93 protein-coding genes and 1 tRNA gene are annotated in these 114,893 nt (G+C 71.3%); 56 read left to right on the top strand and 38 right to left on the bottom strand.

Annotated features, from left to right (window positions below; translation table 11 throughout):
• Positions 1 to 41 precede the first annotated feature (41 nt).
• The gene (locus tag KIK06_RS27650; RefSeq protein WP_442789806.1) at positions 42 to 1,688 is read left to right on the top strand and encodes a cell division protein PerM; all 1,647 of its coding nucleotides are present in this window, start codon (positions 42 to 44) and stop codon (positions 1,686 to 1,688) included.
• A 174-nt stretch (positions 1,689 to 1,862) separates the two neighbouring features.
• Here KIK06_RS27650 and mfd read toward each other — a convergent pair whose 3' ends face one another.
• Positions 1,863 to 5,459 carry a transcription-repair coupling factor gene (mfd, locus tag KIK06_RS27655; protein ID WP_268645658.1) on the bottom strand — a complete coding sequence of 1,199 codons (3,597 nt, stop codon included), beginning with the start codon at positions 5,457 to 5,459 and terminating at the stop codon, positions 1,863 to 1,865.
• A 314-nt stretch (positions 5,460 to 5,773) separates the two neighbouring features.
• On the opposite strand from mfd, the gene cysC reads away from it, so the two are divergent.
• The 3 genes from cysC (at position 5,774) to KIK06_RS27670 (ending at position 9,723) form a co-directional block, all read left to right on the top strand.
• A complete protein-coding gene (gene cysC / locus KIK06_RS27660; RefSeq protein WP_268645659.1) occupies positions 5,774 to 7,354 on the top strand; it encodes an adenylyl-sulfate kinase in 1,581 nt (526 codons plus the stop codon).
• 9 nt (positions 7,355 to 7,363) lie between these two features.
• Positions 7,364 to 8,179 (top strand): MazG family protein, encoded by an 816-nt coding sequence (locus KIK06_RS27665; RefSeq protein ID WP_268645660.1) that lies wholly within the window; start codon positions 7,364 to 7,366, stop codon positions 8,177 to 8,179.
• A 164-nt stretch (positions 8,180 to 8,343) separates the two neighbouring features.
• Positions 8,344 to 9,723 carry a short-chain fatty acid transporter gene (locus tag KIK06_RS27670; RefSeq protein ID WP_268645661.1) on the top strand — a complete coding sequence of 460 codons (1,380 nt, stop codon included), beginning with the start codon at positions 8,344 to 8,346 and terminating at the stop codon, positions 9,721 to 9,723.
• 35 nt (positions 9,724 to 9,758) lie between these two features.
• On the opposite strand, the gene KIK06_RS27675 is transcribed toward KIK06_RS27670, so the two are convergent.
• The gene (locus tag KIK06_RS27675) at positions 9,759 to 11,216 is read right to left on the bottom strand and encodes an FtsW/RodA/SpoVE family cell cycle protein (protein ID WP_268646223.1); all 1,458 of its coding nucleotides are present in this window, start codon (positions 11,214 to 11,216) and stop codon (positions 9,759 to 9,761) included.
• 161 nt (positions 11,217 to 11,377) lie between these two features.
• A complete protein-coding gene (locus tag KIK06_RS27680) occupies positions 11,378 to 11,680 on the bottom strand; it encodes a hypothetical protein (RefSeq protein WP_268645662.1) in 303 nt (100 codons plus the stop codon).
• Between the two features lie 97 nt (positions 11,681 to 11,777).
• On the opposite strand from KIK06_RS27680, the gene eno reads away from it, so the two are divergent.
• The 6 genes from eno to KIK06_RS27710 all read left to right on the top strand — a co-directional run bounded on the left by eno (position 11,778) and on the right by KIK06_RS27710 (position 17,201).
• Positions 11,778 to 13,061, top strand: a complete 1,284-nt coding sequence (eno, locus tag KIK06_RS27685) for a phosphopyruvate hydratase (protein ID WP_026127506.1) — start codon at positions 11,778 to 11,780, stop codon at positions 13,059 to 13,061.
• Between the two features lie 141 nt (positions 13,062 to 13,202).
• The gene (locus KIK06_RS27690; protein WP_017598049.1) at positions 13,203 to 13,574 is read left to right on the top strand and encodes an FtsB family cell division protein; all 372 of its coding nucleotides are present in this window, start codon (positions 13,203 to 13,205) and stop codon (positions 13,572 to 13,574) included.
• A gap of 136 nt (positions 13,575 to 13,710) precedes the next feature.
• Positions 13,711 to 14,316 (top strand): DUF501 domain-containing protein, encoded by a 606-nt coding sequence (locus KIK06_RS27695; RefSeq protein WP_268645663.1) that lies wholly within the window; start codon positions 13,711 to 13,713, stop codon positions 14,314 to 14,316.
• Positions 14,313 to 15,290, top strand: coding sequence for a Ppx/GppA phosphatase family protein (locus KIK06_RS27700; protein ID WP_268645664.1), 978 nt, complete (start codon positions 14,313 to 14,315; stop codon positions 15,288 to 15,290). The genes KIK06_RS27695 and KIK06_RS27700 overlap by 4 nt, the downstream gene beginning before the upstream one ends.
• Before the next feature lie 335 nt (positions 15,291 to 15,625).
• A complete protein-coding gene (locus tag KIK06_RS27705) occupies positions 15,626 to 17,005 on the top strand; it encodes an NAD(P)/FAD-dependent oxidoreductase (RefSeq protein WP_017598051.1) in 1,380 nt (459 codons plus the stop codon).
• Positions 17,006 to 17,127: 122 nt separating this feature from the next.
• Positions 17,128 to 17,201, top strand: a tRNA-Leu gene (locus tag KIK06_RS27710).
• Between the two features lie 248 nt (positions 17,202 to 17,449).
• Here the strand turns inward: KIK06_RS27710 and KIK06_RS27715 are convergent.
• Complete coding sequence (locus KIK06_RS27715) at positions 17,450 to 19,246, bottom strand: PucR family transcriptional regulator (protein WP_268645665.1); 1,797 nt, start codon at positions 19,244 to 19,246, stop codon at positions 17,450 to 17,452.
• 222 nt (positions 19,247 to 19,468) lie between these two features.
• Between KIK06_RS27715 and pruA the strand changes: the two genes are divergently transcribed.
• From pruA to KIK06_RS27730, 3 genes are all read left to right on the top strand, one after another.
• Entirely contained in the window at positions 19,469 to 21,094 is a 1,626-nt protein-coding gene (gene pruA / locus KIK06_RS27720; RefSeq protein ID WP_017598053.1) for an L-glutamate gamma-semialdehyde dehydrogenase, read from the top strand.
• Positions 21,095 to 21,256: 162 nt separating this feature from the next.
• The gene (locus KIK06_RS27725) at positions 21,257 to 22,183 is read left to right on the top strand and encodes a proline dehydrogenase family protein (protein WP_017598054.1); all 927 of its coding nucleotides are present in this window, start codon (positions 21,257 to 21,259) and stop codon (positions 22,181 to 22,183) included.
• 148 nt (positions 22,184 to 22,331) lie between these two features.
• On the top strand, positions 22,332 to 23,279 hold the full coding sequence (locus KIK06_RS27730) for a Bax inhibitor-1/YccA family protein (protein WP_268645666.1): 948 nt from the start codon (positions 22,332 to 22,334) through the stop codon (positions 23,277 to 23,279).
• Positions 23,280 to 23,392: 113 nt separating this feature from the next.
• Here KIK06_RS27730 and KIK06_RS27735 read toward each other — a convergent pair whose 3' ends face one another.
• The 3 genes from KIK06_RS27735 to KIK06_RS27745 form a co-directional block, all read right to left on the bottom strand.
• A complete protein-coding gene (locus KIK06_RS27735; protein ID WP_268645667.1) occupies positions 23,393 to 23,644 on the bottom strand; it encodes a DUF4287 domain-containing protein in 252 nt (83 codons plus the stop codon).
• A 202-nt stretch (positions 23,645 to 23,846) separates the two neighbouring features.
• On the bottom strand, positions 23,847 to 25,067 hold the full coding sequence (locus KIK06_RS27740; protein WP_268645668.1) for an acetyl-CoA C-acetyltransferase: 1,221 nt from the start codon (positions 25,065 to 25,067) through the stop codon (positions 23,847 to 23,849).
• Between the two features lie 98 nt (positions 25,068 to 25,165).
• Positions 25,166 to 26,362 (bottom strand): SGNH/GDSL hydrolase family protein, encoded by a 1,197-nt coding sequence (locus tag KIK06_RS27745; protein WP_268645669.1) that lies wholly within the window; start codon positions 26,360 to 26,362, stop codon positions 25,166 to 25,168.
• Positions 26,363 to 26,673: 311 nt separating this feature from the next.
• Between KIK06_RS27745 and KIK06_RS27750 the strand changes: the two genes are divergently transcribed.
• From KIK06_RS27750 to KIK06_RS27760, 3 genes are all read left to right on the top strand, one after another.
• The gene (locus tag KIK06_RS27750; protein WP_268645670.1) at positions 26,674 to 28,041 is read left to right on the top strand and encodes a cystathionine beta-synthase; all 1,368 of its coding nucleotides are present in this window, start codon (positions 26,674 to 26,676) and stop codon (positions 28,039 to 28,041) included.
• Between the two features lie 141 nt (positions 28,042 to 28,182).
• Positions 28,183 to 28,923 carry an acyltransferase gene (locus KIK06_RS27755; protein WP_268645671.1) on the top strand — a complete coding sequence of 247 codons (741 nt, stop codon included), beginning with the start codon at positions 28,183 to 28,185 and terminating at the stop codon, positions 28,921 to 28,923.
• Between the two features lie 88 nt (positions 28,924 to 29,011).
• Positions 29,012 to 30,157, top strand: coding sequence for a cystathionine gamma-synthase (locus tag KIK06_RS27760; protein WP_268645672.1), 1,146 nt, complete (start codon positions 29,012 to 29,014; stop codon positions 30,155 to 30,157).
• A 215-nt stretch (positions 30,158 to 30,372) separates the two neighbouring features.
• On the opposite strand, the gene KIK06_RS27765 is transcribed toward KIK06_RS27760, so the two are convergent.
• Positions 30,373 to 30,624, bottom strand: a complete 252-nt coding sequence (locus KIK06_RS27765; protein WP_017598062.1) for a hypothetical protein — start codon at positions 30,622 to 30,624, stop codon at positions 30,373 to 30,375.
• Positions 30,625 to 30,910: 286 nt separating this feature from the next.
• Here KIK06_RS27765 and KIK06_RS27770 point away from each other — a divergent pair, with 286 nt between their 5' ends.
• Together KIK06_RS27770 and KIK06_RS27775 are read left to right on the top strand one after the other, a co-directional pair.
• Positions 30,911 to 31,639 (top strand): GntR family transcriptional regulator, encoded by a 729-nt coding sequence (locus KIK06_RS27770; protein WP_268645673.1) that lies wholly within the window; start codon positions 30,911 to 30,913, stop codon positions 31,637 to 31,639.
• A gap of 8 nt (positions 31,640 to 31,647) precedes the next feature.
• Positions 31,648 to 32,460: a GntR family transcriptional regulator gene (locus KIK06_RS27775; RefSeq protein ID WP_268645674.1), complete on the top strand. Its 813-nt coding sequence runs from the start codon at positions 31,648 to 31,650 to the stop codon at positions 32,458 to 32,460.
• A 6-nt stretch (positions 32,461 to 32,466) separates the two neighbouring features.
• Here the strand turns inward: KIK06_RS27775 and KIK06_RS27780 are convergent, their stop codons facing one another.
• On the bottom strand, positions 32,467 to 33,504 hold the full coding sequence (locus KIK06_RS27780) for a VWA domain-containing protein (protein WP_268645675.1): 1,038 nt from the start codon (positions 33,502 to 33,504) through the stop codon (positions 32,467 to 32,469).
• A gap of 36 nt (positions 33,505 to 33,540) precedes the next feature.
• Positions 33,541 to 34,959, bottom strand: coding sequence for a sigma 54-interacting transcriptional regulator (locus KIK06_RS27785; RefSeq protein ID WP_268646226.1), 1,419 nt, complete (start codon positions 34,957 to 34,959; stop codon positions 33,541 to 33,543).
• A 191-nt stretch (positions 34,960 to 35,150) separates the two neighbouring features.
• On the opposite strand from KIK06_RS27785, the gene KIK06_RS27790 reads away from it, so the two are divergent.
• Entirely contained in the window at positions 35,151 to 36,305 is a 1,155-nt protein-coding gene (locus KIK06_RS27790; protein ID WP_268646228.1) for an FIST signal transduction protein, read from the top strand.
• 128 nt (positions 36,306 to 36,433) lie between these two features.
• Positions 36,434 to 37,789 (top strand): hypothetical protein, encoded by a 1,356-nt coding sequence (locus KIK06_RS27795; protein WP_268645676.1) that lies wholly within the window; start codon positions 36,434 to 36,436, stop codon positions 37,787 to 37,789.
• Positions 37,790 to 37,861: 72 nt separating this feature from the next.
• Here the strand turns inward: KIK06_RS27795 and KIK06_RS27800 are convergent, their stop codons facing one another.
• The 3 genes from KIK06_RS27800 to KIK06_RS27810 all read right to left on the bottom strand — a co-directional run bounded on the left by KIK06_RS27800 (position 37,862) and on the right by KIK06_RS27810 (position 39,674).
• Positions 37,862 to 38,464: an RDD family protein gene (locus KIK06_RS27800; RefSeq protein WP_017598069.1), complete on the bottom strand. Its 603-nt coding sequence runs from the start codon at positions 38,462 to 38,464 to the stop codon at positions 37,862 to 37,864.
• A gap of 153 nt (positions 38,465 to 38,617) precedes the next feature.
• On the bottom strand, positions 38,618 to 39,118 hold the full coding sequence (greA, locus tag KIK06_RS27805) for a transcription elongation factor GreA (protein WP_017598070.1): 501 nt from the start codon (positions 39,116 to 39,118) through the stop codon (positions 38,618 to 38,620).
• A 139-nt stretch (positions 39,119 to 39,257) separates the two neighbouring features.
• Complete coding sequence (locus KIK06_RS27810; RefSeq protein ID WP_017598071.1) at positions 39,258 to 39,674, bottom strand: DUF4307 domain-containing protein; 417 nt, start codon at positions 39,672 to 39,674, stop codon at positions 39,258 to 39,260.
• 155 nt (positions 39,675 to 39,829) lie between these two features.
• Here KIK06_RS27810 and mca point away from each other — a divergent pair, with 155 nt between their 5' ends.
• The 3 genes from mca (at position 39,830) to KIK06_RS27825 (ending at position 43,097) form a co-directional block, all read left to right on the top strand.
• A complete protein-coding gene (gene mca, locus KIK06_RS27815) occupies positions 39,830 to 40,708 on the top strand; it encodes a mycothiol conjugate amidase Mca (protein WP_017598072.1) in 879 nt (292 codons plus the stop codon).
• A gap of 5 nt (positions 40,709 to 40,713) precedes the next feature.
• Positions 40,714 to 40,956, top strand: a complete 243-nt coding sequence (locus tag KIK06_RS27820) for a hypothetical protein (protein ID WP_268645677.1) — start codon at positions 40,714 to 40,716, stop codon at positions 40,954 to 40,956.
• 107 nt (positions 40,957 to 41,063) lie between these two features.
• Positions 41,064 to 43,097 (top strand): thioredoxin domain-containing protein, encoded by a 2,034-nt coding sequence (locus tag KIK06_RS27825; protein ID WP_017598074.1) that lies wholly within the window; start codon positions 41,064 to 41,066, stop codon positions 43,095 to 43,097.
• 186 nt (positions 43,098 to 43,283) lie between these two features.
• Here KIK06_RS27825 and KIK06_RS27830 read toward each other — a convergent pair whose 3' ends face one another.
• Positions 43,284 to 44,651 carry a serine/threonine-protein kinase gene (locus tag KIK06_RS27830; protein ID WP_268645678.1) on the bottom strand — a complete coding sequence of 456 codons (1,368 nt, stop codon included), beginning with the start codon at positions 44,649 to 44,651 and terminating at the stop codon, positions 43,284 to 43,286.
• A 189-nt stretch (positions 44,652 to 44,840) separates the two neighbouring features.
• Between KIK06_RS27830 and KIK06_RS27835 the strand changes: the two genes are divergently transcribed.
• The 3 genes from KIK06_RS27835 (at position 44,841) to KIK06_RS27845 (ending at position 47,965) form a co-directional block, all read left to right on the top strand.
• A complete protein-coding gene (locus KIK06_RS27835) occupies positions 44,841 to 45,452 on the top strand; it encodes an RNA polymerase sigma factor (protein ID WP_051059123.1) in 612 nt (203 codons plus the stop codon).
• A 92-nt stretch (positions 45,453 to 45,544) separates the two neighbouring features.
• On the top strand, positions 45,545 to 46,306 hold the full coding sequence (locus KIK06_RS27840) for an isoprenyl transferase (protein ID WP_017598077.1): 762 nt from the start codon (positions 45,545 to 45,547) through the stop codon (positions 46,304 to 46,306).
• A gap of 273 nt (positions 46,307 to 46,579) precedes the next feature.
• Entirely contained in the window at positions 46,580 to 47,965 is a 1,386-nt protein-coding gene (locus KIK06_RS27845) for a PhoH family protein (RefSeq protein ID WP_268645679.1), read from the top strand.
• 297 nt (positions 47,966 to 48,262) lie between these two features.
• Here the strand turns inward: KIK06_RS27845 and KIK06_RS27850 are convergent, their stop codons facing one another.
• Entirely contained in the window at positions 48,263 to 52,393 is a 4,131-nt protein-coding gene (locus tag KIK06_RS27850; RefSeq protein WP_268645680.1) for an SCO7613 C-terminal domain-containing membrane protein, read from the bottom strand.
• Positions 52,394 to 52,861: 468 nt separating this feature from the next.
• Here KIK06_RS27850 and KIK06_RS27855 point away from each other — a divergent pair, with 468 nt between their 5' ends.
• On the top strand, positions 52,862 to 53,509 hold the full coding sequence (locus KIK06_RS27855) for a lytic transglycosylase domain-containing protein (protein WP_268646230.1): 648 nt from the start codon (positions 52,862 to 52,864) through the stop codon (positions 53,507 to 53,509).
• Between the two features lie 56 nt (positions 53,510 to 53,565).
• Here the strand turns inward: KIK06_RS27855 and KIK06_RS27860 are convergent, their stop codons facing one another.
• From KIK06_RS27860 to KIK06_RS27880, 5 genes are all read right to left on the bottom strand, one after another.
• On the bottom strand, positions 53,566 to 55,503 hold the full coding sequence (locus KIK06_RS27860) for a serine/threonine-protein kinase (RefSeq protein ID WP_268645681.1): 1,938 nt from the start codon (positions 55,501 to 55,503) through the stop codon (positions 53,566 to 53,568).
• 172 nt (positions 55,504 to 55,675) lie between these two features.
• Positions 55,676 to 57,067, bottom strand: a complete 1,392-nt coding sequence (locus tag KIK06_RS27865; protein WP_268645682.1) for a class II fumarate hydratase — start codon at positions 57,065 to 57,067, stop codon at positions 55,676 to 55,678.
• A 119-nt stretch (positions 57,068 to 57,186) separates the two neighbouring features.
• A complete protein-coding gene (locus tag KIK06_RS27870; protein WP_017598084.1) occupies positions 57,187 to 57,777 on the bottom strand; it encodes a DUF1707 SHOCT-like domain-containing protein in 591 nt (196 codons plus the stop codon).
• Between the two features lie 122 nt (positions 57,778 to 57,899).
• Complete coding sequence (locus KIK06_RS27875) at positions 57,900 to 58,322, bottom strand: RNHCP domain-containing protein (protein WP_268645683.1); 423 nt, start codon at positions 58,320 to 58,322, stop codon at positions 57,900 to 57,902.
• Positions 58,319 to 58,684: an RNHCP domain-containing protein gene (locus KIK06_RS27880; RefSeq protein WP_268645684.1), complete on the bottom strand. Its 366-nt coding sequence runs from the start codon at positions 58,682 to 58,684 to the stop codon at positions 58,319 to 58,321. Before KIK06_RS27880 ends, KIK06_RS27875 begins: the two co-directional genes overlap by 4 nt.
• Positions 58,685 to 59,101: 417 nt before the next feature.
• Here KIK06_RS27880 and KIK06_RS27885 point away from each other — a divergent pair, with 417 nt between their 5' ends.
• Entirely contained in the window at positions 59,102 to 60,028 is a 927-nt protein-coding gene (locus KIK06_RS27885; protein ID WP_268646232.1) for an ABC transporter ATP-binding protein, read from the top strand.
• A complete protein-coding gene (locus KIK06_RS27890; RefSeq protein ID WP_017598088.1) occupies positions 60,025 to 60,846 on the top strand; it encodes an ABC transporter permease in 822 nt (273 codons plus the stop codon). Before KIK06_RS27885 ends, KIK06_RS27890 begins: the two co-directional genes overlap by 4 nt.
• A 186-nt stretch (positions 60,847 to 61,032) precedes the next feature.
• On the opposite strand, the gene KIK06_RS27895 is transcribed toward KIK06_RS27890, so the two are convergent.
• Together KIK06_RS27895 and glpX are read right to left on the bottom strand one after the other, a co-directional pair.
• Positions 61,033 to 62,712: a hypothetical protein gene (locus KIK06_RS27895; RefSeq protein WP_268645685.1), complete on the bottom strand. Its 1,680-nt coding sequence runs from the start codon at positions 62,710 to 62,712 to the stop codon at positions 61,033 to 61,035.
• Positions 62,713 to 62,876: 164 nt separating this feature from the next.
• Entirely contained in the window at positions 62,877 to 63,899 is a 1,023-nt protein-coding gene (gene glpX / locus KIK06_RS27900) for a class II fructose-bisphosphatase (RefSeq protein WP_017598090.1), read from the bottom strand.
• Between the two features lie 165 nt (positions 63,900 to 64,064).
• Here glpX and KIK06_RS27905 point away from each other — a divergent pair, with 165 nt between their 5' ends.
• Together KIK06_RS27905 and KIK06_RS27910 are read left to right on the top strand one after the other, a co-directional pair.
• A complete protein-coding gene (locus KIK06_RS27905) occupies positions 64,065 to 64,670 on the top strand; it encodes a TetR/AcrR family transcriptional regulator (protein ID WP_017598091.1) in 606 nt (201 codons plus the stop codon).
• 160 nt (positions 64,671 to 64,830) lie between these two features.
• A complete protein-coding gene (locus tag KIK06_RS27910; protein ID WP_268645686.1) occupies positions 64,831 to 65,451 on the top strand; it encodes a DUF4245 domain-containing protein in 621 nt (206 codons plus the stop codon).
• Between the two features lie 79 nt (positions 65,452 to 65,530).
• On the opposite strand, the gene KIK06_RS27915 is transcribed toward KIK06_RS27910, so the two are convergent.
• Positions 65,531 to 66,502, bottom strand: a complete 972-nt coding sequence (locus tag KIK06_RS27915) for a 4-hydroxy-3-methylbut-2-enyl diphosphate reductase (RefSeq protein WP_268645687.1) — start codon at positions 66,500 to 66,502, stop codon at positions 65,531 to 65,533.
• A 294-nt stretch (positions 66,503 to 66,796) separates the two neighbouring features.
• On the opposite strand from KIK06_RS27915, the gene KIK06_RS27920 reads away from it, so the two are divergent.
• Positions 66,797 to 67,528: a hypothetical protein gene (locus KIK06_RS27920; RefSeq protein ID WP_268645688.1), complete on the top strand. Its 732-nt coding sequence runs from the start codon at positions 66,797 to 66,799 to the stop codon at positions 67,526 to 67,528.
• A gap of 57 nt (positions 67,529 to 67,585) precedes the next feature.
• On the opposite strand, the gene KIK06_RS27925 is transcribed toward KIK06_RS27920, so the two are convergent.
• Positions 67,586 to 67,882, bottom strand: coding sequence for a transcriptional regulator (locus KIK06_RS27925; RefSeq protein ID WP_017598095.1), 297 nt, complete (start codon positions 67,880 to 67,882; stop codon positions 67,586 to 67,588).
• The gene (locus tag KIK06_RS27930) at positions 67,879 to 68,349 is read right to left on the bottom strand and encodes a hypothetical protein (RefSeq protein ID WP_268645689.1); all 471 of its coding nucleotides are present in this window, start codon (positions 68,347 to 68,349) and stop codon (positions 67,879 to 67,881) included. The genes KIK06_RS27925 and KIK06_RS27930 overlap by 4 nt, the downstream gene beginning before the upstream one ends.
• A gap of 104 nt (positions 68,350 to 68,453) precedes the next feature.
• Here KIK06_RS27930 and xseA point away from each other — a divergent pair, with 104 nt between their 5' ends.
• A complete protein-coding gene (gene xseA, locus KIK06_RS27935; RefSeq protein WP_268645690.1) occupies positions 68,454 to 69,698 on the top strand; it encodes an exodeoxyribonuclease VII large subunit in 1,245 nt (414 codons plus the stop codon).
• A gap of 2 nt (positions 69,699 to 69,700) precedes the next feature.
• Positions 69,701 to 69,964 (top strand): exodeoxyribonuclease VII small subunit, encoded by a 264-nt coding sequence (locus KIK06_RS27940; protein ID WP_017598098.1) that lies wholly within the window; start codon positions 69,701 to 69,703, stop codon positions 69,962 to 69,964.
• Positions 69,965 to 70,008: 44 nt separating this feature from the next.
• Here KIK06_RS27940 and KIK06_RS27945 read toward each other — a convergent pair whose 3' ends face one another.
• The 3 genes from KIK06_RS27945 to KIK06_RS27955 all read right to left on the bottom strand — a co-directional run bounded on the left by KIK06_RS27945 (position 70,009) and on the right by KIK06_RS27955 (position 72,751).
• Entirely contained in the window at positions 70,009 to 70,545 is a 537-nt protein-coding gene (locus KIK06_RS27945) for a DUF6542 domain-containing protein (protein WP_026127515.1), read from the bottom strand.
• Between the two features lie 185 nt (positions 70,546 to 70,730).
• The gene (locus KIK06_RS27950; protein ID WP_268645691.1) at positions 70,731 to 72,068 is read right to left on the bottom strand and encodes a DNA recombination protein RmuC; all 1,338 of its coding nucleotides are present in this window, start codon (positions 72,066 to 72,068) and stop codon (positions 70,731 to 70,733) included.
• 14 nt (positions 72,069 to 72,082) lie between these two features.
• Positions 72,083 to 72,751 carry a TetR/AcrR family transcriptional regulator gene (locus tag KIK06_RS27955; protein ID WP_268645692.1) on the bottom strand — a complete coding sequence of 223 codons (669 nt, stop codon included), beginning with the start codon at positions 72,749 to 72,751 and terminating at the stop codon, positions 72,083 to 72,085.
• Between the two features lie 125 nt (positions 72,752 to 72,876).
• Here KIK06_RS27955 and KIK06_RS27960 point away from each other — a divergent pair, with 125 nt between their 5' ends.
• The 3 genes from KIK06_RS27960 to KIK06_RS27970 all read left to right on the top strand — a co-directional run bounded on the left by KIK06_RS27960 (position 72,877) and on the right by KIK06_RS27970 (position 80,646).
• Complete coding sequence (locus tag KIK06_RS27960; protein WP_268645693.1) at positions 72,877 to 75,348, top strand: glycoside hydrolase family 3 protein; 2,472 nt, start codon at positions 72,877 to 72,879, stop codon at positions 75,346 to 75,348.
• Between the two features lie 594 nt (positions 75,349 to 75,942).
• Positions 75,943 to 76,323, top strand: a complete 381-nt coding sequence (locus KIK06_RS27965; protein ID WP_026127517.1) for a CU044_2847 family protein — start codon at positions 75,943 to 75,945, stop codon at positions 76,321 to 76,323.
• A gap of 24 nt (positions 76,324 to 76,347) precedes the next feature.
• Positions 76,348 to 80,646, top strand: coding sequence for an nSTAND1 domain-containing NTPase (locus tag KIK06_RS27970; protein WP_268645694.1), 4,299 nt, complete (start codon positions 76,348 to 76,350; stop codon positions 80,644 to 80,646).
• A gap of 114 nt (positions 80,647 to 80,760) precedes the next feature.
• Here KIK06_RS27970 and KIK06_RS27975 read toward each other — a convergent pair whose 3' ends face one another.
• A complete protein-coding gene (locus KIK06_RS27975; RefSeq protein ID WP_268645695.1) occupies positions 80,761 to 81,774 on the bottom strand; it encodes a LacI family DNA-binding transcriptional regulator in 1,014 nt (337 codons plus the stop codon).
• Positions 81,775 to 81,957: 183 nt separating this feature from the next.
• Here KIK06_RS27975 and KIK06_RS27980 point away from each other — a divergent pair, with 183 nt between their 5' ends.
• From KIK06_RS27980 to surE, 3 genes are all read left to right on the top strand, one after another.
• Positions 81,958 to 83,265 carry an MFS transporter gene (locus KIK06_RS27980; protein ID WP_268645696.1) on the top strand — a complete coding sequence of 436 codons (1,308 nt, stop codon included), beginning with the start codon at positions 81,958 to 81,960 and terminating at the stop codon, positions 83,263 to 83,265.
• Between the two features lie 62 nt (positions 83,266 to 83,327).
• Complete coding sequence (locus KIK06_RS27985; RefSeq protein ID WP_017598109.1) at positions 83,328 to 84,023, top strand: alpha/beta fold hydrolase; 696 nt, start codon at positions 83,328 to 83,330, stop codon at positions 84,021 to 84,023.
• Positions 84,020 to 85,081: a 5'/3'-nucleotidase SurE gene (gene surE, locus KIK06_RS27990; RefSeq protein ID WP_017598110.1), complete on the top strand. Its 1,062-nt coding sequence runs from the start codon at positions 84,020 to 84,022 to the stop codon at positions 85,079 to 85,081. Before KIK06_RS27985 ends, surE begins: the two co-directional genes overlap by 4 nt.
• A gap of 65 nt (positions 85,082 to 85,146) precedes the next feature.
• Here surE and KIK06_RS27995 read toward each other — a convergent pair whose 3' ends face one another.
• On the bottom strand, positions 85,147 to 86,130 hold the full coding sequence (locus tag KIK06_RS27995) for an FkbM family methyltransferase (protein ID WP_017598111.1): 984 nt from the start codon (positions 86,128 to 86,130) through the stop codon (positions 85,147 to 85,149).
• A gap of 243 nt (positions 86,131 to 86,373) precedes the next feature.
• On the opposite strand from KIK06_RS27995, the gene ychF reads away from it, so the two are divergent.
• Positions 86,374 to 87,459, top strand: a complete 1,086-nt coding sequence (gene ychF / locus KIK06_RS28000; RefSeq protein WP_017598112.1) for a redox-regulated ATPase YchF — start codon at positions 86,374 to 86,376, stop codon at positions 87,457 to 87,459.
• A gap of 67 nt (positions 87,460 to 87,526) precedes the next feature.
• Here ychF and KIK06_RS28005 read toward each other — a convergent pair whose 3' ends face one another.
• Complete coding sequence (locus KIK06_RS28005) at positions 87,527 to 88,246, bottom strand: DsbA family oxidoreductase (RefSeq protein WP_017598113.1); 720 nt, start codon at positions 88,244 to 88,246, stop codon at positions 87,527 to 87,529.
• Between the two features lie 523 nt (positions 88,247 to 88,769).
• On the opposite strand from KIK06_RS28005, the gene KIK06_RS28010 reads away from it, so the two are divergent.
• The 3 genes from KIK06_RS28010 to KIK06_RS28020 all read left to right on the top strand — a co-directional run bounded on the left by KIK06_RS28010 (position 88,770) and on the right by KIK06_RS28020 (position 94,007).
• The gene (locus KIK06_RS28010) at positions 88,770 to 89,723 is read left to right on the top strand and encodes a conjugal transfer protein (RefSeq protein WP_017598114.1); all 954 of its coding nucleotides are present in this window, start codon (positions 88,770 to 88,772) and stop codon (positions 89,721 to 89,723) included.
• A gap of 81 nt (positions 89,724 to 89,804) precedes the next feature.
• Positions 89,805 to 90,134 carry a hypothetical protein gene (locus tag KIK06_RS28015; protein WP_017598115.1) on the top strand — a complete coding sequence of 110 codons (330 nt, stop codon included), beginning with the start codon at positions 89,805 to 89,807 and terminating at the stop codon, positions 90,132 to 90,134.
• Positions 90,135 to 90,152: 18 nt separating this feature from the next.
• On the top strand, positions 90,153 to 94,007 hold the full coding sequence (locus KIK06_RS28020; RefSeq protein WP_268645697.1) for a TcpE family conjugal transfer membrane protein: 3,855 nt from the start codon (positions 90,153 to 90,155) through the stop codon (positions 94,005 to 94,007).
• 85 nt (positions 94,008 to 94,092) lie between these two features.
• Here KIK06_RS28020 and thpD read toward each other — a convergent pair whose 3' ends face one another.
• The gene (thpD, locus tag KIK06_RS28025; RefSeq protein ID WP_268645698.1) at positions 94,093 to 94,998 is read right to left on the bottom strand and encodes an ectoine hydroxylase; all 906 of its coding nucleotides are present in this window, start codon (positions 94,996 to 94,998) and stop codon (positions 94,093 to 94,095) included.
• Between the two features lie 508 nt (positions 94,999 to 95,506).
• Here thpD and KIK06_RS28030 point away from each other — a divergent pair.
• The 4 genes from KIK06_RS28030 to KIK06_RS28045 all read left to right on the top strand — a co-directional run bounded on the left by KIK06_RS28030 (position 95,507) and on the right by KIK06_RS28045 (position 101,734).
• The gene (locus tag KIK06_RS28030) at positions 95,507 to 96,166 is read left to right on the top strand and encodes an HNH endonuclease family protein (protein ID WP_268645699.1); all 660 of its coding nucleotides are present in this window, start codon (positions 95,507 to 95,509) and stop codon (positions 96,164 to 96,166) included.
• Between the two features lie 499 nt (positions 96,167 to 96,665).
• A complete protein-coding gene (locus KIK06_RS28035) occupies positions 96,666 to 99,143 on the top strand; it encodes an ATP-binding protein (RefSeq protein WP_268645700.1) in 2,478 nt (825 codons plus the stop codon).
• 174 nt (positions 99,144 to 99,317) lie between these two features.
• Positions 99,318 to 100,421, top strand: a complete 1,104-nt coding sequence (locus tag KIK06_RS28040) for a hypothetical protein (RefSeq protein ID WP_268645701.1) — start codon at positions 99,318 to 99,320, stop codon at positions 100,419 to 100,421.
• Positions 100,418 to 101,734: a DUF6891 domain-containing protein gene (locus KIK06_RS28045; RefSeq protein WP_017598122.1), complete on the top strand. Its 1,317-nt coding sequence runs from the start codon at positions 100,418 to 100,420 to the stop codon at positions 101,732 to 101,734. Before KIK06_RS28040 ends, KIK06_RS28045 begins: the two co-directional genes overlap by 4 nt.
• Before the next feature lie 25 nt (positions 101,735 to 101,759).
• Here KIK06_RS28045 and KIK06_RS28050 read toward each other — a convergent pair whose 3' ends face one another.
• Together KIK06_RS28050 and KIK06_RS28055 are read right to left on the bottom strand one after the other, a co-directional pair.
• Entirely contained in the window at positions 101,760 to 103,493 is a 1,734-nt protein-coding gene (locus tag KIK06_RS28050) for a serine/threonine-protein kinase (RefSeq protein WP_268645702.1), read from the bottom strand.
• A 249-nt stretch (positions 103,494 to 103,742) separates the two neighbouring features.
• Positions 103,743 to 104,783, bottom strand: coding sequence for a hypothetical protein (locus KIK06_RS28055; protein ID WP_268645703.1), 1,041 nt, complete (start codon positions 104,781 to 104,783; stop codon positions 103,743 to 103,745).
• 664 nt (positions 104,784 to 105,447) lie between these two features.
• Between KIK06_RS28055 and KIK06_RS28060 the strand changes: the two genes are divergently transcribed.
• The 4 genes from KIK06_RS28060 (at position 105,448) to KIK06_RS28075 (ending at position 110,423) form a co-directional block, all read left to right on the top strand.
• Positions 105,448 to 107,793 carry a type IV secretion system protein gene (locus KIK06_RS28060; RefSeq protein ID WP_268645704.1) on the top strand — a complete coding sequence of 782 codons (2,346 nt, stop codon included), beginning with the start codon at positions 105,448 to 105,450 and terminating at the stop codon, positions 107,791 to 107,793.
• Between the two features lie 19 nt (positions 107,794 to 107,812).
• On the top strand, positions 107,813 to 108,490 hold the full coding sequence (locus KIK06_RS28065) for a hypothetical protein (protein ID WP_268645705.1): 678 nt from the start codon (positions 107,813 to 107,815) through the stop codon (positions 108,488 to 108,490).
• A gap of 72 nt (positions 108,491 to 108,562) precedes the next feature.
• Positions 108,563 to 109,678 carry a C40 family peptidase gene (locus KIK06_RS28070; protein WP_442789807.1) on the top strand — a complete coding sequence of 372 codons (1,116 nt, stop codon included), beginning with the start codon at positions 108,563 to 108,565 and terminating at the stop codon, positions 109,676 to 109,678.
• Positions 109,671 to 110,423, top strand: a complete 753-nt coding sequence (locus KIK06_RS28075) for a hypothetical protein (protein ID WP_268645706.1) — start codon at positions 109,671 to 109,673, stop codon at positions 110,421 to 110,423. The genes KIK06_RS28070 and KIK06_RS28075 overlap by 8 nt, the downstream gene beginning before the upstream one ends.
• Before the next feature lie 18 nt (positions 110,424 to 110,441).
• Here KIK06_RS28075 and KIK06_RS28080 read toward each other — a convergent pair whose 3' ends face one another.
• On the bottom strand, positions 110,442 to 110,993 hold the full coding sequence (locus KIK06_RS28080) for a thymidine kinase (protein WP_017598128.1): 552 nt from the start codon (positions 110,991 to 110,993) through the stop codon (positions 110,442 to 110,444).
• 418 nt (positions 110,994 to 111,411) lie between these two features.
• On the opposite strand from KIK06_RS28080, the gene KIK06_RS28085 reads away from it, so the two are divergent.
• The gene (locus tag KIK06_RS28085; protein ID WP_017598129.1) at positions 111,412 to 112,212 is read left to right on the top strand and encodes an ion transporter; all 801 of its coding nucleotides are present in this window, start codon (positions 111,412 to 111,414) and stop codon (positions 112,210 to 112,212) included.
• Between the two features lie 66 nt (positions 112,213 to 112,278).
• Here the strand turns inward: KIK06_RS28085 and KIK06_RS28090 are convergent, their stop codons facing one another.
• Genes KIK06_RS28090 through KIK06_RS29300 form a run of 3 tightly spaced genes read right to left on the bottom strand, consistent with a single transcriptional unit; the run spans position 112,279 to position 113,429 of the window.
• Positions 112,279 to 112,524, bottom strand: a complete 246-nt coding sequence (locus KIK06_RS28090) for a DUF397 domain-containing protein (RefSeq protein WP_268645707.1) — start codon at positions 112,522 to 112,524, stop codon at positions 112,279 to 112,281.
• Complete coding sequence (locus KIK06_RS28095) at positions 112,521 to 113,198, bottom strand: DUF5753 domain-containing protein (protein WP_268645708.1); 678 nt, start codon at positions 113,196 to 113,198, stop codon at positions 112,521 to 112,523. The genes KIK06_RS28090 and KIK06_RS28095 overlap by 4 nt, the downstream gene beginning before the upstream one ends.
• A gap of 33 nt (positions 113,199 to 113,231) precedes the next feature.
• Positions 113,232 to 113,429 (bottom strand): helix-turn-helix domain-containing protein, encoded by a 198-nt coding sequence (locus tag KIK06_RS29300; RefSeq protein WP_327084671.1) that lies wholly within the window; start codon positions 113,427 to 113,429, stop codon positions 113,232 to 113,234.
• Here KIK06_RS29300 and KIK06_RS28100 point away from each other — a divergent pair.
• From KIK06_RS28100 to KIK06_RS28110, 3 genes are all read left to right on the top strand, one after another.
• On the top strand, positions 113,400 to 113,654 hold the full coding sequence (locus tag KIK06_RS28100) for a hypothetical protein (RefSeq protein WP_017598132.1): 255 nt from the start codon (positions 113,400 to 113,402) through the stop codon (positions 113,652 to 113,654). The genes KIK06_RS29300 and KIK06_RS28100 overlap by 30 nt on opposite strands.
• Before the next feature lie 159 nt (positions 113,655 to 113,813).
• Complete coding sequence (locus tag KIK06_RS28105; protein WP_268645709.1) at positions 113,814 to 114,392, top strand: hypothetical protein; 579 nt, start codon at positions 113,814 to 113,816, stop codon at positions 114,390 to 114,392.
• Between the two features lie 121 nt (positions 114,393 to 114,513).
• Complete coding sequence (locus KIK06_RS28110; RefSeq protein ID WP_442789808.1) at positions 114,514 to 114,810, top strand: hypothetical protein; 297 nt, start codon at positions 114,514 to 114,516, stop codon at positions 114,808 to 114,810.
• Positions 114,811 to 114,893: the final 83 nt, after the last annotated feature.

Genomic DNA, 114,893 nt, shown 5'->3' on the forward strand with positions numbered 1-114,893 from the left:
GGATACCACGGAGCATTCCGGTCCCTGGCAGCATAAGTCGGGTGAGTACGCCAGGATCTCCCCCTGACCGAGGCCGGAAGCGGCCGAGCGGCACACCGGTCGACGCGCCCCGTCACCCCTCACCCGGGCCGCGGCCGCTCTACCCGACCGGCGGGATCGCCGCCGCCACCGCCGCGGGCATCGGCCTCGCCGTGATCGTCACGTTGACCATCGTCGGGTGGGTGGCCGCGCCGCACTCGCCCTTCGGCGAGGAGGTCGTCGAACTCCTCCAGGGGGCCGTGCTGGCGTGGTTGGTGAGCCACCACGTGTCCTTCGCGATCGAGGGCGGGCAGTTCGGACTGCTACCGATCGGGCTCGTCCTGATTCCGGCCCTGCTCCTGTACCGGTCGGGCCGATGGTTGGCGCGCAGCTGCGAGATCGGCCGGTTGCGGCACGTCTACCGGGCGGCGTTGGCGATCGCCGGGCCCTACGCGGCGATCGCGGGCACGCTCGCCCTGCTGGCGCGTACCGACACCATGGAGCCCAGCATGCCGCGTGCGCTGGTGATGGGCTTCGTCATCGCGTTCCTGGCCGGGGGGCTGGGGTCGCTGCGCCAGATGATGCGGGACCGCGATGTGGCGGTCGGCGCGCTGCTGGGCCTCATGCCGGGCCGTGCGCGCTCCCTGCTCGTGGGGATGGGCGCCGCCACCGGCTCTCTGCTGCTGGGCGGTCTGCTGCTGTTCCTCGCCGCACTGGCGGTGAACCTGCCCGAGGCGGTGGACGCGACCCGCGCGCTCGCCCCCGGGTTGGTCGGGGGGACACTGCTCCTGCTCGTGCAGATCGCCTATCTGCCCAACGCGATCGTGTTCGCGGTCTGCTACGCCCTGGGACCGGGGTTCACGATGGGGGAGGCGACCATCGTGGCGCCCACGGGTGTGTCCGTCGGGGCGCTGCCGATGTTTCCCATGCTGGCGGCCCTGCCGACGAACGGCGCCGCGCCCGTGGCGTCGCTCGCGGCGCTGGCCGTCCCGTTCGTGGCGGGCGCGGTCGGCGGGGTGCTGACCCAGCGCAGCGCACCGGACGTGGTCAGCGAGGCGGCGCCGCTGTGGGGGTTCGTGTGCGGGGTGACCACGGGCATGGTCTGCGCGGCCCTGGGGGAGCTCGCGGGCGGTTCCCTGGGCGCGGAGCGGCTCACCGACATCGGCCCCTCGTCCTGGCAGGTGGGGCTCGTCGCCGCTCTGGAGGTCGGGGTGGCCGCGGCGATCGCGGCCTGGATCGCCAACTGGTGGTACACGCGCAGGATGCGTCTGGCCTTCGCGGCGGCCGCCGAGGCCCCGGTGAAGGAGGAGCCCGGGAAGGAGGCTGAGGCGGAGCTGCCCGAGCCCGTGCCGGTGGGCGAGGGGTTGGCGACGGTGACGCCGCTGCGCCCGCGGGAGGACGACGAGGACGGGGCCGAACAGCGGGAGCCGTCCGAGGCCGAGCGCTTCGCCGAACGCCAGCGCGTGCGGGAGCGGGCCAGGGAGGAGAAGAGGGCGGAGCGCGCCGCGCGTAAGGAGGCCCGAGCGGAGCTGCGCGTCCAGCGTAGGGAGGAGCGGCGGGCCCAGAAGGCGCAGAAGCGCCGGAGCCGCCGCGAGGACGGGGACGCGGAGTCCGAGGAGATGTACGGGATCAGCTACGAGGCCGACCCCGAGGAGGTCGACGCACCCTGATCCGCCCGGGGTCGGGAGCACCCCCGTGCGCGGCTGCCCGTGCGCCCCTGGACGAACCACGGGGCCGTTCGGGAGGACGAGCGGTGCCCCCGTCCTACGACCCCCGCCACCGCCTCGCGCCGTCCGGTCCCCAAGACGCGACCGGCCCCGCCGCACGCGGCGGGGCCGGTCAGGTCAGCCCTTGGCGACGGTCTTCTCGACCGGCTCGAAGATCGCGTTGACCAGCTCGGTGCACCACGCCAGCAGTTCCAGGTCGCGCAGCGGCTTGCCGCCGATCCCGCCGGCCTTGGGCACCGGGACGAGTAGCGTCTTGGTCGCCTCCTTGCGCACGGACTTGGGGTACATCCGGCGCAGCCGCAGCTCCTGCGACTCGCGTAGTTCCACGGGGGCGAACCGGATCTGGTTGCCCTGCATGACCACGTCGGACAGGCCCGCCGACTTGGCCAGCACCCGGAACCGCGCCACCGCCATCAGGTTGTCCACCGGTTCGGGCGGGGTGCCGTACCGGTCGGTGAGCTCCTCGTAGGCGGCGAGGATGTCCTCCTCGCTGGTGACGCTGGCGATGCGCTTGTAGGACTGCAGGCGCAGCCGTTCGCCCGGCACGTAGTCGTGCGGGATGTGCGCGTTGATGGGCAGCTCGACCCTGGTCTCGACCTCCTCGGCGGCGCCCTGGTCGCCCTTGAGCTCGGCGACCGCCTCACCGACCATGCGCACGTACAGGTCGAAGCCGACTCCGGCGATGGTCCCGGACTGTTCGGCGCCCAGGATGTTGCCCGCGCCGCGGATCTCCAGGTCCTTCATCGCCACGTACATGCCCGCGCCGGTCTCGGTGTGCTGGGCGACCGTGGCCAGGCGCTCGTAGGCGGTCTCGGTGAGCGGTCGCTCCGGCGGGTACAGGAAGTAGGCGTAGGCGCGTTCCCGGCCCCGACCGACCCGGCCGCGCAGCTGGTGCAGCTGGGACAGGCCGTAGGTGTCGGCGCGGTCGATGATGAGGGTGTTGGCGTTGGGTACGTCCAGGCCGGACTCGACGATGGTCGTGGAGACCAGGACGTCGAAGTTCTTCTCCCAGAAGTCGACCATCACCTTCTCGAGCTGCTGTTCGTTCATCTGGCCGTGCGCGTAGGCCACCCGGGCCTCGGGGACCAGGCGCTGGATGGCCGCGGCCATCTTGTCGATCGAGGCGACGCGGTTGTGCACGAAGAACACCTGTCCCTCGCGCATGAGCTCGCGGCGGATCGCGGCGGTGATCTGCTTGTCCTCGTAGGGCCCGACGAAGGTGAGCACGGGGTGGCGCTCCTCCGGCGGGGTGAGGATGGTGGTCATCTCCCGGATACCGGTCAGGCCCATCTCCAGGGTGCGCGGAATGGGTGTGGCGGACATGGCGAGCACGTCCACCTGGGTGCGCAGCCGCTTGAGCGACTCCTTGTGCTCCACGCCGAAGCGCTGTTCCTCGTCGATGATGACCAGGCCCAGGTCCTTGAACCGGGTCTCGGCGGACAGCAGCCGGTGTGTGCCGATGACGACGTCGACCTCGCCGTTGCGCAGTCCCTCCCGGGTCAGCTCCACCTCGGCGTCGGTCTGGAACCGCGACATCGGCTTGACCGTGACCGGGAAGGAGGCGTACCGCTCGGTGAAGGTGGACAGGTGCTGCTGGACCAGCAGGGTGGTGGGTACGAGCAGGGCGACCTGTTTGCCCTCCTGTACCGCCTTGAACGCGGCGCGCACGGCGACCTCGGTCTTGCCGTATCCGACGTCGCCGCAGATCAGCCGGTCCATCGGGACCGATCGCGACATGTCCTTCTTGACCTCGTCGATCGCGGCGAGCTGGTCGGGCGTCTCGACGTAGGGGAAGGCGTCCTCCAGCTCCCGTTGCCAGGGGGTGTCCGGCCCGAACGCGTGGCCGGGGGAGGCCTGGCGGGCGGAGTACAGGCGGATCAGGTCCCCGGCGATCTCGCGGACGACCTTGCGGGCCCGGCTCTTGGCCTTGCTCCACTCGGCGCCGCCCATCTTGGACAGTGTCGGCGCCTCACCGCCGACGTACCGGGTCACCTCGCCCAGCTGCTCGGTGGGTACGAACAGGCGGTCGCCCGGTTGGCCGCGTTTGGAGGGCGCGTACTCGATGAGCAGGTAGTCGCGGGTGGCTCCCTGGATCTGGCGGCTGACCATCTCCAGGTAGCGGCCCACACCGTGCTGTTCGTGCACGACGTAGTCGCCGGGCTTGAGCTGGAGCGGGTCGACCGTGCCCCGCCGCCTGCTCGGCATCTTGCGCATGTCGCGGGTGGAGGACTTCTGCCCGACCAGGTCGGTCTCGGTGAGGACGACGGTGCGCACCGACCTGAGCAGGAACCCGTGGTCGACCAGGCCGGTGGTCACGGTGGCCACGGCCGGGGCCGGGGCCTCGGCCAGGTCGGAGGCCAGGGTGGCGCCCAGTCCGGCGTCGCGCAGCATGGCCACGAGTCGCTCCGCGGGGCCGTGGCCCTGGGTGACCAGGACGACGCTCCAGTTGTCGTGCAGCCAGCCCTTGACGTCGGCCAGGGCGCGCTCGGTGTCGCCGCGGTAGGACTCGGCGGGGACCGCGCCCACGACGACGGCGTGGTCCTCCTCGGCGGCGCCCTCCCCGTCGGCCCCGAACGGGGTCAGCCCCCACCAGGGCAGCCCCAGTTCGCTGGCGCTCGCGCGTAGGTCGGCGATGGACATGTAGGCCGACTCGCCCAGGTCGATGGGGGCCTCACCGCCGGAGGCGGCGTTGATCCAGGAGGCGTCCAGGAACTCGGCGCTGGTCGCCTCCAGCTCCAGGGCGCGGGTGCGGATGCGTTCGGGGTCGCAGCCGACCACGAGGGCGCCCTCGGGCAGGTAGCGGAAGAACGGTTCCATGCGGTCGGCGAGCACGGGCGCGAACGCCTCCATGCCCTCGACGGTGACGCCGTCGGCGATCTTGGTGAGGATCTCGGCCAGGGAGGGGTGCTCGGCGGCCAGGGCCCGGGCGCGTTCGCGGACGGTGTCGGTGAGCAGCAGTTCCCGGCACGGCGGGGCGAACAGGCCGGCCGCGGCGTCGGTGCCCGGCCCGTCGGTGCCCTCGCGCGGTTGGATGGAGCGCTGGTCGGCGACCTGGAAGTAGCGGATGTCCTCGACGGTGTCGCCCCAGAACTCCAGCCGCAGCGGGTGTTCCTCGGTGGGCGGGAAGACGTCCAGGATGCCGCCGCGCACCGCCATGTCGCCGCGCTTCTCGACCAGGTCGACGCGGGCGTAGCCGGTCATGGTGAGGTTGTCGACCACCTCCTCCAGGGGCACCTCGTCACCCGGTCGGACGCGCACCGGCTCCAGGTCGCCCAGGCCGCCGACGAGCGGTTGGAGGACGCTGCGCACCGGAGCCACGACCACCCGCAGTGGGGCGGTCAGGGGGTCGGAGGGGTCGGGGTGGGCGAGGCGGCGCAGGACGGCCAGGCGCTGGCCGACGGTGTCCGACCGCGGGGACAGCCGTTCGTGGGGGAGGGTCTCCCAGGCGGGGAAGTGCGCGACCGCGTCGGCGGGCAGCAGTGAGCCCAGGGCGTCGGTGAGGTCGGTGGCCTCCCGCTCGGTGGCGGTGATCGCCAGGACCGGCCGGGCCGCGCCCACGGGCGCGTCGGCGGCCAGCGCGCCCACCATGAAGGGGCGCAGCGCCGCCGGGGCGATGAGGTCGGTGTGGGGATCGCGGCCGCCGCGGGCGGCCTCGATCGCGCTGTGCAGTGCCGGGTCCTTGCAGACGTCGGCGAGAAGTCCAATGAGGCTCATAGCACCAGGAGCGAGAGATGGGAGTGGTCCGGATCAGGCGGTGGTCGCGGCCTGCACGGTGGAGGGCGGCCGTGTCGTGGACGGCAGCCCGGTCCCCATCAGCCTAGCGACTCCGTCGGCTTCGCGCGGTCGGCTGTGGACGGCGGTCCCCCGCGCCCACCCTCGGGGCCGCTCCGGTCGGACGAGGCGGTACACAGGGAGTCAAACTCGCGATGAGCTGGTCCTATTCCGGGTTGGGCGGATCGACGCCGAGGCTGTGACCGGGCCCGGCATACGCTGGACGCGACGCGGACCGTGGACAGGAGAGGGAGCGTGTGGTGAGTGGCAACGGGTGGGGACGCACCCCGGGCGGGGGATCCGGCCGGCCGGAGGCACGGGTGTTGACCCCGGACCAGGACGAGCTCGCGCACCTGGAGCTGATCCTCAACGGCGCCTGTCCGCTGCCCGGCTTCATGACCAGGGAGCAGGCCGCGTCGGTGGACAGTGACGGGCGGTCGCCCGGCGGAGCCTGGCCGGTTCCGGTCACCCTGACGGTTCCCGAGCACCTGGCCGACGCGGAGCGGCTGGTCCTGGCCGACCCGGAGGGCTTCCCCCTGGCGGAGCTGACGGTGACCGAGCGGTGGGAGTCGTCGGCCCCCGACCACGGGGAGGGGCGGGTCGAACGCCGCCACGTGGCCGGTGACGTGGCGCTGGCCAACCCGCCCATGGGAGGTGTGCTGCGCAAGCTGCGCGTTCCCCCGGCGGAGGTGCGCGGTCAGCGCGAACTCAGCCCCGACCACCCACTCCTGGCCGTGGTCACCGACCGGCCGCTGCACCACCGCGCCCTCCACCAGATCCGTGACCGGGCCAAGGCGCTGGGCCACGCCGACGTGCTGGTGATGGTCGACGCCCCGCTGGAGGACGAGGGGCTGGCCCCGGCCGTGCTCGCGGCCGAGCCGCTGCTGTCCGCGCACACACGGTTCGTCGTGTGCACGCTGCCGCGTTCGGCGGCGCGTTCCGAGGGGCCCCTCGGCGGGCGGTGGGGAGCCCGGGACGTGGCCATGGCCGGGCACGTGGCCGCCGCTTACGGAGCCACGCACATGATGGTGGAGGCGGGCCCGGCGGGCGCCGACGTCGAGGGCGCCAAGGCACTGGAGCCGCCGGTCGCCCTGGTGGCCCCGGAACCGTGGAGCTATGACACGGCCAGCGCGATGTGGCGGCCCTCGGAGGAGGTGCCCGAGGAGGCGCGCCGCGCCGAACCCGACGACGCCGAGGTCGCGGCCGAGCTGGCGCACGGCCGTGAGCTCGCCGCCTGGTTCACCCCGGCCCGGGTGGGCGCGGAGCTGGCCCGGCTGCGTCCGGCGCGGACCCGGCGGGGGCTGACCCTGCTGTTCACCGGTCTGTCCGGGTCGGGCAAGTCGACGATCGCGCAGCGGGTCCGTGAGGGCATCAACCGCGCGGGTCGTACGGTGACGTTGCTCGACGGCGACGTGGTCCGGCTCATGTTGTCCAAGGGCCTGACCTTCTCGCGTGAGGACCGCGAGATGAACGTCCGCCGCATCGGCTACGTGGCCTCCGAGATCACCCGGCACGGCGGGGTCGCCGTGTGCGCTCCGATCGCCCCCTACGCGCGGAGCCGGGCCGAGGTGCGGGCCATGGTGGAGGAGTACGGCGACTTCTTCCTCGTCCACGTGGCCACCCCGCTGGAGGTGTGTGAGGAGCGGGACCGCAAGGGCCTGTACGCCAAGGCGCGGGCGGGGGAGATCCCCGAGTTCACCGGTGTCTCGGATCCCTACGAGGAACCGACCGACGCCGACATGGTCATCCACACGGTGGGTGAGGACCCGCACGAGTCGGCCGCGCGGGTGCTGGCCGCGCTGCGCGAGGGTGGCTGGCTGCCGGACAAGGACAGGTAGGAGACGGCGATGCACGAGACCCGTGACGGCGGCGGACACCACGGGGGCCCGGGGGAGGCGCGCTCCGGGGACGCGGGGCCGGCGCCGGGGCACCGGCTTGCGCGCCTGGTCGAGGTGATGGCCACCCTGCGCAGGGAGTGCCCCTGGGACCGCGGCCAGACGCACGAGTCGCTGGCCAAGTACCTGATCCAGGAGGCCTACGAGACCCTGGAGATCATCGAGGAGGGGGATCCGTCCCTGCTGCCGGAGGAGCTCGGGGACGTCCTGCTCCAGGTGGTCTTCCACGCGGCGATCGCCGCTGAGCGCTCCGAGGGGGATCCGGCGCGTTTCACCGTGGACGACGTCGCCGACGCCATCATCGACAAGATGACCCGCCGCCACCCGCACGTGTTCGGCGGGGTGGAGGTGTCCGGCGCCGACGAGGTCAAGAGCAACTGGGAGGCGATCAAGGCCGCCGAGCGCAGGGAGAAGGCCAGGGCGAGGGGGCACGAGGGCGAGGGCTCGGTCCTGGACGGTGTGCCCTTCGCCCAGCCCGCGGTGCTGCTGTCGGAGGAGTTGCAGCGGCGGGCGGTGCGCAACGGCGTCCCGGCCGATCTGGTCGTCGACGACGGCGGAGCGGGCGGTGAGCTGTTCGCGGCCGTGGCGGCCGAGCGTGAGCGGGGCCGTGACGCCGAGGGCGACCTGCGGGCGGCGGCGCGGCGGTTCGACGCCCGTGTGCGCGCGGCCGAGGCGCTGGCCGGGGCGGACGGCCGTGACCCCCGGGAGCTGTCCGAGGCCGAGTGGCGGCGGTACTGGCACCGGGCCGGTGATGTCCAGGAGGGGTAGGGGCGCGGGGTGTGTCCGACGGACATATCCCGGTGCCGGAAAGCGGGTGGAACGAGGCTTGACCCGCATGTGACGCATGGCACACAGTGCTCCGGTGTGGGCGCACCCCCGGGCCCGGACTCCCCCGTTCTCCCGGGCCGGGGACGCCCGACGATGGGAGCGTCATGCGTCGATTCGGAAACGTCCTCGCCGCGTTCAGCACCCGCTGGGTGCCGGACGCCTTCGTGTTCGCGGTCTTCCTGTCCGTCCTCGTCTTCGGCCTGGCCCTGGGCCTGACCGACCGCACCCCGCTCGAACTGGTCGGTGACTGGTACGGCGGGTTCTGGAATCTCCTCCAGTTCGGCATGCAGATGACTCTGGTGCTGGTCACCGGGTACGCGCTCGCCTCCTCGCCGCCGGCGGGACGGGCGATCCGCTGGGTGGCGGGCCGCACGCGCGGCCCGCTCTCCGCGGTCGCGGTCACCGCGCTGGGCGCCGCCCTGCTGGGCACGCTGCACTGGGGGCTGGGCCTGATCGCGGGTGCCCTGCTGGCCGTGGAGGTCGCGCGCTCCTGCCGGGAGCGCGGCGTTCGGGTGCACTTCCCGCTCGTGGCGGCGGGCGGCTACGTCGGCCTCATGGTCTGGCACAGCGGTCTGTCCGGGTCGGCGCCGCTGCTGGTCAACACCCCGGGGCACTTCCTGGAGGAGCAGGTCGGGCTGATTCCGCTCACCGAGACCATCCTCCAACCGTTCAACCTGGTCTTCCTCGCGGCCATGCTGATCGGGGCGCCGCTGCTCTTGATGAGCATGCACCCGAGGTCGCGGGACAGCGAGGAGATCGAGGCCGACGCCGACGCTGACGGCGGCGCCTCCGGTGCCGGTGGCGCGGCCGGGGGCGGCACGGGCGGGGCGGCCACCGCGACCGCGGTCCGGGAGCTGTCCCCCGCGCAGCGCCTGATGCACAGCCGCCTGCTGGTCTACCTGGTGGTGGCCGTGGGGCTGGTGTACCTGGTGCCCGCGCTCGTCAGGGGTGGTGTCGTGGGCATGGACATCAACCTGCTCAACTTCACCTTCCTCATCGCGGGACTGGGGCTGCACGGCACCTTGGCGGGCTACTCCGCGGCCGCGGCGGAGGGGGCGCGCAACGCCTCCGCCGTGATCATCCAGTTCCCCTTCTACGCGGGGATCATGGGCATGATGGCGAGCTCCGGGCTGCTGGCGGTCGTCACCGAGGCCTTCGTCTCCTTCGCGACGCCGTTCAGCTACCCGTTCTGGGCCATGACCAGCGCCGCCCTGGTCAACTTCGCGGTGCCCTCCGGCGGGGGCCAGTGGGCGGTGCAGGGGCCCGTGGTCATCGGGGCCACGGAGTCCCTGGGCATCGACCCGGGGGTCGGCGTCATGGCGGTGGCGATGGGCGACCAGCTCACCAACGGCATCCAACCGTTCTGGGCGCTGCCCTTGCTCGCGCTGACCAGACTGCGGGCGGGCAGCGTCCTGGGCTATTCGGCGGTGGTGATGTTCTTCGGTTTCGTCGTCGCCTCGCTGTGCATCACGTTCCTCACCTGATCCGGACGGGCCGCCGTCCCCCGCGGGGCGGCGGCTCACCCCTCGTCCCGGCGCGGGCGGCGCGGCACCCGGCGCACGTCGATGATCTCGGTCGAGGCGTCGCCCGGGGCGAGGCCCTCACTGAAGGTCGCCTGAGGGCGCCGGGCGTGTTCACTGATCACCAGCCACAGTCCGATGATCACCCAGTTGGCCATCAGCGCCGATCCGCCCGCCGACAGGAACGGCGTGGTCATCCCGGTGAGCGGGATGACCAGGGTGGCGCCGCCCAGGACGATGAACACGTTGAAGGCGAGGAGGAAGGCGTAGCCCAGCGCGGTGAGCTTGAGGAACACGTCGCGGCAGGCCAGCGCGATCCGGAAGCCGCGTTCGGCGAGCAGGAACAGCAGGACCAGAACGGCCATGAGTCCGGTCAGCCCCAGTTTCTCGCCGACCGACACCAGGACGAGGTCGCTGTCGGCGGCGAAGACCTCCTGGGCGAAGCCCTCGTGGAAGCCCGTGCCGAGCACGCCGCCGTTGGCCAGCGCGAACATGCCCTCGACCACCTGGAAGCTGCCCCCCGGACGTCCGTAGACCTCGGGGTCGAAGGCGTTGAGCCAGATCTCCACGCGGTTGCGTACGTGCCCGAACAGCAGGTAGGCGACGTAGGCCCCGGCGGAGAAGGCGATGAGTCCGATGGCCACCCATGACTTGCGGCCGGTCGCGGCGTACAGCACGGCGAGGAAGGTGCCGAAGAGCAGCAGCGACGTGCCCAGGTCCCGGGTGCCGACCAGGAGCAGGATCGCCATTCCCCAGCCCACCGCCATGGGGGCCAGGTCCCGGGCGCGCGGGACGCTGAACACCTTGACCCGGCCGACCTTGACCGTGTGGGTCACCAGGGACATCACGGTGCGCTGTCGCCCCAGGTAGGAGGCGAGGAAGATGACGAGCAGGACCTTGGCGAACTCCGAGGGCTGCATGGTGAACGGTCCGATCCCGATCCACCGGCGCGCCCCCAGCACCTCGATCCCCAGGGGTGAGAGCGGCAGCAGGAGCAGCAGCAGGGCCGCCACGGCGATGACGTAGGTGTACATGGTGAGGCGGCGCGGTCGGCGCACCAGGACGATCGTGGCTCCGCACAGCACCGTTCCCGCCACGGTCCACAACAGCTGCCGGTCGGTGTCGCCGTGCCCCGGTTCGGCCTTGGCCATCTGGAGCGCCCAGATCATGGTGAGGCCGAGTGCGTTGAGGACCGTGGCCACCGGCAGGAGCACGGGGTCGGCGTAGGGGGCGAGGAACCGCATGAGGACGTGCAGGGCGACCGCGCACGCGCTGACCACGACGATGGCGAGGGTGACGGACGGGTCGACCTCCCCGGTGAGCGCGAGTGAGGCGGCGACCAGCCCGGACGCGCCGGCCACCAGCGCGGGGACGAGCAGGCGCAGCTCCGCCGATCTCTGGCGGACGGGCGCGAACGCCAGGTCGGAGCCGTTCGTCTCTGCCTCGGGGTTGCCCATGTCGTCGTGCCGTCCCGCCGTCCACGTGAGGGGCGGGGCGCCCGTCGGAGCGCCCGCGCCCGGCCGGAAGAGGGGAGGTTCGTCGTGTTCTCGCACTATAGGCACACGCGTTGTCGGATGGGCGTAAGGCGTGCCGGAACGGTGGCGGGCCGCGGCGTACCTCAGACGGAGGCGGGCGCGTCGAGCGGCCGGCCGGTCTCCCAGCCCGCGCCGGAGAAGTGCTCGCGCGGCATGCGCCGTTGTTTCTCGGGGGTCGCGCGGTCGATGCCCGTGTCCTCGTCCGAGGGCAGGCCGAACAGCGCCTGTGCGAGCTCCCCGCGCGGTGAGTGGCACAGGGCGGTGAGGCCGCGCGCCGTCCTCCGCCCCGACATGGACGCGCGCTCCCGGGGGGACCACGCCGTCACGTGCGCGCTGGCGGCACTGGAGGCGGGGGCGGCGCCCGCCGAGGATGTGGAGTAGACCAATCCGGCCGGGTGGGCGCGCGGCGCCGGGGGCGGGGTCGCTACCCTCGTGTCGGGTCCAGAACCAGTGGTCCGACCAACCAAGATACGGAGAGTGACCGTGGCGTCCATCGAGTCAGTACAGGCGCGGGAGATCCTCGATTCCCGGGGCAACCCGACAGTCGAGGTCGAGGTCCTGCTCGACGACGGCACCTTCGCGCGCGCGGGTGTCCCCAGCGGTGCCTCCACCGGGCAGTTCGAGGCCGTCGAACTGCGTGACGGTGGCGAGCGCTACGGCGGCAAGGGCGTGACCAAGGCCGTCACCGCCGTCAACGACGAGATCGCGGGTGCGCTGGAGAACATCGACGCCGACGAGCAGCGCCTCATCGACCGCGCGCTCATCGACCTGGACGGCACGCCCGACAAGTCGCGGATCGGCGCCAACGCCATCCTCGGCGTCTCGCTGGCCGTGGCCAGGGCCGCCGCCGACGAGGCCGGGCTGCCGCTGTTCCGCTACATCGGCGGGCCGAACGCGCACGTCCTGCCCGTGCCGATGATGAACATCCTCAACGGTGGCGCGCACGCCGACAGCAACGTCGACATCCAGGAGTTCATGATCGCGCCGATCGGCGCGGCCACCTTCTCCGAGGCCGTGCGCTGGGGCGCGGAGATCTACCACTCCCTCAAGTCGGTCCTCAAGGCCCACGGCCTGGGCACCGGCGTGGGTGACGAGGGCGGCTTCGCCCCGAACCTGGAGAGCAACCGCGCCGCCCTCGACCTCATCGTCGAGGCGATCAAGAAGGCCGGTTACACCCCCGGCGAGGACATCGCGCTCGCCCTGGACGTGGCCGCCACCGAGCTGTACTCCGACGGCGTGTACACCTTCGAGGGCAAGCCGCGCTCGTCCGAGGAGATGGCCGCCTACTACGGCGAGCTGGTCGCCGACTACCCGCTCGTCTCGATCGAGGACCCGCTCGACGAGGAGGACTGGGAGGGCTGGAAGCGCCTCACCTCCGAGCTGGGCGACAAGGTGCAGCTGGTCGGCGATGACCTGTTCGTCACCAACCCCGAGCGGCTCAAGCGCGGCATCGACGCCGACACCGCCAACTCGCTGCTGGTGAAGGTCAACCAGATCGGCACCCTGACCGAGACCCTGGACGCGGTCAGCCTCGCCCAGCGCAGCGGTTACACGGCGATGATCAGCCACCGCTCCGGTGAGACCGAGGACACCACCATCGCCGACATCGCGGTGGCCACCAACGCCGGTCAGATCAAGACCGGTGCCCCGGCCCGCAGCGAGCGTGTCGCGAAGTACAACCAGCTGCTGCGGATCGAGGACGAGCTCGCCGACGCCGCCGTGTACGCGGGCGTGTCGGCCTTCCCGAGGTTCGCCAACCGCGGCTAGTCTGCCCCAGTGTCCCGCGAACCCAAACAGCAGCCCCCAAAGACGACGAAGGCCACCAGAGCCGACGGGTCCACCGAGAGGGCTGCCCGGGACGCGGGGGCACCGGCGACGAGTGGGGGCCGCACCCGCCGGGTGCGGCCCATGCTCACCAGCCGCGCGGCGATCCTGGCCCTGGTCGTGGGCGTGATCGCGCTCAGCCTGGCCTACCCGTTGCGCGAGTACGTCCTGCAACGCTCGCAGATCGCCGAGCTCCAGGAGGACCGGGCTCGCATGGAGGCGAGCGTGCGGGATCTCCAGGAGCGTGAGGACCAGCTCACCCGGGACGAGTACGTGGAGCGCGAGGCGCGTACCCGCCTGCACTACCAGTACCCCGATGAGACCACCTACATCGTCATCAGCCCCGAGGACGAGGACGAGGACGGACGCGAGTCGCCGCCCTCGGAGCCGTGGTTCGAGACCCTGTGGCGCTCGGTCGTGGAGGCCGACAGCCCCCAGCCCGACGCGGGGCTCTGAGCGCCCCGTGGGCGGTGGAGGGTGACGAAGTGGGTGGTGTGGTCGGCCGGAGGCCGTCCGTTGAGGGTGCCCACCTCTTGCGCGAAGCGCCCCGTGGGCGGTGGAGGGTGACGGGCGGGCCTATGCTGAACCCGTCATGACTTCCGCAGATCAGCCCGCCCCCGGGCACCACGAGGACGCCGCGCGCGAGGGCGCCGACCGGCCGCAGGGCCAGGTCTCCGCACGCGACGTCGCCGCCATCGAACGTCAGCTGGGCCGTACGCCGCGCGGGGTGCGCGCGGTCGCCCACCGGTGCCCGTGCGGCCTGCCCGACGTGGTCCGCACCGCGCCGCGGCTGGAGAGCGGCGAGCCGTTCCCGACGTTGTACTACCTGACCTGCCCACGAGCGGCCTCCGCCATCGGCCGGCTGGAGAACGACGGCCGGATGCGCGCCATGCAGGAGCGGTTGGGTGAGGACCCCGAGCTCCAGGCCGCCTACACCAGGGCGCACGAGTCCTACCTGGCCGAGCGGGCCGAACAGGCGCGGGCCGACGGTGTCGAGCCGCTGCCCGAGGGCATGCAGAGCACCGGTGGCATGCCGACCCGGGTCAAGTGCCTGCACGCCCTGGTCGCCCACGAGCTGGCGGCGCCGGGGACCAACCCGTTCGGCGCCGAAGCCCTGGAGGAACTCCCGGACTGGTGGGACCGGGGACCATGCGTGTGTGTCGATGAGGACGCGCCCGAGGGAGAGGACGTTTCATGAGCGGTGTCGCGGCCATCGACTGCGGAACCAATTCGATTCGACTGCTGGTCGCCGAGGTCGTGCACGTGGACGGCGACGAGGTCGAGGTGATCGACGTCGACCGGCGGATGGAGATCGTCCGCCTGGGCGAGGGTGTCGACGAGACGGGGGCGTTCGCGCCCCGGGCCCTGGAGCGCACGTTCGATGCGCTGCGCGGGTACGCCGAGGCGATCCGGGCGCACGGGATCGAACTCGGACCGGACGCCGTGCGCATGGTGGCCACCAGCGCCACGCGTGACGCCAGCAACCGCCAGGTGTTCGTGGACGGCGTTCGGGAGATCATCGGTGTCGAACCCGAGGTCGTCACCGGGCTGGACGAGGCGGAGCTGTCCTTCGTGGGTGCCACCGCCGAGTTCGAGGCCGAGGCGGAGGACGACGGGTTCACCCCGCCGTTCCTGGTGGTCGACATCGGCGGCGGGTCCACCGAGTTCGTCCTCGGCGGCCAGGGCGGTCCGGACGGTGAGCTCGTCCGGGCGTCGCTGTCGGTGGACATCGGCTGTGTGCGCATGACCGAGCGGCACCTGCGCGACGACCCGCCCACGGCCGAGCAGGTCGCGGCGGCCACCGCGGACATCGAGGCCGCGCTCGACGAGGTGGAGAAGGTCGTCCCCCTGCGTGAGGCGGGTTCGGTCGTGTGCGTGGCGGGGACGGCGACCACGGTCGCGGGGATCGCCCTCGACCTGCCCGAGTACGACTCCGAGCGGATCCACCACACCCGCGTGGACGTCGCGGAGCTGGACCGGATCACCGCCGAACTGCTTGCCTCCACCCACGATGAGCGGACGCGGATCGGGGTCATGCACCCCGGCCGGGTGGACGTGATCGGTGCGGGGGCCCTGGTGCTGTCCCGGGTGCTGGCGCGCACGGGCGCGGACCACTTCACCGCGAGTGAGCACGACATCCTCGACGGTGTCGCCTGGAGTCTGGTCGTGTAGGGCTTCAGGCATACGTGGGTCGGGGGCTGCAAGGCCCCTGACCTGCTCCTCCGGGTGAGACGCGTCACCCGGAGAAAGCTTGTGAAAGCATTCACAACCACTCTGACCTGCGCAAACTCCATGAGTGCGGGTCGTAAAGTGGTCGGAAGGTGAACGGCTGTGAACCTTCTCTGTCGGCAGGTGCTTGTGAAAGAATGCACAAGCAACAGGGTCGTAACACCCCAAGGCTCCCACCAGGGATCCGACCGGATGTTACGGCCGGGGCGACCGAAGGACGAACACTCTTCGCGACCCTGGGCAAGGGCGCCACAGGACACCGTTAGGGCGGATATGCGATGACCGAGAGCAGGAACTACCGACTGGTGCACGGCGGAGGAGACGAGGCGGAGATCCCGCACGTCCTCATCGTCGGCGGCGGTTACCTCGGGATGTACACCGCGAGGCGGCTGGAGAAGAAGCTGGGTTCCGGTGAGGCCCGTATCACCGTCATCGACCCGAACTCCTACATGACCTACCAGCCGTTCCTGCCCGAGACCGCGGCCGGGAACATCTCCCCGCGCCACGTGGTGGTTCCCCTGCGCAAGGTCTTCGACCGGGTCCGTGTCCTGGGCGGGCGCGTCGTGCGCATCGACCACGCCGAGCGCACCGTCCGCTACGAACCCAACGTCGGCGAGCCCGAGACCATCCGCTACGACCACATCGTGCTGGCCGCGGGCGCGGTCTCGCGCACCCTGCCCATCCCGGGCCTGGCCGAGTGGGGCATCGGCATCAAGACCGTGGAGGAGGCCGCCTACCTCCGCAACCACGTCCTCAACCAGCTCGCCATCGCTGACTCCACCGACGACGAGGAGATCCGCGCCAAGGCGCTGCGCTTCGTCTTCGTCGGCGGCGGCTTCGCCGGTGCCGAGGCCATCGCCGAGCTGGAGGACCTGGTCCGCGACGCGGTTCGCATGTACAGCTCGATCGGTCTCGAGGACGTCCGGTTCTACCTCATCGAGGCGGCCGACAAGATCCTGCCCGAGGTCGGCCCCGAGGTCGGCACCAAGGCGCTCAACCAGCTGCGCCAGCGCGGCATCGACGTCCGGCTCGAGACCTTCCTGGAGTCGGCCGTCGACCAGCGCATCAAGCTCAGCGACGGCACCGAGTTCGACGCGGGCACGCTCGTGTGGACCGCCGGCGTCAAGCCCAGCCCGGTCGTCGCCGCCAGCGACCTGCCGCTCGGCCCCAAGGGTCACGTCGACACCAGCGAGAACCTCACCGTCAACGGTGTGGAGAACGCCTTCGCCGGCGGCGACAACGCCCAGGTGCCCGACGGCAACGGCGGTTACTACCCGCCCAACGCCCAGAACGCCGTCCGCCAGGCCCCGGTGCTCGCCGACAACGTGATCGCCACCCTGCGCGGCGGCAAGCTCAAGCCCTACCGCCACAAGAACCTTGGCGCCGTCGCCGGGCTCGGCCTGCACAAGGGCGCCGCCCAGCTCTTCGGCAAGGTCAAGCTCAACGGTCGCCTCGCCTGGTACGCGCACCGTGCCTATCACCTGTACGCGGTCCCGACCTTCAACCGCAAGATGCGGGTGCTGGCCGACTGGACGCTCGCCTTCCTCCTGCGCCGCGACTTCGCCGCGCTTCCGGAGATGGTCGAGCCGCGCCAGGCCTTCGAGGAGGCCAGCGAGCCGCAGATCGTCCAGGACGGTCGCCTGCGCCGCGTCAGCTGACACCGGTTCGTCCCGTATGCGCACGAAACGACCGGCTTCCCCGGGGAAGCCGGTCGTTTCGTGTCCCCATCCGGCCAAGCTGAACCAAAGTGGGCAATCACCCCGGCCGGTATGATGGGCTCGCCCTCGTAGCCCAATGGAAGAGGCAGGCCCCCTAAAAGGGTCACAAGTGTCGGTTCGAGTCCGACCGGGGGTACTGTGCTTTCTACGCGCTCGCTGCCTCGCGTCGGGGCTCGGGGCGTGCAGAACCGGGATTCTTCATCCTCGGCGGCGCCTGTCGCTCGTTCCTCGTCGGCGGCTCGGCTCCTCCTGCAGAACCCGGTACGCCCCTCGCGTGCTTTCTTCGTGCTCGTCGCCTCGCAGGCTCGGCCCGGAGCGCGCGGAACCGGGATTCTTCATCCTCGGCGGCGCCTGTCGCTCGTTCCTCGCCGGCGGCTCGGTTCCTCATGATGAGGGGCGCGCCGGGCCGTGGTGCTCCATCAGCAATTGGAGTTGGGTGAACAGACGCTCGCCCGGGTCACCCAGGTCGATACCGCTCACCGCCGCGGCCCGCCGCACCCGGTACCGCAGCGTGTTCGGGTGGATGTGCAGCCGCTCGGCGGCCGATCGCGCGTCACCGAAGGCCTCCAGGTAGGCGAGGAGTGAGTTCACCAGATCGGCGCCGCCCGACCGGTCGTACTCGATCAGACGACTCACCCGCGGGTCACGCAACGACGGATCCTCCCGCAGATGGGCGAGGGTCTCGCTGATCAGCACCCGCGAACGCACGTCGGAGATGGTCGCCACCTCCCAGTCCAGGCCCCGGTCCAGGTCACGGCCCATCGCGTCCAGCACCCGGTCGGCCTCCGCCCGGGAGTCGGGGACCTCTCCCAGCCTCTCCACCAACGACCCCACGGCCGCCTGAACCTCCAGGTCCAGGGCGGCCCGGGCGGCCGCGACCGTCTTCCGGGTCAGCGTGAGCACGGACTGCTCCACGCCACGCCACCCCTCACGGCCGCGCACGAGGTCGGGCAGGAGCACGTACACCCGGCCGCCCAGTTCGGTCACCAGGGCACTGCGCCGGTAGGCGGCGGTGTGCACCGACACCAGGTCGATGAGCTGGCGGCGGCGCAGTTCGCGTTCGGGCCGGTCGGGCGGCTCGGGCCGCTCCGCGTGCTCCTCGGCCTCGGTGTCCCCGGCCGACACCGCTTGCTGAGTGAGGGAGAAAGCCACGACCAGCGCGCCCCGGTCGGTGTGGACCTCCACCGTGTCGGCCAGCGCGCTGGCGTCGATCCGCCCCTCCAGCAGGCTCGACAGCAGATCCTCGCGCAGACGCAGCCCCGCGCTGGCCTGGGTGCGCTGCCGGATCATCTGCAACGCGGTCGTACGCGCGGCGCCCAGCAGCGCCTCCTCCGCGTGCTCGGCCAGCGGCTCGGACCCCTCTTGGACCCAGATCGATCCCAGCGGCTGGCGTCCGGCGTGGATGCCGACCGCCAGGCGTCGGCGGATGCCCAGTTCGGGGTTCTCATCGATCCGCACGACCTCCTCGCCGGACCGGAGTTTGGTGAACACCCCCCACTCCCGCAGAAGCGCCAGGTACGGTTCCGGGCCCCGACGGCCCAGGACCGACAGACGGCGCAGCTCGTCCACCTCGGAGCCGGACGAGTAGGCCAGCACCCGGCTCGCCGAGTCCTCGATGGCCACCAGGCCGTTGGTCAGGCGCGCGATCGTCTGGGCCATGGAGAACAGGTCGCCGGAGGTCTCGCCCAGGTCGTCGGGGTTGCTCGGCCGGGCGTCGTCCACGATGTTCTGGCACACCGACTGCAACTGGTCCCAGCGCACCTCGGGCCGCACGGCGAGCAGAGCGATCCCGGCGTCCTGGGCCTCCGCGCGCAAGGCGGCCAGTTCGTCCTTGCCCCCGGACCGGTAGGGCCGGCCCCCGCGCGTACCCGCGGGCGGTGGCAGCACCTCCTCCGCCGAGTGGCCGCTCGTCTTGACCGCCACGGCCGTCGCGCCCCGATCGGCGAGCGTCCGTACGAGACGTCGGGCGGCCCCGCCCCGGGCTCCGATCAGGAGGACGAGATCACCTGACCGAGCCTCCGCGCGGTCCTCCGGGTCGAGGATGACGACGTTGTCCACCTGAACATCCAGGCCGGCGGGAGCCGCCGCGACGTCCATGATCGGGTCACCGACGACGAGGAGCAGCCGCCGCAGCGGGATGCCCGTCCCCTCGCTCACGGGCGCACCGAGGTGACCAGGCATGACGCCGGGATGCGCGGTGGGAAGGCGAGGTTCGTCGTCTCCGGGGCGGATCGGTCCGGTAAGTGGGGAGTCTGTGCTCATATGCGTACCATTTTGTCCTACTGGACAAATAAGCATGGCAAAGAGTGGCCTGTCCCACAAGGATCCCACACGTCGGTTCTGAGAGCGTTGAATCAGATCAACCCTGCGTAGAACAGGGACAGACTTTCCAGGGAGGTGCCCATGGACGCCGTGACCAACGTCCCGCTGCCGAAGAACGAGCCCGTTCTGTCGTACGCGCCCGGCAGCGCGGAGCGCGCCGAGCTCGTGGCCAAGCTTGACGAACTCGGCCGGGAGAGCATCGACCTGCCGATGTACATCGCCGGCGAGCGTCGCATGGGCGGAGGCGAGCGCATCGACGCCGTGCAGCCGCACCGCCACTCGTCCGTCCTGGGGACCATGGGCAACGCCACCCACGACGATGCCCGCGACGCGATCGCCGCCGCCAAGGCCGCGGCCCCGGCCTGGCGCGCGATGTCCTTCGACGACCGCGCCGCCATCATCCTGCGCGCCGCCGAGCTCCTCTCCGGCCCGTGGCGCGCCACGATCAACGCCGCCACCATGCTCGGCCAGTCCAAGACGGTGCAGCAGGCGGAGATCGACTCGGCCTGTGAGCTCATCGACTTCTGGCGCTTCAACGTCTCCTACGCCCGGCAGCTCATCGAGCAGCAGCCGCTGAGCGTCCCCGGCGTGTGGAACCGCATGGAGCAGCGGCCGCTGGAGGGCTTCGTCTACGCGATCACGCCCTTCAACTTCACCGCCATCGCGGGCAACCTGCCCACGGCCCCGGCCCTCATGGGCAACGTGGTCGTGTGGAAGCCGTCCCCGACGCAGCAGTTCGCCGCCGAGTTCACGATGCGTCTGCTGGAGGAGGCCGGCCTTCCCCCGGGCGTCATCAACATGGTGACCGGCGACGGTCTGGCCGTCTCCGACGTCGCCCTGAACGACCCGGACCTGGCCGGTGTGCACTTCACCGGCTCGACCCGCACCTTCCAGCACCTGTGGAAGAGCGTCGGCGAGAACATCTCCAACTATCGGAGCTACCCGCGCATCGTCGGTGAGACCGGCGGCAAGGACTTCATCGTCGCGCACTCCTCCGCCGACCCGGAGGTCCTGCGTACCGCGATCGTCCGCGGCTCCTTCGAGTACCAGGGCCAGAAGTGCTCGGCCGCCTCGCGCGCCTTCGTCGCCCGCTCCGTCTGGGAGCAGGTCCGTGACGACCTCGTCGCCGAGGTCGAGGCGATCAAGATGGGTGACGTCACCGACCTGTCGAACTTCGTCGGCGCCGTCATCGACCGCCGCGCCTTCGACAAACTCGCCAAGGTCCTGGAGGACGCCAAGGCCGACCCGACCCTGTCGATCATCGCGGGCGGCACGGCCGACGACTCCGTGGGCTACTTCGTGAGCCCGACCGTCATCGAGGGCACCGACCCCTCCCACGACGTGTTCCGTACCGAGTACTTCGGCCCGATCGTCGCCGTCCACGTCTACGAGGACGAGAAGTTCGACGAGGTCCTGGAGATCGTCGACCAGGGCTCCGCCTACGCGCTGACCGGCGCCGTGCTGGCCAAGGACCGCGCCGCGGTCGCCAAGGCCACCGAGGCCCTGCGCTTCACCGCGGGCAACTTCTACATCAACGACCGGCCGACCGGCTCCATCGTGGGCCAGCAGCCGTTCGGCGGTGGCCGCGCCTCCGGCACCAACGACAAGGCCGGTTCGGCGCAGAACCTGTCCCGTTGGGCCAGCCCGCGCGCCATCAAGGAGACCTTCGTCGCTCCGACGACCTCCTCCTACCCGCACATGGACTAGTCGGGTCGATCCCGCACGGTCCGGCACCGTCCCGCGCCGCCACCCGGTGGCGCGGGACGGGCCACACCCCCTGAGGAGTTCACCGGTACGGCCGGTCATCTCCGGCAGTCACCGCAGTCCGCGCCTGCCCACTGGCTCGCGCACGTCTTCTTCGAGGTCTCCATGCTTCGTAAGTCCCTGCTGCTCGCCGCCAGGTCCAAGACCTGCCGCACGATCGTCGAGCGCACGCCCGTCACCCGGGGCCTGGTTTCCCGGTTCGTCGCCGGCGCCACCCTTGATTCGGCGCTGCCCGCGGTCGCCGACCTGACCAGCGACCGTTACGTCACGCTCGACTACCTGGGCGAGGACACCACCGACCTGGCTCAGGCCACCGCCACGGTGACCGCCTACGAGGACCTGCTGGCCGCCCTGGGCGAGGCCGGTCTGGGCGGGCGCGCCGAGGTGTCGGTCAAGCTGTCGGCGGTCGGTCAGTTCCTCAACAGGGACGGCGAGAAGATCGCCCTGGACAACGCCCGGCGGATCGCCGAGGCCGCCGCCGCGATCGGCACCACGGTGACCCTGGACATGGAGGACCACACCACCACCGACTCCACCCTGGGCATCCTGCGCGAGCTGCGGCAGGACTTCCCGTCCGTGGGCGCGGTCCTCCAGGCTTACCTGTACCGCACCGAGGCCGACTGCCGCGACCTCAGCGGCGCCGGTTCGCGTGTGCGCCTGTGCAAGGGCGCCTACGACGAGCCCGCCTCCGTCGCCTACCGCGACAAGGCCGAGGTGGACAAGGCGTACGTGCGCTGCCTGCGCATCCTCATGGAGGGTGACGGCTACCCGATGGTGGCCTCGCACGATCCGCGGATGGTCGCCATCGCCGGAGAGCTGGCCAAGACCAACGGCCGCTCCTCGGACGACTACGAGTACCAGATGCTCTACGGCATCCGCGACACCGAGCAGGTGCGGCTGGCCGCCGAGGGCAAACGCGTGCGCGTCTACGTCCCCTACGGCGACGAGTGGTACGGCTACTACATGCGCCGGCTGGCGGAGCGTCCGGCCAACGTCCTGTTCATGGCGCGGTCGGTGATCACCCGGAACTGACCGTCCGGACGCGTGGTCCGGGGCCGGTGTCCCCTCGGGGCGCCGGTCCCGTCCCGTGTCGCAATGGTGACCTGCCACGGGAACCCGCCGGAGGCCCGATACGTTACTTTGTGGGCAGCAAACGACGCGTGAAAGGCCATGACGAGACATGAGGTTGCGGAGTTCCAACCCCGTCCTCAAGCGGGCGCTCAAGCAGTCCGGGGCCGGCGGCTACGGCCAGCCGGGCTACGGGCAGCCGTACCCGCAGCAGGGATACCCCCAGCAGGGTTATGGTCAGCCGGGCTACGGGCAGCCGTACCCCCAGGCCGGATACCCCCAGCAGGGCTACGCACAGCCCGGATACCCGCAGCCCGGATACCCCGCGGCTCCGGTCCAGGGCGCCGACGCCCAGCCGATGACCATCGACGACGTCGTCGTGCGCACCGGCATGACGCTCGGGGTGGTCGCCCTCCTCGGCGTCGTCAACTACTTCCTCTTCAGCTTCAGCCCGGGCCTGGCCCTGCTGCTGACGATCGTCGGGGCCCTGGGCGGTCTTGTCCTCGGCCTGGTCATCGGTTTCAAGCAGAGCACCAACCCCGGCCTCATCCTCACCTACGCGGCCCTGGAGGGCCTCCTCGTCGGCGGTTTCTCCGCCCTGCTCGGGGCGCAGCTGGCCGTGAGCACCGGTGACGCCGGTGCCAGTGCCTCCCTGGTCTCCCAGGCCGTGGTCGGCACCGTCGCCGTGTTCGCCGTGATGCTGGCGCTGTACAAGTTCCGGGTCATCAAGGTGACCGACGGCTTCGTCAAGGCCGTCGGCTTCGCGGTGCTCGGCGCCGCCGCCCTGATGCTGGTCAACTTCGTGCTGAGCTTCTTCATCGCCGGCGGTCTCGGCCTGCGTGAGCCCACCCTGCTGGGGCTGGGGGTCAGCCTGGTGTTCGTGGTCATCGCGGCGCTGACGCTCGCGATCGAGTTCCGCGGCATCGAGGAGGGCGTCCAGGAGGGGATCCCGGCGAAGTTCGCCTGGCAGTTCGCCTTCGGTCTGACCGTCTCCCTGGTCTGGCTCTACATCGAGATCCTGCGCCTGCTCTGGATCCTCAAGACGATGTTCGCCGAGTAGCGGCGTCGCATCGGACGTGGCGAGGGGCCGCCTCCCGGGTTACCGCCCGGAGGTGGCCCCTTCGCCGTCGGGACGGAGCCGTGCCCTCAGGCCGGGCCGCGTCCCCCGACGGGTCAGGTCCCGTCGCGGCGCGGGGCGGGAATCGAACGGTTACGGCGGCGGCGCTCGTGCTCGGTGACGATCGCCTGCGCGTACCAGTGGGGCAGGTCGTACTCGTCGGCGAGCCAGTTCGAACGGTCCGAACAGCGGAGCAGGCTCGGGCCCTTGTCGAGGGCGTCGAACCACTCGGGGAGCTCGCGGCCGGTGACGGCCGGCACGCGTTCGATGAGCTTGGCGTGGATCTCCGGCGAGTGGGTTAGTGACATGGGCACCTCCGGAGGCGCGTTGGCGTATGGCACTTACCTGCGACACTGCATCAGGATCACGCTTTGGACAAGCCCCGGTCACCAGCTTTTACCTTGTGAGAGGCAGAACGTTGGTCTGCGGGCGCGCCGTCCGCCGCCGGAGACGGCTCCGCCCGGACCCCCTCAGGCGGTCCGGGCGGAGTGCGTCGCGACGTGGCGCGGATCAGCTCAGGCGCTCGAAGACGGCCGCCATGCCCTGGCCGCCGCCGACGCACATGGTCTCCAGACCGAACGTCTTGTCGTGGAACCGCAGGCCGTTGAGCAGCGTGCCGGTGATCCGGGCGCCGGTGCTGCCGAACGGGTGGCCGACCGCGATGGCCCCGCCGTTGACGTTGAGCTGGGAGTCGATGTCGATGCCCAGCTGGTCGGCGGAGGGGAGGACCTGCGCGGCGAAGGCCTCGTTGATCTCGGCCAGGTCGATGTCGCCGATGGCCATGTTGGCGCGGGCGAGCGCCTGCCTGGAGGCCTCCACCGGGCCCAGGCCCATGATCTCCGGGCTCAGACCGGTCACACCGGTGGACACGATGCGCGCCAGCGGGGTGATGCCCAGCTGGGCGGCGCGGGTGTCGCTCATGATGACCAGCGCCGAGGCGCCGTCGTTCAGGGGGCAGGCGTTGCCCGCGGTGACGGTGCCGTCGGGGCGGAACACCGGCTTGAGCTGGCTGACCTTCTCGTAGGTCGTGCCGCGGCGGATGCCGTCGTCGGTGCTGACCACGGTGCCGTCCGGGAGGGTCACCGGGGTGATCTCGCGCTCCCAGAAGCCGTTGTCGAGGGACTTCTCGGCGAGGTTCTGGGAGCGGACCGCGAACTCGTCCTGGCGCTCACGGGAGACGCCGGTGATCTGGGCGACGTTCTCGGCGGTCTGGCCCATCGCGATGTAGGCGTCGGGCAGGGCGCCGTCCTGGCGCGGGTCGGTCCAGGCCTCGGCGCCGCCCTCGGCGCGCTTCTCGGTGCGGGCCTTGGCGTCGGCGAAGAGCGGGTTCTCGTTCGGCGGGTTGTCGCTGCTGCCGTGGGCGAAGCGGCTGACGGTCTCCACACCGGCGGAGACGAACACGTCGCCCTCGCCCGCCTTGATGGCGTGGTAGGCCATGCGGGTGGTCTGGAGGGACGAGGAACAGTACCGGGTGACGGTGGTGCCGGGGACGGTGTCGAGCCCGAGCTGCACGGCGACGACGCGGGCCATGTTGAAGCCCTGCTCACCGCCGGGGAGACCGCAGCCCAGCATGAGGTCGTCGATGTCCTTGGGGTCGAGCTCGGGCACCTTGGCCAGGGCGGCGCCGACGATCTGGGTGGTCAGGTCGTCGGGGCGGATGTCCTTCAGGGAACCCTTGAAGGCGCGGCCGATCGGGGAGCGCGCGGTGGCGACGATGACTGCTTCGGGCATGTGCTTCGTCCCATTCGGTGTCGGGGTGCTGCGGTGACGCTCCGTCGGTTCGCCGGACACCTGTCTCGACGTCCGCGACGCGTCTTGTTACTGACCAGTTAACATCTCGGGCCCTCGCCGTCGCCACCCGGGGTCGGCCTTGGCGTGCCGTCCTGACCACCGGTTCCCTCCCCGGTGGTCCGGCCGGCCGTCTCGACCGCCCGGTCCGCGGCCCCGGTCTCCCCGGCGGCGCCCGCCCGGGTCACGCGCGGGCGGAAGGGGGCCCGGATCAGCGCCCATCCGTCGCCCACCATCGCCCGTGAGGGGCGCTCCGCGCCGGAACGGACCACCACCCTCGACGGACGCCTCCGGCGCAGCCGATCGGTCCAGTGCCCCCGCCTGCCGGCATGCTCGACGGGGGCCCGGGAGACCTCGGTGCCCGGGGTCTCGGCGGCCATGACCGCCGCGCGGTCCACCGGCAGGATGCCCTCGGGGCGGCCGATCTCCCCGATCTCTGGGAGCAGCCCGAGCGCGGCGCACGCCGAGGGCAGGACGGCGGAGGCGGCCTGGGCGTACCCGAGGGCTGACGGATGGAATCGGTCGGGTCCGAACATGGAATGCGGATCAGACCGGAAGTCGTCGGCGAGAAGGTCGCTCAATGACACCGTGCGCCCGCCGGCCTCGGTGACCGCGATGGTCTGGGCGGCGGCGAGTTGGCGTGAGGCACGTCGCGCGACCGACCGCAGCGGCCACCCGATCGGCCGGACGGTGCCCAGATCCGGGCAGGTCGCCACGACCACCTCCGTGCCGTGGTCGACGAGGCGGCGGGTGAGGTCGCGCAGCTGCTTGACGGCGTCGTTCGGGCGGACCCTGCGGATGACGTCGTTGGCCCCGATGAAGACGACCGCCACGTCGAAGCGGCCGCCGTCCCGAAACGCTCCGGCCCGCTCGGCCTGGGGGCCCAGGTCCGCTGAGGTGGCGCCGGGGAAAGCGGTGCACCGCAGCAGCACCCTCCGGTCGGCCGCGTTCGCGATCCCCGTCGCCAGCAGCACGCCGGGGGTCTGCGCGGCCTCGGCGACCGCGAATCCGGCCGCGGTGGAGTCGCCGAGCATGAGCATCCGCAGCGATGGCCCGTCGCCGTCGCCGTGGAGCCCGTTCACCTCGGGCCGGTCCCAGTCGGTGACGCCGACCGCGCGTCGCGCGAGCCGGGCCTGGAGGTAGAGGAGGGCGACGGTACCCGCGCCCACGAGCGTCACCCCGCCGCCACCGAACGCCGTGGCGGCGGCGATGCGCCGTGCGCGCGCGGCTCGCAGCATCGGACCACCCCCGGGGCCTCGTCTCCGTCCGCCCTGGGGCGGGCCGGTTCGATCCGAGGCTACAACCGGAGTGGTCCCGGGTCACGTACCCCGGGCGGCACACGATCCGCTCCGTTCGGTGAGCCGGATCGAGCCCGCACGTGACGTCCGGCGGCACCGACACCCGACGTGAACGGCGCGAACGGCACGGGAACGGCTTAGAGTCGGGAGTGTGGTGGGCCGGACCGGCCCACGGCCCCGGCAGGCGCGACCGGGGCGAAGGACCAGGCGGACCGACGGATCCGGCCGCCACGATGCTGAAGGAGCCCACAGTGCGGGTACACGACTCACTGATCGACCTGGTGGGGGACACCCCGCTCGTGCGACTCCGGAAGGTCACCGAGGGGCTCGCGCCGACCATTCTCGCCAAGGTGGAGTACTTCAACCCCGGCGGTTCGGTGAAGGACCGCATCGCCCTGCGCATGGTCGAGGCGGCGGAGAAGAGCGGGGAGCTCAGGGCGGGCGGCACGATCGTCGAGCCGACCTCCGGCAACACCGGGATCGGGCTGGCGATGGTCGCGCAGGAGAGGGGCTACCGCTGCGTCTTCGTCTGCCCGGACAAGGTGGGGGCGGACAAGCTGGCGGTGCTGCGCGCCTACGGCGCCGAGGTCGTGGTGTGCCCGACCACGGTCGCTCCGGAGCACCCCGACTCCTACTACTCGGTCTCCGACCGGCTCGCCGAGGAGATTCCCGGGGCGTGGAAGCCCAACCAGTACGAGAACCAGAACAACCCCGAGTCCCACTACCACTCCACCGGCCCCGAGATCTGGGACCAGACCGAGGGCCGCGTGACGCACTTCGTGGCGGGCATCGGCACCGGCGGGACGATCAGCGGCACCGGCCGCTACCTCAAGGAGGTCTCCGACGGGCGGGTGAAGGTGATCGGCGCCGACCCGGAGGGCTCGGTGTACTCGGGCGGATCGGGACGCCCCTACCTGGTCGAGGGCGTGGGCGAGGACATCTGGCCCGGCACCTACGACACGGGGATCTGCGACGACATCGTGGCCGTCAGCGACAAGGAGTCCTTCCTCATGACGCGTCGCCTGGCGCGTGAGGAGGCGCTGCTGGTCGGCGGCTCCTGCGGCCTGGCGGTCGAGGCGGCCCTGCGCGTGGCCGAGGACGCGGGCCCCGACGACGTCATCGTCGTTCTGCTGCCCGACGGCGGACGCGGCTACCTCGGCAAGATCTTCAACGACGAGTGGATGGCCGACTACGGCTTCCTGTCGGCCGAGACCGAGGAGGCCACCGCCGGCCAGGTGCTGAACGGCAAGGGCGGTGAGATGCCCGACTTCGTGCACACCCACCCGCACGAGTCGATCGGCACGGCCGTGGCGATCATGCGCGAGTACGGCGTCTCCCAGCTCCCGGTGATGAAGGAGGAGCCGCCGGTCATGGCCGCCGAGGTGGTCGGCTCCATCGCCGAGCGCGACGTCCTCGACGCGCTCTTCGACGGCCGCGCCCAGCTGGACGACAGCGTGGAGACGCACATGGGCAAGCCGCTGGCCACGGTCGGCACGGGGACTCCGGTCGGCGACTGCGTGCGGCTGCTGCGCGGCTCCGGCGCTCTGGTGGTGCTGCGCGACGGCCGGCCTGTGGGCATCCTCACCCGCCAGGACCTGTTGGCCCACCTGTCCGGCTGACGGGGGCGGCCGCGGCGCATCCGGGGCCCCGAACCGCGTTCCACCGAGCGCGGTTCGGGGCCCCGCTGTGTGGAGACCGGACGGAGCGTCGCATACTCGGACACTGCTACTCTTCGCGGCAACGTTACTGGCAGGTAATACATGGGAGCTCGCGTGTCGCGGCTGTTGTCCTGGATCATCCGCTCCGCTTGGTCGTACGCGCGGAGCCACGCCGAAATCCGCGCGGACTCCAAGGCCGCGCGGAAGTTCGCGCGCTTCGGCGTGGGTTCCGCGATCGCCTTCCCCACGGCCACCCTCTACGGGGAGCCGTGGATCGAGATCGGGGTACACACCGTCCTGGGCGGTGACATGACCCTGGCAGCGGGCATGGGGCCGGACTACGACCTCGGGCCCGTCACCGTCGTCCGGATCGGCTCGGGCTGCGCGATCGGCCGCGGATCGCACATCGTCGCGCACAAGTCGGTGGACATCGGGGACCACGTCTACACCGGTCCGTACGTCTACATCACGGATCAGAACCACTCCTACGCCAACACCGAGATCCCCGTCGGCCTCCAATGGCCCGTCGACGACCCGGTGAGCATCGGCGACGGCACCTGGATCGGCGCGAACGCGGTGATCCTGCCCGGCGTCCACCTGGGCCGCAACTGCGTCGTCGCGGCGGGCACCGTGGTCCGCCCCGGCCACTACCCCGACCACAGTGTCGTCGCGGGGGTTCCCGGCAAGGTCGTGCGCACCCACGATCCCGAGCTCGGCTGGGATCCGCCGATGCGCGAGACCGGTACGCCCACGCGCGTGCCCACCCCCGCCGCGGGGCTGCCGCCCGAGGTGCCGATCGAACCGCCCGAACCGGGGTCGGCCACCAGGTTCCCGCCCGCCTGAGGACGGTGGCGGTGGCGTGCGACTCCGCCACATTCCCTCCTGCGTGAAACGTGGGGTTCACGGGGAAAGCGGCGGCTATTGTGGCCCCATGACGTTCGACGGGTTTGAAACGCTGGCCATCCACGCGGGGCAGGAACCGGACGCCGGGACCGGGGCCGTGGTGGTGCCGATCTACCAGACGAGTACCTACGCCCAGGACGGCGTGGGCGGTTTGCGCCAGGGCTACGAGTACTCGCGCACGGGCAACCCGACGCGCGCCGCCCTGGAGGAGTGCCTGGCCGCGCTGGAGTCCGGCGCGCGGGGCCTGGCCTTCGCCTCGGGCATGGCCGCCGAGGACACGCTGCTGCGCACGGTCCTCTCACCCGGCGACCACATCATCATCCCCGACGACGCCTACGGGGGCACCTTCCGCCTGGTCTCCAAGGTCGTCGAGCGCTGGGGCGTGTCCTGGGACGCGGTCGACCAGACCGACCCCGAGGCCGTGCGCGCGGCGGTGCGCCCCGACACGAAGGTCGTGTGGACGGAGACGCCCACCAACCCGCTGCTCAACATCACCGACATCGAGGCGCTCGCGCAGATCGCGCACGACGCGGGAGCGCTGTACGTCGTCGACAACACCTTCGCCTCGCCCTACCTGCAGCAGCCGCTGACGCTGGGCGCGGACGTGGTCGTGCACTCCACGACCAAGTACCTGGGCGGGCACTCCGACGTGGTCGGCGGCGCCCTGGTGGTCGCCGACGCCGACCTGGGCGAGCGGCTGGCCTTCCACCAGAACACCATGGGCGCCGTGCCGGGGCCGTTCGACTCCTGGCTGACGCTGAGGGGGATCAAGACCCTGGGTGTGCGGATGGACCGGCACAGCGCGAACGCCGAGCAGGTCGTGGCCGAGCTGGAGGGCCACCCGGCGGTCCGCAGGGTGTACTACCCCGGGCTGGACGGTCACCCGGGGCACAAGATCGCCGAGCGGCAGATGCGTTCCTTCGGTGGGATGGTCTCCTTCTCCCTGCGGGACGGGGAGAAGGCGGCGCTGCGGCTGTGCGAGCGCACCGAGGTCTTCACCCTGGGGGAGTCACTGGGCGGGGTCGAGTCCCTGATCGAGCACCCCGGGCGGATGACGCACGCCTCCACCGCGGGCTCCCCGCTGGAGGTTCCCGCCGACCTGGTCCGGATCTCCGTCGGTATCGAGTCCGGCGGCGACCTGGTGATGGACCTGTTGCGGGCCCTGGAGGACTAGCGGTGCCTTCGTGGGCCCCCGCTGCGCCGCGGACGGTGTTCGGGCGCCCCGGAGGCGGGGGCGCCTCACCCCCGTCTTCGCCTGACGCCCGTTCCCCGCTCGCGGATCGACCCGCCCGCCCGTCGCCCTCCACCGTCTGGGGGGCCGCTCCGCGGCGGGGCGGCGGGCACCCTCAACCGACGGCTCCGGCACGGCACCCACCGTGTTCGGGCACCTCAGACCGCACTGGGGGTGCGGTCCGGATCAGGGGCGTGGTCCCGGCCGGAGGGGCGGGTGTCGTTGCTGAAACGCAGGCCGACGACGAGGCTTCCGGTGCGGGAGAGGACGCTGCCGTCGTCCTCCTCGCGCAGGGAGCGGTAGCCCCGGCGGCGGTCCTGGCGGCGGATCCCGATGGAGACGGCCAGGAAGAACCCCGCTGACAGGCCCAGGAGTAGGAGGCCGACGAACGCGATGACGAGGGGGATCATGGTGTTCTCCTCACGGCTGACGGTTCACTTCCGCTGACTCCCCCCTCACGTCGTGAGGGGGGTTTCGCGTGTGCTCACGAGGTCTTTCCGTGCCCTTCCGCGGCCGGCTGCGGGGGCGAGCACCGAAGGGTCCTCCTCCGGCTCCGGGGCTGGGGGCCGTGTACTGAGGGTGGCCTTCCTTTAGGATGGGTTGAGGTAACCCGGCTGTACATGTTCTGTTGGTGTTGCGATCACCTTGTTGGTACAAGCGAACGTGTTGGATTGATACCCCCCTGAGGGCGGACTTATGCGGGCAGAGAGTAGATATCGACAGATCGCCCGGGTCTTGCGCCGCGAGATCCAGGAGCGGACCCTTCCCCCCGGGGGCCGACTCCCCTCGGAGAAACAGCTGGAGGAGCGCTTCGAGGCCTCCCGCAACACCGTCCGCCTCGCCCTGGGCATGCTCCGCAACCAGGGGCTCATCCTCAGCAGGCCCGGACGCGGACACTTCGTGCAGAACGTCGTCCCCGAGACGTTCTACGCCACCCGCCCCACAGAGAGCACGGGCCTCAACGAGTCCGCCCTGTCCGGTCAGACCCTGGAGGAGCTCCAACTCCTGAGCGCCACCCCGGACATCGCCAGCCGCCTCCGCGTCCCCGAGGGCGACATGACCGTCGTCCGTCGCATGTACCGCTTCTCGGGGGACGTCTCCGGATCCATCAGCTCGGCCTATTACCCCATGGAGCTCGTCCAGGACACCGCGCTCATGCTCCCCGAGGACGTGGACAGCGCCCTGGAGGTCCTCCTGGGCCACGGGCACCGCCAGGTGGGCTGCGTCGACGAGGTGGAGACCCGCATGCCGACGCCCCAGGAGGCGTCCCAGCTCGAACTCCCCCCGGGCGTGCCCGTACTGAACGTCCACCGCACCGACTACTCCGAGGAACGTCCGATCCGCGTGGTACACACCGTCTACGCGGGGCACAGCATCAGATACCAGTTCGAACACGGCAACCTCAAGGCCTACCACCGGGACTGAGCTACAGCATGAGCACGTCGAAGAAGACAGTGGTCGCCGATCACCTGCGCGAGGCGCTGGCCAGAGGTGAGTACAAGCCCGGCGAACGGCTCCCCGGTGAGGAGGAGCTCGCGGAGCGGTTCGACGTCTCCCGCGCCACGGCGCGGATGGGGATGCGCATCCTCCAGGACGAGGGGCGCATCGCCATCCGCGCCGGACGCGGGGCCTACGCCGCCGACCACCGCCCCATCGTCCACCTGGCCACACCGGTCTCCGGGGGCTCGGACTCCGAACGCTTCCAGGAGGGGTACCAGCCGCATCTGCGCGACGCTGGATACCACCACATCCACGAGAAGATCAAGGTCAGCCTCGACACCATGCGCCCGCGCGTGGCCAAGCGGCTGCGCCCCGAGCCCAAGAGCACGGCCCCGCACGGCGGCCTCGTGGTCATCCGCTCCTGCGACCGCTTCGTCGAGGGCGGACTCTGGCAGTCCCAGGTCACCTACGTCCCGTTCACCATCGCCAACAACACGCCGCTGATGTCTCCCGAACGGATCACGAACGGGGTGGCCGCCCTCCTGCGCGACCTGGGCCACGAGGAGACCTGGAACTGGGACGTCGTCGGCGCGCGCATGCCCTCGCCGGACGAGGCGGAGGCCTTCGGGCTCGGCCCCGGAATCCCGCTACTCGTCCAGGAGCGCGTCGCCTACGCCGGAGACCTGGCGCTGCGGTTCACCGAGACGATCATGCCCGCCAACCGCCACCAGCTCCTCTACTCCGGTGGGGACGCTCCCGAGGAGCTGCTCGTCCTGGCCTCCGACGTCAACGTCTTCGAGTTCTGACCACGCTCACCCGCGACGTCCGAGGTACCGGTCCACGACCAGAGGGCCCAGGGCCCCGGCGTCGGCGCGCACGACCCGTACCCCACGCCTCCGGTCCACCTCGGCGGCGAAGTCGCGCAACCGGGGGTCGTCGGCGAGCAGGAAAAACACCACCTCAGCGCCCTCGCGCAGCACACGGTCCAGCTCCGCCAGGGTGAGTTCGGCGGTCCGCGGGTCGGGCGGCCACGCGAACCGGGCACGGCCGTCCTCGCCCAGATGGGCGGTGGGCTCTCCATCGGTGACCACCAGCACCAGGGGCCGGAGGCCGCGGTGGCGCCGCACGTGCCTTCGGGCCAGGCGCAGCGCGTGGTGCAGGTTGGTGCCGGGGGTCCGCCGCCACTCGTGCGCGACCAGCCGGGCGGGGGTGAGCTCGTGGGCGCCCTCCCCGAAGCCGACCAGGTGGATCCGATCGTCCGGATGGCGGGTACGGACCAGGGCGTACAGGGCCAGGGCGGTCCGGGTGACCGCGGTGTGCAGCGCGCGCTCCACCATCGAGTGCGAGAGGTCGACGAGCAGCGACACCGCCGCCGCGCCGACGGGTTCGGTCTCGGCGACGCGGAGGTCCTCGGCACGCAGGGCCGCCCCGGGGGACGCGGCACGGCGCAGCGCCGCCGCGCGGACGGTCTCCACGGGGTCGAGAGGGCGGTCGTCGTCTGGCTCGCGGGGCGCGTGCGTTCCGACGGGATCGCCCCCCGAACCGCCGCCTCCCGGGTGCCGGCCGCCGGCCCCCCGCGCCGAGCGTTCGATGTCACGCAGGGCCGTGTCACCGAGCCGTCGCAGTTCACGAGGGGTCAGACCGTGACCGCTCCCGTCCGACGGGGCCAGGAGACCGCCGCTTCGCGACCCTCCCACGGGACGGCCCTCGATCCCGTCGCCGTCTCCGTCGCCCTCCCGTCCCCGCGCGTGCTCCAGCGCGGTGACCCCGACCCGCTCCTCCCGGGGCGGCGGGTCGGGGTCGGCCAGCGGGTCCGGGCCGCCGGTGTACGCGCGGTACTGGAACCTCACGCCTTCTCCTTCCGCCGCGTGCCTCGTGTCCCCGTGTCAGAAGCGGTAGACGCCCCCGTCGGGGAGCGTGTCCTTGGCCAGGCGCCGCTCCAGGTACAGCCCCTCCAACGCGAACTCGACCACCGCCGCCGCCAGCCCGGGGGTGGGCGGTCCGTCCTCGGCCTCCGGAGCCGCCCGCTCGATCATCGCGGCCAGGCCCGGGACCGTGCCGACCCGGCGGAGCAGGTCGGCGGCTCCGACCAGGTCTCCGGTCTCGACGGCGCCGCCCCCGGCGAACCGGTCGCTGAGCGGGTTCAGGTCGCTCTCCCCGAGCCGGGCGCGGAAGGTCTCGGCGACCGCGCGACGCAGCAGCAGGTGGAGGATCTCGGCCTCGCGGCCCTCGGCCTCCATCTCGAACTCGACCTTGCCCAGCAGGGGCTCCACGACCGACGGAAGGTCGCAGACCCGGGCCACGGGGACCTCCTCACCGGTCAGCGCGGCGCGGCGCAGGGCCGACGCGGCGACGGTCTCGGCGGCCGCGACGGAGAAGCGCACCGACACCCCGGACCGGCCGTCGACCTTCTTCGAGTCGCGGACCAGACGGGTGAACCGGGCGACGGACTCCAGCAGGTGCGCGGGGACGGTCGTGCCCTCGGGGATCGCCGCCTCCTGGCGCACGAGCGCGAGTTCGTCGTCGAGGCCGAGCGGGTAGTGGGTGCGCACCTGGGCGCCGAACCGGTCCTTGAGCGGGGTCACGATGCGCCCCCGGTGCGTGTAGTCCTCGGGATTGGCGCTGGCGACCAGCAGCAGGTCCAGCGGCAGCCGCAGGGTGTAGCCGCGCACCTGGAGGTCGCGCTCCTCCAGGACGTTGAACAGCGCCACCTGGGCGCGCGCGGGCAGGTCGGGCAGTTCGTTGACGCAGAACACGCCCCGGTTGGCGCGGGGGACGAGGCCGTAGTGGATGGTCTCGGGGTCGCCCAGCGACCGGCCCTCGGCCAGTCGTGCCGGGTCCACGTCGCCGATCAGCTCACCGACCCCGGTGTCGGGGGTGGCGAGCTTCTCGCCGTACCGCTCGGCGCGGTGCCGCCAGACCACGGGGAGGGAGCCGTCCCCGCGGGCCGCCCGCGCGCGGCATCCCGGGCAGAGGGGGGTGAACGGGTGGTCGTTGACCGGGCACCCGGCCACGGCCGGAGACCACTCGTCCAGCAGCCCGGCCAGGGTGCGGATCAGCCGTGTCTTTCCCTGGCCGCGCTCGCCCAGGAGGACGATGTCGTGTCCCGCGATCAGGGCTCGCTCGACCTGGGGGAGCACCGTGCCGTCGAAGCCGTGCAGGCCCGGGAAGCGGGGGCGGCCCTCGCCCATCCGGCGCAGGAGGTTGTCCCGGACCTCGGCGGCCACCGAACGGTGGACGTGCCCGGACTCGCGCAGTGCGGCCAGGGTGCTCGGGAGGTCCTTCGGCGGCGTGGGAGGCGTGATGGGACTCACCCGAGGGAGTCTAGGACCGTTCCGCCGGCGACGCGAGCCCGGGCAGGGGCGCCGCACCGGAGGTCCGAGGCGAGCACGGCTCGGGCGCGAATCACCCCAGAGCGGGGCGGGGAGTGGAAGAATGGGAGGAGAAGGTTCGGTCCGAGGTCCGGCAGGGGCCGGTGAAGGCGGGGTGGCGGCTGGTGACGCGGTTCGGCGATGCTCTGACGACGGGGGCCGACCTCGTGAACGCGGCCGAACGGGCCGTGCGGGCCGCCTTGGAGCAGGTGGAGGGGCCGGTCGACCTGCTGTGCTTCTTCGTCAGCGGCGCCGATCCGGACGAGGTCACCCTTGCCGGGAGACGCGTGATGGAACTCGCGCCGGGCGCCGTCGCCGTGGGGTGCAGCTCCACCGGTGTGATCGGCGGCGGCCGGGGGGTGGAGGACCAGGGGGCGGTCAGCGTCTGGTGCGCGCGGCTTCCCGGGGTGGAGCTCACACCGTTCCGCTTGGACACCATCCTGGAGGACGACCACCTCGCCGTGGTCGGGATGCGTGAGCCCGGCCCCCGCGACCGGGTGGCGATCCTGCTCACCAACCCCTACGAGTTCCCCACCCAGGCCTTCGTCCGGGAGTCCACTCCGGCGCTCGGTGGGCTGCCGCTGGTCGGCGGGATGGCCGACGGCATGCGCGGGGAGGACTCCGTGCGGTTGTTCTACGAAGGCGAGGCCGTGGACAGCGGCGCCGTCGGTGTGCTGGTCGGCGGTGAGGGCGTGCTCGGGACGGTGGTCAGCCAGGGCTGCCGCCCGATCGGCCCGAACATGACCGTCACCAAGGCCGAGGGCAACCTCCTGATGGAACTCGCGGGCACCAACGCCTACGAGAAGCTGGAGGAGCTGGTGGACTCGCTCAGCGACGAGGACCGCGCGCTGGCCGTCCAGGGGCTGCACGTGGGCATCGCCATGGACGAGTACGCCGAGCACCACGAACAAGGCGACTTCCTGATCCGTGCGCTCAGCGGCGTCGACCCGGAGATGGGCGCGCTGGCCGTCGGGGACATGGTCGAGGTGGGCCAGACCGTGCGCTTCCAGGTGCGCGACGCGGGCACCGCCGATGAGGACCTGGCCCGCAGGCTGGCCGACTTCGGCGCCGAGCACGAGGTCGGCGCGGGGCTGCTCTTCTCCTGCAACGGGCGGGGCGAGGCCCTGTTCCCGCAGGCCGACCACGACGTGCTGGCCGTCCGCCGCATCCTGGGCGTGGAGGCCGTGGCGGGTTTCTTCGCGGCCGGGGAGATCGGCCCGGTCAGCGGTGTCAATCACGTCCACGGCTTCACCGCCTGCCTCCTGGCCTTCGCTGACTGAGGGTTGCCTGGTAAGCCGGACTTTTACCGTCGTATCACCAACACCCGGCACAAGCTCCTTGAGTGCGCGCGCACCAGGGCGCTTACTGAGAGTGACCACATGCTTCTTCTCGGGTGAGGGAACACGCGATGTCCGACCGACACCGCCCGGCCACCGTGCGGACTCTGGCCGCCCTGAGCGCTCTGGCCCTGCTGATGCCCGCGACCCCGGCCCACGCGCGCGCCGGGTGGATCCCCCAGGACCTCGCCTCCGCGGACCGGGTCGGCCTGCTGCTCGACGGCGGCGCTCTGCGCGTCGGCGCGGCCGGGAAGGAGAACCGCGTCGGGGCGCGCAGGGAGCACCCGGAGACCGACACCGGTATGGCGGTCTTTCCCGAACAGGGCCTGGGCGCGCGCACCGACACGGTGGACGTGCGTGTCCGGGCCGAGGGGGACGGTCGGGACGTGCTGACCGAGGCGCGTGGCGTGCGCGCCGACGGCATGTGGACCGAGTGGCACCCCGCACGGGGTGACGGCGCGATCACCCTGCCCGAGCACGTCTCCCGCGTACAGGTCCGGGTGGAACTCGACGGCGACGACACCGCCCTGACCGGGCTGGGGCTGCGCGTGGCCGACCCGGAGGACGGAGGACCGGGATCGGACGGGCCGGGCGCCGGGCAGGACACGCCCCGGGACCGGCCGGAGGGGCCCGGGGGCGAGGGGGAACAGGAAGGGCACGAGGGAGCGGACACGCGGGCCGAACCGTTCTCGGCCCATCTCTTCGCCACCAGGATCGGCCTGGTCGGCGGACGTACCGCCAACGGACACACCATCCGCCCCGACGACCACTTCGTCGCGCTGCCGTCGCGTCGGGCGCTCGCGAACCGGGGCGGGGGAGAGTACACGGTGCGGGTGTGCACGACGGGGGCGCTGGGTCCGACCGTCCCCCGGGGCGTGCCCGACGACCACGTCGCGCGCTGCGCCTACCTTCCCGTGTGGGACGTGGGCCCGTGGAACATCACCGACGACCACTGGAACGAGTCCCGGCAGTCCTGGCCGGAGCTGCTCCACGGCCGCCCCCAGGCGCAGGCGGCCTACACCGACGGGCACAACGGCGGACTCGACGGGTTCGGCCGCCGCGTCCGCAACCCGGCCGGGATCGACCTGGCCGACGGCGCGTTTCGCGAGGGGCTCCGACTGCCCACCAACGGGTGGGTGCGGGTCGACTACCTGTGGACCGCCGAGTACCGGTCCAAGGCTAGGATCACCACGCAGAGCCGGCGCGCCCCGGTGATCGTTCGGGGCGGTCCCGGTACCGGCCACGCCCCGGTGGGGCTGGCCGCGCACACGGCGGTCGTGGACGTGGACTGCCAGGCCGTCGGTGACGAGATCCGCGGGCCGTTCGGGGCGGACGACGCCTGGTACCGGATCGGGGAGGACAACTACGTCCCGGCGGTGTTCGCCGAGGGAGGCGCCGACGCGCCCGCGTGCGAACCGCTGCCGTGACGGAGGCGACGGCGCGCGGACGCGGCCCGGACACCGGTGGCGGGCCCGGGCCGCAGCGGGTCGGACGACCGCTCAGGTGCGGATGACGACCGTTCCCGCGGTGCGGTCGTGCAGGGCCTGGCGCTGGTCGCCGAGCGCGGCCATGGACTCGCCCAGGGAGAACAGGTGCCCCAGGAACGGCAGGGACTGGGGGAGGCCGAACAGCGCCGAGCGGCCCAGGGACTGGCCCTGGCTGAGCCTCCCGCCGTCGGCGGCGCTGACCACCTTGATCCCGACCAGCATCTTGCCCAGCGTGCGTCCCCACGCCGCCAGGTACAGCCAGTCGTAGAAGAACAGCAGCAGACCCCAGCCGAACACGAACACCAGGGCCCACACGTTGGCCTGGGCGTCGCTCGTGTCACTGCCGCCGGTCAGCACGGCCACCAGGAGGACGACGATCACGAAGAAGACGAACGCCGCGACGACCGCGAGGACGTAGTCGATCGCCCGAGCCGTCAGACGGCGGCCGAACCCGGCCAGTTCCGGGCCGTCGTGGCGACCGGGGACGGCGGAGCCGGAGTGTGCCCACGCGGCGGGGGCGGGGCGGTGGGGCGGGGCGGCGGGGCCCCAGCCGGCCCCCTGGGCGTACGGGGCGCCGTACGCGGGGTCCTGCGGATTCCAACGGGGGGTGGACATGCGGTTCCTCGGGCGTCGGTCGTTGGGAGAACGAGGCGGGGTCTGCCCCTCCACGGTATCGACGGGACCGCCGTGGCCGGTGTGACCCGTCACGATCCGCCCTCGGGTGGCCGGTGAGGGGCAGGCCGACGCCCCCCACCGGCCTTTGGAGTGTCAGGCCCCGCTGTACGGCACGGCGTCGATGATCTCCACGCCCAGGCTTCGGCCGTTGGGCAGCTGGTAGCTCACGTTGTCGCCGACGCGCTTGCCGTTGATGGCCGCGCCGAGCGGCGACTTCGGGGAGTACACGTCTATGGGAGCTCCGCTCTCCTCCCGCGAGGCGAGGAGGAAGGTGACCTCCTCGTCGTCACCGTCGAACCGGATGGTGACCGTCATACCGGGGCCCACCACACCCTCGGTGCGGGGCGCCTCGCCGACCCGCGCGGTGCGCAGGATCTCGGTGAGCTGAAGGATGCGGGCCTCCATCTTGCCCTGCTCCTCCTTGGCGGCGTGGTAGCCGCCGTTCTCCTTCAGGTCGCCCTCTTCCCGGGCCGCCTCGATCTTCTCCGCGATCTCGACGCGCCCGCGCCCCGTCAGGTGGTCCAGCTCTCCCTTGAGCCGGTCGTACGCCTCCTGGGTGAGCCAGGTGACGTTGTCGTCGCGGGTCTGGGTCACGGGAACTCCTTGGTGTACTAGTAGCAATGGCCACCAGGCGGCCAGAGCTGAACTCACGAGAATATCACCGAGCGTCGACGCACACGGGCCTCGTGACTCCGCCCTGGTACCGGGCCAGGCAGGGGGAGGGTTCGGTGGATCAGTTCTGCGGGTCTTGTTCCCTGCACGAGGCCACTTCTACCGTGGAAGCCTGTCGAAGCGTGTCAACGCTCGTGGTCACCATCCGGTTCCCCGGCTCGACCGTGACGCTGTCCTGACCGACCTGGACCATCTGGTCGTCCAGCGCCGAGACGAGGCACCGGGCCCCGCCCTGACTGTTCACCTCGAAGGTGATCCTCGCCTCGTCGGCCGAACGGACCTCGAACGACACCACCTGGTGGTACACCCCACCGGCCAGCCCGTTGTAGTTCATGACGGAGTACCCCCACCCGACCGCCGTGATGACGGCGAAGATGGTTCCGAAGAGGAAGAAGAGCGGGCCGTTGCCATGGCGCTTGCGGAGCGCGGGTGCGGCGTCGGCACTGTTCACGGCGGCTTCTTCCGGGGTCGCGGGCATCGGGAATCTCCGAACGAGGGGACGGTGTTGTCTAAGATATCCCCGACCCGACAACCCCCCTACTCGGCCCACGCGTGAGTCGTCCATGCCGTGCATTCGGGGTGCCCGGACGGCCTACCCGTCGAGCCGTTCACCGAGTCAAGGAGAAGCCTTCGTTGTCCGAGCGCCTGCGCCTCATGGCGGTTCATGCCCACCCCGACGACGAGTCCAGCAAGGGCGCGGCCACCATGGCGCGTTACGTGGAGGAGGGAGTCGACGTGCTCGTCGTCACCATGACCGGTGGCGAACGCGGCGACATCCTCAACCCCGCGATGGAACGTCCCGAGATCCGAGAGAACATCGCCCAGGTTCGCCGTGAGGAGATGGAGCGAGCGAGGGAGATCCTCGGCGTCCGGCAGGAGTTCGCCGGTTTCGTCGACTCCGGCCTCCCGGAGGGCGACCCGCTGCCGCCGCTTCCGGAGGGCAGCTTCGCCACCCTCCCCGTCGAGGAGGCCGCCGAGCCCCTCGTCGCGTCCATCCGCCGGTTCCGTCCGCACGTCATCCTCACCTACGACGAGAACGGCGGGTACCCCCACCCGGACCACATCATGACCCACAAGGTGTCGATGCGCGCCTTCGACACCGCGGGTGACCCGGACGCCTACCCCGGCTCCGGAGACCCCTGGCAGCCCCTCAAGCTCTATTACTTCGTCTCCTTCCCGCCCGAGCGTTTCGACGCCCTGGCCAAGGTGCTCGCCGAGCGCGGACTGGAGAACCCGTTCGCCGAGTGGGTCGACCGCATCAAGGAGCAGGACCGCCCCCGCTGGGAGATCACCACCCAGGTGGGGGTGAGTGAGTACTTCGAGGTCGCCGACGAGGCGCTCAAGGCGCACGCCACCCAGGTGGACCCCAACGGGTTCTGGTTCGCGGTGCCGAACGAGGTCCGGGTCGAGGCCTGGCCGACGGAGGACTACCACCTGGTCCGGTCCCTGGTCGACACGGAGGTCCCGGAGACGGACCTCTTCGCGGGCGTCACGGACGCGGTGAGAGTATGAGTGGTATGAACACGCTTTTGACCTCCGCGGCTGTGCTGGCGGAAGAGGTCCAGATGGACCGGAACCTCGTGACCCCGGGCGTCCTCGGCTTCCTCATGGTGTTCGCGGTCGGCGTCGGACTCTACTTCCTCATGCGCAACATGACCGGGAAGCTCCGGACCCTGTCCGCCGACGCCGACGAGGCCGACGGGAGCGGCACGCCCGTGGCCGGCGCCTCCGGCGAGGGCGCGGAGGCCGCGAGGGACTGACGGTCGGCCCCGCCGAGACCCAGCGGGGCCCGCCCGTCACCCTCAACCGACGCCTTCGGCGCGGTACCTCCCCCTCGCGGGCGGCCCTCGGGTGGCAGAGTGGGGGTATGTCCAACCGCCTGAGCGACGCGACCAGCCCGTACCTCCTGCAACACGCCGACAACCCCGTGGAGTGGTACCCCTGGGGTGAGGAGGCGTTCGCCGAGGCGCGCCGTCGTGACGTGCCCGTGCTCGTCTCCGTTGGTTACGCCGCCTGCCACTGGTGCCACGTGATGGCCCACGAGTCCTTCGAGGACCCGGCGACCGCCGAACGGATGAACGCTCTGTTCGTCAATATCAAGGTGGACCGTGAGGAGCGCCCCGACGTCGACGCGGTCTACATGGAGGCGACCCAGGCCATGACGGGCCAGGGCGGGTGGCCGATGACCGTGTTCGCCACCCCCGACGGCGCGCCGTTCTACTGTGGGACCTACTTCCCGCGCGACCACTTCCAGCGGCTCCTGGAGGGTGTGGCCACCGCCTGGCGCGACAAGCGCGACGAACTCCTCCACCAGGGCGAACGTGTGGTGACCGCGCTCAGCGGGCCGCGCACGCTGGCCGCCGCGCCCCCGCCCGCCCGGGAGACCCTGGACCTGGCGGTGCAGGCGCTCATCCGCGACTACGACCACGCCAACGGCGGTTTCGGCGCGGCGCCCAAGTTCCCGCCGTCGATGCTGCTGTCGTTCCTCACCGCGCAGCACGAGCGCACCCTGCCGTTCCAGTCCGCCCAGGAACCCACCCCCGCCGGGCTCATGGCGGGGGGCACGGCCGTGGCGATGGCGCGCGGAGGCATCTACGACCAGCTCGGCGGCGGCTTCGCCCGGTACTCGGTCGACCGGGAGTGGGTGGTGCCCCACTTCGAGAAGATGCTCTACGACAACGCCCTCCTGCTGCGCGCCTACACGAGGATGAGCCGCCGCCCGCCCGGCTCCGGCCCCGCGGAGAGCGGCGACCACGCCCTCCTGCGCCGGGTCGCCGAGGAGACCGCCGACTGGATGCTCCGCGACCTGCGCACCCCCGAGGGCGGCTTCGCCTCGTCGCTGGACGCCGACAGCGAGGGGGAGGAGGGCACCTATTACGTGTGGACGCCCGCCCAACTGCGCGAGGTCCTCGATCAGGAGGACGCCGAGTTCGCCGCGCGCGTGTTCGGGGTCACCGAGGAGGGCACCTTCGAACGCGGGACCTCGGTCCTTCAGCTCCCCCGGCCCCCGGCCGACGTCTGGCGCCACGAACGCGTCCGCGCGGCCCTGCTGCGTGCGCGGGAGGACCGTGTGGCCCCCGGCCGGGACGACAAGGTGGTGGCCGCGTGGAACGGCCTGGCCGTCGCCGCCCTGGCCGAGGCGGGGACCCTGCTGGAGCGCCCCGACCTCGTGGAGGCCGCCCGGACCGCGGCCGACCTGGTCCTGGACGTCCACGTCCGCGATGGCCGTCTGATGCGCACCTCGCGCGACGGACGGGTCGGGACCAGCGCGGGCGTGCTGGAGGACTACGCGGACATGGCCGAGGGCCTGCTGGCCCTGCACGGTGTGACGGGCGAGGCCCGCTACGTGCACGAGGCCGGGCGTCTGCTGGACACCGTCCTGGACCGCTTCGGTGACGGGGAGGGCGGGTTCTTCGACACCGCCGACGACGCCGAGCGCCTGTTCAGCCGTCCCCAGGACCCCACCGACAACGCCGCTCCCTCGGGGTGGTCGGCCGCCGCCTCGGCGTTGCTGACGTATGCGGCGCTCACCGGTTCGGAACGGCACCGGACCGCCGCCGAGGGCGCGCTGTCCCCGGTGACCCTCCTGGCGGAGAAGGCGGCCCGGTTCGCGGGCTGGGGTCTGACCACGGGCGAGGCCGTCCTGAGTGGCCCCCGGGCGGTCGCGGTCGTCGGCGATCCCGGTGACCCCGCGGCCGACGAGTTGGCGCGCACGGCGCTGCGCTGGGCTCCCCTGGGAACGGTGTTCTCGCGCGGAGACGGCCGGGACGACGGGGGAGTGCCGCTGCTTCGGGGGCGTGCGCCGATCGGCGGCCGGGCCACCGCGTACGTGTGCGAGGGCTTCACGTGCAAACTGCCCGTCACCTCACCGGAGGAGCTGAGGCGGCAGCTGGAGGGCTAGGGCCTTTCCTCGGAACGGTCACCCGAGGGGGTGTCGTTCGGGCGTCGGCAGGGTTCCAAGAGGCCAGGGCCGCGCCGTAGGCGTCCGTTGAGGGCGGTGGAGGGCGACGAAGGGGGAGAAGCATCCCTGCTCCTGCGGGCGCTCGAACACGGGCCGGAGCGAGACGGAGGCCCCAAGGAACACCGTCTAGCGGAGGGTGACCGCGCCGATGATCTTGTCCACGAGGTCGGGCCGGTAGTCGGGCTGCCGGATCTCCAGGTAGACGGTCTTGGGCACGCCGGACTCGTGGACGGCCGCGATGGTGAAGGACCCGTTGTCGTTGCAGTCCGGCCAGTCCCACGCGCTGCCCTCCCACATGCCGTCGTCGATGAGGCGTTCGGTGGGGGCGCCCGGGCACGGCTCGGTGTCGGTGATCGAGCTCAGGGGCTGGACCCCCGGCATGACCGTCGCGTAGACCCCGTAGGACGGCTGGTCGGTGGAGCGCCAGTTCTCGGCGTCGGTCGCGAAGAGCAGACCGGGCTCCGCGCCCGCGTTCACCGTCACGGGCCGGGCCTCCAGGTCGGTGTCGAACTCGTCGATCCAGACCAGGGGGACGCGCATCTCCAGCGAGTGGTCGTTGGACCTGACGAGCTTCAGGTCCATCCCGGGGTGGCCGACGGAGGCGGTGACGCCCATGGTCATCACGGCGAGTGCGACCACCAGGCCGCCCACCTTGTGCCAGGGCATCCGGTAGCGGCGCCACCACGGGTCGGCGGTGGGCAGATCGGGGGCCATACGGATCGCCCGGACCCGGTCGGTGAAGGTTTTGGCGTCCCCTGGACGGCTTTCCCGGTCCACCGAAAGTGCCGACAGAATGAGTTCGTCGAGCGCTGGGGGCAGTCCTGGCCGGATCCGGCCAGGTGCGATCCGTACCGGAGGTCGCGACGGCGGCCGACCGGTGATGAGTTCGTAGGCGACCGCGCCCAGCGAGTACACGTCCGAGCGAACGTCCAGGTCACCGCCGGGGATGCTCTGCTCGGGCGACATGTACCCGGGGGTCCCCGCCGCCGCGGTGAACCCCGACGCCTCGTCGATCGACTTCGCGAACCCCAGGTCCGCCACCAGCACCCTCTGTCCCACCGGTGACGACTGGAGCAGCACGTTGGACGGCTTGATGTCACGGTGGATCGTGCCGTGGTTGTGCAGCACGGTGATGCCCTGGCCGATCTCGGTCAGCAGTCGCAGCGCCTCGTCGAGGGGCAGCTGACCTCGGCGAACGAGGTCGGCCACGCTCCCTTGGTCGGCGTAGGTCATGACCATGTAGGGGCGTCCGTCGGGCAGCACGTCGACGTCGTGCACCGCGATCAGCCAGGTGGAGTCGGTCTGGCGCAGGATGCGCGCCTCCTCCAGGAACCGGTGCTGGATATCCATCTGGTGTGCCCAGTTCTCGGCGAGTACCTTGATGGCCACCGGATAGTTGAGTAGATCGTCCTGTGCCAACCAGACGGTCGCGAAGGAGCCGGAACCCAGGCGCCGGATGACGCGGTAACGTCCGAAGGCCTCCGGTTGGCTCATGTCCGCCTCGGTGTTTCGGGGGTGGATACGCGGTCGTTGCCCACTAATACACCATCCAGACCCCCGTGCCGCCTTCCACGGATATGATCCCCACTCCGGATACCTCCGAGCGCTGCGGGACGTGGAAAACCACTGGACTCCGACGGGGGACGTGTGCACCGAGGGGTGCGATTCAGGGAGAGACCGACTATGGCCAGTAGTGACCGCCCAGACCACGAAGAGAAGCCCGCGCCCCGGCGCCGGGTGGCGAGCAACGTCGACGAGGAGCTGGAGGACCTCGCGCGACGGGCCAAGGGCGGTGACGCCGTGGCCCTGGACGAACTCCTCCGCCGTATCCAGCCCGAGGTGCTGCGCCGCTGCTCCCGCTTCCTGCCCTACCGCCAGGACGCCGAGGAGGCGTGCCAGGACGCGCTGCTGCGGGTGGCCCGCAAGATCGACAGCTTCAAGGGCGACTCCCTCTTCACCACCTGGCTGTACACGGTGGTGTCCAACTCCGCCCGCCAGACCTACCGCTCCATGAAGCGCCGTTCGGCCGAGTTCCCCACCGAGGCCGAGCGCATGCCCCACCAGAGCGACCCCCGCACCACCAGCGTCATCGCCGGCTCCCGCATCGACCTGCTGGAGGCCCTCGACCAGCTGGAGAAGGACCGCCCGAACCTCGTGGCCCCCCTGGTCCTGCGCGACCTGTGCCAGATGGACTACAACGAGATCGCCTCCGAGCTCAACCTGGCGTTGGGCACGGTCAAGTCGCGTATCCACCAGGGACGCAAGCACGTGCGCAAGTCCCTGGCTGTGACGTAGCTTCCGTCGGCGAACTACTCTGGGGACATATCCCTTCCCGGTCGCCGCTCCGGTGCGCGCCGTTCCTGCTCCAGCTCTGAGAGGTATCGCCCATGGGGCTTCGTGACCCCCTGTACTGGTTGTACGAGCGACGTCTCGAACGTCACCTGACCAGCCAGGAGATGCCGCGCCACGTCGGTGTGGTGCTGGACGGGAACCGGCGCTGGGCCCGGAGCAGCGGCAAGCAGGCCCTGGAGGACGGGCACCGGGCTGGTGCGGACAAGATCTTCGAGCTGCTGCGCTGGTGCGACGAGCTGGGCGTACAGGTGGTCACCATCTGGATGCTGTCCACCGACAACCTGACCCGCGACGACTCCGAGCTCCAGCCGCTCCTGCGCATCATCGAGGCCACCGTCGGCCGGCTGCGCGCCGAAGGGTGGAACACGCGGCCCGTCGGCGCCCTCGACGTCCTGCCCGACACCACCGCCCGGGCCCTGAAAGAGGCAGAATCGGCCACATCGGGCAATCCAGGCCTGGTTGTCAACGTCGCCGTCGGGTATGGGGGTAGACGTGAGATCGCCGACGCGGTTCGGTCCCTCCTCCAGGAGGAGGCGACCAAGGGCACCGGTATCCAGGAGCTGGCCGAGCGCCTGGACATCGAAGACATCGCACGGCATCTCTACACGCGCGGTCAGCCAGACCCCGACCTGCTCATCCGCACGTCGGGGGAACAGCGCCTGTCCGGTTTCATGCTGTGGCAGAGCGTGCACTCGGAGTTCTACTTCTGCGAGGTCCACTGGCCTGCTTTCCGCAGGGTCGACTTCCTTCGTGCACTGCGCTCGTACGGCGCGCGCAACCGTCGCTTCGGCTCCTGACCCCCATCCCCTCCGCCCGTCGCGGCGGACTCCCTTAACGCGGTGTTCACCGCCTGTCGGGCCGGGGCTCTGGAAAACGGGCCGGTGGGCACGTAGCGTCGGATCAGACGGGTGGTGTTCGTCCACCCGTTCGGGAGGCCCCGGCTCATTGATCTCCTCCGTCACAGCGGAACGTCAACGAGGAGGGCCGGACCCGGCCCTCAGGGGCCAGGTCCCGGTCCTCCATGATCCCGTGACAGTAGGGCGCCCTCGCGGTGCCCAAGGGGAGAACGAGTGGCTAGTTCCTCGACCGATCGCCGTGACACCCAGTCCCCCACCACCCCCCACCCGGAGGTGACGGAGGGCACGCGCGTGTACGTGCTCGACACCAGCGTCCTGCTCGCCGACCCGATGGCGGTCACCCGCTTCGCCGAGCACGAGGTCGTCATCCCCGTGGTGGTGATCACCGAGCTGGAGAGCAAGCGACACCACCCGGAACTCGGGTACTTCGCGCGTCAGGCGCTGCGCCTCCTGGACGACCTGCGGGTCGCCAACGGTCGGCTGGACGTCCCCGTGCCGGTGAACGAGCTGGGCGGGACGCTCCGTGTCGAGCTCAACCACAGTGACCCGGAGGTCCTTCCGGCGGGCTTCCGGCTCGGCGACAACGACACCCGGATCCTGACCGTGGCGCGCAACCTCCAGCTCTCGCCGTACGTCCACGAGGACGGGACGGGTAAGGGGGCCGAGGGCGACGTCGTGCTGGTGAGCAAGGATCTGCCGATGCGGATCAAGGCCTCCTCGATCGGTCTGGCGGCCGATGAGTACCGGGCCGAGCTCGCCATCGAACACGGGTGGACGGGGATGGCCGAGCTGGACGTGCCCGCCCACCGGATCGGGGAGCTGTTCGACGGCGGCGGCAGTGAGATCGAGGAGGCCCGCGACCTCCCGTGCCACACGGGTCTGGTGCTCGTGTCCGAGCGGGGCAAGGCCCTGGGCCGCGTGCGCCCCGACAAGTCGGTGCGGCTGGTGCGCGGCGACCGCGACGTGTTCGGTCTGCACGGCCGCAGCGCGGAGCAGCGGATCGCCCTGGACCTGCTCACGGACCCGGAGGTCGGCATCGTCTCGCTGGGCGGGCGCGCGGGCACGGGCAAGTCGGCCCTGGCGCTGTGCGCGGGGCTGGAGTCGGTCCTGGAGCGCCGCCAGCACCGCAAGGTGATGGTGTTCCGACCGCTCTACGCGGTCGGCGGCCAGGAGCTGGGCTACCTGCCCGGGAGCGAGAACGACAAGATGAACCCGTGGGGGCAGGCGGTGCACGACACCCTGTCCGCGGTGACCAGCGAGGACGTCATCGAGGAGGTCGTGGACCGGGGGATGCTGGAGGTGCTCCCGCTCACGCACATCCGGGGCCGGTCACTGCACGACGCGTTCGTGATCGTGGACGAGGCCCAGTCCCTGGAACGCGGCGTTCTGCTCACCGTGCTCTCCCGACTGGGTGAGAACTCGCGGGTGGTGCTCACCCACGACATCGCCCAGCGCGACAACCTGCGGGTGGGCCGCCACGACGGTGTGGTCGCGGTGATCGAGAAGCTCAAGGGGCACCCCCTGTTCGCGCACGTCACCCTGAACCGGTCCGAGCGGTCCCCGATCGCCGCCCTGGTCACGGAGATGCTGGAGAACTGACGCGGACCGCGCGCGGCCCGGAGGAGGCCGCGCGCGGCCTCCTCCCCGGGCGGCCGGATACGCGGCCGCCCGGTATCCATCGCCGATGAAGAATCCCTGCCTGGAGGGCGCTCGAACCCGGGCCGAAGCGGAGCGGAGGCCCAAAACGAACGCCGTTCGGGTGTCGGCGGGGTTCTGCAAGACGAGTTGAGCCGCGAGCGAGGAACGAGCGTCAGGCGAGGACGAGGATGAAGAATCCCTGCCTGGAGGGCGCTCGAACCCGGGCCGAAGCGGAGCGGAGGCCCAAACGAACACAGCTCAGCGCATTCCGGACACCAGCGCCCCCAGGCGGCGCAGCCGGGCCAGGTTGGCCTCGTAGCGCGCACCCACCACGAGCAGGACCGCGCCGACGACGGCGAACGGCACCCAGTTGGGCAGCAGTACGGTGAGGTCCCACAGCGGCGGACCGAAGGCCCGCAGCGAGGACAGCAGCAGGGCCGCCGACCCCAGGGCCAACGCGGCCCGGAGCCGCGCCCGGAGCCCCCACACCGCGACGGCCAGGCCCACCGCGAGCACTGCGGGAACCCGCCAGAGCATGCCGGAGTCGGCGAGCAGCATCACCACGGACGGCAGGAGCAGCAGGGCCAGTCCGCCCCCGTACGCCGCCCAGCTGGAGGGCGGAGGGACAGCCCGGCGGCTCCACTCCCATCCCACGACCAGCGCGGCGACCGCCGGGACGATCGTGTACGCCTCAGGGGCGGTCACACGCCAGGCCCCCAGCACGGTCCACAGCGCGGCGAGCATGAGCGCCCCGCCGACCACGGCCAACCATCGGCGGCGCGGGCGGACGGCGCTGGCCAGCGCGATGACACCCACGATCGCCAGGGCGAGGCCGATCACCTCTCCGCGTACTCCGGCGGCGCTCGTCACGATCACCGCGAGCACGGCCCACAGCGCGGCGGGGACCTCCGCCGCCTCCAACAGGGGGCTCCGAAACCGGGGAGCGACCGACGCCACCGCCGCCGCCAGGGCGATGGGCGCGAGCGCGGCGTACTCCACGGGTGCGCCCAGCGCCAGCGGCAGTGCCAGCGCGAACGCCCCGGTCGCGGTCGTGGCCGCCGAGGTGGCGGCCACCGCCACGACCGTGGTCCTGGCCAGCGCGGCGGCGATCGCCCACACCACCGCGACGGCCATGAGGGCGGCGGTGAGAGCGTACCGCTCGGGCAGGGACCAGGCCAGCCCCAGCAGCAGGGTGAACAGTCCCGAGGCGCCGGGCACCCAGGCGACCCGACGATCCCTCGACAGCGCCGAACCCGCGGTCAGGGCGGCCCCCACCGCGAGGGTCCAGACGAGTGCCACGGCGAACGGCGCGCCGAGCACCACCGGGACGGGGGCGAGGGCGGACGGTGTCACGAGTGCGACGGCGTGCGTCGTCCACCTCCGCGCGAGGAGGAGGACCGCACCCACGGCGAGCGCGCCGGAGAGGACGAGTCCGAACGCCACGGCCAGGGCCGTGCCCGTGTCCGGTTGGGCCGGGAGGCCGAGGACCTCGTACGCGGGCCGGAGCAGGGCCTCCGGGGAGACGGAGGTGAGGAAGGGGACCCGCGCGAACCCGGCCAGCACCGGCGCGCCGTGCGGCCCCGCGAGCAGGGGCACGACCGTGAGCGCGGCCAGTCCGATCAGGCTGAACGTCGCGGGCGTCGGTTGAGGGCGTCCCGCTCTCGCGTGGAGCGACCCCTGGGCGGTGGCGGGTGGCGGGCGGTGGCCGACCACCATCATCGCCGCCCCGACCAGGAGCGCGGCCGCGGCGAGCAGCCACCGGGGGGCGGGTCCGGCCCCGACGGCCACCACCGCGGTCAGGCAGACCGCGCCGACCACGGCGGCCAGCGCTCCCAGCGACAGCGCCGTCCACAGAACCCTGGGCGCGCGGTCGCGCCGGTTCGGGGAGGAGGCTCGGGGCAGCGTCAGGGCGTTGGCCAGGGCGGCGGCGGCCACCATCACGACCACGAACAGGGTCGCGTGCCGCTCCGGAAGCGCCCACAGCAACCCGAGCAGGAGGGTGAGGGTGCCGGTGATCCCGGGTACCCAGCCGGAGCCGCCCGCGATCCGGGACGTGCCCAGGGTGAGCACGGCTCCGAGCAGCGCCGTCCACGCGACGGCCACGGCGTAGGGCAGTCCGAGGATCACCGGCGGCGGCACGAGCGCGGTGGGCGCGGCGAGCGCGAGGGCCGCGGCGGTCCATCGGCGGTCGACGAGACGGGCGACCCCGACGACCAGCGCGCCCGTCGCGATGACGCCGAGGGCGGTCCCGACGGCCGCGGCGGCGCTCTCCTGGGCCGGGAGCCCCAGCACCGTGTGCGCCGGTTCGAGCAGCGCCGACACGGGCGCCGACCACGGCGGGCGGGGGCGGGAGGGGTCGGGGAGGACGGGGGAGTTCTCGGGGCCGGTCAGCAGCGGGGCGACCGGCAGCAGGAGCAGTCCGGTGACGGTGACCAGCGACGGGAGAACGGAGTCGTCCCGCCCGGGCCCGGCGAAGGGGTTCGGCAGCCGTCCGAACAGCAGGGCGGTCGCCGCGGAGGTGAGCACGAGGGCGGCGAGCAGCCAGCCCAGCGGTTCGGTCATCGTCCCCGTCGCGCGCGACCAGGCCAGCAGCGCGCCGCCCACGAACAGCGCGAGTACCCACAGCACGGCGCCGGCCACGTACAGCGGGCGGGCGGGCCCGTCCGGCCGGCCGACACCCGTCCGGGCCCGGAGCAGGACGACGACGAACGCGGTCGTCGCCACCAGCAGGACCGTCGCCACGGTGCCGTGGACCGTCGGCAGCGACCAGCACACGCCCGTGATCACGGTGAGGGTGCCCGTGGTCGCGGGGACCCAGCCCAGGTGGCCCGAGCGCGGCAGCGACGCGCTGAGAACGAGCGCCGCGCCGCCCAGGACCGCCCAGACGGCCGCGGCGACGGAGGGGAGCCCCAGAAGCGGCGGGACCGCCAGCAGGGCGGCGGGGGCCGCCATGGCGGCGGAGGGCAGGGTGAGGCGGGGCAGGAGCAGGGCGGTCACCCCCACGACCAGACCGGAGCCGAGGAGGACGGCGACCAGGTAGGCCAGACCGAGCGGGGACGGCGCCTCCGGTACGGGGGTCCCCAGTAGCGCGGTGATCGGGGTCGTGACGGCTCCGTTCCCGGCTGACCACGGTGTCGCCGGGACCCGGGGCAGGGCGGGCAGGGAGGTGGGGCCGGCGGCCAGCGGTACCGCGCCCAGGGCCGTGAGGGCGGCGCCGGAGAACACGCGGGGCGGCACGCCGAGGCCGGGCAGGGGGCGCCGGGCGAACAGCAGGCCGGTCACCCCGACCAGGAGGAGGCTCACGGCGACGGCCCACCAGCGCTCCGGGCCGGTGCCCGTGTCGCCGCCGAAGAGGACGAGGCCGGACACACCGGCGGCGCCGACCCACAGGACCAGGGAGCACGCGCGCAGCGTCCGTACGGGGCGCTCCGGGCGCGGGGCCCCGAGCCGGTGGGCGACGAGGAGGTCGGCGAGGGCGGTGGCGGCGACGGCGGGCAGCAGCCACGACCAGCGAACATCACCCGGTGCGGCCAGGACAGCCAAGAAGGCCACCGGCTGGGCGAGCAGGACCGCGATGACGCGTGGCCCGGCCAGCGGGACGGCCAGGGGGTACAGCGCCATCAGGGCGCCGATCACGGAGAGGGAGACCGCCGCGTACCCCGGGGCGTTGGTGAGGCCGTCCGACAGCAGGAACAGGGCGAGGGCGTCGACGCCGAGCAGCCCCGCCGCCAGGGCAGCGAACGTCTCGGCGCTCGCGCGCAGCCCGCGCCGGTACAGGGGGTGGGCGACCCCGGCGAACAGCAGCGTGGTCGTGACGAGCACGGCCGCGCGGGTGCCGGTGCCCATGTCGCTCCACGTCCAGATGGCGAACACCAGGGCCGCGACGCCCACGAGCAGTCCGCCGAGGCCGAGGATGACGTTCTGCGCCGAGCGGCGGGTGACCTCTCCCACGCGGTCCACCGCCGGAGGGGACGGTGGTGGACCTTGGGGTGCGGGGCCGAGGCCGGAGGCGTCGAACGGCACGGACACGACGACCTCCTCGGGGGAGGTCCGCGAGCCCCGCGCGGTACCGGGCACCTGGGCGGGGGTGAGTCGGTCGGCCCCGTCGGGACCCGCGGGTGCGACGGGCGGAGCGGCCTGCGGCGCGGCGTGGTGCGACTCCTGGCGCAGCGCGTGCAGGACGGCGGCGCGTTCGGCGTGCAGCGCGCGTTCCCGGCCGGCGAGGGCGGACAGTTCGGTGTCGATCAGCCACAGGCGTTCGGCGGTGGCGCCCACGAGCAGGATCCCGCACCGCGCGCAGTCGCGGGGGCGGTCGCCCAACGGGGCGCGACAGTCCGGGCACCGCGGCTCGGAGGCCGCGTCGTGCGGTGGAGGTCCTTGCTGGTTCATGCCGCCATCCTCGTCCGATCGTGCCCCGACGGCATCCGTACGGGTACTCAGGCGGTCGCTCCGGGCCTGACACCGCTGCTCCGGAGCGGCCCGGGAGAGACTCCCGCAATCTTGCCGGATTGACCCTCGGTTGACTCTTCGTGTTTCTTTGCAGGTCAGAGCGCCACAAATGCGACACATTCCGTGATGTGACCCAAGGCACAGTAAAAGTGGAGTCACTTTACCGTGACGGTAGTGCAGGCTGAATCCGCTGCACAGCGCGTCCCCGCCCCGAGCGGGACCCCTCGCCGCGGCGGGTCGAACGGAGTCCTCCTCCTTCCCCGCCGCGCACCGTACGCGCCCCCGAGGCCGTACGCGCCCCCGCGAACGTGCGCGATCACGCCACCTGTGCAGGCGACCACCCGTTCCACCAGGGATCTCCCTGCCGGACACCCCCTCTTGGGAAAGGCAACCGTGGTACTCAACCGAATGTCGCTGCGGATCGGTGCGGCCGTCGGTGCGGCGGCCCTCGTCGCTGGTGCGACCTTCACCGTCGTCGCCTTCGCCGACGACGACGTCGAGCCCGACTCGGCCGCCAGCACCGCCAACGTCGAGGAGGCGCCCGCCGTCGACACCGACGCGGAGGACGACTTCTTCACCTCCGAGGAACTGACCGACGAGGAGCTCCAGGTCCGGCGAGCCCAGGCCGAGCAGGAGCGCGACACCGTTCTCGGCGCGGGCGTACGCACCGCCCAGGCCCAGGGGAGCGACATCGTCGAGGAGCCGGAGGAGGACGAGGACGAGGAGGGATCGGCCGACGCCCCCGCGTTCACGGGCGACCCGAAGTCCATCGCGCTCGAGATGGTCCTGGCCGAGGGCTGGGCGCAGAGCGAGTTCAGCGGCTGCCTCGAACCCCTCTGGGAGAAGGAGAGCAACTGGAACCACACGGCGCAGAACCCGAGTTCCGGCGCCTACGGCATCCCCCAGGCCTATCCCGGTGACAGGATGGCCAGCCACGGCGGCGACTGGCGGACCAACCCCGCCACCCAGATCGCGTGGGGCATCGACTACATCAAGGGCACCTACGGCACCCCGTGCGAGGCCTGGGCCCACTCCCAGGCCAACGGCTGGTACTGACCGCCGTTCCCCGCGCGGACGCGGGCCGTGGAGCCCGGCGTCCGCGCGGCCCCGGGTCACCGCGGTGACGGGACGAAGGTCTCGACGACGTCGCCGGGAAGGTCCTGGTAGAAGTCGGCGTCGTCCTGCGGGACGTTGACGCTCACGAGGTAGAAGATCCGCTGGTCCTCGTCCTCGAAGCTGATCGCGACCCGCCAGAACCGCCGTTCCGTGGTGGCCCACTGCTCGTTGGTGAAGTCCGCCGCCACCCGCGCGACGTCCCAGTCCTCGTTCCAGGAGTCGGGGAAGTCGTCGCTGTCGACCTCCTCCAGGCCCAGCTGCCGGTAGTTCGTCGTGACGTCGCCCTCCACGACGCTCGTCCCGCCGTCGGTCTCCTCCAGGAACTCCGCGCTGCCGCGGTCGTAGACCTGCTCCGTCCACGCGGCCACCTGGACCTGCTGGTCGTTGCCGGGGGCGACGAAGAACACCCGGCCCTCGTCGATCTCGTCGTCGTGGACCGCCCACCCGGACGGATAGTCCACGGTGAACCACTGGGAGCGGTAGGCCGTCAGGTCGTCGTAGGAGGGCGGATAGCCGTCGCCACCGTCGTCCTCGCTCTCGCTTGTGGGCGCGCTGGTCGCCGGAGGCTCGGCGACCACCGACGGATCATCGGTGGGCTGTTCGCCGGAACGGACGACGAGGGCGGCCGCGACCACCGCGACGAGCACCACGGCCACGCCCACCGCGCCCAGGCCGATCAACAGTTTGCCCGTCGAGCCCGTCCCTGAGCGGCGGCCGCCGCCGTACCCGCCCGAGTGGACGGGACCGGTGCCCGAGTGGACGGGGCTCGTCGTGCCGCCGGGAGCGGGCCCGTGCGGGGGGCGTGGCGGGTAGCCGGGGCCGTGCGGGGCGGGCCCGTGGCCCGGGAAGGGTGTCGTCGGGCCGTGGCCGTGCTGCGGTGGACCCGTGTACGGTCCCGTGGGACGGGGGCCGGTGTCGGGTACCGGGTACCCGCCGCTGGGCGCGTGGTGGTGGGCTCCGGCACCGAAGCCCGGGTGGGCGCCGCTGGGGTGGCCCGCCGGTCCGGGCACGGCCGCACCCGGACCGACAGCCGGAGCCGGACCCGTACCAGGGGTCGCGGCGGTCCCGGCGCCACCACCGACCGCTCCCGAGGGCCGCGCACCGGTACCCCCGGCGCCGCGGTCGCGCAGCAGGGCCAGGGCCTCGTCCGCGCTCAGCCGCCGCTTCGGGTCCCTCTCCAGGAGCCCGGAGATGACCGGCTCCAGCCACCCGGCGCGCGTCATCGGCGGAAGTGGCGCGGAGATCACCGCGGCGATCGCGGCCGTGATGCTGTCACGGCGGAACGGCGAGGCGCCCTCCACCGCGGCGAACAGGGTCACGCCGATGCTCCACAGGTCGCCCCGGTGCTCGGCGGGGCCGCCCTCCAGGCGCTCCGGCGGCATGTACTCGGGCGAGCCGATGAGGGCCCCGGTACGGGTGATGCTCGGTCCGCCCTCCATCGTGGCGATACCGAAGTCCGTGAGCAGGACCCGGCCGTCCGCGGCCATCATGATGTTGCCGGGCTTGATGTCGCGGTGCAGGACTCCGGCCTCGTCGGCCGCCCGCACCGCCTGGAGGAGCGACTCGGCGATCGTCGCCACGGTGTCCGTGTCCAACGGGCCGCGCTCGGCGAGCAGGTCCGCCAGTGACCCGCCCTCGACGAGCTCCATGACCACCCACGGGTCACCCTCGAAGACCAACACGTCGTGGATGGTGATCACGGTGGAGTGGCGGACCCGTGCCGCGGACTGGGCCTCGCGGCGGACCCGCGCGTGCGCGTCCTTACGCTCCGACTCGGTGAAGTGGTCGGGGAGGAGCACCTGTTTGATGGCGACGACACGGTCCAGGGACGGGTCGAAGGCCTCCCAGACGACGCCCATCCCGCCGCGGCCGAGTTCACGGCGGAGGACGTATCGGTCCGCGACGATGCGCTCACGGTCGCTGTTGCTCGACATGTATCGCCCTCTCGGCGGGCTCAGTGCGGGTGGTCTGACACGAATGTCGGATGGCACCCGGAGCGAAAAGGTTCCTGGGGAGGGGAGGGAACCACGCCCGGTACGGCGCTCCTGACCCCGGGAGGAGGGGAGCCCCACCGAAGTGGGGCGCCCCTCCGCCGAGACCCCGTGGCTACTGGGGCGCGTTGGTCATCTTCAGGACGTCGAGGGCGGAGTCGAGCTGCTCCTCGGTGAGCTTGCCGTCCTCGACGTAGCCGCGCTCGATGACCACCTGGCGGATGGTCTTGCGCTCGGCCAGCGACTGCTTGGCGACCTTCGCGGCCTCCTCGTAGCCGATGTAGCGGTTGAGCGGGGTGACGATCGAGGGGGAGGACTCCGCGTAGGTGCGGCACTGCCCCTCGTCGGCCTCGATCCCCGCGACGCAGCGGTCCGCGAACACACGCGAGACGTTGGCCAGCAGGCGGATCGACTCCAGCACGTTGCGGGCGATCATCGGCAGCTGGACGTTGAGCTCGAAGTTGCCGCTCGCGCCGCCGAACGCCACCGCCGCGTCGTTTCCGACGACCTGCGAGGAGACCTGGAGCATGGCCTCGCACAGGACCGGGTTGACCTTGCCCGGCATGATCGACGAACCCGGCTGCAGGTCGGGGAGGCGGATCTCGGACAGACCGGTGGTCGGACCCGAGCCCATCCAGCGGATGTCGTTGGCGATCTTGCAGTAGGCCACGGCGATCGTCCGCAGCTGGCCGGACAGCTCGACCAGCCCGTCCCGGGCGCCCTGCGCCTCGAAGTGGTCGCGGGCCTCGGTCAGCGGGAGGCCGGTGTTCGCGGCGATCTCGGCGATGACGCGCGCGGCGAACCCGTCCGGGGTGTTGATGCCGGTACCGACGGCGGTGCCGCCCAGGGGCAGCTCGGCCACACGCGGCAGGACGGCCTCCAGGCGCTCGACGCCGTAGCGCACCTGGGCGGCGAATCCGGCGAACTCCTGGCCCAGGGTGACCGGGGTGGCGTCCATGAGGTGGGTGCGGCCGCTCTTGACGACGGACGCGAACTCGACCGACTTGCGGGTGAGCTCCCCCTCCAGGTGCCGCAGCGCCGGGATCAGGTCGTTCTGGACGGCCGAGGTGGCGGCGATGTGGATGGAGGACGGGAAGACGTCGTTGGAGGACTGCGAGGCGTTGACGTGGTCGTTGGGGTGCACGTCCAGGCCGGTGCGCTCCTTGGCGAGCGTGGCCACGACCTCGTTGGTGTTCATGTTGCTGGAGGTACCGGACCCCGTCTGGAACACGTCGATCGGGAACTCGCCGTTCCACGCGCCCTCGGCGACCTCCAGGGCCGCGTCGCGGATGGCCTTGCCGAAGTCGTCGCTGATGACGCCGAGCTCCGCGTTGACCTTGGCGGCGGCGGCCTTGATCTGACCGAGCGCGGCGATGTGGGCGCCCTCCAGGCCCTGGCCCGAGATCGGGAAGTTCTCGACCGCGCGCTGCGTCTGGGCCCGCCACTTGGCCTTGGCGGGAACCCTGACCTCACCCATCGAGTCGTGCTCGACGCGGAACTCACTCATTGCAACCCATCCCTCCTGGGAAAATCTGTGAGTCACAGCCTGCCAGACGCGCGACCTGGGCCGGCCACTCACCCTGAGTTGACGGTGTTGCGCGCGTCATGCCGGGATCCGCGCCGGACTCAGGCGCCGATTCCACGCCGGGGCGGGCGTCGCCGCCACCCCAGGAGCCGACGCCGCCTCGGGGCCCGCACCCGGACGGAGCCCAGCAGGCTGAAGCCGTCGATCTCCAGGACGGGAGGGTGGGACAGGGGGGAGGGGCGGGCCGTCGTCGTGCGTCGGCCGAGGAAGGACCAGCCGCGCACGCGCACCTCGACGCCCTCGGGGACGTCGATCTCGACGCGGCCCAGGACGGCGGTCACCGTCATCCGGTGGTGGTTGCGCAGCAGCAGGGCCTCGCGCATGTCCACGTCGACGTGTCCGGCGAGGGCGGCCACATGCTCACCGGGGACCGCCACCCAGCGGCCGCGGCGGCTGAGCGTGCCGAACAGGGCGAGGGCGGGCTGGGGCTCCAGGCGGACGGGCTGCTGGTCGGCGGGGAGGAGGTCGGCGGTCAGTCCGGGGAGCTCACCGAGGGTCCGCGCCTCCTGGGCGCGCCCGCTGCGCTCCTCGAACTCCTCCAGGTCGAGGCGCCCGTCGACGGCGGCGTCGCGCAGCACCCTCAGGACCCGCTCCCGGTCGCGGTCGGAGGCACGGAGCCGGGCGGGGGACACTTCCTCACTCACACCGCCCCAGCGTAGATGAGCCGGACACCGGGCGGGACCCCGCCCGCCGGGCCCGCCCCGTGGGCGGCCCGGCGGACGGGGGCGGGACACGCGCGTCCGTCACACACTCCCTACAGGTGGAGGAGGGCCCGTCGCGGAACGGATCCGTCCGCCAGGGGACGGACCGCGAGCCGGACCAGGGCGCGGGCGTTGTCGTCCCCCGCCACGCGGTTGGCGCTGAGATCCCCGCAACGGACGCAGCGGTGGACGAGCAGCCACTCCCCGTCCGGCCGCGTGGCCAGGCTCAGCGCGGCCATCCGCCCCCGGCAGTCGGCACGGCGGTCGCCGGGGACCCGTCCGTCCACGTGCAGACTGGTCAGGCAGTGCGGGCAGTGGTTGCGGTGCGCGGTGCCCGGGGCGTCGACCGGGACCTGGAGTCCGCACCCCGCGCAGCGGAACGCCCCGGCCCGGCCGGACTCGCCGTGCGCGTGCGTCACGGACTTGCGCCGTTGCGGACGGCGCCCGTGGGTGGAGTTGCGTCGACCCACGGTCACACCTCCCCGAACAGGTCGAGCGGGAAGGGCGGGTCGGCGAGCGGACGTACGGCGATCCGCATGAGCACGAGGTGGTTGTCGTCCGTGGAGACGGTGCTCTCGGACATCTCATCGCACAACGTGCACCGGTGGACGAGCAGCCACGCGCCGCCGCGCGGGACCGCGATCGAGATCGGCGCCATGCGCCCGCCGCAGGGGGAGGCGCCGCCGTCCGTCTGGTCGACGACGTGCCTGGAGCTCAGGCAGCTCGGACAGTGGTCGCGCGGACCGCCGTCGGGATCGAGGGCGGACACGGTGAGGCCGCAGCGCACACAGGTGAACGCGGAGGCGCTGAGGGTGGAATCGGGTTCGGTGGTGGACACCCGGGAACTCCTTGCTGGACGGTTCGGAACATCAGCAGGAGGAGCGCCGAGCGGTTCTCGACGGCGGGGTCGGGCCCGGTCAGACAGCCGAACGGGGTCGGGGAGTCGGGCCGCCCGTACGTGTGTGAGGCGCGCTCGGCGCGGTCCGGGCCATACTCACCGTTCCTCGTCATCCCGTCGGGTCGCGGCCCGCGGGGTCGTCGTCATCACCAGGGGACGATCGTAGGATCCCCGGCCGGCCGCGGCAACGGATTTTCTCCGGCGGCGTGCGCCGCCGGTCGGCGTCCGGGCGGTCCGGAGGTCCGGACGGGGTTGTCCACAGGCGGTGGAAAGCGCTGGATATCGGTGCCCGCCGATGCCTACGGTTGCCCCATGAGCACATCACTCCCCGGTCGCCGGGTGCCCGGAAGCGCCGCCATGAGCGGCCGGGACGCCCCGGCCGTGCCCGCCCTGCTCCTGCGCGGGGTCGTCAAACGCTTCGGTTCCCTCACCGCCGTGGACGGCCTGGACCTGGAGGTCCCCCAGGGCGTCGTCCTCGGACTCCTCGGCCCCAACGGAGCGGGCAAGTCCACCACCATGCGGATGCTCACCGCCCAGAGCCTGGCCGACGGGGGCGAGATCCGCATCCTCGGCCACGAGATCCCGGCCGAGTCCAAGTGGGCCCGCGCCCGCATGGGCGTCGTCCCCCAGCACGACAACCTCGACGAGGAACTCACCGTCGAGCAGAACCTGCGGATGTTCAGCTATCTGTACCGGGTCCCGCGCCGGCACCGGGCGGAGTCCATCGCCCGCGCCCTGCGCCTGGCCCAGCTCGTCGGCCGGGGCGACACCCGGGTCGACGACCTGTCCGGGGGGATGCGCCGCCGGCTGCTCATCGTCCGCGCCCTCTTGCACCGGCCCGAACTCGTCCTCATGGACGAGCCCACCGTCGGCCTCGACCCCCAGGTGCGCCAGGACCTGTGGGGCGTCATCTCCGCCCTGCGGGACCAGGGCGTCACCGTCCTGATGTCCACGCACTACATCGAGGAGGCCGAACGCCTCTCCGACGAGGTCGCCCTCATGGCCAGCGGCAGGGTGGTTGAGCGCGGCACCCCCGCGGACCTGGTGGCCAAGTACGCGGGGGCGATCGTGGAGGAGTACACGCCCGGCGCGGAGGGCGTCGACGCGCTCGAACGCCTCATCCACGACCAGGGCTTCACCACCCGCCGCACCGGCACCACCCTGTCCGTGCTGCGCGCTGAGGAGCTGCCCGACTCGCTGCGCGACCAGCTCGGCCAGCCCCAGCGCCGGGTCAGCAACCTGGAGGACGTGTTCGTGACCCTGACGGGAGAGACCTTCGAATGACCCTGGAACAGACCCGCGCGGACGCGCGCCCGGAGACGCACGCGCGGCCCGGACGGTTCGAGGTGGACGCGGTCATGGGCGTCGTCGCGCGTGAGTGGATCCTCTTCCGCGAGTCCTGGAGCTCGACCACCTTCGCCGCCGTGGTCGAACCCACCCTGTACCTGCTCGCCTTCGGCTTCGGTATGGGCGCCCTCGTCGGGACGCTCGCCGGATACGACTACATCGACTTCCTCGGCACCGGCATCGTGGCGGTGTCGGTCATGTTCCAGTCGATGATGCCCGGGGTCATCAACACCTTCATCAAACGCAAGTTCCAGCACACCTACGAGGGGATCCTCGCCGCCCCCGTGGACGTGCGCGAGGTGGTCACCGGCGAGGCCCTGTGGCTGGCGGTGCGCTCCGGAACCTACGGCTGCGTGCCGTTGCTCGTGTCGCTCTGCTTCGGACTCAGACCGGGGCCCTGGGCGTTGTTCGTGCCGCTCATCGCCTTCGTCGCGGGCTTCGCCTTCGCCCTGTTCGGGATCTGGATCTCGGCGGTGATCAGGTCGGTGCGGTCGATGGACTACGTGTTCAGCGGACTGTTCACGCCGCTGTTCCTCATGGCGGGGACGTTCTTCCCGCTCACCGAGCTGCCCGCGTGGGTACAGGTGGGGGCCATGGCCAACCCGCTCTACCACGCGGTCGAACTCATCCGGGGCGCGGTGTTCGGGGACATCGCCCCGGGCGCCGTGCTCGTGCACGTCGCCGTGATGCTGGTGTTCATCGTGCTCATCTGGTTGCTCGCCGTACGCCAGCTCCGGCGCCGCGTCGTCAGCTGAGACACGGCGGACGGGACGCGTCCGTGGCCGGGTCGGCACGCGTTCCCGCCGGTGGGCCGGTCCGTCGGCGCGCGTCCGGGCGGCCGCGGGGAGGGGAGTGAGGGGCGGCGCGTCGGTGCCCGGCAACGCCGACGGCGTGGGAGGGGCTCCCTCCCGCGCCGTCCGATCGGCCCTCCTGGTCGGGGGCTACTCCCCGGCGCTGGGCGACCACCGCAGTTCGAGGCTGCTGCGGCTTCCTCCGTCGGTGACGCTCAGGGCAAGACCCACCGCGCCCCACTGGTCGGGGTTCGCGACGTCCTCCGCGGGCACCACCTGGCGCAGGTCGAAGAACCCGGCGAGGACCGCGTCGTCCATGTCCTGCATCGTCTGCTGGAACACCGGGTCGTCGGCCAGCGCCCCCGTCCCGCTGGTACCGCGCGAGACCAGCACGGTGTCACCGTCGCTGCTCACACCGGGCGGCGTGGAGTAGGCGTCGGAGAAGGCCCCGTCGATGAGGTCGCCGAGCACCTGCTCGTCGCCGCCCACGGCGCGGTACTCGAACGCGAAGTCGTCGCCGGAGCTGGCCCCGTAGGAAGAACCGAAGAAGGTGTCCGGGTCGATACTGGTGATACCGAACGCGGTCGAGGAACCGAGCAGGCCGCTGAAGCTCTCCGGCAACGGCACGCCCAGGGAGTTGAACTCACGGTCGATCTCGGTGCGCTCACCGCTGCTCAACGGCAGCTGTTCGTTCTCGTAGGCCTCGGTCAGCGCCTGGTCCAGACCGTCGGCGCCCACCGCGATCACCGTGTCCTCGGGCAGGGTCCCCATGGCGTCCACGGCCGCCCCCGGGGTCTCCGACAGCCACGACAGGTCGGTCTGCTCGAACTCGAAGTCGAAGAAGTCCGTCCGCGCCTCCAGGTAGTCGCCGTCCACCCGCACGGACGCGGTCATCCGGCCGCTCAGGTCCTCGATCTCGGCGCCACCGGAGCCCATGGCGTACCCTTCCGCGTACCCCTCGGCGAACGCGTCGAGCTCCATCAGCGCGCCGCCGTCCGCCCACGCCGCGGCCAGGCTGCCGGAGGGGACGTCGGACATGTCGGAGGAGAACACGCCGTCGCGCTCCAGCGGACCGAACTCCTCCATCTGGTCCTGGAGGTCGTCCAGGCTGTCACCCGAGTCGGAGATGAGGACGAAGCCGTCCACGACCTCGTAGGCCATGCCGTCCTCGTCCAGGTCGGCGAAGGTCTCCTCGGCCAGCCGCTCGTCGGTCACCGCCAGCGCGAACGCGCCGTTCACCCCCTGGTCGTTGACGTCCGACGGCCAGACGGCGACACCCGCCCGCTGACCGATCCACTCCTCCACCTCGCTCTGCCGGGCGTCGGGGAAGGCCTCGGTGAAGCCCTCCGCGAAGGTCTCGGTCATGTCGCCGTCGGGCTCGCCCATCTCCTCGGTGATCTCGTCCGGGAGCCGGTCGACGAACTGGAGCAGCTCGATCGCCTGGGAACCGTCGATGGACAGGTCGATCTTGGCGAAGGCCGCCGCGCTCGCGGGCAGGACGGACTCGGGCTGCGGCCCGCCGAAGTCGACCAGCGCGACCGTGGCCCAGACCGTGCTCGCCATGACCACCCCCGCGACGGCGATGGCCGACGGGATCAGCCAGCGGTTCCGCCTGCCGCCCGACGGCGGGAGCTGCCCGCCCGGGAAGTTCCCGCCCGGGTACTGGCCTCCGGGCGGCGGGCCGCCCGGAGGTGGACCAGCGGGCATACCGCCGCCCGGGTACGGGGGCTGGCCGGGCACACCCCCCTGGGGAGGCGGGAAGCCCTGCGCGGGCTGCCCAGGCTGGTGCTGCTGCCACTGGGGCTGCTGCGGGGGCTCGGGGTAGGACATCGGACCTCCGATGAGGGGAAACTCGTTGTGCGACCGCACTGAGGGATCAGATGCGCGCGCACCCCGTCACGGTTCCGTCGTCTTCGTGTTTGGTGTGTGACGGGTGATACACGGCCGCGGGACCCGCCTGGGGTGGGGCGGGCCGGTGGGCGGGGCGGCGGGCGTCAGGGAGCGGACGTCAGGTCCACGCCGCTGTAGGCCGACAGCTTGCTCAACCGGTGCTCGCTGAGCACCTGGCGGACCGTACCACTCCGACCGCGCATGACGAGCGAGTCGGTGATGACGCGGGAGGCCTCGTAGCGCACCCCGCCGACGAGTTCGCCGTCGGTGATACCGGTGGCGGCGAAGAACACGTCGTCGGAGGAGACGAGGTCGTCGGTGAGCAGCACGCGGTCGAGGTCGTGACCGGCGTCCAGGGCCTTTTGGCGCTCCTGTTCGTCCTTCGGCCAGAGACGGCCCTGGATGACACCGCCCAGGCACTTCATCGCGCAGGCGGTGATGATGCCCTCCGGGGTGCCGCCGATGCCGAGCAGCAGGTCCACACCGGTTCCGGCGCGGGCCGCCATGATCGCGCCCGCCACGTCACCGTCGCGGATGAACTTGATGCGCGCGCCCGCGTCCCGCACGTCCTGGACGATCTGCTTGTGGCGGGGGCGGTCCAGGATGACCACCGTGACGTCCTGCGGGGCCTTGCCCTTGGCCCGGGCGACAGCGCGGATGTTGTCACCGACCGGGGCGGCGATGTCCACGGCGTCGGCGGCCTCGGGACCGGTGGCCAGCTTCTCCATGTAGAACACCGCGGACGGGTCGAACATGGTGTTGCGCGGGCTGGCCGCGATCACGGCGATCGCGTTGGGCATGCCCATGGCGGTGAGGGTGGTGCCGTCGATCGGGTCGACCGCGACGTCCCACTCCTGGCCGCCGCCGTCGCCGACGCGCTCACCGTTGAAGAGCATGGGGGCCTCGTCCTTCTCGCCCTCACCGATGACCACGGTCCCGTTCATCGACACGGTGCTGATCATGTGCCGCATGCCGCGCACGGCCGCGCCGTCGGCACCGATCTTGTCGCCCTTGCCGACCCAGCGGGCGGCGGCCAGGGCGGCGGTCTCGGTGACGCGGACGAGCTCGAGCGCCAGGTTGCGGTCCGGGGTGGAGGAGGGCGCGGGCGAGCTGCTGGCCTGCGACATGGGATGACACCTTCCGTCAGGGATCGGGGCGGGGCTTTGCCCCTTAGGGTAGTCACCCGACGTGATCCGCGACTGCTGTGGGTGCGCTGGGCGTGACCGCCGCTCCCGCGGCGTGGCCGGTACCGTCTACTCTGGCGGGATCCGGACTGGAGTGAGGGCAGGACAGTGGACAAGACGGACAAGCCCACGCGGGTGTCCCCCCGTGGAGCCGCCACCCGCAGCGCCCTGCTCAGGGCAGCGGCCCAGGTCTTTCGCACCGTCGGCTTCGCGAAGGCGGGGGTGAGCGAGGTCGTGGCCGTCGCGGGTGCCAGCGTCGGCAGCCTCTACCACCACTTCACGGGCAAGGCGGACCTCTACCTCGCCCTGTACGAGGAGTTCCAGCAGCGGCAGCAGGAACGCACCCACCAGGCGGTCGTCGACGCACGCGCGCGGGGTGAGAGCGATCCCACACGGCTGATGAACCTCGCCGCGCGCGCCTACCTCCTGGGCTGTATCGAGGAGAGGGACACGGCGCGGCTGTTCTTCAGCGGTGACGGCCCGCCCGGCTTCGACTACCAGCTGCGGGCCCGGCTCACACAGTGGACCGACCGCAACGTGGCGCTGTTCCGCAAGGCCGACGAGCCGGTGGACGAGGCGCTGCTGATCGTGGTGAGTGGCGCGATGCTGCTCGCCGTCGCCGAGGTGGTGCGCCGTGACGACGCGGACGCGCGCCAGCTCGCCGACGACATCACCCGGCTGCTCACCAAACTGGAGCCGGAACACCGCGGGTGAGGCCCGGGGATCCGGGCAGTGTTTCTTGGGTCCTCCGCCGCGCTTCGGACCGTGTTCGGGCGCCCGAACGACACCCCCTCAGGTGACCGTTCCAAAAAACGGGTCCTAGACCCACCCCGGGTCGGAGAGCTCCCGGACCTGGGGCAAGCTTGATGGGGTCATGAGTGAGCACAGCCGGTCCAACGCGACCTTCGTCAACTACGCCATCTCGCTGGGGATCGTCGTGGGCATCCTCCTGGTGATGGCGTTCGTGGTCTCCACCCGTTCCGGGGAGCACATCCCGTCGGTGAACTACCGGCCGGACGCCGACGTCCTGCGCGAGGCGGCCGACTACCCGGTGACCCTTCCGGCGGAGGGGCTTTCCGAGCAGGGGTGGACGCCGACCAGTTCGACCCTCGACGTGACGGGCCCCGTCGAGTGGAGCGTCGGCTTCGCCACCGCCGCCGACAGCCACGCCCGGTTCATCCAGAGCGACGCCGACCCGGAGGCGGTCGTGTACGAGCACGCCCGCGGCGCCGAGGACGTCGGCACGGTCGTCGTGGGCGGACGCGAGTGGGACCACCACGAGTCGGCGGACTGGGGGGCGCTCGTCCTGTACGAGGAGGACGTGACCCTGGTCGTGGCGGGCAGCGCCGACCTGGACGAGCTCGCCCACCTGGCCGAGGGGCTGGAGACGGACGGGACCGCCGACACCGGGGCGGACTCTCAGGGCGACGCCGAGGGCGCCTCCGGGGACGGCGCGGAGGACGAGACCGCGTCGGCGGAGCCGGAGGACGCGTAGGCACGACCCCCGGCGCACGCCCCCCGGACATGACGGTGGCCCCGCCGGATCGGCGGGGCCACCGTCATGTCCGGATCCCCTACTCGGCGCGCAGGTCGCGGCGCAGCTCCTTGGGGAGCGAGAAGGTCAGGGTCTCGTCGGCGGTGGTCACCGGGGTCACTGTGCCGTAGCCGTGGCCCGCCAGCCTGTCGAGCAGCTCGCGCACCAGGATGTCCGGCACGGACGCGCCACTGGTCACACCGACCGTCGTCACGCCCTCCAGCCAGGCGTCGTCCATGAGCGAGGCGTTGTCGATGAGGTAGGCGGCGTCGGCGCCGGCGTCGAGGGCGACCTCGACCAGGCGGACCGAGTTCGACGAGTTGTCGGACCCGACCACGATGACCAGCTCGCACTCGGGGGCCATCGCCTTGACGGCGTCCTGGCGGTTGGAGGTGGCGTAGCAGATGTCGTCGCTGGGCGGGTCGAGCAGGTTCGGGAAGCGGTCGCGCAGCGCGTCCACGGTCTGGGTGGTCTCGTCGACGGACAGGGTGGTCTGCGACAGCCAGGAGACGTTGTTCGGGTCCCGGACCTGGACCTTGTCCACCTCGTCCGGGCTCTCCACGATCTGGATGTGCTCGGGGGCCTCGCCGCTGGTCCCCTCGACCTCCTCGTGGCCGATGTGGCCGATGAGGATGATGTCCCGGTCCTCGGAGGCGAAGCGCTTGGCCTCCTTGTGGACCTTGGTCACGAGCGGGCAGGTGGCGTCGATCGTCTTGAGCCTGCGCCGCTCGGCCTGCTCGTGGACGGCCGGGGACACGCCGTGGGCGGAGAAGACGACGATGGCGCCTTCGGGCACCTCCTCCGTCTCCTCGACGAAGATCGCTCCGCGCTCCTCCAGCGTGCGCACCACGTGGGTGTTGTGCACGATCTGCTTGCGCACGTAGATCGGTGCGCCGTACTGCTCCAGGGCCTTCTCCACGGTGATGACCGCGCGGTCGACACCGGCGCAGTATCCCCGGGGGTTGGCGAGCAGGACACGGCGGTGGGTCGTCGCAGTCGTCGTCGCAGTCATGGGTCCCATCCTAGGTGCCCTGTACGGTCCCCGTGGCGTGTGTGGTCGAAGGCACCGAGGTGGGGGTTCGCGGGGCGGGGTCCAGGCGGGGCGGGTGCGCGGCGTGAGATGCCGGGTTCGGCCGCGACGTGGCGAAATCGTTCACTTATCGCCTGCTCATGCTGATCTACCCTCCTCTATCCTGGTGCACCATCGCATCTGTAGATAGGCGGTTCGCCCCAACTCGGCCTTGCCTGGTTTTGCTGGACGCGCGCCGCCGGCCCACCCGCCGAGAGCATCAGGAGCCCCCGTCCTATGTCGAACCCCACCGTCGCCACGAAGCTGCTGTCCCTGGTCAAGGGGATCTTCGGGCGCAAGGAGCCCGTGTCCGCCACCGGTTCCGCCCAGGCGGACGAGTCCGCGAAGCCGCAGAGCACCGCCCCGGAGAAGGCGGAGACGCCGGTGAAGGCCGAGACCCCCGAGGCCGTCGAGACCTCCGAGAGCGCGGAGGTCACCGAGACCGCTGAGGCTCCCGCCGTGGAGAAGACCGAGAAGGCCGAGGCTCCCGACCAGGTCGAGGAGTCGCGGGCGGCGGAGGCGTCCCCGAAGCCCGAGGAGCAGGGGGAGGCCGAGAAGTCCACCGCCGAGGCCGAGGACGCGGTCGCGACCGAGGAGGAGGCTCCCGCCGCCGAGGAGGCTCCCGCCCCCGCGGAGGAGAGCCGGTCGGAGTCCGCCGTCCCCGCCACGGCCGACCTCGAGGAGGAGGGCGCGGCGATCGCCGAGGAGATCGCGGTGGCCGAGGCCCACACCGAGGTCGCCAGCGACGAGGTCCTGGAGAAGGTTCGCAAGGAGGTCGCCCCCACGGCGGACGAGCTCGCCGTGCCCACCTACGACGATCTCACCCTGCCGTCGATCCGGGCCCGTCTGCGCAAGCTCACCGTGGCCCAGGTGCGTGACCTGCGCGCCTACGAGGTCGCGCACGAGGGGCGGCCGGAGTTCGTCAAGATGTACGACAACCGCATCGCCAAGCTGGAGAGCGCAGAGTGAGCGATCTCGGCGTGCCGGGGTCGCCCCGTCGGTCCGGCGGCCCCGGCGGAGGCGTGGTCAGGCGCCCGTGATCTCCCGCAACGCGGCCACGTGGGAGCGGTAGGCCGCCTTCCCCTCCTTGGTCAGGGAGAGCCACACGCGCTGCCGCCGGTCCCGGGTGGCCCGGGTCTGGTGCAGGAAGCCCTTGTCCATCAGGACGCTCACGTGCTTGCTGAGGACCGAGGCGCTCACCTTCAGCTGTTCCTGGACGGTGCCGAATTCGACCTGGTCGACGGCGTCGAGCATCGCGCAGATCCGTAGCCGCTGGGGTGCGTGGATCGTCGGGTCGAAGCCGTCGTCGGTCGTGGCGCTCAACGGTTCCCGCTCGTCTGGTAGTAGGGGCTGGTGCGCCGGTGGTAGGGGCCGAACAGGCCGATCGCCACGCCCAGGCCCGCCGTCGTGGCGACCCAGGCCCATGGTGTGCCGTGGATCAGGTACAGCCCGATTCCGCCGATGATCGGGAACAGGGACCAGACCGCGATCGGCCGCAGTTCCCGCGGGGTCAGCCAGCGAAGCACCCCCATCTGGTTCACGCCGACCCGCATCAGCACGACGGTCGCGGTGAGGAACGCGACCAGGCCGAGCAGGTACGCCGCGAGCCACCATCCCTCGTGGGGGATGACGAACAACAGACCGTAGGGGGCGATGATCAGCCCGAGCACCGGGTAGTACCAGGCGGGTACCTTCACGGCCCTGGTCGACTCCTGCGCCGACTCCGCCTCACGCAGCGCGGCGGCGGCCTCCTCGGGGGTGGGGCGGGGGGTGGTCGGTTCGGTTTCCATGATGGAAACTTAGCTCTTCACTTTCCCTGTCGTCAACTGTGCCTCCGTCGTGCCGCGGCCGTGTCGGGCCAGGTTGTCGGTGGCCTGCCGTAGGGTCGATCGGTATGGGGATGGAGAGTTCCGCCGAGGCGCCGCAGCCGGTACGCGTCGTCCTGAGCGCCGTCGGCGGTTGGATCAACCGCCTGGGCCGGATCTGGGTCGAGGGTCAGATCGCCGAGCTCAACCGGCGCGGCCGCATGGCGTACATGACGCTGCGCGACCCCGTCGCCAACGTGTCCGTGCGCGTCGTGTGCCAGACCACGGTCCTGGACGCCCAGAGCCCGCCGCCCGAGGCCGGTGCGCGCGTCGTCATCCACGCCAAGCCCGACTTCTACGAGGTGCGCGGCACCTTCTCGCTGCGCGCGTCGGAGATCCGCCACGTCGGGCTGGGTGAGCTCCTGGCCCGGCTCGAACAGCTGCGCCGCACGCTGTCCGCCGAGGGGCTGTTCTCCGCCGACCGCAAGCGCCCGCTGCCGTTCCTGCCCAACACCGTCGGCCTCATCTGCGGCCGCGACTCCGCGGCCGAGCGGGACGTGCTGGAGAACGGCCGCCGTCGCTGGCCCGCCGTGCGCTTCGAGGTCCGGCCGGTCGCGGTCCAGGGGGACCGTGCGGTCCGCGAGGTCATGGAGGCGCTGAAGGACCTCGACTCGCACCCGGACGTCGATGTCATCGTCATCGCGCGCGGCGGCGGGTCCCTGGAGGACCTGCTGCCCTTCTCCGACGAGGCGCTGGTCAGAGCGGTCGCCGCCGCGGGCACACCCGTGGTGAGCGCGATCGGACACGAACAGGACGCACCCCTGCTCGACTACGTGGCCGACCTGCGCGCCTCCACGCCCACCGACGCCGCCAAGCGGACCGTCCCCGATGTGGGGGAGCAGCTGGAGATCATCCGCCAGCTGCGCGACCGCGGCCGCAGGGTGATCCGGGGCGGGGTGGAGCGGGAGCTCGCCTGGTTGGAGGGCATCCGCTCGCGTCCCGCGCTGGCCAGTCCGGTGCGGGAGATCGACCGTCTCACCGAGCAGGTCCTGGAGCTGCGCGACCGTGCGCGGCGGAGCCTGACCGTGTCCCTCGACCGGGCGGGGGACGGTCTGGCGCACACGCGCGCCCGCCTGCACGCCCTGTCCCCGGCCACCACCCTGGCCCGCGGCTACGCCATCGTGCAGCGCCAGGACGGGGCGGTGGTGCGTTCGGCGGGCGAACCGGACGTGGGGGAGTCCCTGCGCGTGCGCTTCGCCGGGGACAGCCTGACGGCGACCGTGGACGCGGTCCACACCGACGACACCACCGACCACACCACAGAGGGGGAGTAGCCATGGTGGAGCAGGGCGACGACACGGGCGCGGCGGGCACCGAGCCCGAGCTCAGCTACGAGGAGAGCCGGGAGGAGCTGAACAACGTCGTCCGCCGGTTGGAGTCCGGTGGCCTCAGCCTCAAGGACTCCCTCGCCCTGTGGGAGCGCGGCGAGGAGCTGGCCCGCGTGTGCGAGCAGTGGCTGGAGGGGGCCCGCGCCAAGCTGGCCGCCGCCATGGACGAGCGCCAGGGTGACGCCTCCGAGGACGGCGACGCCCCCTTCTAGGAGTCCGCGCGCCGACCCGGGGCGCAAACCCCGAGAGGCACTGCCTAGCGTCGGCCGTTGAAGTCGTCGCTCAGCTCGCGGATGTTGCCGGGCAGCCCTCGGAAAACTCCGATCACCAGGACCAGGGCCGTGCCCAGGAACAGCCAGGGGGCGACCTCGGCCAGGCGCGACGCCAGCCCCAGCAGGACGACTCGGGCGAAGCCCTCGGTGCCCAGCGCGATCAGACACTCGGCGACGGTCACGGCGGCGAAGTAGGCGATGGGCGGGCTCACCGACAGCGACAGTAGGTCGCCCGGGCGGACCAGGGACGCCGTGACCAGGCACGCGGTGGTGAAGGCCAGGCCCGGAGCCGCCGGGGTGGTCGTCCAGTGCGCGATCATGGTCCCGGCGAAGCTGAGTACGCAGATCAGCAGTACGCCGCCCCGGCCGGTCAGGCGGGGCGGTCGCCGGGCTGGCGCCTTCGATGGTGGGTCCGTACGGGTGGACTTCGTGGCGCGAGGGACGTCCCGTCCGCGGCCGCGGGGCCGTACGGAGTGCGGTGCGTGCCCGGGCCTCGGACCGTCCGCCTTCCGCGGGGGCATGACCGTGCGCCTCCCAAGTGTGTTACTCACAGTGTTCAGTGTGTCACTTCACGTGAGACTTCGGTGACTTTTCCTTGGATCGTGTCGTCATTTCGGCTGCTTGCCCCTTCCGCGACGAACACGTCTTCCCACCCGTTGGACACCGGGTTGGGGCGTGATGGTTCCGCCCCGTTCCGGGGTCGGGCTCAGTGCACGGTGCCCCCGGGATCCATTTGGGTCTGACCGTGGTTAGCTTTACCCGCGTGCCGAATTCCATCCATCGCGGTGGCCTCGCGCAACGTTTCGGAGGACATGTCGGGTTCGGTCAGTTCCGGGGCGGTCATCTCGGGCGCGGTCACGGTGCGGGGGTGCTCCTCCACACCCGAAGGCCGATCCAGATCCGTGTCCACCAGCCCGAGGTCGCGGAAGCGGCGGGCGGTCACCAGGACCCGGCTCTCCAGGGAACCCACCGTCTGGTTGTAGGCGCTCACCGTACGGGTCAGCGCCCGGCCCAGCCCCTCCACGTGCCCGCCCAGTGTGGACAGCCGGCCGTGCAGCAGCTTGCCGAGTTCGAAGACCTCCCGGGCGTTCTCGCTCAGGGCCTCCTGCTGCCACGCGTACTGCGCGGTCCGCAGCAGGGAGATGAGCGTCGTGGGGGTGGCGATGTGCACCCGACGCGTCATCGCGTGCTCCAGCAGGCCCGGGTCGCGCTCCAGGGCGGGGGCGAGGAACGCCTCCCCGGGGACGAACAACACCACGAACTCCGGAGCGGGCGTGAAGGCCGTCCAGTACGATTTCGCCGCCAGTTGCCCGACGTGCGTGCGCAGCTGCCTGGCATGGGCGCGCATCCGCTCCGCCGACGCCTCCTCGTCCGCGGTCTCGACCGCGTCCAGATAGGCCGCCAGCGGCACCTTGGCGTCCACGACGATGTTCTTGCCGCCCGCGAGGCGCACCACCATGTCCGGGCGCAGCGCTCCGTCCCGGGTGCTCGCCTGCTCGTCGAAGTCGCAGTGCGCGGCCATCCCGGCCAGTTCGGCGACCCTGCGCAGCTGCAGCTCGCCCCACCGGCCGCGCGCTTCCGGGCGCCGCAGCGCGGTCACCAGGGCCCGCGTCTGGTCCCTCAGGCGCTCGGAGCCCTCGCGTACCAGCTCCATCTGCTTGGCCAGTTCCGCGTGGGCGGCGGCCCGACCCGCGTCCGCCTCCCGCAGTTGCGCCTCCACCCGGTGCAGCGTGGCGGTCAGCGGCTCCACCATGCGCTCGACCGCCTGGCGCCGCTCGTCCAGGTCGCCCCCGGCCTCGGCGCTGACCGCGCGCAGGCGCCCCTCGGCGAGTTCGAGGAAGCGCTGGTTGGTCTGGTCCAGAGCCTGGGCCGACAGCGCGCGGAACCGATCGGCCAGCTGTTCCTCCACGTAGGCGGCGCGTTCCCGGGCCGCGCGGGCGTTCGCGCGTTCCTCGGCCGCGCGGCCCCGGGCCAGGGTCCAGCCCACGGCGACACCGACGGCCAGACCGATCAGGAGCACGAGTACGAGAACGAGGGCGTCCATGGCCCTCCATGGTGTCAGGGCGGGGTGGGGTCCGGGGCCGCGCCACGCAGGACATCGGTGAGGAGTCCCATCAGATCCGGCATGTCCACGGAATCCGGGTCGTACAGCCATTGGAGTTGGAGGCCGTCCATGGCGGCGGTGAGCAGGGCGGCGGCCTGGTCGGGGGTCGCTCCGCTCGGCAGCCGGTCACCGTGTTCGGTGCGCAGGGTGTGCGCGAGCCGCTCCCGGACGCGGGCGTAGCGGTCGCGGACGTAGGCGGAGGCCGGGTGGTCGCCGGTCAGGCCCTCGGCCGTGAGCAGCGAGTGCAGTCGGACCACCTCGGGGCGCCGCGTGTTGCGTTCGGCGAGCCCGGTGAGCGCGGCGGTGTCGCCGAGTCCGTCCAGCTCGCGGACGTCGACCTCGTCACGCCGGGCGAGAACGGCGATCAGCAGGGCCTCCTTGCTGGGGAAGTGGTGGAGCAGGCCCTGCTGGCTCAGTCCGACCCTGCGTGCCACGGCGGCCAGGGACGCCCCCTGGAAGCCGGACTCGCCGAACTCCGCGAGCGCGGCGTCGAGGATCTGGTCCCGGCGCCTCGTGGCGCGCGGGCGTCCGCGCCCCCTGTGCGCCGGAGGGTCCGGCTCCGGTGGCGCCGACGACTCCCGCCCGGATTCCTCCGGCGGTGGGACGGGTTCCTGCTCGCTCATCGAAGCAAGGCTACGCTGCGGTACTTCACACGGGATGATTATGCGTTTAACCTGAGGTCAGTGTTTTGCCGAATGACCGGTAGGTAAATTCCTCCCGCGTCTCCCCACACACCCCTGGGAGCGACATGAGCGCACCGACCGACGCCGACCCGGCCCGCGAACGGCGGGTGGACGCCGCCCTGGCCGCCCTCGACCTCGAAGCCAAGGTCCGCCTGCTGTCCGGCGACTCCATGTGGGCCATCGCCGCCAACCCCGACATCGGCCTCGGCCGCCTCGTCATGTCCGACGGGCCCGTGGGGGTGCGCGGCGAGCGCTGGACCCCCGACGACCCCTCCATCCAGCTCCCCAGTCCCACCGCGATCGCCGCCACCTGGGACCGCGACCTCGTCCGCACCGCCGGGCACCTGCTGGCCCAGGAAGCCCGTCGCAAGGGCGTCCACGTCCTGCTCGCCCCCGCGGTCAACATGCACCGCTCCCCGCTGGGCGGGCGCCACTTCGAGACCTACTCCGAGGACCCCTACCTCACCGGCGAGATCGGGGCCGCCTACGTCCAGGGCGTCCAGGAGGGCGGGGTCGGCACCACCGTCAAGCACTTCGTCGCCAACGACTCCGAGACCGACCGCTTCACCGTGGACGTTCGCGCCGAGGAGCGCACCCTGCGCGAGATCTACCTCGCCCCCTTCGAGCGCATCGTCGCCCGGGCGCGGCCCTGGGGCGTGATGGCCGCCTACAACAAGGTCAACGGCACCACCATGACCGAGCACCTCGACCTCAACACGGTGCTGCGCGACGAGTGGGGCTTCGACGGGTTCGTCGTCTCGGACTGGACGGCCGCCCGCGACACCGTCCGCGACTGCCTGGCCGGGCTCGACGTCGCCATGCCCGGCCCCAACACGGTCTACGGACAGCACCTCGTCGACGCCGTCCGCGACGGCCGGGTCCCGGAGAAGGCCGTGGACGCCCTCGCGCGGCGGGTACTGCTGCTCGCCGCGCGCGTCGGTCTGCTGGAGGGAGCCGACCCCGTCGTGGCCCCCGGCGACCGGCCCTCCGGTCTGGACGGGCGCGCCATCGCCCGGGAGGTCGCCACCCGGTCCTTCGTGCTGCTGCGCAACGAACGCGCCGCCCTGCCGGTCCACCCGGCCGGGACCAACCGGATCGCGCTCGTCGGACTGGCCGCCTCCGAGGCCCGGACCAGCGGGGGCGGCAGCGCCAGCGTGTTCGCCGAGCGCACGGTCACCCCACTGGAGGGGTTGCGCGCCGCCCTGCCCGACGCCGTCGAACTCACCTACGCGGTGGGCGCCGACCCGCGCGCCAACCTGCCCGCCGTCGACACGGCCACGACCGCCACCTTCCTGGCGGCCGACGGCCGGGTGCTGGCCACCGAGTCGCTGCCCGACGGCACCGCCCGGTGGATCGGCGAGCTGCCCGACGGTGTGACCAACGCCGAACTGGACCGTGTCGAGGTGGCCGGAACCCTCACCCCGAAGGCGACCGGGGAGCACCTGCTCGGCATCTCGGGCGCCGGGCGCTACACCCTCTCCGTCGACGGGGAGGTCCTCTTCGACGGTGAGCTCGACTTCGAGGGCGACGACCCGGCCGCGGCCATGTTCGATCCGCCCACGACCACCGTCCCGGTCGCGCTCACCGAGGGGAGCGACGTCCGCCTGTCCGTGGTCAAGGCCCACCAGGACCTGGGCATGGGCGACTTCGCCTTCATCGGGTTCACCCTCACCCACCGCGAGCCGCTGGCCGACGACGACGTCCTCATCGAGGAGGCCGTCGAGGCGGCGCGCGGCGCCGACGTGGCCGTCGTCCTGGTGGCCACGACCGCCGAGGTCGAGTCGGAGGGCTTCGACCGCTCCGACCTGCGGCTGCCCGGCCGCCAGGACGAGCTCGTCGCCCGGGTCGCCGAGGTCAACGACCGGACCGTGGTCGTGGTCAACGCCGGTTCCCCCGTGGAGATGCCGTGGCGGGAGGACGTCCGCGCGATCCTGCTCACCTGGTTCGGAGGCCAGGAGCTCGGCGGGGCCCTCGCCGACGTCCTGCTCGGGCGCCGCGACCCGTCCGGACGCCTGCCCACGACCTGGCCGGCCGCGGAGGAGGACGTCCCGGTACTGGACGTGGTCCCCACGGACGGCGCCCTGGAGTACGCGGAGGGCGTGTTCGTCGGCTACCGGGGCTGGGAGCGCGCCGGGAGGACCCCGGCGTTCTGCTTCGGGCACGGGCTGTCCTACACGGAGTGGCGCTACGACGGGGTCGACGTCGAGCTGGCCGCCCCCGGCGCGGACGAGGACGTCCTCGCCACGGTGCGGGTCCGCGTGACCAACGCCGGGGAGCGCGACGGCGACGAGGTCGTGCAGGTCTACCTGGCCCCGCGCGAACCGGGGGACCGGCCCGCGCGCGTGCTGGCCGGGTTCGCGACCGTGCGGGCGGCCGCCGGAGCGACCGCCGAGGCCGTCGTCACCGTCTCCCGCGAGGCGATCCGCACGTGGGCGTCCGACGCCGACGAGTGGGAGTACGTCTCCGGTGCCTACGAGCTGCTCGTCGGCCGCTCGTACCAGGACACGCGTCTGTCCGTCCCCGTCGACCTGCGGTAGCCGTTCCCGTCGTCGCCGGGTGCCGGTCGGTATCCGGCGACACGGCGGTCTTCCGTTCCCCGTGGTCGACGCGCGGACGGAACCGGGGCGTGGACCCGCCCGGTCGCCTCACCCCTCGCGCGTCCGAGGAAACGCCCACCTGGTCGAACCGATCGCGGCGCACGGCGCTCAAACCCGAATTACCCTTGGGCGTCACTCGCCATTGAATAGAGGTGGCGCGGTGCGGCCGTATCCTCAGGGCCGTTCGATGCGGGCGCGGATCGCTTTGGCCGGTTGGAAACCAATCCGAGTGGCCGGATGTGGTCACCGTTGTCGGAGGCCCCGATCGCATGCCTCTGACCTTCGATTATATGGATGGTTGCCGTATCGGCGAGTGAGGCGACTAGCGGTGTTCGCCGGTTTGGTCGAGTGGGGAAGCGACATATCCGTCGGCCCGGTCGTAGAGTGCGATCAGCAAGGCCCCGACGACCATCCTCGCAGACCTGCCTCAGATTCCTGTCGCGGGTCCGCGTTCGTGTACGTGGTTCACGGCGATCCACGGAACGCACAACACTGGCTTTCGATGCATTCTATCCCCCACATCTGGAGACCACGATGAGTGAACGGTCGGTGCGTACGGTTGAGGTACCCCTAGACGGCAGTGGTGGAGAAACGATCCGCGTGCAGATATCGGAACTGGACAACGACCTTGTCCGCGTTGGTCGCGGTGATCGTTCCATTGCACGGGCCGAGCGTTCGTTCGGGCAGATGCTGGACACCGTACGGCCGGTCGCGGACAATTTTGTGGGGCGCTTCAGGGAATTGGCTCATACACCCGACGAGATCACTCTCGAGTTCGGACTGTCACTCTCCGTCGAAGCGGACATCGTCGTATCCAGTACCGCGGCTGAGGCCAATTTCTCCGTGAGTCTGACATGGAACAGGGACGATGGGGTCGGCGCTCCCGACGGTCGTTCACGCCAGGCCGACCGGTAGATCACACCGGGGAGGACGGCCGTGGTGACCGGTACAACATCGCGGAGCGCGCAGGAAGCACTCGCTTCGGCGGTCGTTCGGATCAGCAGCCCGGACGGCGCCGTCTGTGGTGCGGGCGCACTCGTCGCGTCGGACCTGGTGCTGACCTGTGCCCACGTCGTATCCGATGCTCTGGGTCGCCCCCGTGGTGACGAGGTCGCGCTCGGGGCCGTGGTCACGGTCGATCTTCCTCTGGCCGGGCAGTCGGCAGGAGGGGGCGCCCGGTGGCCGGCGGAGGTGGTGCAGTGGGTGCCGATCCGGTCCGACCGCACGGGAGACGTCGCCCTTCTGCGGTTGGGGAACACCATTCCCGGCGCGCACCCGTTGCCCGTGGCCGACCCTGAGGACGTATGGGAGCACGGGGCGCGGTCGGTGGGCTTCGTCGACGGTGAGCCGACGGCGCTGTGGCTTCGGGGCAGGCTCGGCGGGGTGACGGAGGAGGGGTGGATACAGCTCTCCCGCGCTGACGGGCAGACCGCCTTCGCCAAGCGGGGTTTCAGCGGGAGTCCCGTCTGGGACAACGAGCTGGGCGCGGTCGTCGGCTTGGTGGTCGCGGCACAGCCGGAACAGGATTCGCAGCAGGTGTTCGTGCTGCGCACCAGAACGCTCCTGCACGAGATCACCGGACTCGACGCCGTTCTGTTCCCGGATCCGCCCTTCCGCGGTCTGTCTCCTCTCAGGGAAGGCGACGCGGACATCTTCTTCGGGCGGGACGACGATGTCGACAAGGTGGTCGCGGCCCTGCGGGGAGATCACGCCGCCGTCACCGTGTACGGGCCCTCGGGCTGCGGGAAGTCCTCCCTCGCCCTCGCCGGTGTGGTGCCTCGGATGCGCCAGGACGGCTTCGAGGTACTGGTGGTCAACGCCGGCCGCGTCGGTTCCCTGAGGGCTGCCTTGGCCACGGAGCTGTTCGAAGCGATGAACTCGGGACGCTTCGGCCCGGCGCGGGCGGAACGGACTGATCAGGGTCAACTGGAACGGTGGTTGGACGACCTCGGGCTCATGGACGCCTTCCACCGGGCCACCGGACGTCAGGACATGCGCCTACTGATCGTGCTCGATCAGTTCGAAGCGCTGCTGAACCTCTCCGAACCGGAGATCGAACAGGTTGTCGCCCTGCTGTTCCCGGAGCGTGGACCCGAGGGCTTGAGAGTTCTCGCCACCCTGCGCGCCGACCTCATGGACGCCATGCTGAGCCACGCGCGCCTCGGCCCGGCCCTGAAGCGCGGATCGACGCTGCCGATCACGCCCATGACGCGGGATCAACTGCACGCCGTGATCACACAGCCGCTTCGACGAGTTCCGGCGGTTGAGTACGACCCCGGGCTTGACCTGCGCATCCTGGACGATGCAGGTGACGAACCAGGAACCCTTCCACTGCTGAGCTTCGTCCTCGAACAGCTGTGGGAGGAGCGGGTCGCCGGGCGCCTGCGGGCCTCGGCCTACGAGCAGCTCGGCGGGGTGTCCGGGGCCCTGCGCAAACATGCCGACGAGGCGTGGCGCGCATGCGTCAGGCCGGAAGACGAGGCGGAGGCACGGCAGCTGCTCACCGGACTGGTCCGGGTACTGCCAGGAGGTGAGGCGCCGCAGCGGCGTGTTCTGACGTGGCGGGAGGCCGGAGACACACGTTGGCGGCTGGTGCAGGCCCTGGCCCAGTGGCGCCTGTTGGTCCTGTACGGAGGGGACGGCCAGCCCGAGAGCGCGGAACTGGCTCACGAGGCATTGATCCTGGCCTGGCCGAGGCTCGCCGACGAGGTGCGCCGAAGTGCCGATTTCCTCGCGGGCCGCGCGGAGGTGCAGCACGACCTCGAACGATGGCGTAGGGCGAATTCCCGGTCCGACATGTTGCCGGGAGCCCTTCAGCTCGCGTCCCTGGAAGCGCGGTTACGAGGGCGTGAGACGGACCTGACCGCGGAGCAGCAAGATTTCCTGGCACGGGCCCGCCGACGGCGGAGAGTGAGGCGGGCGAGGGCCAGGACGGCCGGAGTCGCGGCCGCCCTGGCCCTCGCTCTGATCGTCGGACTGTCCACGTTCCTGGTCCAGCAGTCAAACGTGAGCCAGCAGCGAGCCGCTGAGAGCCTGTCGCGGGCGCTCGCCGTCCGTTCGGACGAGTTGATGGAGACCGACCCCGGCCTGGCGGCCCTGACCGCGCTCGCCGCCTACGAGGCCGAACCGACGCAGGAGGCACTCAGCGCGCTGATGCGCCGGTACGACGCCTTCCAGGACGCCGTGTGGACGCTCACGGGTCCGCAGGGGGAGATCAGCGCGGTGGCCATGAGCGCGGACGGATTGGTGACCCTGGTGACCACCGAGGGCGGCCGCGCGACCCTGTTCGTGCGCACGCCTGAAGGCGAGGTCGAACGGGAGCACCTCAATCTCGCCCAGAACGTCCTGTCTCCGGTGGTCAGCCGCGACGGGGGGCGGATCGCCTACAGGTATGACCTGGACGGTACCCTGGTCTGGCATGACGTGACCCCCTCCGGCGAGCGGCTGGTCGGGCCGCCGCAGCGGCTCCACCCTCCGCTCACCAGTGCTTCTCTGGGTACGTGGTTCTTCGACACCAAGATCGTGGACTTCTCGCCGGACGGCCGCCGACTGGTGGGGGTATCGGCCGCCGACTCGGGGCTGCCCGTGCGTGTCTGGGACCTGGAGAGCGGGCGGTCGAGGACCCTGTCGGACGATGTCTTCGGCCTCGTGGAGGTGTGGTTCGGGCCGGACGAGAACACACTGGTGGCCGTTAGGTCCGACGATGATCCGGAATCACTGGAGTACTCGGTGGTGGTGGTCGACATCCGTGCCGGTACGACACGTGAACTCGTGAGCGGTGTCCTGGATCCGGACATCAGTGTCTCCGGGGACGGCGCCGTCGTGGTCGTCTGCGGTGAGGAGGTCGGCACCGGTACGCCCGAACAGGTCGGTTATCGGGCTCTGAGCGTGCCGGACGGGCGGGTGCTGCGGGACTTCGCGGGCCGCGTGGACGCGTCGTGCGCGGACGTCGCCGTCACGGAGGGCGGGGAGAGGTTCGCGGTGCTCACCGCGCAGGACGAGTGGGATCTCGTCGACACCTCGGATCGGCAGGCGAGCCCGGCGCGGTTCCTCGCTGCTCCCCCCTCCTATCTTTCCGTAGCCAAGGGGGCGCCCCTTCTGGGTACCGAGCGTGAACCCGTCGTCGTCACACAGAACGATGACGCGGTGACGGGTTGGCTTCTCACAGAGTACTTCGAGTACAGCGTCGAGAGTCCTCCGCGGCTGCTCGGAGACGGATCCACCCTGGTCGCCCGTGCCGTCCGCGAGGGGGCGGACGATGACCTCCTGGTCGTCATGGACACGGAGGGCTCGTGGGAGACCCTCGCCGAAGTCCAGACCGGTGCCTCCATCCCGCCGGACCCGGCCCAGGAGATCCAGGTCAACAGTTCTGGGACCCTGGTGGCGGACGTGTCGAACCTGAATCGGATCACGGTCCGTGAACTGCCCTCGCTGCGTCCGGTGACGGAGTTCGACGCGGTGCTCCCCTCTGTGGGCGAGGACGGGGCGCGGGGGTTACTGGAGTACCTGTTCCTGAACGACGATCAGATCGTGACGGTTTCGGACACACTCGTCGAGCACTGGGACGCGCGCGACGGCCGCAGACTCTCGCAGCCCGTGGACGTGGCCGACCTGCGGCTCACCACTGAGGAACATCCCGCCTTTCTGGTGGCACGCCATCCCGAGCCGGGCCACGTAGCGGTCACGGTCCACGGAGAGCCGGACGTCCACGCGGTGGATCTGGCCACCGGAGGGGTGGACGAGGATCTACGCGTGCGGCTCGGCGACGGACTCGTCGCGGTGGCGTTCCTGAAGGATCCGCGCTACGCGGCGGCGATGACTACGGGTCTCATGGTGGAGCTGTGGTCTATTCCCTCTGACCGGGAGCCTGAGAGAGTGGTGGGTCCCCTGGGGCCGCTGGTTGAGAACCGGTGGACGGTGGGCAGCACCGGGGCCGCCGGGTTCTTCCTGGCCAACGGCAGTTCCGTGCAGTTCCTGCGGGCGGACGAGCCCTATGACCGGGAGATCTTCGAGTTCGGCGGGCCCCAAGGGTTCCTGGCGGCGGCCGATGACGGCAGGGCACTGCTGCGGGCGCCCGATCAGGGAGGGCGGTTGGGGGTGTTCCGCCTGGATCCGGGCCTGTGGCGGCGGCACCTGTGCGCGGTCGTCGGCCGTGACTTCACCGATGACGAACGGGACGGCCTTCCCCCCGGCCTTCCCCCCGGTCTGCCCACCGAGACCTGCCCTCGGGAGGAGTGATGCCAAGGGGAGCCCTGTCCGGGTGCGAGGTGGGAAGCCCGTGGGCATGCCGTGTCGCGGGACCCGGACTTCCCCGCCCGCGCCCTGTCCGGACGCGCGGACAGGGCGCCCGCCCTACGTCTCCCGCTCCACCAGGACCGGCCTCCACGGGGACAGATGCACCGCTGCGCGCTCCCGGACCGCCTCGACGATCCGTCGCGCCGTGGCCCCGGGCTCCTCGGACTCCAGGCGCACGCTGGTCAGCCGGGGGCGGAGCATCCGGCACAGCATGACGTCGTCCGCGCCCACCAGCCCGACCTGCTCGGGCACCCGCACGTCCGCGTCCAGCAGCGCGCCGAGCAGGAGTCCGCTGAACTCGTCGTTGTACCCGAACACGCCGTCGGGCAGCCCCTCGGCGACCCACGTTCCGACCAGCTCGGCCGCGCTCTCCGGCGTCCAGTCCATCTCGTACCGCCGCACGGACGCTCCGGGCCCCGTCCGCTCCACCGCCGAGCGCACCCCCTCCAACCGCCGTTCGCCCATCTGGCGCAGGGTGTCCTCGCGCGGCACGACGACGGCGATGTCGCGGCAACCCCGTCCGACCAGGTGCTCCCCGGCCCGCGCGCCCAGGCCGTGGTGGTCCATCGTCAGCGTGGACACGCCCAGTTCCTTGGCCCGTTCCGGGGGAGTGCCCACCGCGAACACGTGGATGTCGGCCTTGCGCAGCAGTTCCACCCCGGCGGGGGTGAGCCGGTCGTCCCCGGCCACGACGGCGGAGGGCCGCATGGCCGCCCAGGCGCGCGCCGCCTTCACCCCCCGGCTGCGCTCCGCCCCGTACTGGAGGAGCGTGTAGCCCAGCTCGCGCAGGCCGTGCGAGAGGTCGTGCAGGAACCGTGACGCCAGCGGCCCCTGCACCACGTCCATCTGGACGTGCAGGACGAGGTCGCTGGTGCCCGTGCGCAGTGACCGCGCGCTGGCGTGCGGGACGTAGCCCAGCTCGTCGGCGACGGACCGTACCCGCTCCCGCGTCGCCTCCGGGATGCGCGCCCCCGGGGCGTCGTTGAGGACGTACGACACGGTCGCGGTCGACACACCCGCGCGCCTGGCGATGTCGGTGATGGTCGCGGGTCGGGGGCGGATCGAAGTCATGGCCCTATCTTGCCTGCCTGTCGGGGCCGGTGCCCAGTGGAGGCCCCGGGCGCGGAACCGGCGCGTGTGAACTGCTGATGACGCATCCATTGACAAGGTTAAACGCGTAACCTAGCTTAATCGCATAACCGACGCCTGAACAGGCGTTTCTCCGTCACACAGGTTCACGCCAGGGAGATCCACATGTCCGAGCACCCTTCCCCCAGGCCGGACGCTTCGGGCGCCGCCCCCACACAGGCGCCCCCACCCACGACAGGACGGCGCGGACTGGGCCGCCTCATCCCTCTGCTCGGGGCGGGCAACCTCGCCGTCTACGCCTTCTACCTGGGCATCGGCGCGGTCCTGCTCCCCCTCCAGGTCCAGGGACTCACCCCCGGCGACGAGGAGGCCGCCGTCGCCAACCTCGGCGTGGTCGCCGGGATCGCCGCCGTCTTCGGCACCGTGTTCAACCCGGTCGGCGGCGCCCTGTCCGACCGCACCCGCACGCGCTGGGGCCGCCGCAACCCCTGGCTCCTCGGCGGCGCGCTCGCCGCCTTCGTCCTCGTGTTCGTCCTGGGCTACGCCGACTCCCTGCTGATGATGGTGATCGGCTGGTGCCTGGCCCAGGGCGCCATGAACCTGCACCACGCGGCGCTCACCGCGATCATTCCCGACCGCGTCCCCCACGACCGGCGCGGTACCGCGGCCGCCGCCATGGGCATCGCGGTCTCCGTGGCCGGGGTTCTGGGAACCGGACTCGCCGCGCTCTTCACCGCCCGGCTCCCGCTCGGTTACATCGTGCTCGGCGGCATCGTCGTCGCGGCGGCCGTCCTGCTCACCGCGACCACCCACGACCCCCGCGGCGCGGAACTGCCCGAGCGCGGCGGCGCCACGGGCGGCAGCCCCCCGGCCGCGCTGGGCCGCTTCCTGTCCGCGCTGGCCCACCGCGACTTCGCCCTGGTCTTCGCCGGTCGGGCGCTGCTCTTCCTCGGCTACTTCCTCATCTTCGGCTTCCAGCTCTACATCCTCGACTACTTCATCGCCCTGCCCGAGGGCCTGGAACCCGCCGCCGCGGTCACCGTGCTCACCCTGGTGACCGCCGCGGGCACCGTCCTCACCACGGCCGCCGGCGGACCGCTCTCCGACCGCCTCGACCGCCGCAAGCTCTTCGCGCTGGTCTCCGGCGTCGTCTCCGCGCTGGCGATGCTCATCCCCTTCTTCACGCCGACCTGGACCGGCATGCTCGTGTTCGCCGTGGTCAACGGCAGCGCCTTCGGCTGCTTCATGGCCGTGGACACCGCCCTGGCCACCCTCGTCCTGCCCAGCGACGCCGACGCCGCCCGCGACATGGGCGTCCTCAACATCGCGGCCGCCGGACCGCAGATCATCGCCCCGTTCATCGCCTCGGCGATCATCCTCCACCTCGGCGGCTACGGGTCGCTGTTCCTGGTCGGCTCAGCCGTCGGCCTCCTCGGCGCGCTCGCCATCGTCTTCGTCCGCGGCGTCCGCTGACCGCCCGACCGCCTCGACCGACCCCGACACTCCCACTCCCGACCGACTCCGAGGAGGAACCCTTGCGACTCGCCACCCACGTGACCGGCGACGGTGACCGGACCGCCCTGCTCGTCCACGGCGCCATGTCCGACCACGGCACCTGGCACGCCCTCGAGGCCGACCTGGTCGACCGCGGCTACCAGGTGATCGGCGTCGACCTGCGCGGCCACGGGCGGAGCCCGCGCGGCGGCTACTCCGTCGCCGCGCTCGGCCAGGACCTCGTCGACACCCTGCCGACCGGCGCGGACCTGGCCGTCGGCCACTCCATGGGCGGTCTGGCCCTGTCACTGGCCGTGGAACGCCTGCGCCCCGCCCGCGCGGTCTACTCCGACCCCGCCTTCCGGTTCAGCGGCGCCTCCACGGCCGCCCTCGGAGCCATGCGCCGCATGGTCGCCCAAGCCACCGCGGAGAGCGTGCGCGCGATGAACCCGCGCTGGAGCGACGCCGACGTCGAGGCCGAGCTCGCCGGTTTCGCCGCCTTCGACCCGGACTTCTTCGACGTCGTCACCGAAGCCTCGGCGAAGGACCGTGTACCGACCACCGCCGCGGTCCCCTCCCTGGTCCAGCTGGCCGATCCGAGTTTCACGGTGGACGAGGACGGTGCCCGCCTGCTGGCTGAGCGCGGATTCACCGTCCGCACGGTCGCGGGCGCGGGTCACTGCATCCACCGCGACGACTATCCCGCCTTCCTCGCGTCACTGGAGGGGTGGCTGTGACCGCCGTGATCCGTCGCGCCGCCGCCGTCCTGGCGCTCCCGCTGCTCGCCGCCTGCTCCGCCCACGACACCGACACGACGCCCGACCGGGGCGCGCACGAGGACTTCGCCCCCGCCTCACTCGACGGTCTGCGGGTGCTCCTGGGCAACGACGACTCCATGCGGGCCGCGCGGGAGGACGGGTCGGACGGACTGGGCCTGTACGAACTGCGGTCGGCGCTGTGCGCGGCCGGGGCGGACGTGGTGGTCTTCGCCCCGTGGGGCTACCAGTCCAGCATGAGCGGTGCCGTCTCGCACAGCGGCTCGTTCGGGCTGGGGAGCCCCTCCGACCCGCCCGACGAGTACGCGGACGACTGCGCCGACGCCCCCGGCGGGGGAGCCGTCCACGGCGTCTGCGTCGAGGACGGCCCTTGCGAGGAGGACTCGCCCAGCGCCACCCCGGTCGACTCCGTGACCTTCGCGCTCCACCACGGCCTGCGGGAGCTCGTCGGCTGGAGCGAGGCCCCCGACGTCGTGGTCTCCGGCGTCAACTCGGGCCCCAACGTGGCCACGCAGATCCCCAACTCCGGCACGGTCGGGGCGGCCCTCGCCGGGCAGCTCGCCGGTGTGCCGTCCCTCGCCGTGAGCGCCTCCGTCGACGAGGACCTCGTGGTCACCCCCGAGACCTACTCCGCGACGGCCGCGTTCACCGCCGACCTGCTCGCCCGCCTGCACGGGGCCGACCTGCTCACCAGCGAGTACCTGGTCAACGTCAACCACCCGCACTCCGCGGACGGGGAGCCCGCCTCCGACGTCCGGTGGACCGAGGCGGGCACCGGTACCGTCCTGGTCCCCACGTTCACCGGCGAGGACACCTACGAGCTCGGCGTGACCGTCTGCGGGCCGGACACGCCGGGATGCCTGCCGGAGACCAAGGAGGACGCCGACAGCACGGCGCTTCTGACGGAGGGCGCGGTCTCGGTCAGCGCTCTCACCTCCGACCGCACCTACGCCTCCGGCGAGGACCCGGCCGAGATCGAACGCCTGGCAGCGCTGGTGGAGTCCCTCGGCTCCTCCTGACGGCGGCGCTCCCGCCCCCGGGGCGCCTTCCCCGTCCACCGCTCCCGGCCCGCGCGGTGCGGGGGTCAGGCGCCCCGGGCGCCCCGTCGCGCACCGGGGACGCACACGTCCAGCGCACGCCGCCACGCGCCGACCGAGCGCCAGAACTCCTCCGGAGCCGGGACGGGGGTGAACATCCACATCCGTTCCCACGCGGGCGAGGCGCGCCCGGCGATCTCCTCACGCGCCTCGTAGGGAGGCGGTCCGCCCACCGGGTACCACGTGTAGCCGAGCGGGTCGAGCAGGGCCATGAGCCGCTCCTCCAGCCCCCGGTCCGGGCGCACCTTCACCAGCATCCACGGCCGGTGGCGCCGCAGTACCTCCAGACCTCCCGCGACCACGTCCGGCTCGGTGCCCACGGTGTCCACCTTGACCACCGAGGGCAGGACCGACGCCTCCTCGCTCCAGTGCGCCAGCGTCGTCACCGCCACCGGGACGTGCGCGAGATCGGCGCGTGTGGCGTGCACGACCGTGTTGCACATGTCGTTGTGCCGTGCCCGGCGCAGGCGGGCGGTGCCGTTGTGGTTGCTCAGCGCCAGTTCCACGACCACGAACCCCAGCCCGCCGGTCTGGGCCACCGCCCGGGCCGCCGAGGCGATCTCCGGGGTCGGTTCGAAGGCGAACACCGGCCGGTCCGTTCGCGCGGCGGCCAGGATCGCGTACACGCCCACCCCGGAGCCCACGTCGAGCACGGCGCCGGGCGGGGTGTGGTCCAGCATCGCCAGGAAGCAGGCGAGGCTGTCGGGCTCGTGCCGGGAGAGGCCGGACGCGGCCAGGCGCCTGGGGACGGTGAGGTCGCCGGGCAGCCGCAGCGTGATGCTGTCGGGGCCGGCCGGGGACGGGTCCGGGTCGAGCCGGGGCAGGACGACGGTCAGGTCGCGGTTCCACGGCGGGACGCGGGCGGGATCGAGTCCGCCCAGCCGTCTGGGGAGGCGCACACGGATCTGGCGCGTGGCGAAGCGCACCACGGGATAGCGGCGTACGAGCGCTCTCAGCTGGTCGGTGACCACAGTTGACTCCCCCCAGGAACGGGGTCACGGCGCGGGTTCGGGGAGCGGACCGTCCGGTGTCCCGCGACACGCGGGCGGCCCCGACGCGCGGCGCCCCGTGCACCTCCTCCGGCCCAGGACTCCGGCGGACTGCTTCGAACCTACTGTGCGTGGTGGCCCCTGCGCATTGTGTTTCGGTGATTGGTTCGGCCGCCCGGCGGTGGCGGATCGGCGTACTCGTCGGTCCGCATAGACTCTGACCTTGTGAGTCTGTCTATCGGGATCGTCGGCCTGCCCAATGTCGGCAAGTCCACCCTCTTCAACGCGCTGACCAAGAACGACGCTCTGGCCGCGAACTACCCGTTCGCGACCATCGAGCCCAACGTCGGGGTCGTGGGTGTGCCCGATTCCCGGCTCGCCACCCTGGCCGGGATCTTCGACTCGGCGAAGGTCCTGCCCGCGACGGTGGACTTCGTCGACATCGCGGGTATCGTCCGCGGCGCCTCGACCGGTGAGGGACTGGGCAACAAGTTCCTCGCCAACATCCGCGAGAGCGACGCCATCTGCCAGGTGATCCGGGCCTTCGACGACCCGGACGTCACACACGTGGACGGCGACGTCGAGCCCTCGCGCGACATCGAGACGATCAACACCGAGCTGATCCTCGCCGACCTGCAGACCCTGGAGAAGGCGATCCCGCGCCTGGAGAAGGACGCCAAGCGCAACGCCAAGGACAAGGCCGCCCAGGAGCTGCTCCAGACGGCGCTGGCCGCCCGCGAGGTCCTCGACGGCGGTACGTCGCTCTACGCGGCCGAGGGCCTGGACACGCACCGGCTGCGCGAGCTGAGCCTGCTCACCGTCAAGCCGTTCATCTACGTGTTCAACCTCGACAGCGGTGACCTGGCCAACGAGGCCCTGCGCGCGAAGCTCCAGGAACTCGTCGCCCCGGCCGAGGCGATCTTCCTCGACGCCAAGATCGAGGCGGACCTGGCCGAGCTGGACGAGGAGGAGGCGCAGGAGCTCCTGGAGTCGATGGGGCAGACGGAGTCGGGTCTGGCGCAGCTGGCCCGGGTCGGTTTCGACACCCTCGGCCTTCAGACCTACCTGACGGCCGGGCCCAAGGAGGCCCGCGCGTGGACCGTGCGCAAGGGCGCCACGGCGCCCGAGGCCGCCGGGGTCATCCACACCGACTTCCAGCGCGGCTTCATCAAGGCCGAGGTGGTCTCCTTCGACGACCTGGTCGAGGCGGGCGACATGCAGGCCGCCCGCGCCGCGGGCAAGGTCCGCATGGAGGGCAAGGACTACGTGATGGCCGACGGCGACGTGGTGGAGTTCCGCTTCAACGTCTGACCGGTCCCAAGCCGTTCGCGCGAAGGCCCGCACCGCCTGTGGTGCGGGCCTTCCGTCGTCCTGGGACTCAGTCGTGCTCCGGAACCGGGCACCCGTCGGGGCCGCAGGCCTCTGCGTCTTGTGCGGAGCCGACGGTGGTGAGGGGTGAGCGGTTCGCCCACGCCTGCTCGAGCGCCTGGCCGAACGTCTCGACCGGTTGGGCCCCGGAGATCCCGTAGGCGCGGTCGAGCACGAAGAACGGCACCCCGGTGGCCCCGAGCCGGGCGGCCTCGCGCTCGTCGGCGCGCACCTCGTCGGCGTGACGCTCGGGGTCGGTCAGGACGGCACGGGCCTCCTCGGCGTCCAGCCCGGCCTCGACGGCCAGTTCCACCAGGCGCTCGCCCCCCTCGAAGGCGGAGCGCTCCTCGACGAAGTTGGCCCGGTAGAGCACGTCGATCAGTGCGTCCTGGCGTCCCCGCTCCAGGGCGAAGCGCAGCAGTCGGTGCATGTCGAAGCTGTTGCCGACGTCCCGCCCCGCCGTGCGGTACCCCAGGCCCTCGGCGGCGGCGTTGGCGGCGATCCGCTGTTCGGCCTGTTCGGCCTGTGCCTCGGTCATGCCGTACTTCCTCGCGAGCATCGGCACGACCGGTTCCGTGGTGCCCTGGGGGAACGACGGATCGAGCTCGAAGGGTCGGTGGACGACCTCGACCTCGTCGCGGTGCTCGAAACCGGCGAGCGCCTTCTCGAAGCGTGCCTTGCCCACGTAGCACCAGGGGCAGTTGATGTCGGTCCAGATCTCGACGCGCATGTGACGGCTTCTTTCTCGGGGCGGCCGGGTTCGGGGGCGCTCCCCAGGCGGGGTGCTCGCCCCCGAGGTGCGTCAACACAGGTCGGCTTCCCGGCATTCCGAACACGGCGCCGCCGCCGATGTGACGTCGGGGCCGGCCGTGCGGGAGCATCAGGCGCGCCAGGCGCGGGATCGCCGGGGCCGGAGCGGCCCGGGAGGAACGAGACTCCGGTTACATCCAGCCAACGGTTTTTCGTCCCCGAGGGCGACAACCCGCTTTCCGCCAGGTGACTAACTCCTGTCTTGGACGACCGGAATTGCGCTGACCTGCACCGTCACCATCCTGATTACCTGGGAATTCAACGCATTCGATGGCTTTCGCGAACTTTGGCCGGTGTGTTGGGTCCTCCGCCGACACCGAAACGCGCGGTCGGCATGGCCGCTCCCAACCCGCACAATGCCTCACTATAGGGATGGGGTAGACAAGGGCATGGCGGAAGGGCCGTCCGGACCGGACGGCGGAAACTGAGCGCAGGAGGCGGGGATGGCGAAGGCGTCACGGCTCGGTCAGTCCGGGCGTGACCAGTCCGACGGCACCGAGGCGGGGCTCGGCGCCCCGCGGTCCCGGCCACCCCGAGCGGGGGCGGGCGGACGCTGGTGGGTCGGCGTGGGGCGCGCCGTGCTGTGGGCGTTCATCATCGTCGTCGTCGTCAACGGCGTCTGGTTCCCTTTGCGCGGTGGGTTCGCCCTGCCCAGCGCCTCCGAGGAACCCGAGAGCACCGACACCGTCACCTACCCCGAGACCGCCTCCGCCGCGTTCGCGCTCCGCTTCGCCGACGTCTACCTCAACACCGAGGACACCGAGGCGCGCCGCGCCGACCTCGCCGCGTTCGTCCCCGAGGGGGAGGCCACCGCGCTGGACGCCGCGGCCGACAGCCTCACCGGTGAGAACCTCACGGTCGTCGCCGTGGACGTCCTCGACGACAACAACGCCGTCGTGGTGGTCCGCGCCGACGTCAACGGCGAGCCGATGCGCCTGGACGTGCCCGTCTACGCCGACCAGGACGCCCTGGTGGTCTCCGGGCGTCCGGCGCTGCTGGCCGCGCCCACCCAGGCCACGCTGCCTCCCGGCGCATCCTTCGAGACCGATCCCAACGCCGCCGAACAGCTCGGCGAGGTGCTGCCCGGCTTCTTCGAGGCCTACGCCGGAGAACCGGACTTCCTGGAGCGGTTCCTCGAACAGGGCGCCTCCGTCACCCCGCTTCCGGCGAACACCCTGGAATTCGCCGAACTGTCCGAAATCACGGTGCCATCCCAGACGTCGACCGGGGATGATGACGTACGACAGGTGGCGGTCACCGTCCGCTGGAACGTCCCGGCCTCCGACGACGGGGACGCGGGCCAGCTGGTGCAGGATTACCTGGTCACCGTAGTCAACTCGGGCAACGAGTGGCACGTGCGTGACATCCAGGGCGCCCCGCGTTCGTTCGACGGCTGACGGGGCGCCTAGGCACGGAGATGAGGGAGACGAGAAGAACCATGCGCACACCAGCGACGACACCGGAGGACGGCGCCTGACATGCTCCCCCTGCTGTCTTCCACGACGGACGCCCTCGCCCAGGCGGGCGGCGCCGACCTCCTCCACCTCGCGGCGGCGACCCCGCCCCCGCCGACGCAGGAGGCCCCCGACACGGGCGGCCTCGCCGACTTCCTCCGCGGCTTCTTCGGGCCGCTGTTCCTCGTCATCGTGTCGATCGTGGCGGTGTTCTTCCTGTTCACGCGTGAGATCACGCGGTTCGCGCAGTTCATCATCCTGGCGATCTTCATCGGGATCGTCTTCTACGTCCCCGGCATCATCGAGGTCATCGCTGTGGCGCTGGCCCGAGCGATGGGCGTGTCGGCGGAATAGGCGAGGGAGGCCGGGAACGTGGATCTGCCCACATACACCAACATTTGGCGTATCGAGAAGCGGCTGTACAAGCTCTACGATTTCCGGCTGCCCATGCCGCTCCCGGTGGGGACCTTCGGGGTCGCGCTGGGGGTCTTCGCGATCTGGGTGGTGCTGCTCAGCATCCTCAACGCGCCGTTCACCTTCGGCAACGGCTGGCACCTGGTGCTCTGGGTGGTGCCGCCGGGGGTGATCACCGTGCTGGCCACCCGACCGGTGATCGAGGGCAAGCGCCTCACCGAACTACTCATCTCCCAGGCCCGCTTCCTCACCGAGGCCCGTGTCTACACGCGTCTCGCGCCCGAGTACGAACCGGGTGAGGCCCGGGTGGTGGTGCGTGTGTGGCACCGCCACCCGGACGCGGGACCGCCGCCCGTGGTCGGACGGCGCCGGGGAGAACGCGCCGAGCCGGTCCGGGAGGTCGACGAGACCGGCGTCGGGGAGCTCCGCGCGGCCCCCTCCCCGAAGTCGGCGCCGCCGCTGGTGAACGTGGCTGAGCCCGCGCCCGTTCCCGAACGGGGACACCTCCCCGAACGGGCCCCCGTTCCCGAGCCCGAGCGAGCCCCCGAGGAGGCGCCCGAACCCGTCGCCGCCGACACGGAGTACGGCCCGGCCGACGCGGAGCCCCTCGAGACCGCCCCCGACACGCGCGGTGCGACCCGCCGAGTCCTGAACTACTTCGGCTTCGCCCTCGAACCCGGTGCCCCCGTGCCGCCGCGGGAACGCGGGGACGAGCCCGCTGGGGCCGACCGGTCCTTCGACCGGGAGGAGTCGCGGGAGGAGCGGGACGGCCAGGAGTGGATCTCCGGTCTGAGTGCGCACTCCGGACGGACCCCCGTCGGCCTCAGTGCCAAGACCTCCTACGAGGTCGGTGACACCGGGCCCCTGAACCGCACCGAGATCGACGAGGCCACCGGGATGACGGAGGCGCCTGAGACGCCCGAGGTGCCTGAGGCGCCCGAACGGGCACGTGAGCGCCGCCGCGCCGAGGAGGTCATGGCCGCCCCCGATTCCGCTCCTGACACCGCTCCCGAGCCCGTCACCGGGGCCGGGGCGGTCACCGACCCCGAGGCGGGGGAATCCGATCCCGCGCGACGCCTGCGCGGACGCGTCCAGGGCATCAGGGTCGCCAAGGAACTGGACGAACGCCGCTCCGAACAGGTCCGTGAGCGCGCCCCGCAGGACCCGCCGTCCGCGCGGGCCCACGGGACCGCCCTGCCCGCCGATGCCCCGCCGTCTCCGCCCCGCCGCAGGGGTCGTCCGCACGCCGCCCCCTGGGAGCTGGACGAGTCCCATCGCGACGGCGGTTCCGGGCCGGGAGCCGACGACAGGCCCGCGGACCGGACCGGGCTTGGCGATCTGTCCGACTACGCCGAGCGCTACGCGGCGGCGACCGGTCGTTCCGTCACACCGGAGACTCCCTCCGCGCCCTGGCTTCCGCCCGTGTCCTCGACGCCGAAGGACGGACCGGAGCCGCAGGACGGGGACGGCGGTCCCCCGGCCGACGCCGATGACGAGGCGGAGACCGCCGCCACCCCGGACGCCCCGGCCGACACGGACACCTCAGATGCTGCGGACACCGCGGACGCACCAGCCGCCCCGGCCAGCGCGGAGGCTGGGACACCGGCCGGGCCGCCGCCGGAACTGGACCACGGGACCGGCGAGCAGGAGGCGATGCCGGTCCGGTCAGGCCGGGACGACGAGGACCGCGGGCCTGAGTGGAACGAGCACATGTCGGTGCTCGACCAGCACCTCAGCAAGGCGGACACCCCCGCGCCGCCGCGGCCCAAGTTCGCCGATGCCCTGCGCGGCGGTGAACGTGACCAGGGGGCCGCGGACCCGGCGCAGTGGTTCGAGGACGGCAAGAAGCGCCACCCCGACCAACCCAAGGTCGGTGACCGGGGGAACCCGGTGATCCCGGCGAGTGAGCTGCGTGAGGAGGGCGTGGTCGCGGGCGAGGGGCTCGAGGCCGCCGCCGTCCGGTCGACGGACACCGCTGAGACCGGCGCGGACGCGCGCGCCGAGGAGCCCGGGACCGAGGGCTCGGAGACCTCCACCGCGCGGACGGCCGATGTGGTCGAGGGCGCCGGGTCGGACGCGCCCGGCGATGTCGAGGCGGCCGACGGCGCTGTCTCCGACCCCACGGAGGAGGACGGGACCCCGGAGGACGCGGACCCCGAGGTGACGCTCCCCGGCGCGCCGGGCGGCACCGGTGACGCCGACGGAGTCAAACCGCCCACCCAGCTCGACCACGGAACGGGTGAGCTGGCGAGCTTCGTCGAGGTTCGGGGCGAGTCCGGAAACGGCCGCGCCGGCTCCCGGTCGGCCGTCGGCTCCCCGGACACGTCCGACTCCAAGCCTCCAGAGCCTCGGGACACGTCCGACGCGACATCCGTCCCGCGCCGTACGGCCGCGGACCTGGAGGAGGCCGAGGCCGCCGCGCTGGCCCGACGGCGCGGGGGCGCTCAGCGCGCCACTGCCCCGGAGCCCGACGGGAGCCCCGCTCCGGCCCTCGACCCCCGTGCCAACCGCAGCCTCGCGGGCGTGCTCGCGGAGGAGGGCGCCGTCTCTCCGACCGCGCAGGACGGTACCGACCGGGTGACCGACACCGGTACCGACCGGGCCGCGCCTGAGGGCGACACCGGCACCAGGACCGACACCGGTACCGACCGGGCCGCGCCTGACGGCGGCACCGCGGCCGACGGCCGTCCGGACGGCGGTGACCCCCACGACGGCGTCTTCCACCGGGTCGCGCAGAACGCCCGCAGGCTCGGCCACCTCTTCGGTCAGCCCGTGCCCGGAGAGGAACCCGAACCGCCGCGCCGCGAGGAGCCCAAACCCCAGCTGGAACTCGACCACGGCACCGGCGAGCAGGAGCGGCTCGGCGACACCCCGACCGGGGTTCCCGCACCCCGCCCCGTGCCCACGGAGCCCGAACCCCGGGAGGGCGACGCCGACGACGCCAGGGACACCGGTGACGCCGGTGACTCCGGCGGCACGCGCGGTTGGCGCCGTCTGGCCAAGGTGGTCACCGGCGGGGCGGCCCCGGTCCGCTCCGACCTGCCCGCGAGTGACATCGCCCGGCTGCGCGCCCCTCTGCCCGAGCCGCGCAGCCTCGTCGTGCTCGGGTGCACCGGCGGCGCCGGTCAGACCGTCACCTCGCTCATGATCGGGCACACCCTGGCCGCGCACCGCGACGAGCCGGTGGTCGCGGTCGACGTCAACCCCGGTCCCAACGGCCTCTCCCGCCGGGTCGGCGCGCAGGCCCCCGAGACCCTCACCGCGCTGCTCGCCAACGCGGACGAGGTCGACGACCACGCGCGGATGCGCGGTTACACCAGCCGCGCCAGCACCGGCCTGGAGATCGTCCAGACCCTCGACGACCCCTACGTCCAGACCCTCGACGACCGCGACTACGGCCAGCTCACCGACATGCTCGGCCGCTTCTACGCCGTGACCCTCCTGGACCCGGCGGCCACGGGTGTGGCCCGGGCCCTGCCGGTGGCCGACGGCCTGGTCCTGGTCGCCCCCGCCAACGCCGACGCCGAGCGGGCCGTGTCCATGACCTTCGAGTGGTTGGACGGCAACGGCTACGGCGCCCTGCGGGCGAGCTCGGTGCTCGTGGTCAACGGGGTGAGCAAGCGCAGCCTGGCGGACGTGGACGCCGCCGAGCGGGTGGCGCGCGGTCGCTGCCGGGCGATCGTCCGGATCCCGTGGGACGACCACCTCGGCTCGTCCTACACCAGGATCGACGTCGGCGCTCTGCGTCCCGCGACCAAGCGGGCCCACGGCGCACTGGGCGGGGTCCTGGTCAACGCCCTCACGCGCTCCTGAGCGCGCCGTGCGGGCGGGCACGTGCCCGCCCGCACGGAGATCGGGGTGGTGGTCAGGGCGCCGGGCACCCGTCAGCGGTGGCGGCTCAGCGGCCGACCGGGGTGAAGTCGCGCGCGGACAGGAAGTCCGGGCGAGGGCTGCCCGCGGCGAACGGTTTCACACACGCGTTCTCGACGCTGTTGAACACGATGAAGATGTTCGACCGCGGGTAGGGGGTGATGTTGCCGCCCGACCCGTGCATGCAGTTGGAGTCGAACACGGTCGCGTCGCCCGCCGAACCGGTGAGCACGTCGATGCCGTGCCGTTCGGCCAGCATGGTCAGCGAGCTCTGGTCCGGAGTGCCGACGTGCTGGCTCTTCAGCGACGCCTGGTAGTGGTTGTCGGGGGTCTCGCCGACGCACGACACGAACGTCCTGTGCGAGCCGGGCATGATCATCAGGGCGCCGTTGTGCGTGAAGTTCTCGGTCAGCGAGATGGAGATGCTGGCCGCCCGCATCCGCGGCATGCCGTCCTCGGCGTGCCACGTCTCGAAGTCCGAATGCCAGTAGAAGGAGCCGCCGCCGAACCCGGGCTTGTAGTTGATCCGGCTCTGGTGCACGTACACGTCCGAACCGAGGATCTGCCGGGCTCGTTCGACCAGGCGCGGGTCGTTCACCAGGTCGTGGAAGACCTTGCTGATCTTGTGTACCTCGAAGATCGAGCGGACCTCGTCCGAGGCCGGTTCGACGATCACCCGTTCGTCCCGGCGCAGCGCCCGGTCGGAGCTGAGCCGTTCCAGCTCGGCTCGGTAGGCGCTCACCTCCTCGCCCGAGACGAGGGACGGGATCTGCGCGTAGCCGCGCGCGTCGTAGTCGCTGATCTCCTCAGCGGTGAAGGGTCCGTCCGCCGCGGGTCCCCAGACAACGGGGTCCTTGCGGTACAGAAGGGCGGCCTCGCTGGCCTTTCGGGTCGGGTACTCGTCCGCGGTCGGAGCATCCATCTGCAGAGTCATGGCCGATCCCCTCGGTGGGGGTTCATCCTCTCTGAGGTCGACGGTCGTCCTTACGACACGCGAACTTAACAAATATTCGACGACCTTTATGAGGATGCCCGTCGGCAGTGTGTTTGATAATTCTTCAAGTGGGTATTACTGCTATACTATATGGGGCAAAACTGAAATTTGGACCTTCTTTTTCTTCTCGTTTTCGCTCCCTCCTCGCGCTGACGCCGCGCCTCACCTGCGGAGTCGCGGCGCGGGTCGCCAAGATCCGTCCCAAGGCGGCATCTTCCCAGGTCGTCCAGTTGCAGCCGTGGTCGCCGCGATAGGCTGCGGGCCCTCGGAATTTTCCTGTGTGCTAGATCACAGGAATATGGTACAGCGGTGAGGCTGGGTTCTCGGTAGAACCTGTCGGTTCACTTCGGATTACGCCCGAATTCCCCTGGCGGGGCTGGACCGGAAAACGTTTTCGGCGCACTGTGGTGGGGTCCCTTCCCTCCACCCCCGCTCCAGAGGAGAGAACGTGCCCCCCACCCCCCGCACGCTGGGCAGAGCCCTGGTGTCCCTCGCCGCAGTCGTCCTGCTCGCCGTCCTCGGCTGGGCGGCCCCCGCCTCCGCCGACCACGTCCTGCCGCCGGGCATCCCCAGCACCTCGGCCGCCCAGAGCCAGCTCAACTCCCTCACCGTCGCCCCCAAGGGGCCCCAGAGCGGTTACGACCGCAGCCTCTTCCCGCACTGGGTCGACGTCCAGGGCAACTGCTCGGCGCGCCAGGTCGTCCTCCTGCGCGACGGCCACGACGTCGTCACCGACTCCCGCTGCCAGCCCACCTCCGGTAGCTGGTGGAGCTCCTTCGACAGCACGTGGGTGTACGACGAGCCGTCCCAGATCAGCGTCGACCACATGGTCCCGCTCAGTGAGGCCTGGAAGACCGGCGCCCGCTACTGGAGCACCTCCCAGCGCCGCGACTTCGCCAACGACGTGGACTCCCCGCAGCTGTGGCTGGCCACCCCGTCCAGCAACAGCAGCAAGGGCGACGACGACCCGTCCGAGTGGATGCCGCCGAACACGGCCGTCCACTGCGACTACGTCAAGGCCTGGGTGAACGTGAAGTACCGCTACGACCTCACCGTCACCCACGCCGAGCGGTCCGCCATCCAGTCCACGATCGACGACCGCTGCTAGTACCGCGACGACGGGTCGTCGCGGTACTGGGCGGAGTTTCGCACCAGGCGGAGTTCCGCGGTCACCCGTCCCGGAGAGGTTCCCCGTCGGAGGAGCCCGACGGGTCCGGGTCGCGGCGGGAGGGCCCGCATCCGAGTCGACGGACTCCGGTGCGGGCCCTTAGCCGTGGCGGTGGGGCTCGGGGCCCTCTCCCCACCGGTGGGCTCCGGTGCGGGACTCACCCGCCTCGGCGGGGTCGTGGGCAGCCCGAGGCGGGCGGTTCGTGGGGACCCCCCGATTTCCATGAAACCTGTCGGCGCGTCCGGGCGGTAGACCGTCCCGGGAACCTGTGGACAACCCCGGCCGAATGGTTCGGGACCGGGATTCGGGCGCGCCGGAATCCCGTCCACTTCTCTGCCCCCAGGCAATGCACCACTATGGGGGGTGGCACAGGCGGGAGGCCCGGGGGCGGCCCCGGATCGGGCACGCCCCGCCGCGACGCGACGAGAAGGGCAACCAGATGACCGGCACCAGGGGAACCCGGGGCGCGACCCGCCTCGCGGTCCGCTACTTCGACGACCGCGTGCTGTTCAGCGACACCGAGGCCTGGGCCTACTTCCGCCTCCCGACGGTGTCCTACGAGTTCACCACGCCTGAGGAACGCCAGGCGCTCGCCACCAACATCACCATCGCGCTCGCCGCCATCCGGATGAACGACGCCGAGGTCCACCTCCGTGTCGCCCACCGCACCTACCCGGCCGCCGCCTGGGCCACCCGCCTGGACGGCACCGCCGACTCCGGCCCCGGCTGGTACGACTACCTCGACGAGATGTACCGCCACGTCTGGGCCAAGGACTTCTGGACCAAGGAGGTCTACCTCGGAGTCCGTCTCGGCATGCGCAACGCCGGGGGCGGCCTCGGCCTCTTCTCCCAGCTCTTCGGCGCCTACCAGCGCACCGAACAGGTCCTCGGCATCACCGACGACGCCATCGACGACCGCGAGATCGCCCGATGGACCGAGCAGTCCGAACGCCTCGGCCGTGCCCTCGCCGCCAGCTCGCTGCACGCCCGCCACGCCACTTCCGACGAGGTCGCCTGGCTCATCCGCCACGCGGTCAGCGGCACCGCCGAGGAGGTGCGCCCCTCCGCCGCCGGGCGCCGCACCTGGGGGCGCGGCGAGATCGAGGCGCTCGTCGACGGCGTCGTGTACAACGGCCGCTCGTCCCTGCGCCTCGAACAGCCGGCCGGATCCACCCACGTCGCCTACCTGTCCTTCGCCCGCTTTCCGGACCTCATGCCCTTCCCGGACGGCGAACCCTGGATGCACCACGCCGACGCCCTGCCCTTCCCCGTCGAGATGTCCCTGCGGATGAAGCTCATCCCGCCCGCCAAGGCCAGCAAGGACGTCGGCCGCAAGCTCGCGCACGCCCGCGACATGGACGCGCACATCCGCGAGGCCGGGGTCGAGGCGCCCATCGCCCTGGCCGAGCAGATCGACGCCGCCCGCATGCTGGAGCACGGCATCACCAAGGAACGCCTGCCGTTCGTCTACGGCTGGCACCGGCTCATGGTCTCCGCCCCGACCGAGCGCCTCCTCGGCCAGCACGTCGAGGCGGTCATCGAGCACTACCGCGACATCGGCATCGACGTCATCAACTCCACCGGGGACCAGTTCTCCCTGTTCAACGAGGCTCTGCCCGGCGATCGCATCCGCCTGGGCGCCTACGCCCAGCGCCAGCCCCTGCGTACCATCGCGGGCGGCATGCCCACCGCCACCGTCGACGTCGGCGACCGCGTCGACCACTCCGGAGGCGGCTGGGTGGGGCCCTACATCGGCGAGAGCATCGGCCGCGCCCGCTCCATCGTCCACTTCGACCCCATGGTCGCCGCGGCCCGCAACCGCCCCACCGCCATCGCCATCACCGGTGAGCCAGGCGGCGGCAAGACCACCCTCGCCCTCCTGCTCATCTACCAGCTCGCCCTGCGCGGGGTGACCGTCGCCGCCATCGACCCCAAGGGCGACGCCGAGTCCCTCGTCGAACTCCTCCAGCGGCGGGGGCGCAAGGCCCGCGTCATGTCCCTGGGGTCCGCCCAGCCGGGCCTGCTCGACCCCTTCGCGTTCGGCGACGACCTGCCCTCGCGCAAGACCATGGCCACCGAGACCCTCCGGCTCCTCCTGCCGCGCATGAGCGAGGAACGCGAGTCGGCGATGATCCAGGCCGTGGCCGCGGTCGCCAACCAGCCGCGCCCGTCCCTGGCCAAGGTCGTCGACCACCTCGTCGCCTCGCCGGGCGCCGCCTCCCGCAACCTGGGCGCGGTCCTGCAGTCGATGTCGGAGATGCGTCTGGCCAGTCTGTGCTTCGACCCCCAGGGCGACGCCAAGGTCGACACCGAGGGCTGGACCACCGTCTTCACCCTGGGCGGCCTCACCCTCCCCGACTCCGGTGTCGGCCGCGACGACTACTCCTACGAACAGCGCCTGTCGGTCGCGCTGCTCTACCTCGTCTCCCAGTTCGCGCGCCGCCTGATGAACGGCCTCGACCGTCACCTGCCCAAGGCGATCTTCCTCGACGAGGCCTGGGCGGTCACCTCCACCCCGGAGGGCGCCAAGCTGGTCCCCGAGGTCTCCCGCATGGGCCGCTCCCGCAACACCGCCCTCATCCTCGTCTCCCAGAACGCCGGTGACCTGCTCAACGAACAGGTCACCAACTGCCTGTCCTCGGTGTTCGCGTTCCGCTCCAGCGAACGGTACGAGGTGGAGAGCGTCATGTCCCTGCTCGGCGTCGAGCCCACCGAGGATCACCTGGCGGTACTGCGCAACCTCGGCAACGGCGAGTGCCTGTTCCGTGACCTCGACGGGCGGGCGGGGCGGATCGGGGTCGACCTGGTCTCGGAGAACCTCCTGCGCTGGCTCGACACCAACCCCACCCGGCAGCGGCCCGCCGAGGACGACGACTTCGCGGCCGCCTCCGGCCAGGAGGTGGCCGACAGACGCTGACGGACGTGCGCCCACGTCCACGAGTGGAACGGACAAGTCCCCGCAAAAGGGGATTAGCGGCACCAGGTTCGGGGCTCGTCCGGGATGGGGATGACCTACTCTGTCGGGTTTTCCCGTCCCGGCGCACCGACTCCGCACCCCCGACCGAGACCCACCACTCACGAGGGACCGCCCATGAGTGAGGACGTGCCGCGCCCCGTCGTCGACCCCACCCTCCCCGATGTCCTGCGTGAGCGGATCACGCGGGAGAACCGGCCCCCGGACCCGCCCCCGCGCCGGGCCAACGGGGAGATCGTCACCCGCGCCGTTCGCGCGCGCGAGAGCGCCGTCCAGGTGCTCGCCGCAGGGTTCACGGCCGCCCTCGCCTCGGCCGCCGGGGGCTGGCCCCTGGGCCTGGCCGTCGCCGTCGTGATCCTCCTGGCCCAGGTCCTCGTGCTCATCTGCGTCGAGGACACCCATCCCGCGACGCGGGTCCTGGGCGCGACGGCCGGCGCGGGAACCGTCGTCGCGACCCCCGCCATGGTCATGGCGGCGCCCGACGGGGCCGCCGTCGTCCCCTGGCTCGTGTTCGGCGTCTTCGTCGCCCTCGTCGGAGCCGACGCCGCCACCGCCCGGGTCAGCCGGACCCCCGACGACCACGAGGGGCTGGCCATCCTCCCCGACGACGTCAGCGACCACGACCACGCCCACCTGTCCGCCGTCCAGCGCACCATCGACCAGGTCGCCTCCGCCCGGGACGAACTCGGCGGCGGTGACTCCCTGGACACCGAGCGCGCGCTCGCGGTCCTGCGCGACCAGGAGTGGCGGATCGCCAAGCTCCTCGTCCGCCAGCGCGAACTGCGCCGCGCCCACCTGCGCCGCTGGCAGCGCGCGGCCTCACCCCGAGTCAGGGAAGCCCTCAAACCCCAGCGTGAGCACCTGAACACCGTCGACGCGGCGGTCCGTGCCCGGGTCGAGGAGATCACCGAGTACGGGCGGCTGGTCGAGCGCGCCGTCGCCGCGCACCGCGAGTGGGAGCAGTGCCAGGAGGCGCTCGACTCCACCGCCGAGTACGCCGAGCACCTCGCCTCGGCGGCCTTCCTCGACACCCGTCCCACCGGTCTCGGAGCGCTGGCCGTCACCGCTGAGGCCGCCCGGCGCGTCCGCGACGAACGGGTCCGGCTCCTGGCCGACCACGCCCTCACGGCCGGTGACGCCCCGGACTGGCCGGCGCCGGACGACGGCGCCCCGGGGGCAGCGGAGCGAGTGTCCGCCGAATCTGACAGATTGGGCGCATGACCGAAGACAGGGAGCCCCTCGACACCGCCCTCCACGGTGCGATCGCCGACGTGGTGTACGGGAAGGGCGGATTCGTCGAGATCTACCGAAAGGCCAGCGAGGACATCGCCGACTTCCTCAGGTCGGACGCCGAGCCGGAGGGCGTGGAGCCGGAGGGCGCGGAGCCGCTGAAGGAGCCGGGGGCGGGGGTTCTCACCGAGCTCTCGGCGGCCATCGACGACGCCATGGCCGAGCACGCCCAGAAACAGCGCCGCTGGCCCGTGCGCACTGACGGCGAACGGCTCACCCGCGCCTTCCGCGCCCTCGACGAGTCCGGAATCGTCGCCCGCGAGGACTTCACCTGCTGCGGCCAGTGCGCCCGCGACGCCCTCCGCTCCGAGGTCGCCGCCCACGACACGGACGCGGGCCCCGCGATCCGCGGCTACGTCTACTACCACGCCCGGGAGGCCGCGCGGGCGGCCGTGGAGGGCGGGCTCTGGCTCGGCTTCGACGCCGTGCACGAGATCCGCCGCGCCGCCGTCGGCGAGGAGATCGCCGAGACCCTCCGCGCGCACGGCCTCACCGTCACCTGGAACGGCGACCCCGACACCCTGCTCGCGGTCGAACTGGACGGCCGTTGGCGCCGCTGGGGGCGCCGCGCCGCCTACCCCGGTTCCGCCATCCAGGGGGAACCCTCGGTCGAGGTCGCCTACACGAACCCGAGCCCCTACCCCACCCCGGAGTGGGTCAGCCACTACGAGGGCCGGGTGACCGTCCGCGAGCTCGCCCGCATGGTCCTGCCCTGGCTCCCCGGCGACTTCACGGCGACGATGACCAGCGACCGGGGCGACACGGTCGTGGTCGAGCGCGCCTTCGACGTGCTCCGCGTGCGAGAGACCGGCCGCGTCCTGCCGCGTGAACGCGTCGAGGAGCCGCTCAGCCGCTGGGCCGTCGGCGGTGTCTGGCCGGAGGAGGACGCCGCGTCGAGCGGAGTCGGCATGGTCGACGCCAGCTATCAGGACACCTCACGGGACGGCATCGGCTCGGTCGACGTCCCCGAACCCCTGGAGACGGCCGCCGCCCGCGCCCTCGTCCACCACCTCACCCCCGCCCCGGACAGTTTCGCGGTCTTCGTCGCCCGGGACGGTTCGTGCGTGCAGATGATGTGGCACGCCGGGCCGCGACTGTGGATGGAGACCCCCGAACCCGAGGCGTCCCTGTCCAGGGGAAGGTTCGTCAGCGTCTCCGAGGCGGACGAGATGGTGCGGGTCCTCGCGGAGGAGGGGCGGATCGCCCTCGACGAACTGGGTGAGCTGTCGGTCCTGCGGTGGTAGCGCCCCGGGACGGCGGGCGCGCCCCTCAGACCGCGTCGGGGCCGAACCCGAAGAACGCGCGCGCCCTGGGCGGGATCAGCAGCAGCCCGCCGATCACGAGGTTGAACATCAGGATCAGCGCGTACCAGACGAGCAGGTCAGGGGTGTAGATCAGCACCGAGAACATGGTGAGGATCAGCAGCACCGACACCACGGCCTGCACGATGACCACGGCGCCGTACAGGACGCGCGACCGCGCCATCAGTCCCACGCCCGCGAACGCGGAGAACAGCCCCCAGACTCCGACCAGCGACACCGTGCCCCACGTGTACTCCTCCGAGCCGCCGACCGCCTCACCGGCGAACAGGGCCGTGAGCACCATGAGGTAGAGCGCGTTCAGCCCCAGCATGACCGCGGCGGTGATCACCGCCGCGGGCTTGGGCGGGTCGGCCCGGTTCCCGTTCCACACGTGCTGGCCGGTGCCGACGGACGGCTGCGCGCCGGCCCGGGGCGGCTGGCCGGCGAGGCGGGCCGTGTGCCCGGCCGGAACGGACCCGGGGCCGAACCGCGTCGTGGCGCCCGTCGATTCACCCCCCGACAGGGGAGTGACCGGCTGCGGGCCGTTGGGGCCCTGGTGCGCCCGCTGGGGGCCGGTGGGCGGCTGGACGGGGAGGCGACCGGTCGAGGGGCCGGGCGGGTTCGGGACCGGGGGCTGGTGCCCGGGCACACCGTGGTGCGGTGTGTGCGGGCCCGGGGGGCCGGGTGGTCGGTGCGGTCCCGAGTGGGCCCACGCGGACTGTCCGCCAGTCGGCCCGGGCACGGGCGCCTGGGGTCCGCTCGGGGGTGTCTGGGGACCGCTCACAGGGGCCTGCGGCCCACCGGCGGGGGTGTGCGGCCCGGGGGTTCGCGCGCCGGGTTCGGCGGCACGCGCCTCCCGGGCCTCCTTCTCCCGGTCCAGCAGGGCGAGCGCCTCGGCGGGGGTGGGCCGCGCCGAGGCGTCGCGGCTCAGCAGAGCGGAGACCAACGCGTGCAGGGGCGCGCTGGCCGAGCGGTCACCGGAACCGGGCGTGGACAACCGCGGCGGCAGGGGAGCGGTCAGGACCGCGCTGATGATGCCGGTGATGCTGTCCCGCTTGAACGGTGTGCGTCCCTCCAGCAGCGAGTACAGGGTGACACCCAGACTCCACAGGTCGGACGCGGGCAGCGCGCGCTCGCCTTCGAACCGTTCGGGGGCCATGTACTCGGGGGACCCGATGTACACGCCGGTCTGGGTGAGCGCCGTGCTGCCGTCGACGTTCGCGATGCCGAAGTCGGTCAGCACGGTCCGGCCGTCGGCGGTGAGCATGATGTTCGCGGGCTTGATGTCCCGGTGCGTGACCCCCGCCGCGTGGGCCGCGCGCAGTCCGTCGAGGACCGACCGGGCCACCTCCTCGACCCGGGTCACCGTCATGGGGCCGTGCGCGTCCAGGTGCTGCTGCAGCGAGGCCCCGGAGAGCAGCTCCATGACGATCCAGGGGCTCTCGCCGTCGTCGAGCACGTCGTGGACGGCGACCACCGCCGTGCTGTTGATCCGTGCGGTCGCCTGGGCCTCGCGCATACTGCGAGCGTGCGCCTCGGCGCGGGCGTCCGGGTCCATCCCCTCGGGGAGCAGGACCTCCTTGACGGCCACGTCGCGCTGGAGGGCGGGGTCCCAGGCACGCCACACCGTTCCCATTCCGCCCGCGCCGAGCCGTTCCCGTAGCTCGTAGCGGCCTACGGAGGAACGACCGTCGGACGACATAGGGGCGCATCCCTTCTGGGGGGTGGGGGACGATGCGCAGGCCAATCTATCCGAGAAGGTCCTACCGCTCCCGGATGATGGTGCGTGTTGCCGACATCTGAGTCCATCTCACTGTAAATCGGTCTGACCCGGACGTCGTCGGGGGAACGGGAGCTGACCGATTGCGGTCATCGCCGAGACCGCGCGTTTCGGGGTGAGGCCGTGACCACCCGGTGCGCTCCGGTCGCGGGCACGGCGGGCACCGGGCGGTCACGGCCGAGGACCCCCGGTGATCCGCTCGGTGAGCGCGAGCGCCTCGCCGTCCTCCGCGACGCGCAGCCGCCCGGCGAGCGCGCGGAGTTCGTCGGTGGTGACCTCGGAGGGCTCGTAGGCGTCGTCGCCCGCGTGGACGGACTCGTCCCGCAGCGGTGCCGCGACCTCGACGACGGTCCCCGTCTCCCACTCCAGGCGGATGCTGTGGAACTCCTCGTGGAACGACTCCCAGGTCAGTAGGAGGGACGCACCGACTCCGACCCCGTCGAGCTCCTCGCAGTCGACGAGGGCGGGATCGGCGGCGCCGTCACAGTCGAGGGGGGCGGCGTGCTCCGAGCCCTCGGTGTCGGAGTCCGCGGAGCCGGGGGACGCGTTGCTGGTGACGCGGACCTCGCGGCCGTCCGCGTCCTGGTAACCGACCGACACACCGCTGTCGTCGTGGCGGACGGAGGCGGAGGCTGGTGTCCACCCCTCGGCCGCCAGAAGGACCATCTCGTCCGGGTACTCGGAGAGTTCGGTCACCAGCGCGTCGAACCGTTCCCGTTCCCGTTCGACGCGGAGCCTCCAGTCCACCCCGGCCCGGAGCGCCGTCACGGCGACGACGGCCACGAGCGCCCACAGGAACGCGCGCTTCGGAGCGGCGGCGAGGATGCCCAGGACCGCCGCCGCGGCGGCCAGGACACCCAGCCCCGTGGTGGGGCCGTCGAAGAGGGAGCCGGGAGTGAGGTCGGGGACCGTGAACCACCACTGGAGGTAGCCCAGGAGCACGACGGCGGTCAGGAGCGCGACGGTCGCGACGGGCCGAGGGACCCGGGCCCGCTGGAGGACGGAGACCAGGACGGCGAAGGAGGAAACGCCGAGGAGGAACACGAGCCACAGAGCGGTGGGGAGACTGTCCGTCGAACCGCGGTAGAGGAGGTCGAGGACGACGCTGAGGCGGAGATAGCCGAGTGCCAGGAGGAGGAACAGGACGTACACCAGCCCGCCGACGACCAGCGTGACGGTCGTGGCACGGCTCGGACGTGTGCGCGTCGGCACGGGCTTGGCGCCCGCGCCTGGTTCGTGAGGGCCGGGGGAGTGGGGCGGCGGCATGGTGGGGCCTCCGGTGTCCTGTCGCGGGGCGTGTGTTCGACGGGCGCGTGTCAGGGGTGTCGGCGGTCGATCCCTCGGGGCCGAGGAGCGCGCGGCGGGCCTCCTGGGGCGGGGGTGCGGGGGTGCGGGGGTGCGGGGTCGTCGTCTGGTGCGATGTGTTCCGGAAGGAGATGGTTTTCGGCTGTGCGGCAATAGGGACTGCGGGTACTTCGGAAGCCGGTTCGGAGAGCGGGCGTCAGTCCGGTTTATGGGCAGATGTCCACTTTTGCTTGCGAAAGTGGATGTGACGCCGCTCATACTCGCGGCTGGGGTACTAAATTGTGGCCTGGTGGTTTATGGGTGTTCTGGAAGTCCGTTGATGCCTGTTACCTGCGAAAACGTAGGTTTTGCGTTGCTTCGCACCGGCCCGGTGGGGTGGAGTGTCGGTAGGAACCGGAAATCCCGACGCGTTGCACTCATCTTCCGACCCGCCGATGAAGCACCATAGAGGATGGGGTAAGGACATGCGGGGGGCTGTGCCCGTGCGCGGTCTCGCTACGGCGTGCGCGCGGGCGGAGTCACCGTGTCTGCCATCGACCCTCGGCCCGAACCACGACGCAGGAGCCAGCAGATGACGCATCAGCACGTCCGACGGCGCGGATGGCGACGCCTACTGATGATGTTCCTGCTGATGGTCGGGTTCGTCGTGCTTCCAGCGACGACGGCGCAGGCGAACACGCTGTGTCCCGGGGAGCCCGCGCCGCTGCCGGAGGCGGCGGGAAGCGGTTCGGACGGGCTGCTGGTTCCGCCACCGTCACAGTCGGAACTTGAGGGCCCTCCAGGCGGGTTGCCTCCCGACGCGAGTATGTACGGGCAGTACGGGACCGCCGGAACCCAGTGGCACATGATCACCGAGTCCTGTGTCGACGGGATCTCCAACGGCGCCCAGGCCACGCTCGCCAACACGGCGTGGGACCTGTCCAAGACCATCAACCAGTCGACGATCACCGTCTACCAGGCGGCCACCTCGGACGGTCTGTTGGCGAGCTTCAATGAGCTGGTTGAGGATGTCGTCGTCACTCTGAGGGAGGGCATCTGGCGCCCGCTCATTCCAACAATCGTCATTCTCGGTGCGATCTGGCTCGGATGGTACGGGCTGATCCGGAAGCGCGTCACGCTCACCATCGAGTCCACGGTGTGGATGGTGGCGGCCATCGGGCTCGGCATGTGGATCCTGGTGAACCCGGCGCAGATCATGGGTATGGCCAGCGGTCTGGTGAACTCCGGAAGCCAGTTGGTGACGAGCACGGTGGGCCAGGTGCCGTACGGGGGAGGCTCGGGCACATGTCCGGCCGGGGCTGAGGCACCGGAACGGGCGGAGTGGGAGTCCGAGGCGGATTTCCAGGTCCGACGGAACGCCGACATGTTGTGGTCGAGTCTGGTCTGTCAGCCATGGGTGGCTGGGCAATTCGGCAACGACGATACGGGGCAAAACGTTGCACGTCGCTATGCTGTGGACCTGGTCTCAGCTCAGGGAATCAACCGTATCGAGCAACAGCAGATCGCGGATGGCGAGGTTGACCCAAGCGAACTAATCACAGAGAAGCAAGAATCCTACGAGGAAATTGCCTCTACCATTGAAAGTACATCGCCGAGTGTCTACCCGTTGTTCTCAGGACAGGACCAAGGGAGCCGTCTTGGGGTCGCTACACTCGCCCTCTTTGCATCCATCTTTGCAGGTGGCTTGATCCTTGCGGGGTCTGTGGCGCTGATCGTGCTGAAGATCGCCTTCTTGCTCCTATTCCTGCTCTCGCCCATCTTCCTGCTCATCGGTATCCATCCGGGCTATGGCCGTATGGTCCTGCTGCGGTGGGTGGAACTGATGGTCGGCTTCCTGCTCAAGCAGATCTTCATCGTGCTCCTGATCTCCCTACTCGTGATGTGCTACGGGATGGTCATGTCGAGCACGCTCGGATGGGGCTTGCAGATGATCCTCCTAGCCCTGTTCACCGTCGCTCTCTTCGTCTACCGCAAGCCCTTCGCCTACCTCTTCACGTCGGTCAACGCCAACACCTTCACTTCGCGCATCGCCAACGATGTCGCGCAGAGCCAGGCCCTCAGCAAGAGCGCTGTGGTCCTTCCCCCGATGGCCAACCTCAAGGCTCAGGCGTGGGGGCTGCGGAGGGCTCCGCAGATTGCCGCAGCCGCCTCCGGGGTGCCAGCTGGTAGCGGAACACCTGGCGCGCAGAACGGCGCCATGGATGCGGCAGCTGGAAACGGGGAGGAAGTCTCCGGCGAAGGCGCTCCTGTTCGAGGCGATGGTGTTCGAGCACGCGGAGCCGCGGGCTACGGACGTGTACGTGGTGAACGAACGGCTCCTCCGCTCAACGTGCACCGGTCCGGCTCCACATCCTCTGGTGGTGGCCAGCGTCCGGAGAACACCGGACGGAGCAGTGAACAGGCACCGAGCCTGAGCGGTGGCGGTTCGATCCCACCTCGGCCTAGCGGTGGCTACACCGGCACCGGAGACAGTGGTTGGTCCTCCGTGTTCGGCACGGATTCCGGTGGTCGGGGCTCCGCTGACCGTCGTGACAATGGTGGTGGCGGGGGTGGTGGGTCCCTGTTCGGCGGCGGTGCCCCCTCCCCAGGCGGGCGTGCCGCGAGTGCCGAGCGGCCGGAACCCAGCACGGGACGGGGCATCTTCAACGGTCGGGAGGAGACCCCGGCGAAGGGCAGCTTCGGAAGCCGAGGCTCCCGCTGGGGGACACCCAGGGAGCGACGGGAACGTCCAGCACCGCAACGTCCCGCAGGACCGGCCCCTTCAAGCGGAGGCCGAGGCGAGGGGGACGGCGGGTGGCTGACCGGATCGAGCAAGCGCAAGAACGACGCGCCCATCACCCCGTTCTGGGGAGAGAGCAGCTCTTCCACCACCAGGGACCGCAAACGCGACGTCCCCTTCTGGCTGAACGACGACTGACGTACGAAGGCCCCGAACGATGCCCAACTCTCTGTCCGAACGCGCCCAGCGGCTGGTCTTCATCGGCCTGATCGTGGCTCTGGTCGCATTCGGTCTCTATTTCACCCTCGGCGGCTTCGGTGGGGGTGACGATGCTCCTGAGGAGCCCTCTGCTGCTCCCGAGGAGGCGCGGTCGGGTGACAACGGGGCAGGTGAGCCCTCGTCGCTCGATGACCTGTCCACGGTCGAGCCGAGCCCGATCACCACGACGGATGAAGACGACGTCGACGTCCTCACGTGGTTCCCGTTCGAGGAGGCCGAGCTTCGCGAGGCCGGAGCCACGGCGAGGGCGTTCGCCGAGGCCTACGGAACCATCGACTACTCACAGTCCCCCGAGGCGTATTTCGGTGCCATGGAGGAGCTGGCCACCGACGAGTACGCCGAGATTCTGGCGGACACCAGCAGGGTCGGTGCGTTCTGGGAGGAGATGTCGGAGGCCGAGGCCGTGGCCGAGGGCCGTGCCGAGGTCGACCGGGTCCGCACCTTCGGGGAGGACTCCATCACTTTCGTGCTGACGGCGCAGTCCATCACCGAGACCGGAGACGCGCAGTTCGACGAGAACCTCGGTGAGTTCGCCGTGACCGTCGTTCGGGAAGGCGGCACGTGGCTGGTGTTCGACTTCCAACCTGCCGACGTAGGACAGTTCGGGGAGGAGTAACCCTTGTTCCCCCGTTTCACCCCCACCTCCACAACCACCTCCGACTCAGGCGCCACGGGCATGTGGGTCGGCATGGCAGCCGCGATCATGGTCGCGCTCATGATCTTCCTGACCATGTTCATGGTTCCGCTGATCACCAACTCGACGCAGCAGATCGGAAGCTACCTGGCGAACGGACTCGCCTGCGGGCCCAACGCCGACGCCGAACAGCCCGGAGCCAGTGGCTATGCCATGGACTCCATTCCGGAGAACTACCTGGAGCTGTACATGGAGGCCGGGGAGGATCGGGGCATTCCCTGGAACATCCTCGCCGGCGTCGGCCAGGTCGAGTCCCACCACGGCCGGTGGGACGGGCCGGGCATCACCGAGGGGCACAACGACTGGGGAGCGGCTGGCCCCATGCAGTTCGGTGCTCTGGACGGGTCAGCTGCGGGTAACAGCTGGGGTGGCGAGCCGATTCAACCGGTCGACGACCGGCCGGGCGAGGGCTACGGCCTTGACGGCAACGGCGATGGCATCGTCAATGTCTACGATCCGGGGGACGCGATCCCGGCGGCAGCGGACTACCTGATCGCGCACGGTTTGCAGGACGACGTCCGGCAGGCGATCTTCGGTTACAACCATGCCTGGTGGTACGTGGACGACGTCATGGAGTGGGCCGGGCGCTACGCCGATGGTGACTTCAACACGTCGAACTCCATTCGCACAGCGGTGCTCTGTGAGCTGGATGCCGAGGGGCTGCCGATCGGGCGGGCGCCGGACGAGATCACGCAGGCAGTGATCGACTGGGCCCTGGATCAGCGGGGCAAGCCCTATATCTGGGGCGGAACGGGGCCGGTCGGTTATGACTGCTCCGGGCTCTTGATGAAGGCTTACGAGAGTGCCGGAATCACGATCCCTCGTGTCTCACAGGACCAGTGGCGCTTCGGCCCGAGGATTCCCGCAGGAGAGGAACAACCGGGCGACCTGGTCTTCTTTGATGTGGAAACCCGTGGTCAGCCCAGCCCGGGGCACGTGGGAATGGTGATCGGCGACGGATTGATGGTGGAGGCCTGGTGCACCAACTGTGGCCCCATCGCGGTGCGCGAGTACGATGACCCCAACCGTTCGGAGATCTTGGGGTTCACGCGTCCGTCGCAACACCCTGACGTGCTCGCTCAGTTGGAGGCATCTGATAACCGTGGCTGACACGAAGGAGCCCGTTCGGAAGAAGGGCCTGCATGGCTGGCGGGCCGCTGTTGCTGTCTTCGGTTGCGGAACCGTAGCCGCCTTTGGTGTCTTCGGTGCTCTCGTCGGTGTAGCCAGTTTGTTTCTCTCTGGGGTGGCCAACGGAGTCGGAGGAAACGATAACCAGCCGCGAGTAGCGATGACCGGTGAACCCATCGCGGAACTTGATCCCGGGGCGTTGGACCTCTGCGCGCAGGACGTTCAGTACGCATATGGTCAGCCGGATAGTAATTACTCAAGCGGGAACTATGAAGACCCTGCTTTGGGAGGAAATGTAGAGGACCGTACCGTGCGAGATGAGTGTGAGTGGGAGATCTACCCCCAGGGTAGTGTGCCTGGGCAGATAGAGCCATGGCGGTTTTCTTACACGTACGAAGCGGTTATCTCTACATCCGACGGAATTGGTCCTGATGAGGTCGCCTCGAATAGGTTCGATGAACTGGTGTCGGACCTCTCTCAGCGCGACTACGAAATACTGGAGTCTGGAGAAGCGAACCTGAGCGAGAGATCATACTATTACTATAGTGTGGCTCCCTCGGGAGGGTATGCGTACTATCTGGTTGGGCAGACTCGAAGTACGGTATATGCGATGACCTTTGAGGCACCTGCTGTCAATGGTGAGGTATCTAGTGCTCGTTTTGCAAATGAGGCAGATCACGTGGCCTCGTTTGTGGAACACAGTCTTAATGCGTGGGTTCCGGAGTGAGATGACCCTGGGCTGGGGTCAGGCGACACCGGCCATGAAGTGGTGGCGGCACAGCGTCGTGTACGACTCGTTGCCGCCGATGTGCACCTGCTCGCCCTCGTAGACCATCACGCCGTCCACGACCCGCGCGTTGTGCGTCGCGCGTCCACCGCACCAGCAGCGCGCGGACACCGGCAGCACCTCTATCTTGTCGGCGAGCTCGACCAGGCGCTTCGACCCCGGGAACAGCTGTCCCTGGAAGTCGGTGAGGATCCCGTAGCAGTACACGTCGATGCGCATTCCGTCGACCACTCCGGCGAGCTGGCCGACCTGCTTGAACGACAGGAACTGCGCCTCGTCGCAGATCACGTACGGGGCCTTGCGTTCGGCGATGTCGTCGTACAGGTCCAGGTCGTCACTGACCTCGATAGCGGGTGATGTCAGACCCAGGCGCGACGAGATGATGCCCGCTCCGGCGCGGTCCTGCTTCGTGTACAGCACGCCCTCGCCACCGCGTGAGTGGTGCTCCTGGAGAGCCATCGTGCTCTTACCCGAGTTCATCGACCCGGTGAAGTACTTCAGCTCCGGCATGCATCTTCCTCGGTCGCGGGCGCTGTCCGGCGGCTCGGGCTCCCTCGCCGTGGCCAGGTGCGAAGATACCAGCGGGTCACCGTCCCTCGTGAATCGCCGTTCTCCTCCCGGCCCCTGGGACATCCCCGAGGTTTTGCCGGTTCGTGCCCGGGGACGGCGTGTGACCGCGTCACGTCCGGTCCTCGACGCTGGGAAGCGCCCCTCACCCGAAAACGAGGGTGTGGGATGTCGCACCCGGACACGAGGCCCCGACCCTGCTTTGAGGGGACCACGCTCGTGGGCTGCGTTCACTTTCGGTAGGACGGGAAGTGAACCAAAGGGCGGTCCGACTCCTTCGATATATTTGGTCGCTGGTTGCCCGAATGGGGGTGAAATTTGCAGAGGGGGCGTGACGTTGCGGCGTGATCAGGTCACACGCGTGGTGGAGAGCCGATGGTTCTCCAACCTGATGCTTCTGCTGATCCTCGTGAACGCCGCCGTTTTGGGGTTGGCCACTTACGGAGGTTCCGCTCTTCCGTATCTCCTCGTGGTGGAACGCGTCTTCATCGGGGTCTTCATCATCGAGCTGGCGCTCAAGATCCACGCTTGGCGGGGCCAGTACTTCCGCAGTGCGTGGAACTGGTTCGACTTCCTCGTCGTGGTGGTCTCCGTGATCCCCGCGACCGGCCCCTTCTCCGTGCTCCGGGTGCTGCGCGTGCTGCGGATCCTGCGGATCATCAGCGTGGTGCCCCAGATGCGGATGATCATCACGGCCCTCTTCCGCTCGGCCCCCGGGATGGGGACCGTCATCGGCCTGCTCCTGGTGATCATCTACTCCGCGGCGGTTCTCGGGCACCAGCTGTTCGGCGCGAACGTGCCGGAGTACTTCGGTGACCTCGGGACGACGCTGTACACCCTGTTCCTGGTCATGACCACGGAGAACTGGCCGGACGTCGCCGACGCCGTCATCGACCACCACCCGATGGGCTGGATGTTCTTCGTCGTCTACATCGTGCTCACGACCTTCATCATCCTCAACCTCGTGATCGGCGTGATCGTCACGTCGATGGAGCAGGAGGTCGACAAGGCCATGTGGGCGGAGGACCAGGAGTTGGAAGAGGTCCAGCACAAGGCGGTGATGGATCGACTCGCCGAGCTGAGTCAGCAGGTCGAGCGGCTTGAGCGGTTGGTGCGCGAGCGTGAGGGGCGACCAGTGGTACCGCCCGCGAGCGAGAACTGACGGCTGTGGCTCTTGAACACCCGGAGACCCGAGGGGAGGGGTTTCCGGGTGTTCAACGTGGGGCGATCAGAGCTGGGCGGCCCTGAGGAAGGTCGCCCACTCGGCCGTGGGGAAGGGGAGGTGTCCGGCGTCGGGGTGCTTCGAATCGCGGATGGCGGCCCCGCTGGGAAGGTCGCCGACCTCGACGCAGTCGACTCCCTGGCCGCTGTAGCTGCTCTTGCGGAAGTTCGTGGGGATGTGCGCAACCTCGACGCAGTCGACGTCTCTTCCGCTGTAGCTGCTCTTGTAGAAGTTCAGCACGGCTGGTCTCAAGGGGTGCTCTCCAAGGTGCTTATCTGCTCGGTGATGTACTCGGCGGTCTCGGCGGCGCTGATGGCCGATGCCTGGACATCCCCAAAGGTGGCGGCGTACAGCTCTACATCATCGTGCTCTTCGAGATACAGAGCGTCGCTCAGAGTCTCCACACATACGATGGGGGAGTCCAGAGGGTTGGGGAAGTCCAGGATCGTGAACGGAGCGGTGAGCCCGGAGTGCGCGCCCTTGCTGAGGGGGAGCATCTGTATGTCAATGTGCGGCATTTGCGCCATGTGCAGCAGGTGCCTGAGCTGGGCAGCCAGCACCTCGCGTCCACCTATGAGTCGCTGGAAGGCGGACTCGTCGATGACAGCCCGCAGGTGTACGGGATTGAACCGAGTGAGGATTCCTCGGCGACCCATCCGTGCTTCGGCACGTCGTTCGATCTCCTGCGGGTTTGTGTAACGCCCACCCCTGAAGATGGCTTCAGCGTAGGCAGGAGTTTGAAGCAGACCCGGGATGACCTGAGACTCGTACGTTCGTAGAGTCGACGCCTCCGTCTCGAAGTCCGGCAGGGACTCGTTCTTGAAGACGTCCTTGTACCTGGACCACCAGCCGCGCACGCGAGCGTCCTTGGCGAGGGCCTGCATGCAGTCGCGCCTCTCGGGGGCGTCGATCCCATACAGGTCCATTAGTTTGTCGAGATCTTCTGGTTTGATCCGCTTTTATTCGGTTGTTTCCATCTTTGTGATTTTGGGATGGCTCCAACCAAGCTCCTTTGCGACTTTTGCTGCGGTATATCCGGCGGCTTGTCGTGAATGTCGGAGTTCAGTGGAACGTCGGCGGAGGCGCAGTGAGGGGCTTCGGGGCTCCCCGGTGGCACCTACAGCCTGGTGGTCGACCGGCACCGCGACGGTCTGCACCTGGTCTGCAGGGACAGCGGGACCGGCGGCCGCACCGCACCGCCCGCTCCCGCCGCCAACCCGGCCGGGCTCGATCTCAGCGCCGAGTCCGGCCGGGGCCTCGCCCTGGTGGACGCGTTCGCGACCGACTGGGGCAGTGACGCCCGCGGCCGGACCCGGCACGTCTGGTGTTACCTCGCCTTCGACCTCGAAGACAGCCTGTGGGGCACCACCCCCGCGGCCTGACTCCCCCGTGGGGCCGGGCACGTCTGCCCCCGCGCCCGGCCCCGGCCCAACATCCCCCGTGTGTACGACGACCCGCCCTCCACGACCACAGGCAGGACTCGATGACCAGGAACAGTACTCCCGTCCCCTTCGCCCGCTCCGGCGGCGCCCCGACCGCACATGCCTCCGCGACCCCCAGCCGAGCCCCCGCGCCCCAGGCCGTCCCGGACCGACCGGACACACGGCCCGGAGTGCGCGCGCTGCGACCACCCGACCTGCCGGGGGATCCGGGCGCGGTCGCTTCCCCTGCTCGGCGGGCGCCGCGCCGAGTACTCCCACGAGCACGCCAGGGCGGCGGCCGTCCAGGCCGGGTACCCGCACCTGGTGATCTGGTTCGGTGAGTCGAATCAGACCTACTGGGTGATGACCCCGGACGGACTCCTGGAGGCCGGGGACATCGACGAGCTGCTGCTCGTGCTCTGGCCCCACACACACCAGGAGGAGGGCCCGACTCCGCCACCGCCGCCCCAGGCCGGGAACCCGGACCCGACCGGGGAGGCGACGGCCCCGGCTCCCCCCGACCGGCCGGTGGTCCCGCGCCCCCGCCGGGAGTCGTACTCCCACCTCCGCGCAACCGGCGCGGGAGGAAACCCGATACCCACGGGGACCCAGCGGTCCACCCGCGTGGCGATGACCGATCGGCGGTCGGACACCCGCCCCGCCCGAAGGCGGCTCCTGACGCGCTCGGGTCGCACGTGACCCGTGAGCACCGCCCCGTCCCACCTGATCACGCTGCTGACCTGCCCCCTTACGCCGCGTTTATCTCAAAGGGGTAACAAGAGGCCTGACCCTATGGAGTGAGTGAGCGATGTTCGACGACGTGATCGATTGGTTCAAGGGCCTCTTCGGAGGGGCCGCCGAGGAGGCGGCGCAGGGGGTTTCCGACACCGTGGCCGAGGCTGGCAACGGGCTGGACACCGCTCAGGAAACGGCGCAGTCCCTCGGTGAGGACGGGATGGGCGCCGCCACCGAGAGCGCCCAGGCCTACGGTGAGGAGGCCTTCGGCGGAGCGGCCGAGACCGTGCAGGGCTTCCAGGAGCAGGCCGACACCGTCGGCGGGATCGTCGAGGACCCGGGCGGCGCGGCCGCGGACCACTTCTTCGGCGACAACCGCTGACGCCTCAGCCGCATACGGCGATCCGCGTGGGGAGGCCCGGAACCCTTGGTCTCCCCACCCGTCCCGTTGCGCCTCGCGTCGGG

The sequence above is a fragment of the Nocardiopsis sp. EMB25 genome, from assembly GCF_026797795.1.
Taxonomy (GTDB): Bacteria; Actinomycetota; Actinomycetes; order Streptosporangiales; family Streptosporangiaceae; genus Nocardiopsis; species Nocardiopsis lucentensis.

What these genes read in the sequence shown, in the direction of transcription:
- mfd (WP_268645658.1), bottom strand. Translation starts at nt 5,459, where the DNA reads ATGAGCCTCATTGGACTTCTCGCCGACGTCTGCAAGGACCCGGCACTG.
- KIK06_RS27665 (WP_268645660.1), top strand. Translation starts at nt 7,364, where the DNA reads ATGCACGAGACCCGTGACGGCGGCGGACACCACGGGGGCCCGGGGGAG.
- KIK06_RS27670 (WP_268645661.1), top strand. Translation starts at nt 8,344, where the DNA reads ATGCGTCGATTCGGAAACGTCCTCGCCGCGTTCAGCACCCGCTGGGTG.
- KIK06_RS27675 (WP_268646223.1), bottom strand. Translation starts at nt 11,216, where the DNA reads ATGGGCAACCCCGAGGCAGAGACGAACGGCTCCGACCTGGCGTTCGCG.
- KIK06_RS27690 (WP_017598049.1), top strand. Translation starts at nt 13,203, where the DNA reads ATGCTCACCAGCCGCGCGGCGATCCTGGCCCTGGTCGTGGGCGTGATC.
- KIK06_RS27695 (WP_268645663.1), top strand. Translation starts at nt 13,711, where the DNA reads ATGACTTCCGCAGATCAGCCCGCCCCCGGGCACCACGAGGACGCCGCG.
- KIK06_RS27700 (WP_268645664.1), top strand. Translation starts at nt 14,313, where the DNA reads ATGAGCGGTGTCGCGGCCATCGACTGCGGAACCAATTCGATTCGACTG.
- KIK06_RS27705 (WP_017598051.1), top strand. Translation starts at nt 15,626, where the DNA reads ATGACCGAGAGCAGGAACTACCGACTGGTGCACGGCGGAGGAGACGAG.
- KIK06_RS27715 (WP_268645665.1), bottom strand. Translation starts at nt 19,246, where the DNA reads ATGCCTGGTCACCTCGGTGCGCCCGTGAGCGAGGGGACGGGCATCCCG.
- pruA (WP_017598053.1), top strand. Translation starts at nt 19,469, where the DNA reads ATGGACGCCGTGACCAACGTCCCGCTGCCGAAGAACGAGCCCGTTCTG.
- KIK06_RS27725 (WP_017598054.1), top strand. Translation starts at nt 21,257, where the DNA reads ATGCTTCGTAAGTCCCTGCTGCTCGCCGCCAGGTCCAAGACCTGCCGC.
- KIK06_RS27730 (WP_268645666.1), top strand. Translation starts at nt 22,332, where the DNA reads ATGAGGTTGCGGAGTTCCAACCCCGTCCTCAAGCGGGCGCTCAAGCAG.
- KIK06_RS27735 (WP_268645667.1), bottom strand. Translation starts at nt 23,644, where the DNA reads ATGTCACTAACCCACTCGCCGGAGATCCACGCCAAGCTCATCGAACGC.
- KIK06_RS27740 (WP_268645668.1), bottom strand. Translation starts at nt 25,067, where the DNA reads ATGCCCGAAGCAGTCATCGTCGCCACCGCGCGCTCCCCGATCGGCCGC.
- KIK06_RS27745 (WP_268645669.1), bottom strand. Translation starts at nt 26,362, where the DNA reads ATGCTGCGAGCCGCGCGCGCACGGCGCATCGCCGCCGCCACGGCGTTC.
- KIK06_RS27755 (WP_268645671.1), top strand. Translation starts at nt 28,183, where the DNA reads ATGGGAGCTCGCGTGTCGCGGCTGTTGTCCTGGATCATCCGCTCCGCT.
- KIK06_RS27760 (WP_268645672.1), top strand. Translation starts at nt 29,012, where the DNA reads ATGACGTTCGACGGGTTTGAAACGCTGGCCATCCACGCGGGGCAGGAA.
- KIK06_RS27765 (WP_017598062.1), bottom strand. Translation starts at nt 30,624, where the DNA reads ATGATCCCCCTCGTCATCGCGTTCGTCGGCCTCCTACTCCTGGGCCTG.
- KIK06_RS27770 (WP_268645673.1), top strand. Translation starts at nt 30,911, where the DNA reads ATGCGGGCAGAGAGTAGATATCGACAGATCGCCCGGGTCTTGCGCCGC.
- KIK06_RS27775 (WP_268645674.1), top strand. Translation starts at nt 31,648, where the DNA reads ATGAGCACGTCGAAGAAGACAGTGGTCGCCGATCACCTGCGCGAGGCG.
- KIK06_RS27795 (WP_268645676.1), top strand. Translation starts at nt 36,434, where the DNA reads ATGTCCGACCGACACCGCCCGGCCACCGTGCGGACTCTGGCCGCCCTG.
- KIK06_RS27800 (WP_017598069.1), bottom strand. Translation starts at nt 38,464, where the DNA reads ATGTCCACCCCCCGTTGGAATCCGCAGGACCCCGCGTACGGCGCCCCG.
- KIK06_RS27810 (WP_017598071.1), bottom strand. Translation starts at nt 39,674, where the DNA reads ATGCCCGCGACCCCGGAAGAAGCCGCCGTGAACAGTGCCGACGCCGCA.
- KIK06_RS27820 (WP_268645677.1), top strand. Translation starts at nt 40,714, where the DNA reads ATGAACACGCTTTTGACCTCCGCGGCTGTGCTGGCGGAAGAGGTCCAG.
- KIK06_RS27825 (WP_017598074.1), top strand. Translation starts at nt 41,064, where the DNA reads ATGTCCAACCGCCTGAGCGACGCGACCAGCCCGTACCTCCTGCAACAC.
- KIK06_RS27830 (WP_268645678.1), bottom strand. Translation starts at nt 44,651, where the DNA reads ATGAGCCAACCGGAGGCCTTCGGACGTTACCGCGTCATCCGGCGCCTG.
- KIK06_RS27835 (WP_051059123.1), top strand. Translation starts at nt 44,841, where the DNA reads ATGGCCAGTAGTGACCGCCCAGACCACGAAGAGAAGCCCGCGCCCCGG.
- KIK06_RS27840 (WP_017598077.1), top strand. Translation starts at nt 45,545, where the DNA reads ATGGGGCTTCGTGACCCCCTGTACTGGTTGTACGAGCGACGTCTCGAA.
- KIK06_RS27850 (WP_268645680.1), bottom strand. Translation starts at nt 52,393, where the DNA reads ATGAACCAGCAAGGACCTCCACCGCACGACGCGGCCTCCGAGCCGCGG.
- KIK06_RS27855 (WP_268646230.1), top strand. Translation starts at nt 52,862, where the DNA reads ATGTCGCTGCGGATCGGTGCGGCCGTCGGTGCGGCGGCCCTCGTCGCT.
- KIK06_RS27860 (WP_268645681.1), bottom strand. Translation starts at nt 55,503, where the DNA reads ATGTCGAGCAACAGCGACCGTGAGCGCATCGTCGCGGACCGATACGTC.
- KIK06_RS27865 (WP_268645682.1), bottom strand. Translation starts at nt 57,067, where the DNA reads ATGAGTGAGTTCCGCGTCGAGCACGACTCGATGGGTGAGGTCAGGGTT.
- KIK06_RS27885 (WP_268646232.1), top strand. Translation starts at nt 59,102, where the DNA reads ATGAGCGGCCGGGACGCCCCGGCCGTGCCCGCCCTGCTCCTGCGCGGG.
- KIK06_RS27890 (WP_017598088.1), top strand. Translation starts at nt 60,025, where the DNA reads ATGACCCTGGAACAGACCCGCGCGGACGCGCGCCCGGAGACGCACGCG.
- KIK06_RS27895 (WP_268645685.1), bottom strand. Translation starts at nt 62,712, where the DNA reads ATGTCCTACCCCGAGCCCCCGCAGCAGCCCCAGTGGCAGCAGCACCAG.
- glpX (WP_017598090.1), bottom strand. Translation starts at nt 63,899, where the DNA reads ATGTCGCAGGCCAGCAGCTCGCCCGCGCCCTCCTCCACCCCGGACCGC.
- KIK06_RS27910 (WP_268645686.1), top strand. Translation starts at nt 64,831, where the DNA reads ATGAGTGAGCACAGCCGGTCCAACGCGACCTTCGTCAACTACGCCATC.
- KIK06_RS27915 (WP_268645687.1), bottom strand. Translation starts at nt 66,502, where the DNA reads ATGACTGCGACGACGACTGCGACGACCCACCGCCGTGTCCTGCTCGCC.
- KIK06_RS27920 (WP_268645688.1), top strand. Translation starts at nt 66,797, where the DNA reads ATGTCGAACCCCACCGTCGCCACGAAGCTGCTGTCCCTGGTCAAGGGG.
- KIK06_RS27930 (WP_268645689.1), bottom strand. Translation starts at nt 68,349, where the DNA reads ATGGAAACCGAACCGACCACCCCCCGCCCCACCCCCGAGGAGGCCGCC.
- xseA (WP_268645690.1), top strand. Translation starts at nt 68,454, where the DNA reads ATGGGGATGGAGAGTTCCGCCGAGGCGCCGCAGCCGGTACGCGTCGTC.
- KIK06_RS27940 (WP_017598098.1), top strand. Translation starts at nt 69,701, where the DNA reads ATGGTGGAGCAGGGCGACGACACGGGCGCGGCGGGCACCGAGCCCGAG.
- KIK06_RS27945 (WP_026127515.1), bottom strand. Translation starts at nt 70,545, where the DNA reads ATGCCCCCGCGGAAGGCGGACGGTCCGAGGCCCGGGCACGCACCGCAC.
- KIK06_RS27950 (WP_268645691.1), bottom strand. Translation starts at nt 72,068, where the DNA reads ATGGACGCCCTCGTTCTCGTACTCGTGCTCCTGATCGGTCTGGCCGTC.
- KIK06_RS27955 (WP_268645692.1), bottom strand. Translation starts at nt 72,751, where the DNA reads ATGAGCGAGCAGGAACCCGTCCCACCGCCGGAGGAATCCGGGCGGGAG.
- KIK06_RS27960 (WP_268645693.1), top strand. Translation starts at nt 72,877, where the DNA reads ATGAGCGCACCGACCGACGCCGACCCGGCCCGCGAACGGCGGGTGGAC.
- KIK06_RS27965 (WP_026127517.1), top strand. Translation starts at nt 75,943, where the DNA reads ATGAGTGAACGGTCGGTGCGTACGGTTGAGGTACCCCTAGACGGCAGT.
- KIK06_RS27975 (WP_268645695.1), bottom strand. Translation starts at nt 81,774, where the DNA reads ATGACTTCGATCCGCCCCCGACCCGCGACCATCACCGACATCGCCAGG.
- KIK06_RS27980 (WP_268645696.1), top strand. Translation starts at nt 81,958, where the DNA reads ATGTCCGAGCACCCTTCCCCCAGGCCGGACGCTTCGGGCGCCGCCCCC.
- KIK06_RS28005 (WP_017598113.1), bottom strand. Translation starts at nt 88,246, where the DNA reads ATGCGCGTCGAGATCTGGACCGACATCAACTGCCCCTGGTGCTACGTG.
- KIK06_RS28010 (WP_017598114.1), top strand. Translation starts at nt 88,770, where the DNA reads ATGGCGAAGGCGTCACGGCTCGGTCAGTCCGGGCGTGACCAGTCCGAC.
- KIK06_RS28015 (WP_017598115.1), top strand. Translation starts at nt 89,805, where the DNA reads ATGCTCCCCCTGCTGTCTTCCACGACGGACGCCCTCGCCCAGGCGGGC.
- thpD (WP_268645698.1), bottom strand. Translation starts at nt 94,998, where the DNA reads ATGACTCTGCAGATGGATGCTCCGACCGCGGACGAGTACCCGACCCGA.
- KIK06_RS28035 (WP_268645700.1), top strand. Translation starts at nt 96,666, where the DNA reads ATGACCGGCACCAGGGGAACCCGGGGCGCGACCCGCCTCGCGGTCCGC.
- KIK06_RS28040 (WP_268645701.1), top strand. Translation starts at nt 99,318, where the DNA reads ATGAGTGAGGACGTGCCGCGCCCCGTCGTCGACCCCACCCTCCCCGAT.
- KIK06_RS28045 (WP_017598122.1), top strand. Translation starts at nt 100,418, where the DNA reads ATGACCGAAGACAGGGAGCCCCTCGACACCGCCCTCCACGGTGCGATC.
- KIK06_RS28050 (WP_268645702.1), bottom strand. Translation starts at nt 103,493, where the DNA reads ATGTCGTCCGACGGTCGTTCCTCCGTAGGCCGCTACGAGCTACGGGAA.
- KIK06_RS28060 (WP_268645704.1), top strand. Translation starts at nt 105,448, where the DNA reads ATGACGCATCAGCACGTCCGACGGCGCGGATGGCGACGCCTACTGATG.
- KIK06_RS28065 (WP_268645705.1), top strand. Translation starts at nt 107,813, where the DNA reads ATGCCCAACTCTCTGTCCGAACGCGCCCAGCGGCTGGTCTTCATCGGC.
- KIK06_RS28070 (WP_442789807.1), top strand. Translation starts at nt 108,563, where the DNA reads ATGGCAGCCGCGATCATGGTCGCGCTCATGATCTTCCTGACCATGTTC.
- KIK06_RS28080 (WP_017598128.1), bottom strand. Translation starts at nt 110,993, where the DNA reads ATGCCGGAGCTGAAGTACTTCACCGGGTCGATGAACTCGGGTAAGAGC.
- KIK06_RS28095 (WP_268645708.1), bottom strand. Translation starts at nt 113,198, where the DNA reads ATGGACCTGTATGGGATCGACGCCCCCGAGAGGCGCGACTGCATGCAG.
- KIK06_RS28105 (WP_268645709.1), top strand. Translation starts at nt 113,814, where the DNA reads ATGCCTCCGCGACCCCCAGCCGAGCCCCCGCGCCCCAGGCCGTCCCGG.